The 93573-nt window shown below is 32.5% G+C and carries 96 protein-coding genes, 2 tRNA genes, 1 pseudogene and 1 riboswitch; of the genes and pseudogenes, 84 read left to right on the top strand and 15 right to left on the bottom strand.

Annotation, left to right across the window (positions count from 1 at the left end):
- Positions 1-283: 283 nt before the first annotated feature.
- From rocF to glmM, 4 genes are all read left to right on the top strand, one after another.
- A complete protein-coding gene (gene rocF, locus HMPREF2586_RS00765; protein ID WP_070039777.1) occupies positions 284-1189 on the top strand; it encodes an arginase in 906 nt (301 codons plus the stop codon).
- A 140-nt stretch (positions 1190-1329) separates the two neighbouring features.
- The gene (cdaA, locus tag HMPREF2586_RS00760) at positions 1330-2136 is read left to right on the top strand and encodes a diadenylate cyclase CdaA (protein WP_019467737.1); all 807 of its coding nucleotides are present in this window, start codon (positions 1330-1332) and stop codon (positions 2134-2136) included.
- 1 nt (position 2137) lies between these two features.
- A complete protein-coding gene (locus HMPREF2586_RS00755; RefSeq protein WP_046207708.1) occupies positions 2138-3070 on the top strand; it encodes a CdaR family protein in 933 nt (310 codons plus the stop codon).
- 24 nt (positions 3071-3094) lie between these two features.
- A complete protein-coding gene (glmM, locus tag HMPREF2586_RS00750) occupies positions 3095-4450 on the top strand; it encodes a phosphoglucosamine mutase (protein WP_070657414.1) in 1356 nt (451 codons plus the stop codon).
- Positions 4451-4760: 310 nt separating this feature from the next.
- Here the strand turns inward: glmM and HMPREF2586_RS00745 are convergent, their stop codons facing one another.
- From HMPREF2586_RS00745 to HMPREF2586_RS00730, 4 genes and pseudogenes are all read right to left on the bottom strand, one after another.
- Positions 4761-5864 carry a mannitol-1-phosphate 5-dehydrogenase gene (locus tag HMPREF2586_RS00745; RefSeq protein ID WP_070657412.1) on the bottom strand — a complete coding sequence of 368 codons (1104 nt, stop codon included), beginning with the start codon at positions 5862-5864 and terminating at the stop codon, positions 4761-4763.
- Complete coding sequence (locus tag HMPREF2586_RS00740; RefSeq protein ID WP_046207711.1) at positions 5864-6298, bottom strand: PTS mannitol transporter subunit IIA; 435 nt, start codon at positions 6296-6298, stop codon at positions 5864-5866. Before HMPREF2586_RS00740 ends, HMPREF2586_RS00745 begins: the two co-directional genes overlap by 1 nt.
- Before the next feature lie 5 nt (positions 6299-6303).
- Positions 6304-8334, bottom strand: a pseudogene (locus tag HMPREF2586_RS00735) (transcription antiterminator).
- 38 nt (positions 8335-8372) lie between these two features.
- Positions 8373-9908 (bottom strand): PTS mannitol transporter subunit IIBC, encoded by a 1536-nt coding sequence (locus tag HMPREF2586_RS00730; protein WP_046207713.1) that lies wholly within the window; start codon positions 9906-9908, stop codon positions 8373-8375.
- Positions 9909-10548: 640 nt separating this feature from the next.
- On the opposite strand from HMPREF2586_RS00730, the gene glmS reads away from it, so the two are divergent.
- From glmS to HMPREF2586_RS00710, 4 genes are all read left to right on the top strand, one after another.
- Entirely contained in the window at positions 10549-12354 is a 1806-nt protein-coding gene (glmS, locus tag HMPREF2586_RS00725) for a glutamine--fructose-6-phosphate transaminase (isomerizing) (RefSeq protein ID WP_046207715.1), read from the top strand.
- Between the two features lie 149 nt (positions 12355-12503).
- Entirely contained in the window at positions 12504-12863 is a 360-nt protein-coding gene (locus tag HMPREF2586_RS00720) for a DUF2200 domain-containing protein (protein WP_070657408.1), read from the top strand.
- 27 nt (positions 12864-12890) lie between these two features.
- Positions 12891-13691: an ABC transporter ATP-binding protein gene (locus HMPREF2586_RS00715; RefSeq protein ID WP_046207717.1), complete on the top strand. Its 801-nt coding sequence runs from the start codon at positions 12891-12893 to the stop codon at positions 13689-13691.
- Positions 13692-13742: 51 nt separating this feature from the next.
- A complete protein-coding gene (locus HMPREF2586_RS00710; protein ID WP_046207718.1) occupies positions 13743-14594 on the top strand; it encodes an HAD family hydrolase in 852 nt (283 codons plus the stop codon).
- Between the two features lie 269 nt (positions 14595-14863).
- Here the strand turns inward: HMPREF2586_RS00710 and HMPREF2586_RS00705 are convergent, their stop codons facing one another.
- Positions 14864-15952 carry a hypothetical protein gene (locus tag HMPREF2586_RS00705; RefSeq protein ID WP_046207719.1) on the bottom strand — a complete coding sequence of 363 codons (1089 nt, stop codon included), beginning with the start codon at positions 15950-15952 and terminating at the stop codon, positions 14864-14866.
- A 131-nt stretch (positions 15953-16083) separates the two neighbouring features.
- On the opposite strand from HMPREF2586_RS00705, the gene HMPREF2586_RS00700 reads away from it, so the two are divergent.
- Positions 16084-16815, top strand: a complete 732-nt coding sequence (locus tag HMPREF2586_RS00700; RefSeq protein WP_064209826.1) for a metallophosphoesterase family protein — start codon at positions 16084-16086, stop codon at positions 16813-16815.
- Between the two features lie 118 nt (positions 16816-16933).
- Here HMPREF2586_RS00700 and czrB read toward each other — a convergent pair whose 3' ends face one another.
- Both czrB and HMPREF2586_RS00690 read right to left on the bottom strand, forming a co-directional pair.
- Entirely contained in the window at positions 16934-17887 is a 954-nt protein-coding gene (gene czrB / locus HMPREF2586_RS00695; protein WP_070657406.1) for a CDF family zinc efflux transporter CzrB, read from the bottom strand.
- A 26-nt stretch (positions 17888-17913) separates the two neighbouring features.
- Positions 17914-18213 carry an ArsR/SmtB family transcription factor gene (locus HMPREF2586_RS00690; RefSeq protein WP_080937829.1) on the bottom strand — a complete coding sequence of 100 codons (300 nt, stop codon included), beginning with the start codon at positions 18211-18213 and terminating at the stop codon, positions 17914-17916.
- A gap of 147 nt (positions 18214-18360) precedes the next feature.
- Here HMPREF2586_RS00690 and HMPREF2586_RS00685 point away from each other — a divergent pair, with 147 nt between their 5' ends.
- The 9 genes from HMPREF2586_RS00685 to HMPREF2586_RS00645 all read left to right on the top strand — a co-directional run bounded on the left by HMPREF2586_RS00685 (position 18361) and on the right by HMPREF2586_RS00645 (position 26453).
- Complete coding sequence (locus tag HMPREF2586_RS00685; RefSeq protein WP_064209828.1) at positions 18361-19020, top strand: SDR family oxidoreductase; 660 nt, start codon at positions 18361-18363, stop codon at positions 19018-19020.
- Positions 19021-19151: 131 nt separating this feature from the next.
- Entirely contained in the window at positions 19152-19850 is a 699-nt protein-coding gene (locus tag HMPREF2586_RS00680; RefSeq protein WP_046207724.1) for a FadR/GntR family transcriptional regulator, read from the top strand.
- 556 nt (positions 19851-20406) lie between these two features.
- Entirely contained in the window at positions 20407-21345 is a 939-nt protein-coding gene (locus HMPREF2586_RS00675; protein WP_046207725.1) for a type I phosphomannose isomerase catalytic subunit, read from the top strand.
- A 24-nt stretch (positions 21346-21369) separates the two neighbouring features.
- Complete coding sequence (locus tag HMPREF2586_RS00670; RefSeq protein WP_046207726.1) at positions 21370-21600, top strand: hypothetical protein; 231 nt, start codon at positions 21370-21372, stop codon at positions 21598-21600.
- 209 nt (positions 21601-21809) lie between these two features.
- Positions 21810-22790 (top strand): YeiH family protein, encoded by a 981-nt coding sequence (locus HMPREF2586_RS00665; protein ID WP_070657404.1) that lies wholly within the window; start codon positions 21810-21812, stop codon positions 22788-22790.
- A 72-nt stretch (positions 22791-22862) separates the two neighbouring features.
- Positions 22863-24230, top strand: coding sequence for an EVE domain-containing protein (locus HMPREF2586_RS00660; RefSeq protein ID WP_046207728.1), 1368 nt, complete (start codon positions 22863-22865; stop codon positions 24228-24230).
- A 323-nt stretch (positions 24231-24553) separates the two neighbouring features.
- Positions 24554-24937 carry a thiol-disulfide oxidoreductase DCC family protein gene (locus HMPREF2586_RS00655; protein WP_070657401.1) on the top strand — a complete coding sequence of 128 codons (384 nt, stop codon included), beginning with the start codon at positions 24554-24556 and terminating at the stop codon, positions 24935-24937.
- Positions 24938-24960: 23 nt separating this feature from the next.
- Entirely contained in the window at positions 24961-25824 is an 864-nt protein-coding gene (gene rbsK, locus HMPREF2586_RS00650) for a ribokinase (protein WP_046207730.1), read from the top strand.
- Between the two features lie 179 nt (positions 25825-26003).
- A complete protein-coding gene (locus HMPREF2586_RS00645; protein WP_046207731.1) occupies positions 26004-26453 on the top strand; it encodes a Dps family protein in 450 nt (149 codons plus the stop codon).
- A 135-nt stretch (positions 26454-26588) separates the two neighbouring features.
- On the opposite strand, the gene deoD is transcribed toward HMPREF2586_RS00645, so the two are convergent.
- Positions 26589-27299, bottom strand: coding sequence for a purine-nucleoside phosphorylase (deoD, locus tag HMPREF2586_RS00640; protein WP_046207732.1), 711 nt, complete (start codon positions 27297-27299; stop codon positions 26589-26591).
- A 179-nt stretch (positions 27300-27478) separates the two neighbouring features.
- Here deoD and deoC point away from each other — a divergent pair, with 179 nt between their 5' ends.
- The 4 genes from deoC (at position 27479) to HMPREF2586_RS00620 (ending at position 31059) form a co-directional block, all read left to right on the top strand.
- A complete protein-coding gene (deoC, locus tag HMPREF2586_RS00635; RefSeq protein WP_046207733.1) occupies positions 27479-28141 on the top strand; it encodes a deoxyribose-phosphate aldolase in 663 nt (220 codons plus the stop codon).
- Positions 28142-28208: 67 nt separating this feature from the next.
- The gene (locus tag HMPREF2586_RS00630) at positions 28209-29510 is read left to right on the top strand and encodes a pyrimidine-nucleoside phosphorylase (protein WP_070657399.1); all 1302 of its coding nucleotides are present in this window, start codon (positions 28209-28211) and stop codon (positions 29508-29510) included.
- A gap of 11 nt (positions 29511-29521) precedes the next feature.
- The gene (gene deoB / locus HMPREF2586_RS00625) at positions 29522-30709 is read left to right on the top strand and encodes a phosphopentomutase (protein ID WP_070657397.1); all 1188 of its coding nucleotides are present in this window, start codon (positions 29522-29524) and stop codon (positions 30707-30709) included.
- The gene (locus HMPREF2586_RS00620; RefSeq protein ID WP_070657395.1) at positions 30706-31059 is read left to right on the top strand and encodes a DoxX family protein; all 354 of its coding nucleotides are present in this window, start codon (positions 30706-30708) and stop codon (positions 31057-31059) included. The genes deoB and HMPREF2586_RS00620 overlap by 4 nt, the downstream gene beginning before the upstream one ends.
- 792 nt (positions 31060-31851) lie before the next feature.
- Here HMPREF2586_RS00620 and HMPREF2586_RS00615 read toward each other — a convergent pair.
- Complete coding sequence (locus HMPREF2586_RS00615) at positions 31852-32322, bottom strand: S-ribosylhomocysteine lyase (protein ID WP_046207737.1); 471 nt, start codon at positions 32320-32322, stop codon at positions 31852-31854.
- Between the two features lie 252 nt (positions 32323-32574).
- On the opposite strand from HMPREF2586_RS00615, the gene HMPREF2586_RS00610 reads away from it, so the two are divergent.
- The 3 genes from HMPREF2586_RS00610 (at position 32575) to HMPREF2586_RS00600 (ending at position 35779) form a co-directional block, all read left to right on the top strand.
- A complete protein-coding gene (locus HMPREF2586_RS00610; RefSeq protein WP_070657393.1) occupies positions 32575-33759 on the top strand; it encodes a M20 family metallopeptidase in 1185 nt (394 codons plus the stop codon).
- Positions 33756-34949: an L-aspartate--L-methionine ligase LdmS gene (locus HMPREF2586_RS00605; RefSeq protein ID WP_046207739.1), complete on the top strand. Its 1194-nt coding sequence runs from the start codon at positions 33756-33758 to the stop codon at positions 34947-34949. Before HMPREF2586_RS00610 ends, HMPREF2586_RS00605 begins: the two co-directional genes overlap by 4 nt.
- 164 nt (positions 34950-35113) lie before the next feature.
- Positions 35114-35779 (top strand): DUF2750 domain-containing protein, encoded by a 666-nt coding sequence (locus HMPREF2586_RS00600; protein ID WP_070039528.1) that lies wholly within the window; start codon positions 35114-35116, stop codon positions 35777-35779.
- Between the two features lie 141 nt (positions 35780-35920).
- Here HMPREF2586_RS00600 and coaW read toward each other — a convergent pair whose 3' ends face one another.
- Entirely contained in the window at positions 35921-36721 is an 801-nt protein-coding gene (gene coaW, locus HMPREF2586_RS00595; RefSeq protein WP_070657391.1) for a type II pantothenate kinase, read from the bottom strand.
- 91 nt (positions 36722-36812) lie between these two features.
- Between coaW and HMPREF2586_RS00590 the strand changes: the two genes are divergently transcribed.
- The 4 genes from HMPREF2586_RS00590 to HMPREF2586_RS00575 all read left to right on the top strand — a co-directional run bounded on the left by HMPREF2586_RS00590 (position 36813) and on the right by HMPREF2586_RS00575 (position 40719).
- Positions 36813-37178 carry a VOC family protein gene (locus HMPREF2586_RS00590; protein WP_070657389.1) on the top strand — a complete coding sequence of 122 codons (366 nt, stop codon included), beginning with the start codon at positions 36813-36815 and terminating at the stop codon, positions 37176-37178.
- An 86-nt stretch (positions 37179-37264) separates the two neighbouring features.
- Entirely contained in the window at positions 37265-38125 is an 861-nt protein-coding gene (locus tag HMPREF2586_RS00585; RefSeq protein ID WP_046207743.1) for a GNAT family N-acetyltransferase, read from the top strand.
- A gap of 115 nt (positions 38126-38240) precedes the next feature.
- Positions 38241-38783, top strand: a complete 543-nt coding sequence (gene rpoE / locus HMPREF2586_RS00580) for a DNA-directed RNA polymerase subunit delta (RefSeq protein ID WP_019468279.1) — start codon at positions 38241-38243, stop codon at positions 38781-38783.
- 325 nt (positions 38784-39108) lie between these two features.
- Complete coding sequence (locus HMPREF2586_RS00575) at positions 39109-40719, top strand: CTP synthase (RefSeq protein ID WP_046207744.1); 1611 nt, start codon at positions 39109-39111, stop codon at positions 40717-40719.
- A gap of 104 nt (positions 40720-40823) precedes the next feature.
- Here HMPREF2586_RS00575 and HMPREF2586_RS00570 read toward each other — a convergent pair whose 3' ends face one another.
- Complete coding sequence (locus tag HMPREF2586_RS00570) at positions 40824-41345, bottom strand: DUF2529 family protein (RefSeq protein WP_046207745.1); 522 nt, start codon at positions 41343-41345, stop codon at positions 40824-40826.
- Positions 41346-41565: 220 nt separating this feature from the next.
- Between HMPREF2586_RS00570 and fdaB the strand changes: the two genes are divergently transcribed.
- The 27 genes from fdaB to fabZ all read left to right on the top strand — a co-directional run bounded on the left by fdaB (position 41566) and on the right by fabZ (position 66069).
- Positions 41566-42426: a class IIb fructose-bisphosphate aldolase FdaB gene (fdaB, locus tag HMPREF2586_RS00565; RefSeq protein ID WP_046207746.1), complete on the top strand. Its 861-nt coding sequence runs from the start codon at positions 41566-41568 to the stop codon at positions 42424-42426.
- A gap of 361 nt (positions 42427-42787) precedes the next feature.
- Entirely contained in the window at positions 42788-44047 is a 1260-nt protein-coding gene (locus HMPREF2586_RS00560; protein WP_070039523.1) for a UDP-N-acetylglucosamine 1-carboxyvinyltransferase, read from the top strand.
- A gap of 87 nt (positions 44048-44134) precedes the next feature.
- Positions 44135-44458: a winged helix-turn-helix transcriptional regulator gene (locus HMPREF2586_RS00555; RefSeq protein ID WP_046207748.1), complete on the top strand. Its 324-nt coding sequence runs from the start codon at positions 44135-44137 to the stop codon at positions 44456-44458.
- 434 nt (positions 44459-44892) lie between these two features.
- Positions 44893-46323: an aldehyde dehydrogenase family protein gene (locus tag HMPREF2586_RS00550; protein ID WP_046207749.1), complete on the top strand. Its 1431-nt coding sequence runs from the start codon at positions 44893-44895 to the stop codon at positions 46321-46323.
- A 560-nt stretch (positions 46324-46883) separates the two neighbouring features.
- Positions 46884-48200, top strand: a complete 1317-nt coding sequence (rho, locus tag HMPREF2586_RS00545; RefSeq protein WP_046207750.1) for a transcription termination factor Rho — start codon at positions 46884-46886, stop codon at positions 48198-48200.
- A 133-nt stretch (positions 48201-48333) separates the two neighbouring features.
- Positions 48334-48591 carry a type B 50S ribosomal protein L31 gene (locus HMPREF2586_RS00540; protein WP_019468287.1) on the top strand — a complete coding sequence of 86 codons (258 nt, stop codon included), beginning with the start codon at positions 48334-48336 and terminating at the stop codon, positions 48589-48591.
- Between the two features lie 202 nt (positions 48592-48793).
- Positions 48794-49393: a thymidine kinase gene (locus HMPREF2586_RS00535; protein WP_046207751.1), complete on the top strand. Its 600-nt coding sequence runs from the start codon at positions 48794-48796 to the stop codon at positions 49391-49393.
- Positions 49393-50469 carry a peptide chain release factor 1 gene (prfA, locus tag HMPREF2586_RS00530; RefSeq protein WP_046207752.1) on the top strand — a complete coding sequence of 359 codons (1077 nt, stop codon included), beginning with the start codon at positions 49393-49395 and terminating at the stop codon, positions 50467-50469. The genes HMPREF2586_RS00535 and prfA overlap by 1 nt, the downstream gene beginning before the upstream one ends.
- A complete protein-coding gene (prmC, locus tag HMPREF2586_RS00525; protein WP_070812585.1) occupies positions 50456-51292 on the top strand; it encodes a peptide chain release factor N(5)-glutamine methyltransferase in 837 nt (278 codons plus the stop codon). Before prfA ends, prmC begins: the two co-directional genes overlap by 14 nt.
- Before the next feature lie 95 nt (positions 51293-51387).
- On the top strand, positions 51388-52431 hold the full coding sequence (locus HMPREF2586_RS00520; protein WP_070657385.1) for an L-threonylcarbamoyladenylate synthase: 1044 nt from the start codon (positions 51388-51390) through the stop codon (positions 52429-52431).
- Positions 52428-52850, top strand: a complete 423-nt coding sequence (locus tag HMPREF2586_RS00515) for a low molecular weight protein arginine phosphatase (protein WP_046207755.1) — start codon at positions 52428-52430, stop codon at positions 52848-52850. The genes HMPREF2586_RS00520 and HMPREF2586_RS00515 overlap by 4 nt, the downstream gene beginning before the upstream one ends.
- Before the next feature lie 144 nt (positions 52851-52994).
- Positions 52995-53519, top strand: coding sequence for a TIGR01440 family protein (locus tag HMPREF2586_RS00510; RefSeq protein WP_046207756.1), 525 nt, complete (start codon positions 52995-52997; stop codon positions 53517-53519).
- Positions 53520-53540: 21 nt separating this feature from the next.
- Entirely contained in the window at positions 53541-54779 is a 1239-nt protein-coding gene (gene glyA / locus HMPREF2586_RS00505; protein ID WP_046207757.1) for a serine hydroxymethyltransferase, read from the top strand.
- A 16-nt stretch (positions 54780-54795) separates the two neighbouring features.
- The gene (gene upp / locus HMPREF2586_RS00500) at positions 54796-55425 is read left to right on the top strand and encodes a uracil phosphoribosyltransferase (protein WP_019468295.1); all 630 of its coding nucleotides are present in this window, start codon (positions 54796-54798) and stop codon (positions 55423-55425) included.
- Positions 55426-55447: 22 nt separating this feature from the next.
- Positions 55448-56578 carry a non-hydrolyzing UDP-N-acetylglucosamine 2-epimerase gene (wecB, locus tag HMPREF2586_RS00495; protein WP_046207758.1) on the top strand — a complete coding sequence of 377 codons (1131 nt, stop codon included), beginning with the start codon at positions 55448-55450 and terminating at the stop codon, positions 56576-56578.
- Between the two features lie 155 nt (positions 56579-56733).
- Entirely contained in the window at positions 56734-57084 is a 351-nt protein-coding gene (locus tag HMPREF2586_RS00490; RefSeq protein ID WP_046207759.1) for an ATP synthase subunit I, read from the top strand.
- A 27-nt stretch (positions 57085-57111) separates the two neighbouring features.
- Positions 57112-57834 carry a F0F1 ATP synthase subunit A gene (atpB, locus tag HMPREF2586_RS00485; RefSeq protein WP_019468297.1) on the top strand — a complete coding sequence of 241 codons (723 nt, stop codon included), beginning with the start codon at positions 57112-57114 and terminating at the stop codon, positions 57832-57834.
- Positions 57835-57872: 38 nt separating this feature from the next.
- Positions 57873-58079 (top strand): F0F1 ATP synthase subunit C, encoded by a 207-nt coding sequence (atpE, locus tag HMPREF2586_RS00480; RefSeq protein WP_002482721.1) that lies wholly within the window; start codon positions 57873-57875, stop codon positions 58077-58079.
- Between the two features lie 97 nt (positions 58080-58176).
- A complete protein-coding gene (locus HMPREF2586_RS00475) occupies positions 58177-58704 on the top strand; it encodes a F0F1 ATP synthase subunit B (RefSeq protein WP_026034759.1) in 528 nt (175 codons plus the stop codon).
- Entirely contained in the window at positions 58704-59243 is a 540-nt protein-coding gene (locus HMPREF2586_RS00470) for a F0F1 ATP synthase subunit delta (RefSeq protein WP_070657383.1), read from the top strand. The genes HMPREF2586_RS00475 and HMPREF2586_RS00470 overlap by 1 nt, the downstream gene beginning before the upstream one ends.
- A 20-nt stretch (positions 59244-59263) precedes the next feature.
- The gene (gene atpA, locus HMPREF2586_RS00465; protein WP_046207761.1) at positions 59264-60778 is read left to right on the top strand and encodes a F0F1 ATP synthase subunit alpha; all 1515 of its coding nucleotides are present in this window, start codon (positions 59264-59266) and stop codon (positions 60776-60778) included.
- Positions 60779-60808: 30 nt separating this feature from the next.
- The gene (atpG, locus tag HMPREF2586_RS00460; protein WP_070812584.1) at positions 60809-61675 is read left to right on the top strand and encodes an ATP synthase F1 subunit gamma; all 867 of its coding nucleotides are present in this window, start codon (positions 60809-60811) and stop codon (positions 61673-61675) included.
- 21 nt (positions 61676-61696) lie between these two features.
- Positions 61697-63109: a F0F1 ATP synthase subunit beta gene (atpD, locus tag HMPREF2586_RS00455; protein ID WP_019468302.1), complete on the top strand. Its 1413-nt coding sequence runs from the start codon at positions 61697-61699 to the stop codon at positions 63107-63109.
- 18 nt (positions 63110-63127) lie between these two features.
- Positions 63128-63532, top strand: a complete 405-nt coding sequence (locus tag HMPREF2586_RS00450) for a F0F1 ATP synthase subunit epsilon (RefSeq protein ID WP_019468303.1) — start codon at positions 63128-63130, stop codon at positions 63530-63532.
- 435 nt (positions 63533-63967) lie between these two features.
- Positions 63968-64201 carry a DUF1146 family protein gene (locus HMPREF2586_RS00445; RefSeq protein ID WP_046207763.1) on the top strand — a complete coding sequence of 78 codons (234 nt, stop codon included), beginning with the start codon at positions 63968-63970 and terminating at the stop codon, positions 64199-64201.
- A gap of 101 nt (positions 64202-64302) precedes the next feature.
- Positions 64303-65568 (top strand): UDP-N-acetylglucosamine 1-carboxyvinyltransferase, encoded by a 1266-nt coding sequence (murA, locus tag HMPREF2586_RS00440; RefSeq protein ID WP_064209846.1) that lies wholly within the window; start codon positions 64303-64305, stop codon positions 65566-65568.
- Between the two features lie 63 nt (positions 65569-65631).
- Positions 65632-66069: a 3-hydroxyacyl-ACP dehydratase FabZ gene (fabZ, locus tag HMPREF2586_RS00435; RefSeq protein WP_046207765.1), complete on the top strand. Its 438-nt coding sequence runs from the start codon at positions 65632-65634 to the stop codon at positions 66067-66069.
- A gap of 49 nt (positions 66070-66118) precedes the next feature.
- Here fabZ and HMPREF2586_RS00430 read toward each other — a convergent pair whose 3' ends face one another.
- On the bottom strand, positions 66119-66559 hold the full coding sequence (locus tag HMPREF2586_RS00430) for a YwpF-like family protein (protein ID WP_046207766.1): 441 nt from the start codon (positions 66557-66559) through the stop codon (positions 66119-66121).
- Between the two features lie 189 nt (positions 66560-66748).
- Here HMPREF2586_RS00430 and HMPREF2586_RS00425 point away from each other — a divergent pair, with 189 nt between their 5' ends.
- The 7 genes from HMPREF2586_RS00425 (at position 66749) to yidC (ending at position 72672) form a co-directional block, all read left to right on the top strand.
- Positions 66749-67168, top strand: coding sequence for a single-stranded DNA-binding protein (locus tag HMPREF2586_RS00425; RefSeq protein WP_046207767.1), 420 nt, complete (start codon positions 66749-66751; stop codon positions 67166-67168).
- Positions 67169-67616: 448 nt separating this feature from the next.
- Complete coding sequence (locus tag HMPREF2586_RS00420) at positions 67617-68318, top strand: transglycosylase family protein (protein WP_046207768.1); 702 nt, start codon at positions 67617-67619, stop codon at positions 68316-68318.
- Between the two features lie 304 nt (positions 68319-68622).
- Positions 68623-68720: riboswitch (TPP riboswitch) on the top strand.
- A 79-nt stretch (positions 68721-68799) separates the two neighbouring features.
- Entirely contained in the window at positions 68800-69489 is a 690-nt protein-coding gene (tenA, locus tag HMPREF2586_RS00415; RefSeq protein ID WP_070657381.1) for a thiaminase II, read from the top strand.
- Positions 69482-70303 carry a bifunctional hydroxymethylpyrimidine kinase/phosphomethylpyrimidine kinase gene (gene thiD / locus HMPREF2586_RS00410; protein ID WP_070657379.1) on the top strand — a complete coding sequence of 274 codons (822 nt, stop codon included), beginning with the start codon at positions 69482-69484 and terminating at the stop codon, positions 70301-70303. The genes tenA and thiD overlap by 8 nt, the downstream gene beginning before the upstream one ends.
- A complete protein-coding gene (gene thiM / locus HMPREF2586_RS00405; RefSeq protein ID WP_070657416.1) occupies positions 70296-71075 on the top strand; it encodes a hydroxyethylthiazole kinase in 780 nt (259 codons plus the stop codon). The genes thiD and thiM overlap by 8 nt, the downstream gene beginning before the upstream one ends.
- 2 nt (positions 71076-71077) lie before the next feature.
- Entirely contained in the window at positions 71078-71716 is a 639-nt protein-coding gene (thiE, locus tag HMPREF2586_RS00400) for a thiamine phosphate synthase (RefSeq protein ID WP_070657377.1), read from the top strand.
- Positions 71717-71802: 86 nt separating this feature from the next.
- On the top strand, positions 71803-72672 hold the full coding sequence (yidC, locus tag HMPREF2586_RS00395) for a membrane protein insertase YidC (protein ID WP_046207772.1): 870 nt from the start codon (positions 71803-71805) through the stop codon (positions 72670-72672).
- A gap of 198 nt (positions 72673-72870) precedes the next feature.
- Here yidC and HMPREF2586_RS00390 read toward each other — a convergent pair whose 3' ends face one another.
- Positions 72871-73515, bottom strand: coding sequence for an HD domain-containing protein (locus HMPREF2586_RS00390; RefSeq protein ID WP_070657375.1), 645 nt, complete (start codon positions 73513-73515; stop codon positions 72871-72873).
- Between the two features lie 277 nt (positions 73516-73792).
- Positions 73793-75277: a cardiolipin synthase gene (cls, locus tag HMPREF2586_RS00385; RefSeq protein WP_070657373.1), complete on the bottom strand. Its 1485-nt coding sequence runs from the start codon at positions 75275-75277 to the stop codon at positions 73793-73795.
- A 140-nt stretch (positions 75278-75417) separates the two neighbouring features.
- On the opposite strand from cls, the gene csoR reads away from it, so the two are divergent.
- From csoR to HMPREF2586_RS12660, 3 genes are all read left to right on the top strand, one after another.
- Entirely contained in the window at positions 75418-75711 is a 294-nt protein-coding gene (gene csoR / locus HMPREF2586_RS00380) for a copper-sensing transcriptional repressor CsoR (protein ID WP_046207775.1), read from the top strand.
- Between the two features lie 14 nt (positions 75712-75725).
- Positions 75726-75932: a putative copper chaperone CsoZ gene (locus tag HMPREF2586_RS00375; RefSeq protein WP_046207776.1), complete on the top strand. Its 207-nt coding sequence runs from the start codon at positions 75726-75728 to the stop codon at positions 75930-75932.
- A 257-nt stretch (positions 75933-76189) separates the two neighbouring features.
- A complete protein-coding gene (locus HMPREF2586_RS12660; RefSeq protein WP_099091318.1) occupies positions 76190-76330 on the top strand; it encodes an Lmo0850 family protein in 141 nt (46 codons plus the stop codon).
- A 266-nt stretch (positions 76331-76596) separates the two neighbouring features.
- Here the strand turns inward: HMPREF2586_RS12660 and HMPREF2586_RS00370 are convergent, their stop codons facing one another.
- Entirely contained in the window at positions 76597-77784 is a 1188-nt protein-coding gene (locus HMPREF2586_RS00370) for an FtsW/RodA/SpoVE family cell cycle protein (RefSeq protein ID WP_070657370.1), read from the bottom strand.
- Between the two features lie 259 nt (positions 77785-78043).
- On the opposite strand from HMPREF2586_RS00370, the gene HMPREF2586_RS00365 reads away from it, so the two are divergent.
- The 18 genes from HMPREF2586_RS00365 (at position 78044) to HMPREF2586_RS00280 (ending at position 93571) form a co-directional block, all read left to right on the top strand.
- Entirely contained in the window at positions 78044-79114 is a 1071-nt protein-coding gene (locus tag HMPREF2586_RS00365) for a D-alanine--D-alanine ligase (protein WP_046207778.1), read from the top strand.
- A 12-nt stretch (positions 79115-79126) separates the two neighbouring features.
- Entirely contained in the window at positions 79127-80482 is a 1356-nt protein-coding gene (gene murF / locus HMPREF2586_RS00360) for a UDP-N-acetylmuramoyl-tripeptide--D-alanyl-D-alanine ligase (RefSeq protein WP_070657368.1), read from the top strand.
- A gap of 389 nt (positions 80483-80871) precedes the next feature.
- Entirely contained in the window at positions 80872-82386 is a 1515-nt protein-coding gene (locus HMPREF2586_RS00355; protein ID WP_046207780.1) for a degradosome RNA helicase CshA, read from the top strand.
- Positions 82387-82607: 221 nt separating this feature from the next.
- Entirely contained in the window at positions 82608-83087 is a 480-nt protein-coding gene (locus tag HMPREF2586_RS00350; RefSeq protein WP_070039503.1) for a PH domain-containing protein, read from the top strand.
- The gene (locus HMPREF2586_RS00345) at positions 83080-84585 is read left to right on the top strand and encodes a PH domain-containing protein (RefSeq protein WP_070657366.1); all 1506 of its coding nucleotides are present in this window, start codon (positions 83080-83082) and stop codon (positions 84583-84585) included. Before HMPREF2586_RS00350 ends, HMPREF2586_RS00345 begins: the two co-directional genes overlap by 8 nt.
- On the top strand, positions 84578-85069 hold the full coding sequence (locus HMPREF2586_RS00340) for a PH domain-containing protein (RefSeq protein WP_064209855.1): 492 nt from the start codon (positions 84578-84580) through the stop codon (positions 85067-85069). Before HMPREF2586_RS00345 ends, HMPREF2586_RS00340 begins: the two co-directional genes overlap by 8 nt.
- A gap of 34 nt (positions 85070-85103) precedes the next feature.
- A complete protein-coding gene (acpS, locus tag HMPREF2586_RS00335) occupies positions 85104-85454 on the top strand; it encodes a holo-ACP synthase (protein ID WP_046207784.1) in 351 nt (116 codons plus the stop codon).
- Between the two features lie 106 nt (positions 85455-85560).
- Positions 85561-86709: an alanine racemase gene (alr, locus tag HMPREF2586_RS00330; protein ID WP_070812583.1), complete on the top strand. Its 1149-nt coding sequence runs from the start codon at positions 85561-85563 to the stop codon at positions 86707-86709.
- 87 nt (positions 86710-86796) lie between these two features.
- Entirely contained in the window at positions 86797-86967 is a 171-nt protein-coding gene (gene mazE, locus HMPREF2586_RS00325; protein WP_046207786.1) for a type II toxin-antitoxin system antitoxin MazE, read from the top strand.
- Positions 86964-87326 carry a type II toxin-antitoxin system PemK/MazF family toxin gene (locus HMPREF2586_RS00320; RefSeq protein WP_019468010.1) on the top strand — a complete coding sequence of 121 codons (363 nt, stop codon included), beginning with the start codon at positions 86964-86966 and terminating at the stop codon, positions 87324-87326. Before mazE ends, HMPREF2586_RS00320 begins: the two co-directional genes overlap by 4 nt.
- A 342-nt stretch (positions 87327-87668) precedes the next feature.
- Positions 87669-88670, top strand: a complete 1002-nt coding sequence (locus HMPREF2586_RS00315) for a SpoIIE family protein phosphatase (protein ID WP_046207787.1) — start codon at positions 87669-87671, stop codon at positions 88668-88670.
- Positions 88671-88738: 68 nt separating this feature from the next.
- Positions 88739-89065 (top strand): anti-sigma factor antagonist, encoded by a 327-nt coding sequence (locus HMPREF2586_RS00310; RefSeq protein WP_046207788.1) that lies wholly within the window; start codon positions 88739-88741, stop codon positions 89063-89065.
- A gap of 1 nt (position 89066) precedes the next feature.
- Positions 89067-89549 carry an anti-sigma B factor RsbW gene (rsbW, locus tag HMPREF2586_RS00305; RefSeq protein WP_064209857.1) on the top strand — a complete coding sequence of 161 codons (483 nt, stop codon included), beginning with the start codon at positions 89067-89069 and terminating at the stop codon, positions 89547-89549.
- On the top strand, positions 89524-90294 hold the full coding sequence (gene sigB, locus HMPREF2586_RS00300) for an RNA polymerase sigma factor SigB (protein ID WP_046207790.1): 771 nt from the start codon (positions 89524-89526) through the stop codon (positions 90292-90294). Before rsbW ends, sigB begins: the two co-directional genes overlap by 26 nt.
- Positions 90295-90437: 143 nt before the next feature.
- Positions 90438-92588, top strand: a complete 2151-nt coding sequence (locus tag HMPREF2586_RS00295) for a Tex family protein (protein ID WP_064209858.1) — start codon at positions 90438-90440, stop codon at positions 92586-92588.
- On the top strand, positions 92581-93033 hold the full coding sequence (locus HMPREF2586_RS00290) for a SprT family protein (protein WP_064209859.1): 453 nt from the start codon (positions 92581-92583) through the stop codon (positions 93031-93033). Before HMPREF2586_RS00295 ends, HMPREF2586_RS00290 begins: the two co-directional genes overlap by 8 nt.
- A gap of 346 nt (positions 93034-93379) precedes the next feature.
- Positions 93380-93462 (top strand) — tRNA-Leu (locus HMPREF2586_RS00285).
- Positions 93463-93497: 35 nt separating this feature from the next.
- Positions 93498-93571 (top strand) — tRNA-Gly (locus HMPREF2586_RS00280).
- Positions 93572-93573 lie beyond the last annotated feature (2 nt).

Below are 93573 nucleotides of genomic sequence, written 5' to 3'. Positions count from 1 at the left end.
AGAGGGTCAGAGGTTCGAATCCTCTATGGCTCACTTTTAAGCATTCCTTCGGGAATGCTTTTTTTGTTTTTAATAGAAGTTTTTTGATATTTATTATATACATTTTTTTGTTTAAAATAATGAAATTATGTTGCTATACCTAGTTATTTTGAATTAAAAATCGTTATTTTGTTTCTTTATGTAATTTGCTTAAATTTACATAATTGGGGGCTTTTGTATTAGCTTGAAAGTCATATCACTTTAGATTATCCTAGTATCAAACGAAAACAAAGGGGTTTTTTAAATGGATAAATTAGTAGAGATTATTGGCGCACCTTCGACTTATGGCCAAAAAAAATTGGGGGTAGATTTTGGACCGGACGCAATCCGTTATGCAGGTATTGTAGAACGAATACAAAATATTGGAATTAATGTTAAAGATTCAGGTAATATTAGTGTTCCTGCAATACATTTAGAGAAGTTCAACTCAGCTCAAAAAGGATTACGCAATTTAGATGAAATAGTTGAAGTATCTAACCAACTTAGTGAAACAGTATCACAAAGTGTTGATAATGGTAATTTTCCACTTATATTAGGTGGTGACCATTCCATAGCAATAGGCTCAATTTCTGGTATTAGTAAACACTATGAAAATTTAGGAGTGATTTGGTATGATGCACATGGTGATTTAAATGTACCTGAAGAATCACCTTCAGGTAATATACATGGGATGCCACTGCGAGTGTTGGCAGGCGAAGGGGACTCACGTTTAGTGAATATCTCTAATTATGCGCCAAAAGTTAGATCAGAGAACATTGTACTGATAGGTATGAGAGATTTAGATAAGGGAGAACGTCAATATATTAAAGAAAATAATATAAAAACATATACAATGGCCGATATTGATAAACTTGGGATTAAGCACGTGATGGAGGCAACTTTAGATTACTTGAAATCTAAAACAGATGGCATTCATTTGTCATTAGATGTAGATGCCCTAGATCCAGCTGAAACACCAGGAACTGGTACAAGAGTACTAGGAGGCTTAACATATAGAGAAAGTCATTTTGCGCTTGAATTATTACATAATTCAAATTTAATCACTTCCATGGATTTAGTTGAAGTAAATCCATTGATAGATATGAATAATCACACGGCAGAACAGGCAGTTTCATTAGTAGGTAGTTTCTTTGGTGAAACATTATTATAAAACAATAAAAGGAATAATATGGGGGGTAATTCCATATTATTCCTTTTAATTTTATGATAAAAAATTAATACTTAATATGACAGTTAATGTTATGATTGGTATAATATATAACATGGGAACAGATAACCGGAGGAGATGTTATGGATTTATCCAACTTTTTTGATGATTGGAGTACAGTCAAAATAATTGCTAGTGTACTCGATTTGCTCATTGTATGGTATGTACTTTATCTTCTCATTACAGTATTTAAAGGTACAAAAGCGATTCAATTGCTGAAAGGTATTGTAGTAATTGTGATCGGCCAACAAGTGAGTAAAATGTTAAACTTAACAGCGACATCTCGTTTGTTTGATTTAGTAATACAATGGGGTGTTTTAGCTTTAATCGTTATATTTCAGCCGGAAATTAGACGTGCTTTAGAACAACTGGGTAGAGGAAGTCTATTTAAACGCTATTCTACAAGTTTGAATAGTGATGAAGACAAGCTTATTTCATCTGTTTCTAAGGCTGTTCAGTATATGGCTAAACGCCGGATTGGCGCATTAATCGTATTTGAAAAAGAAACAGGATTACAAGATTATATTGAAACAGGTATAGCAATGAATTCCGAAATTTCTCAAGAATTACTGACTAATGTGTTTATACCAAATACACCTTTACATGATGGTGCTATGATCATTCAAGCGAACAAAATTGCAAGTGCTGCCAGTTATTTGCCACTGTCAGACAGTGCTAAAATAGCTAAAAGTCTGGGAACAAGACATAGGGCAGCTGTGGGCATTTCAGAAGTTTCAGATGCATTTACAGTAGTAGTATCTGAAGAAACAGGATCTATTTCAGTCACGTTTGATGGTAAATTAAGAAAAGATATATCTAATGAAGCATTTGAAGAATTATTGGCTGAACATTGGTTTGGCACACACTTTCAAGAGAAAGGTGTGAATTAATATGTTAGAAAGTAAATGGGGATTAAGATTAATCGCATTAGTTTTAGCATTAGTATTCTTCTTATCTGTCAATAACATGTTTGGTAATATCTTTAATGCTGACCAACTGGGACAAAAATCTACTGAAACACTTCAGGATGTACCAGTACAAGTTAATTATGATAGTAAATCGTTATATGCTAGCGATGTACCGAATAAAGTGGATATTGAAATATCTGGTCCACAATCTCAAGTGTTGAAAGCTGAAAACGGCGAAAATATTAAAGCTGTACTTGATTTGAGTGGTGAGAAGGCTGGAAAACATACCACACAATTCAAGGTCAATGGTTTAAATAAAGACGTTGATTATACAGTTAAGCCAAAAGAAACAACAGTTAATCTTGAAGAAAAAGTTACTAAGAAACTTAAAGTAGAACCTGATGTGAGTGATAATGACTTAGATGCCAATTATAAAGTGAGTGACCAAAGCGTATCGCCTGAAACAGTTAAAGTTACTGGTGGTAGCAAGCAAATTGATAAAATTGCATACTTAAAAGCTACGTTTAAAGATAAAGATAAAATTAGTAAAGATACTACGGATATTGCACGTATCACTGCTTTTGATAGAAAACTCAATAAAATCAAAGTATTAATACAACCAAATGAAGTTAATTTGAGCGTCAAATTGGAAGATTATAGCAAGAAAGTAAAAGTGAAAACTAAAGCAATAGGCGCCTTACCTAAAGGTAAAGAGATAGATGATATAAAATTAGATAAAGAAGAAGTAGAAATTTTCGGTAATAGAAACGACATTCAAGATATTGACGAAATTACTGCAGAAATCGATTTAGATGGAGTTACAGAATCAACTGAAAAAAATGTAGAATTTAAATTACCAGATGACGTTTCAAAAATTGAACCAAATGAAACAACAGCAAAAATTAATATTAAATAGATTTTTATAAAGGAGATATAAATCATGGCAAAATATTTTGGTACAGACGGCGTAAGGGGCGTTGCAAACAAAGAATTAACGCCAGAACTTGCGTTTAAATTAGGGCGTTTTGGAGGTTACGTGTTAGCCCATAATGAAGGTGAAAAGCACCCTAAAGTACTAGTAGGTAGAGATACTCGTGTTTCTGGTGAAATGCTTGAATCTGCGTTGATTGCTGGATTGATTTCAATCGGTGCAGAAGTCATGCGTTTAGGCGTTATATCAACACCTGGCGTAGCATATTTAACTAAAGAGATGGAAGCTGAATTAGGTGTTATGATTTCTGCTTCTCATAATCCTGTCCCAGATAACGGTATTAAATTTTTCGGTTCAGATGGTTTCAAACTATCTGATGATCAAGAAAGAGAAATTGAGCAATTATTAGACCAAGAAAATCCAGAATTACCACGTCCTGTCGGTGAAGACATTGTGCATTATTCTGATTATTTTGAAGGTGCGCAGAAGTATTTAAGTTATTTAAAATCAACGATTGATGTTAACTTAGATGGTATGAAAATCGCCTTAGATGGTGCCCATGGTTCTACTTCATCTCTAGCACCGTTTTTATTTGGAGATTTAGAGGCTGATACAGTTACGGTTGGTTGTAATCCTAATGGTTATAATATTAATGATCATGTAGGATCAACACATCCAGAAACATTGTCTGAAAAAGTTGTTGAGGCTGAATGTGACTTTGGATTAGCGTTTGATGGTGATGGCGATAGAATAATCGCTATTGATGAAAATGGAGATATCGTTGACGGAGATCAAATTATGTTCATCATTGGTCAAGCAATGAGCAAGAACCAAGAATTAAATAATAATATGATCGTCTCAACCGTCATGAGTAATTTAGGATTCTACAAAGCTTTAGAAGATGAAGGTATTCAATCTAATAAAACAAAAGTAGGAGATCGTTACGTAGTTGAAGAAATGCGTAGAGGTAATTATAATTTAGGTGGAGAACAATCTGGCCATATCGTGTTAATGGATTATAACACTACAGGTGATGGTTTATTAACAGGCGTGCAGTTAGCAAGCATTATTAAAATGACTGGTAAAAGCTTGAGTCAACTTGCAAAACAAATGAAAAAATATCCTCAATCTTTAGTTAATGTGCGTGTGACTGATAAATATCGCGTAGAAGAAAATGTAGATGTTCAGGAAGTTATGACTAGAGTAGAGGTTGAAATGAACGGAGAAGGGCGTATTTTAGTTAGACCATCAGGCACGGAACCATTAGTAAGAGTTATGGTTGAAGCAGCAACTGATGAAGCAGCACAACATTATGCCCAAACAATTGCAGATGTAGTTAAAGAGAAAATGGGGTTAAATGAATAAGTTCTATGACTTATTTGAAACTGTTAATACAGATACTAATGATAGTGTTAGTACATGTATTGACAGTTTTTTTATTAGCTATAAACCAAACGAAGTGTGTAATTCATAATATTATATTTTAAATTCATTTTGTGAAATAAGTTAGGTAGATATCTAGTAGAATCAGAAGCATAAGAAAAGTACAGAATTGAGCTATAAAGTCACTTATTTCTTGCAAATACAACTAATGTTATAAAAATTAACTAAAAAGACTAATCCATATAAATGAGGATTAGTCTATAATTTTGGATATTTAATAATACATTATCTTTTATAAAACGTTGTATTCTTTGTTAATTTCAGAAGCCAAGTGATCATCAATTTTAGCATAATCTTTTAAGAAGGCTTCAACACCATAAGTTTTAATATAATTATTTTTTTCAACTGTTTCTTGATCATTCGTATCATCGTATTTTAATAGTAATGCAGCTGCTTTAATTAAGGCATGATGTTTTAGATTATTTTGATAGAGATAATTTAATGGTTTAATTATTCTATCTTGAGGTCCAATTTTACGGATTGTGCCTCGACCAACACGAGTTACTTCATCTGAAAGATGAGGGTTTTTAAAGCGCTCAATAATTTTATCAACGTATTGTACTTGTTCTGATGTTGAAAAATCAAATTGGTTCGTAATGTATTGACTGGTTTCTTTTAAAACTTCTTCCAGGTCATGTTTGATTATTTTATCATTCATTGCATCTAAAATCGTAGGTTGATTATTATATCTACCAGCGTAGGCTAAGAATGCATGACCAGTGTTTACCGTCAATAATTTTCGTTCAATATAAGGCGTTAAATTAGACACGTATTTGATATGATCTAATTCTGGACCATACCATGCATCTTTTTCTACAACCCATTCATAGAAAGGTTCCACGATGACATCTAAAATATTCTCATTGGACTGCAGAGGAACAATTCGATCAACTGCAGAATTGACAAAATGAATATGGTCATCTAATGGACCAGTGATATCTAAGATTGCCTCTTTCAATGTGTTCGTAGCCATAATGGCATTTTCACATGCTACAATATTTACCGGTGTTTCTTTTTCTTTTAAATAAGGCGCAAACGTTTTAGCTATAATTGGTAAAATATTTACACCGACTGCAGTAGTAATTAAATCAGCTTCTAATACAGCTTGTTTTAATTTAGCAGAAGGTTGTCCTGAATTGATTGCGTCAACATTGTGCACACGAGTTGTTGTTTGCGCATCGTCAGCTAGTATCACATCATATTCATGTTTTGAATCTAAAGCATCAATAATTTCAGCATTGACATCTGCAAATGTAACTTTAATATCATTATCAGCTAAAATATAACCAATAAAACCACGACCAATGTTACCCGCACCAAAATGTAATGCTTTCATTATGCGTCAGCCTCCTCAAATACTTGTTTAATTTCTTCAGCTGATGAAGCATTGATAATGCGTTCAACATTTTCTTCTTCACTAAATGTGATAGCAATTTTTGATAGTAAATCTAAATGCTCACCATCTTTACCTGCGATACCTACAACCACTTTAACTTCTTCTCCATCCCAATCAACACCATCAGGAATTTGAATTAAAGTTAACCCTGATTTTAATACACTAGTTTTCGCTTCATCAGTACCGTGGGGAATGGCCAATCCATTACCCATAAATGTTGTTACAACTTGCTCACGATCTTTCATAGCTTGAATGTAGTCTTCTGTAACTGCACCACTGGATACAAGTGCTTGTCCTGCTTTTTCAATTGCTTCGTTTTGATCTTTCACTGTTTGATTAATAAAAATATTGTCATTGCTAAATAATTCGCTCATATTATTCACTCCATGTTTAATTGATTTTGTAATGCTTTCAGATAACTTTGTTTTAGTAAATCTGATAATTGTTCTGGTTGTTGCATAAATTGATCGATATTATCGAGATGCTCACCAATTTTTCCAGATAATTCACTAATAAGTTGTGCCATGATATCATCCGGAGGTATGAACATATTTAATAAATATGTTACAGAAACTTTGTCATTTTGATTACTTTTAAGCAAAAGTGGTTTTTCTAATATAGTGACTAGGATAAATGGTTTTTTAATTAAATCACTTTTTAAGTGTGGCATAGCAATAGGATAAGGATCTAAAACAAAGCCTTGTTCATCCATGCGTTGCTTAATAAGTTCAGCGAATGACTGTTTATCTTCAATAATTTGATGTTTAAATAATTGTCTTGTTAATTACATAATCCAATCTTGAATATGTGTATAATCAATATATATCGAATCAATGACTTCAAGTCCTTTACGGATATAATCTAATTGATATTCAGGATTTGAAAAGGTTATATCAGCATCATCAAATATTTGCGTTTGTGGCTTGTCTTGTTGCATGTTTAGAAAAGCAGCTACGTGATTAATGTCTGCATCTGGTAACAATGGATTAACAGTGAGATATGGTAAGCTGATATCTAGATTAACTGTTGAAATAATAGCATCATATTGTTGAATATCAATGGAATTAAGATCACCCACAGAGGCTTGCGTTGTTTGTTGAATTTCACTAAATGTTTGTTGTAATCGTGTAGCAAGTAGACGGCTTGTACCAATCCCACTACTGCAAACGACGAGCACCTTATAAAAAGATGTGGCTTGTTTTTGAATTGCACCACCGAAATGTAATACGATAAATGCAATTTCACTTTCTGGAAATTGAAAATTTGGCCATGTTTTTATTAAACCTTGATGTACACTTTCAAATAATCTTGGATATTTATGCTTAATCATTTCAGTTAAAGGATTATGCGTTTCAATATTAGCATTTAATCGATTGATTGCAGGTATTATATGCAATTTTAACCCTTCGCTTAATGTTCGCCAATCTTTAAATGTTTGTTGAGAAATCTCTGATACCATTTGAATAAGATTTTTGATGCGTTGATCATCTTTATTATTTTTAAACACTTCAGTAGTTTCTTTGCGTTTGGCCCCGCGTAAATGAATCGTGATAAAGGTTATTTCGGCTTGGTTGAACTGAACGCCGTAGATGTGCTCTAAATGTAATGCTAAAGCTGAGGCGACTTGATGTTCAAAGGTATCTTTGACATGATTATAAATATCATCATTTAAAACTACATATTCATCTTTAAGCATTCGATCAATGCTGAGCACAATGTGTACTGTTAAAGTTAAATAGCTTGATTCTGTCAGTGAATAAGGTAGTTGTCCTAAATGATCCATAAGAATTCTCTCAACTTGGAAGATTTTATCTAAATCTACCATTGGTAGCTGAGTTTGATTAATGGATTGATACACAAAGTGGTTTTCTATTACAGAATAAACACTCGTACTGTTTAAATTATTAACCATCAATTGACTTAATAACTCTCTTTTTTTTGATTCAGCACCATAAAGGTGAATACCTTCACCACGCTTTTTTTGAAGCGTTAATTGATATTGTACGAGTTCACCATCTAACTCATCTAGTAATTTAGCTAGGGTTTGCGTAGAAACACCAATTTCGTGTGCTAAACTGTATTGCTTGATTGGATCTTTAGCTTGAATAAGTGCATATAATATAATTACTTTTTGTTCTTCTTGAGACAAATCAATCGTAACTTGTTGAAGTAATTCATTTTTTAATGAATGTATCGCTGATGGACTACCAGATAACTGTAAACCTTTTTTCGTAACGCGTTCCAATTCAATATTAAAACTTTCTAAAAATGGCTCAATAGACTTTAATTCTCTATGAATAGTACGAGAGGATACAGCTAAATGTTGAGCAATGTCATAAATAGTGACATATTGACCGTGATACTTAATTAACATTTCGATAATTTCCTTTTCACGTGTACTCAAAAACATAGCCATACCCTCCAATTTATTTCTCTTTTAGTGAGTGATTAGTTTTCTTCTTTTTTAAGGTTTTCTAATAATTCATCATATCTAGGAGAATTTAAGAAATTCTCTACTGAAATATGAATTGCATTTGGAACTTGTTTGATTGCTCTATCTGTTAATTTTTTCTGAGTAATGACAAGTTGAGCGTCACTTGGCAATTGATTAATCGCTGTATTCGTTACTTCAACGTCTTGAATGCTAGCTTTTTTGAATTTGTTACGTAACATACTTGCGCCCATAGCACTTGATCCCATACCTGCGTCACAAGCGAAGATAACATGATTTACTTTACTGTAGTCATGTGCATCTACATTCTCTGTATCATAGTTATCTAGTAAATCATCCTCTGATTGACTATCACTATTTTTGTCAGCTGTATCTTTTGTAGTTGTTGAAGTGTTATCATCACTATTCCCTGTTAACTTAGAAGATACACTCGATTTTTTACCTTTTGATGCTTCCATTTTCTCTGTCGCTGCTTCTAAATCTTCTTCTGTTTCTTTTGTGAATTTTAAAATAATTGATGAAACAATAAATGAAACGATTGCTGCTAATAACACACCTGTAATCATGTGTAAGAATTCGCCTTTAGGGGCATTTAACATATATACGATAAATGAACCAGGTGAAGCTGGACTCTTGAACCCAAAGTCTAATAATGAATAAGTAGCAACACCAGTCATACCACCTAATATTACTGCGATGAACAATAAAGGTCTCATTAACACATAAGGGAAGTAAATTTCATGAATACCACCTAAGAAGTGGATAATCCCAGCCCCATATGAAGTAGCTTTAGCTGTCCCTTTACCAAAGATCATATAAGCAACTAAAACACCTAAACCTGGACCAGGGTTTGATTCGATTGTGTATAAAATAGATTGGCCTGCAGATGCAGCTTGATCTGCACCCAATGGTGTAAATACACCATGATTTATAGCGTTATTTAAAAATACGATCTTAGCAGGTTCAACAATAATACTTACCAATGGAAGTAAATGCGCATGTACCAATGCTTCAACAGCAACTGATAAAATATGCATGATAAATTCCATGATTGGTGCTAATATTTTAAAACCTATGATAGTCATAATAAAACCTAAAATACCAGCTGAGAAGTTATTGAATAACATTTCAAAACCTTGTGGTGTTCTTGGTTGAATGAATTCATCAGTTTTCTTCATTAACCAACCAACAAGTGGTCCCATAATCATTGCACCTAGTAACATAGGTGTTTCTGGTAATGCTACAATAACACCCATTGTTGCTACAGCTGCAATAATTCCGCCACGCATCTCGTGTATTAGGCGACCACCACTATAAGCAATTAATAATGGTATTAAATAAGTAATCATTGGTCCAGCTAATTCACCTAAATCTTTATTTGGCCACCAACCGCCATCTATAAATATTGCTGCTATAAAACCCCAAGCAATAAAAGCACCAATATTAGGCATAATCATACTACTTAAAAATGAACCAAAGGCTTGAACTTTACGACCAATTCCTTTATTTTCTTGAGCATCTGTTTGTGACATAATTTGCACCTCTTTTTCTCTGTATTTAAGTATCATTGTAGGTCTGTTTACATAAATAAACAACAAATAGTAATCTCAAATTTGTCACATATTTTTTGACAAGTTTATGACTATTAATATATGGAAGGTTTTGAATTTTTAATAATAAAAACATTTTGCAATTATTTTAAGGATGAAGTTAATAAAAATTTGCATTTGGTCACAAATACATTGTACAATTAGTGGTATTGAAGGAAAGGAGGAAAGTTTGTCTTAAATATATCAATAAAAGCGCCTGTGCAAGTGAAGCGGTTAAATATTTAACATTTAAGATTTATAGCAGAAATCTTAATAGATATGAAATCGAAGCTTGTAGACGAGGAGGATAGTTATCGAACCATCGGCGGATGCTATCCCGGATGTGGCTCATTCGTAAACTTATTAAGGAAAACATTAGGGTGACCTAGTGCACAAAGTTAATAAGATAGCCAAATTAAATAAAAATTAAAAGTAAAGGTGAATGGGATTTCTGTGCCTATTTTTAAAATTTCTTACAAAAACGAATGTTAAGAAATTTATTTGAATTGGTCTTATATATTGAACAGGTTCCTATACGCCGAACGTTCAATACCCTTCACCATTAAATTGGAGGAGTATTTATATGTGTGGAATAGTTGGATATATCGGGCATGATAATGCCAAAGAATTGTTACTAAAAGGATTAGAAAAATTAGAATATAGAGGATATGACTCTGCTGGTGTTGCTGTTGTTAACGATGATGGCACAAATGTATTTAAATCAAAAGGACGTATTGCAGAGTTAAGAAAAGTTGCAGATAGTAAAGACGTTGATGGCAATGTAGGTATTGGTCACACACGTTGGGCAACACATGGTGTGCCAAATTATGAAAATTCACACCCACATCAATCTGCAACTAAACGTTTCACTTTAGTGCATAATGGTGTAATTGAAAACTATGAAGAGTTAAAAAATGAATATTTATCAGATGTAAAATTTCTATCTGAAACTGATACAGAAGTTATTGTTCAATTAGTTGAATACTTCTCAAATACTGGACTTTCTACAGAAGCAGCGTTTACGAAAGTTGTATCGTTATTAGAAGGTTCTTACGCATTAGGATTAATTGATAGTCATGACCGTGACACTATGTATGTTGCAAAAAATAAATCGCCGTTATTAATTGGTGTAGGCGATGATTTTAATGTTATTGCTTCAGATGCACTTGCAATGTTACAAGTAACAAACCAATACAAAGAAATTCATGATCATGAAATTGTTATTGTTAAACGTGATGATGTAGTTATTAAAGACCAAGAAGGTACGGTACAAGACAGAGAAGCTTATACTGCACAAATTGATGCTGCTGATGCAGAAAAAGGTGTTTATGATCATTACATGTTGAAAGAAATCCATGAACAACCTGCAGTAATGCGTCGTATTATCCAGGAATATCAAGATGCTGAAGGTAATTTGAAAATGGATGCGGATATTATAAAAGATGTAGCAGATGCAGACAGAATTTACATCATCGCAGCAGGTACAAGTTATCATGCAGGATTAGTTGGTAAAGAATACTTAGAAAAATGGGCAGGCGTGCCTACAGAAGTACATGTTGCTTCAGAATTTGTATATAATATGCCATTACTTTCTGAAAAACCATTATTTATTTACATTTCACAATCAGGTGAAACAGCGGATAGTCGTGCTGTATTAGTAGAAACTAAGAAACTAGGGCACAAATCATTAACAATTACAAACGTTCCTGGTTCAACATTATCTCGTGAAGCAGATCATACTTTATTATTACATGCCGGTCCTGAAATAGCCGTTGCATCTACAAAAGCCTACACTGCACAAATTGCAGTACTTTCAATTTTGTCACAAATTGTAGCGAAAGAACACGGTAAAGAAGCCGACGTTGAGTTATTACGAGAACTCGCGAAAGTGACTACTGCTATTGAAACAATTGTGGATGATGCAGATGTAATGAAACAAATTGCTACAGATTTCTTAGAAACAACTAGAAATGCATTCTTTATTGGTCGTACAATCGACTATAATGTTAGTTTAGAAGGCGCATTGAAGCTTAAAGAAATTTCTTATATTCAAGCAGAAGGTTTTGCAGGTGGTGAACTTAAACACGGTACGATTGCTCTTATTGAAGAGGGTACTCCAGTGATTGCTTTAGCTACACAAGAAAATGTAAACCTTTCTATTCGCGGCAATGTGAAAGAAGTTGCTGCACGTGGCGCAAACCCTTGTATAATTTCTATGGATGGATTAAATAAAGAGGGCGACACATACGTTATTCCTCATGTCCATGAGTTGTTAACACCATTAGTTGCTGTTGTGGCAATGCAGTTAATTTCATATTATGCTGCACTGCACAGAGATTTAGATGTGGATAAACCACGTAACTTAGCTAAGTCTGTAACAGTTGAATAAATTTATAAATAAGTTTGAGCTGGGACATTAAATTGTCTCAGCTTTTATTTTTAACTTATTGAAAGTGAAATGTTTTCAAAAGTTTAGAAAATTTAATATGCTAAGAAGAACGATTACATATAGAAATTAAAGAAAGGTAGTGTAAAATAATGACAAAACCTAAAATTTATACTATGGCTTTTGGAAATGTTTATCCTCATTTAGTGAAAAAGGCCGAAAAAAAAGGTAGAACGAAAAATGAAGTGGACACGATCATTAAGTGGATGACCGACTATAGTCAATCTCAGTTGGATGAAATGGTAGAAGATGGTACTGATTATGAAACATTTATTCAACAAGCACCACAATTAAATCCACATAGAACTAAAGTGACAGGTGTTATTTGTGGGATTCGTGTTGAAAATATGGAAGAATCAGTAATGAAAGAGATTAGGTATTTAGACAAGATGGTTGATGAATTAGCTAAAGGTAAGACATTGGAAAATATATTTAGACAGAATCAAAAATAAATGGCAATTTAACAAAGGGGGATATATATGCTAATTGATTTGAACAATATAGCAAGAAGAAAAGATGGAAAAGAAATTGTTCAAGGTGTGAGTTGGCAGATTAAAGAGGGAGAAAAATGGATGTTATATGGTTTGAATGGGGCAGGTAAGACGACACTATTGAATATTTTAAATGCCTATGAGCCAAATACGTCAGGTGAAATGACTTTATTTGGTATGAAGCCTGGAAACAAAGGATATTCTGCTGAAAATGTACGCCAGCAAATTGGATTTGTATCTAGTAGTTTAATGGATCGTTTTCAAGATGGTGAAATTGTTTTAGATGTAGTAATGAGTGGGATATTTAAGTCAATCGGTGTGTTTCAGGATGTACAACAACAACACATAGATTTGGCAAAACAATATTTAAAGCAAATGGGAATGACTCAATTTGAAAATCAATATTATGGTTATCTTTCTACTGGAGAGCGTCAAAAAGTGTTGATAGCAAGAGCTTTGATGGGGAGCCCTAAACTTTTAATTTTGGATGAACCAGCTTCAGGACTAGATTTTATTGCAAGAGAAGATTTATTAAGTGCACTGACACAATTGTATAAGCAAAATCCTCAATTAGCAGTAATTTATGTCACGCATTTTGTAGAAGAAATCACCCAGGACATTGATTATGGTTTTTTATTGAAAAATGGACAATCTTTCAAACAAGGTCAATTATCCGAAATTCTAAATAATACAACATTAAGTCACTTCTTTAAGCGGAATGTCAGCATAACATATAACCATGGGCGCTATACATTGTTTTTAGAAGATGAAGACATTGCAGAAACATAGACAAAGTGCCATAATTTAAGACGATAACATATGATGGAGGATTTATATTAAATGGAAAATGTTAAAGCAATATTTTTGGATATGGATGGTACAATTTTACATAAAAACAATCGTGTAGATAACGAAACAACAGAAATAATACAGACTTTAAGAAATCATGGTTATAAAGTGTTTTTAGCTACTGGAAGAGCACATGATGAGATTCATTACCTTGTACCTAAAGACTTTAAAGTGGATGGTATTATTAGTTCTAATGGTACGAACGGTGTCGTTCACAATGAAACTATTTTTAAACATAGTTTAACATTTGATACGGTAAATGAAATTGTGAAAAGAGCAAAAGCACAAGCAATTTATTATGAAGTGTTTCCTTTCGACGGCAATCGTATCATTCTTAATGAAGATCAAACGTGGGCAGAAGCTATGTTTAAACAATCAACACCACCTGAAAACGTAGGCTATAGTGAGTGGACATCCCGTAGAGAATCTATTGTTGAAAAAGTAAGTTGGGAACCAATTATCCCTGACACATCATTTTCAAAAATTTATTTATTCTCACCAGATTATGATAAGATTACTCAATTTCGAAATCAGTTAATCGATGACCAAACAGCACTTCAAATCAGTGTATCAAATTCATCGCGCTTTAACGCGGAAACAATGGCTTTTGGTATTGACAAAGGCACTGGAATTAAAGAAATGATAGACTACTTTGGCATTAAACAAGAAGAAACATTAGTCATTGGTGATAGTGATAACGACAGAGCGATGTTTGCGTTTGGTAATTATACTGTAGCGATGAAGAACGCTCGGCCAGAAATTCAAGCTTTAGCTGATGATGTCACTTCATTCACAAATGAAGAAAACGGTGCGGCATTATACTTGAAAAAACATTTATTATAAAATATACGTATAGATAAATTGATTAAAAAAGACACTTTTCTCGTTTAATAATGATTATTAAATGAGATAAAGTGTCTTTTTTTGATATGGATAATTGACTGTTCACATGCTTTAGCATAAGAATCAATTGAGAGTGTGCAAGTATAATATAAACAGTTAAGTAGTATCGTAAAAAAAGACAAGTATAAATTCAAAAGGACTAATCCTTTTGAACGTGGATTAGTCCTTTTTGAAGGTAGAACGATGGTCCTAACTGTTTCCTATTGATATTATTTTTCTTTGTTATCAATTTGATCTTTGATATCTGAAGCCTTTTCTTCAGCATTATCTTTAAACTGATCAGAAGTTTGATTAACTTTATCCGTAGCTTTCTCAGTTGTATGATTAACACTATTGCTTACTTTAGATGTTTGATTAGATTGTGTAGAAGCTTTTGATTTTTTAACTTCTGATTTATCTATTTTCTCGCCATTTTTATTGTAGTATTGAATAATTGCTAATAAGTTTGTGTAATAAACGATTAATCTAATTATAATAACGATTACTGACACAATATAGATAATAGTCGTTGCTAATGTTTGTGAAATACTACCAGTACTAATAGAAACTAATTGACTTACTGGGTTTGCTAAGATGATAACAAGTAAATTTAGCAATAATATACCTATATAGAATTTAAACCAAGTTTTATTGCCGTTTTTAATAGCTTTAAAGCCACGTTTCACAGATGACCAAGCGCCTCTACTAGGTTCTTTAACAAAAGCTAATGTATAATTGATGATTAGGATTGTAAAGAACCAATAAACAAATGACAATATAAATACTTGTAAAGTAGCGGCAATGATTTGGAATGTTAATGACCATCCAAGTGCATGATCAGAACTGCTTAACGGTCCTTGTAATGCAGTGAATAATTGTACAATGCCTAATTGTAATAGCTTACTTATTAGAATATTAAGTAATAATATAATAATAATACTTAATAAAGTAATTAAAGATAATTTTAACGATTTAGCATATTTACCTTTTTTAAATATTGAAAATAAATCTTTGAATTTAACCTTGTCTTTATTAATTGCATTGTCTATAGTGTATATAGTTCCAGCAATAAGTTGATAGCCTACAAATATGAAAACCACTAATGGAATTAATATTGCTAGTATTAATGTAATTAAGGCACTACCAATAGGTTGTTGCATTGCCATTGACATTAAAAACTTATATATTGCTGGTTGAACTGGTATAAAAGTTAGAACAGTCAAAGCAAATAATATGATAAAACTTACAATTGTGAATAGTAAAATTTTAGCATTTTGCGGTTTAGCATTTTGTAATGCTAGTTTATGAAATTTAAACAAATTTTAAGCACTCCTTTTTAGTGATAAGCATATGCTATCAAAAAATTAGAGATTTTAAAATTAATAGGTAACAAAATGACTATAAAATGTTAAAATGACCAAATGAGAAAATGTTGAAAGGAGATATCATCATGAAATTTGCAATTCTTACTGATGTACATGGCAATTTTGATGCGTTGGATACAGTATTGGATGATATTGATAGAAGAAAAGATATAAATAAAATATATAACCTAGGCGATAATATTGGTGTAGGCCATGAAACAAATAAAGTACTTGACGAAATATTTGAAAGAGATGATATGGAAATTATTGCAGGTAATCATGATGAAGCGGTGATGTCAATTGTTAACGATACGCCTTATCCTGAAGACTTAAAAGATAAATTTTATGAACACCACCAATGGATTGAAAGTCACTTAGACGAAGATTATTATGATAAATTAAATGCGTTACCTCGTGTTATTGAAAAAACTATAAATCATAAAAAAATCATGTTCATTCATTATGAAATCCCAAATGATAAATTGAACACGCCAATTGATGGGCAGCCGTTTAGTCCCATTGTGGAACCTACAGAAGAAAATATTAAATCACTATTCGAGGATAAAGAAGCAGATTTAATTGTTTTTGGTCATAATCATACGGTTCATTTGTTTGATGATAAATCTAAAGTTTATTTTAATCCTGGATCTGTTGGATTGAATAATGGCGCATATGCTGTATATGGTATTGTTACTATCGATGAAAATGAATTTTCATTTGAAAGGGTTAAAGTTCCTTATGATAATGAAGAATTTATAAGAGGTTTTAAAGAAAAACAAGTGCCAGCTAAAGAGCTGATATTTGATAAATTTTTATAGGCATAAAATGTTTTGGATTTGTTATATATTTTAAAAGAAATTTAAATAATAAAAGTGACTAGATTGATATTGCTTATTTTAAGCTTTAAAATCTAGTCACTTTTTATTTTTATTCATGTTATTTTTCTGTATAAATTGCTGAACATAAAGTATTGTTGTCATGATTATGATATTCTGTTTCAAACTGTATTGTCATATGTTGAATGTTTAAATGTGTTAGACGATGTTCGAGTAAGTTTAAAAGTTGTTCACCTTCTTCAATTGTCATGTCATTTGGTACAACTGCATGACAACTTAAAGCATTTATTTCGTTAGAAATAGTCCAAATATGACAATCATGTACATTTATTATTTGCGCTTCACTTGTAATAGCACTTATGATTTCACTCATATTGACATCGCTTGGCGTACCTTCCATCAATATATTGATGGATGATTTCGTTATCCCCCAACTACTTTTAATAATAAGTAGAGAAACGATAATACTCGCAATAGGATCTGCAAATGTCCAATTAAATGCCCAAATAAGAATAGCTGCTGTAATGGCTCCGACTGAACCTAATAAGTCACCAATAACATGGAGAAATGCACCACGCATGTTTATATTATGATCTGTATCTCCACCTTTAAACATAAAGGAAGCAACAACGATATTAACGATGAGTCCAATTACACTGATAATAAACATTTCTGTAGATTTTACAGCTACTGGATTAAAGAAACGGTCGATTGCTTCTATGATTATAAAAATACCGATAACAAATAGCGTTACGCCATTAAATAATGCAGCTAATATTTCGAAGCGTTTGTATCCAAAAGTCTTAGATTTAGTAGCGTGTTTTTCAGAATAAATAAAAGCTAATAAAGCCACACCTAATGAAATTGAATCACTGAACATATGTAAACCATCAGATAATAGTGCTAAACTATGTGCTAAAAAACCTCCGATGATTTCAATAATCATAAATATACCAATAATTAAAAAGCTAATGAGCAAGATTTTTTTATTATTGGTATGTACATGTCCATGTGTATGATTATGTGTGTGATTGTGTTCGTGTTGTTGAGTCATATAGGTCCACACCTTTCATTATAGTTTTATAGTTTGTGATTTGCGTGATGTATTGCTTGTTTTAGTAAATCAGTTACATGTGTATCGTCAATTGAATATATCATTGACTGGCCTTCTCGGGTAGATTTGACTAGGTGGGCTTGTTTGAGTATACGTAACTGATGTGACACATTAGATTGGCCCATATTTAAAGTGTGCGCAATATGTCCTACACTGCTAGAACTTTGAGATAATAAGTGCATGATGCGTATGCGATTTGTTTCGCTTAATGCTTTGAAAATATCGGTTACATGATTTAATGTTTCAGTGTTTATTGATGCATCCACAAAATTCACCTCTATATATGAATATATTAGTATATATTCATATATTAATGCTTTCGTACTAATATGTCAACAAAAAGTGCATAATTGTTTTAAATTCTTATAAAAGTGGTAGACTTTTAGTATTAACTTAATTAAGGAGGTACCAATATGAGTATTTTAGTTATTGGCGCTAATGGTGGCGTTGGTCAACATTTAGTAGAACAATTGAAAGAAAAAGATATAGACTTTACCGCTGGAGTTAGAAAAGAATCCCAAGTTGAACAGTTAAAAGAAAAAAATATCAAAGCAACATTAATTGATGTAGAAACAGACGATATTCAAGCTTTAACTGAAAAATTCAAAGGTTTTGATCGTGTAGTATTTTCTGTTGGTTCAGGTGGTAGTACAGGCGCTGATAAAACAATTATTGTAGACTTAGATGGTGCTATTAAAGCTATTAAAGCAAGTGAGGCAAATCATGTTAAGCAATTTGTTATGGTGTCAACATATGATTCTAGAAGAGAGGCATTTGATGCTAGTGGAGACTTGAAGCCTTATACAATTGCTAAACATTATGCTGATGAATATTTAAAACAAGCATCAGTATCATATACGATTGTACATCCTGGTGTTTTATTAAATGATGATGGCACAAACAAGATTGAAGTAGGAGCCTTTTTTGAAGGTAGAGGCTCAATTCCAAGAGAAGATGTCGCTTCAGTTATCAATGAAGTTGTAACAACTGATGATTATTTAAATACTGAATTCCAAATTATTAGTGGAGATGTGGAGATACCACAAGCTTTAGATAATTTTAAAAATAAATAATTAATAGTTACAAAGATGGGCCAATTTACAACTTATAGTAATTTGGTCCATTTTTAACTGAAATATCTATTATTTTAATAAATTTTATGAAGAAAATTTGATACAATAATAGATATCGTTTGGAGGTAACTATGAAGATTTCAAACACTAAAATTTATGAACAAGTCGCAGATACTTTATTGGAAAGCATCAAATCTGGAAATTATCAAGTCGGAGATAAAATACCATCGATACAAAAGCTCAGTAAAGAATTTGGTGTGAGTGTGGCTTCGGTAAGAGAAGCTTTGAATGCATTAAGAACGATAGGCGTATTAGAAATAAAACAAGGATATGGGACATTTGTAAAACAAATTGAACCAACTTTTTTTGAATTAGGGGATAAATTTAATTCAGTAGTTCAGATAAAAGAATTGTTAGAGTTAAGAGAAATTGTTGAAAGCGCCACCGTTAAAATGGCTGCTTGTCATCGTACAGAAGCAAACTTAATTGATTTGAAAAATGCTTTGAATCGAATGGGGGAAGCGATAACAGATGGCACGTCAGGAGAAAGAGCTGATTTAGAATTCCATTTATTAATTGCTAAAGCTGGCAATAATTCTTTATTAGTTGAATTACTAAATAATATATCTGAACTCATGCAAGATTCTATGAAAGAAACAAGAAAGATATTTATTTATAGTAAACAAAAAACAATGAATAAATTGCTAGAGGAGCATGTAGTCATTTATAATGCGATTGCTAACAAAGATGATGTAGAAGCAGTTAAAGCAATGGAGTCACATTTATTAGAAGTCAAAGAAACAATATTAGCCAACTTCAAAGAAAAATAGATTTGAGAAAGCATCATGGCGATAATCTTCAAATTTATTTTAATGCTTTCCAAATTCATAAAGTCTAAGGCGAGTATAATTAAATTTCAATGAATAAAAAGCCCAAACTATAGCAGTTTGGGCTTTTATTGCAAATTTTAAATTTTGAACAGTAATCATCTGATCAAAATCATCATAATTCATTACCTTATATGTAAAAGAATCTGAGTCTTTTAAAGACTCTAGTATCATTATAATGTGAAAAATATTGACAAGGCAAGTCTTTATTTAAAAAATTTATGACAATTGAATAATTTTATTGTCAAATTCAACTGAATGTAATTGAATCACATTAATTTAACTATACGTCTATGAAACGTATTGATATAATAATTATTGATTTAAATATGAGTAAACGTTGAAGTGACAGTTTATAATGCGTTAAGATATGTGATACAATTTCAATAGTTCTGTCAAATTAATTTTAAAATGTAATATTAATAGTATAAATTTATATTTTTCTAAATTGGAAATATCAGATTAAACAATATATTAACTAAGTTTGGAGGTGTGGTGAATGCCATTATTTTTAAAACCAGTATTACATGAGAAAATTTGGGGTGGCACAAAGTTGAAATCACTCGGTTATGATTTGCCGGCTGAAAATATTGGAGAAGCATGGGGGATTTCAGCACACCCAAATGGAAAATGTGAAGTGTTGAATGGGCCATACAAGGGGCAGACACTAGATATGGTATGGGAAAATCATCGAGAATTGTTTGGTGATTTCCCGAGCCAAGAGTTTCCATTAATGACAAAAATTGTAGATGCAAAAGAAGCATTATCAATCCATGTGCATCCTGATGACGCATACGCTTATGAAAATGAGAATGGACAATATGGTAAGTCAGAATGTTGGTATATCATAGATGCAGAAGAAGACGCAGAAATCATTTATGGTGTGAATGCAGATTCGAAAGATATTGCAGTGAATCAAATCAATGAAACTGACTATGCAAATTTATTTAATAAAGTTAAGGTTAAGCCGGGTGAATTTTATTTCATACCAGCAGGAACGGTTCATTCTATAGGTGCTGGTGTACTTGTCTATGAAACAATGCAATCTTCTGATGTCACTTATCGCGTATACGATTTTGGTCGAGAGGAAAAAGCACATCATAGCAGAGGATTGGATCAAGCAAAAGCAAAGGATGTCATCGAAGTTACTCAAGAAAATATTAATATAGCTACGGATACTGAAATTATTGAAAATCACAAACGAATTCAACTAGTTTCAAATGACTTTTTTACAATGGTTAAGTGGGAAATATCTGGCACATTAAATTATATGAAACCGAGAGAATTTGTTTTAGTTTCTGTATTAAAAGGCAATGGACAAGTCATAGTTGATGGAGACATTTATGATGTAACACAAGGTCAAAATTTCATACTAACTTCAGACGATTTAGATACAATTTTTGAAGGGAATTATGAATTAATTATAAGTTATTTATAGAGAATAAAAACGGAGTGTTTTAAAATGTATAAGTATTTATATGTATCGTTAATTTGCGGCTTATTAGCTGGCGCAGGGATATTTTTAAAAATACCTATTTTCCCTTCATTTTTCTTACCCGTAATCATTGGTGCAATTGGTATAATTGCTACATTAATTACGATACCTAACAAAGAAATAAGTGGATTATTAAAACTTGGCGGTGTACTCATTAATTTAATGCCAATTATGGGTGCATTGACGATGGTTCAATAATCAATAAATTTAGTGTCTTTACTTTTGAAGTTAAAGATACTTTTTTTATAAGTAATAATCATTAGTTTTATTAATTAAATCAAATTCAGTTTGGACGAAATGGATATTAATAATTAAAATGAATCAGTTTTATAATTAAAAGATTATAAAATTTTCTTTAGCGATAAAATATTTATGGTAAAATAGAATTTAAATTGGAGGTGGGCTAAATGTCGAAATCTCGAGGCTTATTGATGACATTTATTATTGCGCTTATTGCAACCATTATGGGAAGCAAATTTCCAGTAATAGGAAGTGCAATCTTTGCCATTGTTATAGGTATTCTTTTAAATAACTTTATTGAAATTCCCAAAAAATATCGTGCCGGTATCCAATTTAGTAGTAAAAAAGTATTGCATTATAGTATTATTGTTCTCGGTTTTACGTTGAGCTTTCAATCTATAGGTTCAATTGGTTGGAAATCTCTGCCAATTATAATTATAACTTTATTAGCTGCATTTATAATCGTGTTTATTTTGATGAAAATATTTAAAATAAATGAAAATCTTAGCATCCTGATTGGGGTTGGGACATCTATCTGTGGTGGGTCTGCGATTGCTGCCACAAGCCCAGTTATCAAGGCTAAAGAAAACGAAGTAGCATTTGCTATTTCAACTATATTTTTATTCAACTTAATAGCTGTTTTTATATTCCCACCACTCGGTCATTTAATGAACATGGGTCAAACGGCTTTTGGATATTTTGGGGGTACGGCAATAAATGATACATCTAGTGTTATTGCTGCGACTTCTAATTACGGAAATAAAGCATTAGAAACTGGCGCAATTGTAAAATTAACACGGACGTTAATGATTATTCCAGTAGTATTATTTTTTACATATAGAACGATTCGTAAAGAAAAATCTAAACAAACAGGCACGTCGATCAAACAAATCTTTCCATGGTTTATAGTTTGGTTTATTATAGCCTCATTAATTAGTACAATTTTTAATTTTTCACCAACTGTTATTCATATATTTCAACAAATATCACTATTCTTAATAACGATGGCAATGGCAGGTATAGGATTAAATGTAGATTTCAGACAATTTAAACAAGCTGGTTCAAAGCCGATTTTATTAGGGCTAGTGACTTGGATAGTAGTAATAATAACAAGTTTGATATCAATGAAATTGATTAATTTATTGTAATCGTTGTTTGCGGATTAATTTTTAAATATAATGAGAAGATAGAATTTTTTATATGAGATAAGGAGTATCTAAATGGCAGAGGAAACAAATTATTTTTGGTTAAATTGCGGATATAATCGCTGGAATCATAACGAACCATTAGTGGGTCAAACAACATTATTTGAATCAGGTGCTCAATTTAATCCGTCACAAGGTTTCCGATCTTTTAAACAAGCTAAAGTAGGAGATAAAGTTGTATTTTATCAAGTACAGATGGATACTGGTTTACTAGGATTTGGTGAAATTACTAGCGTTCAAACAGGCGCACAGAATAAAATTCGTGTTCATTTTCAGTTGTTAGAACAATTGAAACCATTAACTGCTGATTACTTAAAAAGAAGTGAACAATTAGAATTTCGTATTACTAATATGAAAGAAACACTATTTAATCAAATTACAAAAGACGAATTTGACTTAATCGTGAGTTTGGGTAAAGGAGAAACGAAAATACCTAGATATTTCTTTATATCAGAGGAGCAAGAATTCGAACCCAATTCTTATAATACGTTGTTTACACACACATATAATGGTATTAAACGAAATGGATACCATTTTTATAGACAACTTGAAATTGGAGACCAACTCGTTTTTTATAATAAACATAGAGAACAATCAGTGATTGGTGTTGGTGAAGTAAGTCAACATTTACATGAAAAATCTCCAATCCCTGGTCGTACAAATAGTACAGCGATAGAGGTTTATTTTGAAAAAGAAATCGAGCCCGTAACATTAAGTACATTAAATAAACACCCAAAATTAAAAAACTTATATTATTTACAAGAAAATGCAAAACAAGCGATTGCGAGTATGTCACGTACACAATTTGATGCAATACTTGAAATGAGTGAAAACGATGGAATGAAATCTCAGTTTGAAGCAGTTAAAAGTCAAGATGTTATTGATAAAGCAGATGAGGATGTAAAACCATTTATTCTGTTAGTAGTTGATAAAGGCGAAGGTCTAAAAGCTGCAGAAAACTTGCTACAAAAGACAAATGCTAATCCAGTAATTACGGCAGGGCATCCAGATTTTACAGAGGATATGTTATATGGTAAATATTTACCAAATGAGGCGGGTGCTTTGTATTATAGAGAGGGTTTCATTACTAATCTTATGCCAAGAAATGATAAAAGTTATCTGGTTATTGATAATTTTAATCGTATAGATCCAGACATTTTTCAAACTTATATTAATGTTTTAGAAGGCTATGAAATGACATTACCAAGATATAATAGAGATGGAAGTATGGTTAAATGGTCCAGAAAAAAAGATTCATTTTATCATTTTAATCCCAATTGGCATATCGTTGGCATTACGTATGATAGCATAAATGATATAAAACAAAAATATACTGAACAGTTTTTAAAATATGCAAGAATTGTTAAGGTAAATCAAGATTAAAATCACAGTTTAAAAATAGTGAATAAGCGTCTGGGACATCATTGGTTCGTCCTGGGCGTTTTTATATTATCTGTAGAAGACTAAAGCTCAATTCAGGTAAAGTTTAATACTTTTTCTATTCTAGTCATCATTACTGTGGTGAGGTGACGAAATATTTTAAATAAAATGAGATTTCTGCCCAATTTTGTATGTGAAATAAATACTTAAGGAGACCTAATAATATATTTCATATAATGATTTATTTTTATCATTTTAGGATATAATAGAACTGTGAATAAATAATTTATATTTTATGGTTACAAATCATAAAAGGAGATGAAGGCATGCCAATAATTTATTACGATGGTAACTGCGTATACTGTTACAATTACGCAATTTGGCTTATTCAAAATGGGTTGTCTAGACGTTACCAATTTGCAAAACTTCAAGGTTCTACAGCTCAAAATATGTTTGAAAATTATCCAGAAACAAAACAACACGATAGTGTTATTTTGCAAGAAGGAGCCCAATTTAAGTATAAATCAGATGCAATAGCATCTTTGATTTCATCTTTAACAAATTATAAATGGATTGGCTTATTATTATATATAACCCCTAAATGGTTAAGAGATTTTGGTTATCAACTTTTTGCAGATAATAGAAACAGAATGTGGAAAACACATTGGCACAAACCTAATGATTATGAGCAATCATTTTTTATTGACTGAATGCATAGATGGAGGAAAAGAATATGGGAAACATAGTTGTGATTGGTAGCGCATCAATCGATTTAGTGGTAAAAACAGATATTTTACCTAATGTAGGTGAAACAGTAATGGGGGAATCATTTTTCACAAATCCTGGAGGTAAAGGTGCTAACCAAGCTGTTGCGGCTGCACACTTAAGCGACCATGTTTATATGATCGGGGCTGTAGGCGATGATGATAATGGACAGCAAATACTTTCAAATCTTAAAAAAAACAATGTAAATACAAAGTATATGGATATTATTGAAAATGAAGCGTCAGGAACTGCACATATAACGTTGTTTGAAGATGATAATCGAATTGTTGTAGTGCCGGCAGCAAATAATTATGTAACGCCAGATAAAGTAATTCCAAAACTAGAATTTTTTGCTGCTGGCGATATTATTGTAATGCAACATGAAATACCTGAAGAGACTATTAAAAAAGTAGTGGAATATGCACAAAAACATGAAATGAGGGTAATGTTAAATCCTGCACCATTTCGACCATTAGATAAAGAAATAATTGAGAAAGTTAATTGGTTGACGCCAAATGAATCAGAAAGTGAACTATTATTTGAAAATGAAGTTGATAAAGCTCTTATGATGTATCCTGAAAAATTAATCGTAACTAAAGGGGCTGCGGGTGCATTGTTTTACAGTGATTCTCAACAACTTGTTAAGGGATATAAAAAAGAAGTAGTTGATACTACAGGGGCTGGAGATACGTTTAATGGTGCGCTAGCAGTTGCTCTAATTGAAAATAAGTCATTAGAGGAAGCAGTTAATTTTGCCAATTTAGCTGCTAGTTTTTCAGTTACAGGATTAGGTGCTCAAGGTGCAATGCCATACAGAAAAGAACTAGATTAAATGACTTAATTCAGGGTATAATATAAGTGAGTGATTAAGCTGCATTCTAAATTATAATAATTATAATTTAATACTGATAAACACTTTACAGATTGTAATTATTATAATATAATAATTATTATAATCGGAAATTGATTGTCGCTTAGTTACGACAAAAATTTAAAGGAGAGATTTTTGATATGTCAAAAAATAATGAAGAAGTTGTAAAAGTATTAAACCAACAAGTAGCAAACTGGACAGTTGCATTCACCAAATTACACAATTTTCATTGGTATGTAAAAGGACCAAATTTCTTCTCACTACACACAAAATTTGAAGAATTATATGATGAAGCAAGTCAATATATAGATGATTTAGCAGAGCGTATTTTAGCAGTAGACGGTAATCCAGTAGGTACATTAAAAGAAAGTTTAGAGTTATCAATTATAGATGAAGCAGGTAAAGGTTATACAGCAGAACAAATGGTTGAAGCATTATCAACAGATTTTGAAAATATTTCAAAACAATTAGAAGAAGCAATTGAAGTTGCTTCTAATGCCGAAGATGATGTAACTGAAGATATGTTTATCGGTATGCAAACCAATATTGATAAACATAATTGGATGTTAAAATCTTATTTAGGAAAATAATAGTTTATAGATAGACAAACAGTATTTATATTTAAAACAGTAAAAGACAGGAATCAAATTTTTCATTTGATTCCTGTCTTTTTTGTAATAGAGATAGAAATAAGAACTTACTTCATGTATGAACGCTATAAAATTTTATTCAGCAATTTCTAATGCAATTTCCATCATTTGAGTAAATGAGTTTTGACGTTCTTCTGCAGTAGTTGCTTCATCACGTAGAATATGGTCACTTACAGTGAAGACGCCTAAAGCCTTTTTATTAGCAAAAGTTGCATTTAAGTATAATGCAGCAGATTCCATTTCAATGCCTAAGATGCCCATACGTTGCCATTTTTCGTTAAATGTTGGATCGGCATTATAAAATGTGTCTGAAGAAAGAATATTACCAACATGCGTAGTAGCACCAATTTCATCCGCTTTTTGTTTTGCTTTTAACATTAAGTCAAAATCAGCTAAAGGCGCATAGTGACCTGGAATATTATATTGCTCTACATAACTCGAATTCGTAGAAGCACCTTGAGCAATAATGATGTCATATAGGTTAACGTTTTCCTGTAAAGCGCCACATGATCCAATTCGAATAATTGTGTCGACATTGAAAAAATTATATAGTTCGTATGAATAAATACCAATACTTGGAATACCCATTCCAGAACCCATAACAGAAACTTCTTTTCCTTTATAAGTGCCTGTATAACCAAACATGTTTCTAACTTCATTAAATTGTTTTACATCTTCTAAATAGTTATCAGCGATATATTTAGCTCTCAAGGGATCCCCAGGCATTAAAACAGTTTTAGCAATTTTAACTCCGTTAGGTTGAATATGTGGTGTAGATTTTGTCATAGACTTCTTCTCCTTTAAATTCTTTTATCAAAATAAAGATAACATTTGTTTATTATTTTTGCGAATTTTTGTAATATAGAGGTAAAGCACTTGTTGTGATGTTATTAATTTTTTAGAAAAGTAATGACTTTCAAGAATTAGAATAATTTCATACAGTTAATATATTAGGAGGAATTAGAATGAATTATGCAAAATATATAGATCACACTTTACTAAAACCGGAGTCTACTAGAGCACAAGTAGATAAAATTCTTGATGAGGCAACAGAATACCATTTTAAGTCAGTGTGTATTAACCCTACACATGTTAAATACGCAGCTGATAAATTACAAGATACTGACGTATTAGTATGTACAGTTATTGGTTTTCCATTAGGTGCTACAAATACTGAAGTGAAAGTGTTTGAAGTAGAAGATGCTATTAAAAATGGCGCATCAGAAGTAGATATGGTTATCAATATTGGTGCCTTAAAAGACGGACGTTATGATGAAGTCCAAAAAGATATTGAAGGCGTAGTAGCAGCAGCTAATGGTAAAACGGTAAAAGTAATTATTGAAACTTGCCTTTTAACTGATGATGAAAAAGTAAAAGCTTGCGAACTCAGTAAAGCAGCAGGTGCTGACTTTGTGAAAACATCAACTGGATTTGCTGGTGGTGGTGCCACACCTGAGGATGTTAAATTAATGAAAGATACAGTCGGAGATGCATTAGAAGTTAAAGCTTCAGGTGGTGTCAGAAACTTAGAAGATTTCAATAAAATGCTAGAAGCTGGTGCTACTCGAATTGGCGCTAGTGCAGGTGTACAGATCATCCAAGGATTAGAAAGTAATTCAGATTATTAATCACTATCTTTAAGTTTAAAATGAGACATATAAAGACATAAATGTCTAACAGGGGAGGCCAACTCAAATGAGAATGGTAGATATTATTGAAAAGAAACGTGATGGTCAAGCTTTAACAAATGAAGAAATAGAATTCTTTATTAATGCTTATACCAGTGGTGAAATACCAGATTATCAAGCTTCGAGTTTAGCGATGGCAATTTTTTTCCAGGATATGAATGATCAAGAAAGAGCAGCACTTACAATGGCAATGGTTAATTCTGGTGACGTGATTGATTTATCAGCGATTAATGGGTTAAAAGTTGATAAACATTCTACAGGTGGTGTTGGAGATACAACTACACTAGTATTAGCTCCATTAGTAGCTTCTGTTGGTGTTCCTGTGGCTAAGATGAGTGGTAGAGGATTAGGTCATACTGGCGGCACAATTGATAAATTAGAATCAGTTGAAGGGTTTCACGTTGAAATTAGTGAAGATAAATTTGTTGAACTTGTAAATGAAGCAAAAGTAGCTGTAATAGGACAAACTGGGAATTTAACACCGGCAGACAAAAAACTTTATGGCTTACGTGATGTGACTGGAACAGTTAATTCAATACCACTGATTGCATCTTCTATTATGAGTAAAAAAATTGCCGCTGGCGCTGATGCTATTGTATTGGATGTCAAAACAGGCAATGGTGCCTTTATGAAAACAATCGAAGATGCTGAAGCACTTGCACATGCGATGGTTAGTATTGGTAATAATGTTGGCCGAAACACGATGGCGATTATTTCAGACATGAGTCAACCATTAGGTAATGCAATAGGTAATGCCTTAGAAGTTAAAGAGGCGATTGAAACACTGAAAGGTCAAGGTCCAAAAGATTTAACTGAGTTAGTTATGACTTTAGGTTCGCAAATGGTAGTGGTTGGCGGCAAAGCTAAAGATTTAGAGGAAGCCCAAGCATTATTAGAAAAAGCAATTGAAGATGGTTCAGCATTGGAAAGTTTCCGTACATTTTTAGAAAATCAAGACGGTGATGGATCAGTAGTTGATGATGTTAGTAAACTACCACAAGCGCGTTTTCAAATTGATTTACTTTCGCAAAAATCTGGTACAGTAACCGAAATTATTGCCAATGAAATCGGTGTTGCATCTATGATGTTAGGGGCAGGTAGACAAACTAAAGAAGATGATATTGATTTAAGTGTTGGCATTGTCCTTCACAAAAAAGTAGGAGATTCAGTTGATGAAGGCGAAGCTTTATTAACGATTCATAGTAACCGTGAGCAAATTAATGATGTTAAGGAAAAATTAAATCAAAGCATTACGATAAGTTCGCACGGCGAAGTTCCTACGTTGATTCATAAAATAATTACTGAATAGGAGATGGAATGATGACTATACCATTTAAAAGGGTACATTTAATTGTCATGGATTCAGTGGGTATAGGCGAAGGGCCTGATGCAAAAGCATTTAATGATGAAGGCAGTCACACTTTGAAGCATACGCTTGAAGGTTTTGATAAATCATTACCTAATTTACAAAGGTTAGGTCTAGGTAATATCGCTGCATTACCTAATGTCGAAAAAGTGTCTAAACCAGAAGCGTTTTATACTAAGATGAGTGAAGCTTCTGTAGGTAAGGATACGATGACGGGCCATTGGGAAATTATGGGCTTAAATATTATGCAACCTTTTAAAGTTTATCCTGATGGATTTCCACAAGAATTAATCAGTGAAATTGAAACGATGACAGGTCGAAAAGTAGTTGCAAACAGACCAGCTTCTGGTACACAAATTATTGATGAGTGGGGAGAGCATCAGATGAAAACTGGAGACCTGATTGTCTATACATCAGCAGATCCAGTACTTCAAATTGCGGCACATGAAGATATTATTCCACTCGAAGAATTGTATGATATTTGTGAAAAAGTAAGAGAACTAACTAAAGATCCAAAATATTTAATTGGTCGAATCATTGCACGACCATATGTAGGTGAACCAGGTGCTTTTACAAGAACTTCTAATCGACATGATTATGCGTTAAAACCATTTGGACGAACAGTGATGAATGAGTTGAAAGAGAATCAATTTGATGTGATTGCATTAGGAAAAATCAATGACATTTATGATGGTGAAGGTGTTACTGAAGCAATTCGAACAAAAAGCAATATGGATGGCATGGATAAGCTCATAGAAACTGTACAACGTGAATTTAAGGGGTTAAGTTTCTTGAATTTAGTGGATTTTGACGCTCTGTATGGACATCGACGTGATAAAAATGGATATGCTGAGGCATTGAAAGATTTTGATGAGCGTTTACCAGAACTTATCAAACATCTTAAAGATGACGACTTAGTAATCATTACTGCAGACCACGGCAATGATCCTACGGCACCGGGGACAGATCATACAAGAGAATACATCCCAGTCCTAATGTTTAGTCCTAAAATAAAAGATTACCATGAACTATCTACGGACGATACGTTTAGCTCTATAGGTGCTACAATTGCGGATAATTTTGACGTTACATTACCAGAATTTGGTCGAAGCTATTTAAAAGAAATGGGTGTCGATAAATGAAGCGGTTATTAAGCTTGATTTTAGGCTTTGGCTTCATGATTATTGGTGTCTTACATTTTAAACATGAGTCACGTTTTAGAAAAATTGTACCTGAATATTTACCACTTAGAAAATCTGCGGTTATTATTTCGGGTGTAGTCGAAATAATTTTTGGCTTGCTTTTAATAGTTAATAGACCTGGCCAATGTCTCAAGAAAATGATTAATATGTTTTTATTAGCAGTATTGCCTGCAAATATTTATATGGCAAGAAAAAAATTGCCACTAGGCGATAAACAACTACCGAATAGTTTGTTATACAGTCGAATCCCACTTCAATTTGTCTTAATAAAAATCGTGAACAAACTATAAAGTGAACAATCAATAGTTGCGTGACTGGATATACATTATAAAGCGCCATGGTTAGAATGCTCTGATTATAGACTAAACGCCAATTTCTATTAAATTAATATAGAAATTGGCGTTTTCTATGTTTTATATATCATAGTTATGGTGTAAACTGGAAAAACAAAACTTAAACGATAACATCATTTCTTTTAAAAATAGAGTTTTATAGCTGAGTCGAAACATGCGGACAGCCAAGGTAACCTTATAATTTGAGCGGTTGCATGTTCAAACTTTACAAAAATATATTTCTGATAAACATAAACGTTTAAAAATGGAAAAAATATAAAAAATACCATTTTTCAATTTTGTTTTAATTATCATTAGCGCATTGAGTTACTACTTTTTTACATTAAATGCCATTAATACAAAGAAATAAAGATTCCAATATGGACTTGTTTTTAAAGTATTTTAATTTGAAATTACATATAAATACGGTGTATTTTGACGAGACGCTTAAGGGAACGGAACAATCTGAAGACGACAGGCTGAAGTCGTCCTATTAAGCAAGCGAGCCAACAATAATACGCCGCAGTATTGAATAATAAAAAAGCACGCAGATGTATTAATTAAATCATCTGTGTGCTTTTTTTCTAGGTTTTATGTCTCAGATTCTTGTGTATTTTGACATTAGATGATAACGATTCAAATCAAGCAATCTTATTAAATAAATTAGAATATTGTCAGTGCTTATTCAAAAATAGTTACTTATATTTTGAATTTGATTTTTGTATCTTATTTTACAACGGTAATAAGATATTATTTGCCTTCGCCATAAATATCATGCCATTGATTCTTTTTATCTAAAAATGCTTGTGCAATTTCTTTGGCACCTTCTAATGAATGGCTAGCAGCCCAACCACATTGTACTTCATTACATGCTGGAACTTCTGTAGCAGATAATACATCTTGAAGTGTTTGTTCAATTATACTTAACACATCGTCATAATCACTATGATTGATAAAAGATACGTAAAAACCAGTTTGACAACCCATTGGACTTATATCAACAACTTTATCTGAATGATTTCTAATATTTTCAGCCATTAAATGTTCAAGTGAGTGCAAACCAGGCATTTCCATATGTTCTTTGTTTGGTTGTTTAAAACGAATGTCATATTTATGGATAACATCTCCATTAGCACCTTCCATTTTACCTGCAAGTCGAACAAATGGTGCTACTACTTTGGTATGATCTAAATTAAAACTTTCAACGTTCATTTTTGGCATGTGATGTCCTCCTAAAATAATAATTATCATAATTGTAACAAGACGTAACGCTATTTACAATTTCTATAAATTTAAAAAAACACAACTAAATATCATTTTTTAAAATTTCAGAAAAATAATGACAGAATTAATCAAAACGGATAGAATAAGTAATAATAAAAATGTATTTTGCACATTTAGTATTAAACATGCTTTATTTATAAGTTTTATAATACGTGTGAAATGTTGTAGTACAAGGGAGTTGTATTGAAAATGACACATGAACAAATCATATTAGATTATATAGAAAATGAAAAATTAACATACATAGAATTGAGTCACCTTATTCATCAAAGACCTGAATTAGGTAATGAAGAAATATTTGCTTCAAGAACGTTAATTGAAGATTTAGAGAAGCATGGGTTTGATGTTGAAACAAATATTGCAGGTTATGCTACAGGCTTTATTGCGCGTTATGATTCAGACATCGATGGACCAACTATTGGTTTTTTAGCAGAATATGATGCTTTACCAGGCTTAGGACATGCTTGTGGACACAATATTATAGGTACGGCAAGTACATTTGCTGGTATAGCTTTGAAGCAAGTGATTGAACAAACAGGTGGAAAAGTAGTAATACTTGGTTGTCCAGCCGAAGAGGGTGGTGTCAATGGTAGCGCAAAAGCTGCTTACGTTAAAGAAGGTATTGTAGATGAAATGGATGTTGCTTTAATGGTACATCCCGGAAATGAAACTTACAAAACAATTAACACATTAGCGGTAGATGTTTTAGACATTAAATTTTATGGTAAAAGTACACATGCGTCTGAGAATGCTGAAGAAGCAAGAAATGCTTTAGATGCAATGATTACATATTTTAATGGCGTGGCTCAGCTAAGACAGCATATCAAAAAAAGTCAAAAAGTTCATGGTGTTATATTAGATGGTGGAAAAGCTGCTAATATTATCCCAGACTACACACATGCGCGCTTTTATACACGTGCAACATCTCGTAAAGAATTGGATATTTTAACTGATAGAGTAGGGCAAATTGCAAAAGGAGCCGCGATTCAAACGGGATGTGACTATGAATTTGGTCCCATACAAAATGGTGTTAATGAATTTATTAAAACACCCAAATTAGATGATTTATTTGCAAAATATGCTACGAAAATGGGAGAGGCAGTGATAGATGATGATTTTGGTTTTGGCTCGACAGATACGGGTAATGTAAGTCACGTTGTACCAACGATTCATCCTCATATTAAAATAGGTTCTAGAAATTTAGTGGGACATACACATCGTTTTCGAGAGGCGGCAGGAAGTGCCCATGGAGATCAAGCTTTAATAAGAGGTGCTAAAATCCTTGCATTAATGGGATTAGAATTAATAGAAAATCAAGCAGAACTTAATGAAATAGTTGAACAGCACCAATATATAAAGGGGAACAAAAAATGAAAAAACTAAGTACTCAACACCCTAAATTAACACTTAGTGATTTATACAATGATGATGTCGTATATACTTCTAGACCATCTTATATTTCCAATCCATGGTTAGAACCAGAGGAACATCAATCTAATTTTTTGACTGGTAGGGAATTGATTATAGCTGATCAAATGCCTGTTATTGTGCATCAAGCAAGTGTCACAAAGAAATTGGAAATGTTATTGGAATTGATTGGCAAACCAATGCCTACCAATATCTATACTTTTTATGATCAAACTTCGTACGAAAAAACAATAAAAAAACTTGCCAAACAAGACAATAAACGCATTTATTTTCAATATATTCATAGTGAATCTATTTTAGAAAAAGAATATTACGCAATGGATAAAGATATTTTTGTTGCATTAAATAATAAAGCACGCATTCCAGAATGGACGAATCAAAAATATTTACCTGCACGTGAAGTGGTAAAAGTAGAAGCGTTTGAAGATGCGATTACAAACTGGACGTTTCCTTTTGTCTTGAAGCCTGGTGATGACTTACCAACTGCAGGCGGTTATGGCGTGATGATATGTTATGACGATGAGGACTTGATTAAAGCAAAATCACGTATTGAACAAGCAAAAGATGAGACTGACACAATTATTATCGAACAAAAAATTCAGGAAATAGCTAATTATTGCGTGCAATTTGCATGTGAAAAAGAAGGGGATATTCACTATATAGGTACATCAGAGCAAATTACAGACAAATATGGACATTATAGTGGTAATCAAAATGTACATGATGTGCCTGAATCAGTCATTCAAGCAGGCAAAGAAATCATGGAAATAGGTGTGTCGAAAGGTTATTTTGGCATTGCGGGTTTTGATTTACTTATAGATGAGCACGGTGATATATTTGCGATTGATTTAAATTTTAGACAAAATGGCTCAACAAGCATGCTTTTATTAGATCCATTAATTCAGTCTGGATATCAAAAGTTTTATAGTTATATTGCACCTCATGATAATGAACATTTCTTTCAAACAATTATAAAATATGTTCGTAAGGGTTGCTTGTTTCCGCTATCATATTATGATGGTGATTGGTATAATAATGAAAACGTTCCTTCAAGATTTGCATGTATTTGGCATGGACAGTCTCAAGAACAAGTGGATAAACTAGAACAACAATTTTTAAAAGAATTAAAAATATAATCAGTAATATAGGAAAAATTCAGTTAATAGGATTTGTTAACTTAGTTTATTGTTTAGATATATTAAAATTTTAATATTTATTGTATGACGTTAATTGACTATAGTATTATACTCATTTATATTTTAAATATAGTTAAATATTTTAATGAATTGAAGGTGTGATTATGTCTTATAAAGCAAGTTCATTTTTTCAAGATATTCTGGTAAATGAATATTTTTATATAGCAACAAAGTCAAAACAACTAATTAGACATGAAATTTTAGGGAAAGATGTCATTTGTGTTTGGACTCAAAAAGAAACAGCTGAAACATTCTTAAATAAACATGACACCGATTATGATAAGATTAAAAAAATTGATATTGATCGTTTCGTAACATATGAAATGGATGATGTGTTTGCAGAAGGTGAAGAAGTGTTGATGAATGCTTCATCTCAAACAGATGGTGATTTAGTAAATATTATTGATTTTACAAATGAATTGATGTCAGATTTAGATGAAATTCGTCTCAAAGAATTTGTTATTGATGTAGCAGAAGAAGATGCTGTATTTGGTTTAACTAATAAAGATGCCAAACAATTCATTATGATTAGTGATGATGAGCATCAAAAACCACATATTATGCCGGTGTGGAGTATTAGAAATAGGGCAGAAAAAGTAAGAAATGAAGATTTTGAAGAATGCGATATTATTGAAATAGAAGGTGAAGTCTTCGCAGAATGGTTAGATACTTTAAGAGATGATGACAAAGCAGTAGCGATTGATTTGAAATCAGGCGTTGTAGGTACCGTAGTCTCAGCTCAGAAAGTATTAGATCAATTACCGTTTTAATATCATTGAATACAAGCACTGTTGGAAGTAATTATTCCGTTTGAATGAATAGTGATATTCAAACGGAATAATTACGTTCATTTTTTACCGTGACATAAGTAAAGAAAAAACAATTCTTTACATTTATGTCATGGTATTTTTTTAACTTAAATGAATTGCGCCTAGTGCACCGGAAAAGGCACCGTGTTCAATATAAAATGGTTTAAAACCACGTAATACCGTATAATCTTTTACAACTTCTTTAAGTAAATGATTATTGTGGAACGAAGAACCGATATAAGCTACGTTTTCTGTACCATATTCTCTCGCTACTGTAATAGACATCGTAGTAATGACTTCTCCCACGACACCAATCAATGAAGCTAATTTGTCAGAATCTGAAAAATCCTTGTCTAAATTATGTAACACATGACCGAAATTAGCAGCAGTTAAATCTCCTGAAATAGGAGGTTCACTATCTTTATAGATATGTTTTACTTTTAAATCAATAAATTCGCGATCTCCTTTTTGGGCAGTATCTGTCAATTGTTTGTAATCTTTTAATCCAGTTAATAAATAACCCAAACCTTGTATCATACCACCGCCTGTACCGACACCACCAACACGTTGTTGTTCTTTGCCATTTGAATAATGCAATGATGTTCCAGTACCAACATTAGTAAAAATATAATTTTCTAAATGATGACCTTGTTCTTCTAACAAGAGTTCTAAGCCTTTTGCAGCAGCATCAAACTCTACAAAAATACGAGATTCACAATTTAAACTATTTTGAATTGTCCCAGCTTGCCCCCCTGTTAAACTAATACTTTCACAAGATTGTTGTTCCAACCATTCAATGACGTCATTTATTTCAGTAGTTAATTTTGTAGTATATTGTCGTTTACCATTATCATCTTGAACAATTTTTATAAGTGTTCCGCCGGCATCAATGCCTATTTTCATCTGTGTACCTCCTAAAAAATTTACATTATAACTTATATTATAATAAAATGAGGGAAAATCAAATATAGAAAATTAGAAAGGAATGGTTTTAATGAAATTAAGCCCTTTTATTAAAGTAGATGATGTAGAACAAGCATTAACATTTTATAAAAATGCGTTTGGTGGTAGCGAAAAAATATTAAACGAAACAAACGGTAAAACTTTACACGCGGAGCTCCATATTAATGAAACAGTTGTATTACATATTTCCAGCACATATGGACGGGAATGGAGCAATGACAACACAAATATAATTTTAACTTTCGACGATTTGAAAACTCAAAAACAAGTATATGATAAATTAAGCGAAGCGGGAGACGCACATATGCCTCTGTCTAAAACATTTTTTAATGCGATGCATGGACAAGTGAAAGACCAATTTGAAGTCAACTGGCTCATGAATTGTTTCTTAGACTAATAAGACAAAATGTTCAACTTTCGATTATACTAGTGTAAAAGTGGTATTAATAACTAATAAAAGTTAAACACAATAGGGGATATAATATGTTTATTAAAGAAACGTTTGAAAATATTACAATACAAGTTTTTGAAGAAAAATATAAATCAGCTGTTTGTCATTTTAAATTAAGTGAGCGCCAACAGATATATTCTTCATTGCCAAAAGATGTGCTTAGTGATGCGTTGAAGGATAACGACCGAGTAGCTAATATTGCTTTGAATGATGAAGGAGAAGTAGTAGGTTTTTTTGTCTTACATCAATATTATCAACATGAAGGCTACGATACACCTAAACAAGTTATATATGTTCGTTCTTTATCTGTAAACGAAGATTTTCAAGGGTTTGGGTATGGTACAAAAATGATGATGTATTTGCCACAATATGTTCAAAAGCTATTTCCAAATTTTAATCATTTATACTTAGTTGTAGATGCGGAAAATAAAGGTGCATGGAATGTATATGAACGTGCAGGTTTTATGCATGCTGCCACAAAAGAAGAAGGCCCGATTGGCAAAGAACGTCTATATTATTTAGATTTAGATTCTAAACATGTATCTTCTTTAAAGCTAACAGCAAATGGAGATACATCACCTTATGATGTGCATATTATTGATATGATGAAAGACGATAATAAGGTAGGTTTTATAGCAATTGAGCAACATGAACAGCGTATGAATATTAATTCAATTGAAGTTGATAAAGCAGAGAGACATAACGGTATAGCGGAAAGTGCATTGAGACAATTACCTACATATATTCGAAAACATTTTGAAGGTATAAAGCTAATAACGATTACACTTTATGGGGAAAATAATGAATTAAAACCACTATGTATAAACAGTAATTTTGTTGAAATTGAAAAGGCAGAAGATTTTTCTGTTTTTGAAAAATATATTAATTATTAATAGTGTTTGCGAAATCAGGGATTGTCATTTATAATTTACTTTTGTTATTATTACTTAAGATGAATAGTACTGATTTGGATAAATGCATAAATGCCTCTGAAAGGAAGAATAAATAATGAGAATTCAAGATTACACTAAAGAAATGGTTGACGAGAAATCATTTATTGATATGGCCTACACATTATTACTTGAAAAAGGCGATACAATGAACTTATATGATATTATTGACGAATTTAAAGCTTTAGGTCATTACGAAGACCACGAAATTGAAAATAGAATTGTTCAATTCTATACAGACTTAAACACAGATGGTCGTTTCCTAAATGTTGGAGAAAACATATGGGGCTTACGTGATTGGTATTCAGTTGCCGATATTGAAGAAAAAATAGCACCAACTATCCAAAAATTCGACATTTTAGACGATGACGATGAAGAAGATAAAACATTAAAATTACTTGGTGAAGATGAGGCAGACGACGATGATGACATCCCAGCAGTCACTGATGACCAAGAGACAATCGAAGAACCTGATGAAGAAGAAGTTGACGAAGAGATTCCTGAAAATGAAATCGTTATTGATGAAGACGATGACGAAGATGAAGATTTAGAAGAAGACGAAGATGAATATGATGAAGAGGAAGAAGACGAAGAAAATTAATCAATAATCTATCAATATTCATTTGACTTTTTCTGCGAAAATGATAAAATTTTATTCGGGCTCCTTTAATTAGGACGACGTGTATAAATGTTATACGCTCCCCCTTGCAAATGCTGTGAGAGGGAGCGATTTTTTTATTTAAATGACTATACAAATTTTATAAAATTTTAATTTATGACGTTATTTTTAGTGAATATAATGACATTTAAAAATTATAACGCTTAGACGTTTACATAAATTATAACTATTTCAATGATTAATGAAACATGCCATAAATTTTTGTTGGTATTGTGGGAATGACTGTTTTAATAATAGGAGGCAGAAAATGACAAAATTTATTTTTGTAACTGGTGGGGTTGTATCTTCACTAGGTAAAGGTATCACAGCAGCATCTTTAGGACGTTTATTAAAAGATAGAGGATTAAAAGTTACAATACAAAAATTTGATCCCTATTTAAATGTTGACCCAGGTACAATGAGTCCATACCAACACGGTGAAGTATTTGTTACTGATGATGGTGCGGAAACAGATTTAGACTTAGGACATTATGAAAGATTTATTGACATTAATTTAAATAAGTATTCAAATGTTACTGCTGGTAAAGTTTATTCACATGTTTTGAAAAAAGAACGCCGTGGGGATTATCTTGGTGGTACAGTTCAAGTAATTCCTCATATTACAAATGAAATTAAAGAGCGTTTACTTTTAGCAGGAGAAAGTACGAATGCTGATGTAGTTATTACTGAAATTGGCGGTACTACTGGAGATATTGAATCATTACCATTTATAGAAGCGATTAGACAAATTCGTAGTGACTTGGGTCGTGAAAATGTCATGTACGTACATTGTACACTTTTACCATTTATAAAAGCTGCCGGTGAAATGAAAACCAAGCCCACACAACATAGTGTTAAAGAACTTCGTGGGTTGGGTATTCAACCAGACTTAATCGTAGTACGTACAGAATATGAATTAACACAAGATTTAAAAGATAAAATTGCTTTATTCTGTGATATTAACAAAGAAAGTGTCATTGAATGTCGCGATGCAGATTCACTTTATGAAATTCCATTACAATTAAGTAAGCAGGACATGGATGATATTGTAATTCAACGCTTAGAACTTAACGCTAAGTATGAAACTCAGTTAGACGAATGGCAGTATTTACTAGATACAGTAAACAGTTTAGATGGCAAAATAACTATCGGCTTAGTTGGTAAATATGTAAGTCTTCAAGATGCTTATTTATCAGTAGTTGAATCGTTAAAACATGCAGGTTATCCATTTAAAAAGGATATTGAAGTTAAGTGGATAGATTCTAGTGAGGTAACTGATGAAAATGTACATGATATACTGAATGATGTTGATGGCATTTTAGTTCCTGGTGGATTTGGATTCAGAGCAAGTGAAGGAAAAATATCCGCTATCAAATACGCGAGAGAGAATAATGTACCATACTTCGGTATCTGCTTAGGAATGCAACTTGCTACAGTAGAGTTTGCAAGAAATGTACTTGGCTTAGAAAATGCACATTCTGCAGAATTAGATCCCTCAACGCCACATCCGATCATTGACCTATTGCCCGAACAGAAAGACATTGAAGATTTAGGTGGTACGTTAAGATTAGGGCTATACCCATGTCATATTAAAGAAGGAACTTTAGCGCATAAAATCTATGACGCAGTAGATATAGAAGAAAGACATCGTCATCGTTATGAGTTCAATAATGAATATAGAGATCAACTAGAAGAAAAAGGTATGATTTTCTCTGGAACTAGTCCAGACGGTAGATTGATTGAAATGGTAGAAATTCCTGAAAATGATTTCTTCGTTGCATGTCAATTTCATCCAGAATTCTTATCTAGACCTAATCGACCACAACCTATATTCAAAGCATTTGTAGAAGCATCATTGAATCATCAACAAACAAAGTAAATATTGATTAAAAAGGCTGAAACGATGACATTCGTTTCAGCCTTTTTAAAGTTAGTTTGTTTATTAAATTAGATGAGATATGAAGAATAATAGTGATTTAGATGTTAAAGATTTAAATCTCTAACCATTTCAACCATTTGTGTATATATATCATAATAAATGTAGTTGAATGCAATTGGATGTGGTATAACAATTTTATCGTAATCTTCGGTATACACAATAGGTCTTGGTGTACTTAGATTAACAAAATGAAATAAATGATCTGGAAAATTTCCTGTTTTTGGTTTATTACAAATTAAGACAAAGTCTACATCATTTGCAATTAATGACTTAACATCATTTTCAACATTCTCAGTATAGTAAGGGGAAAAAAGAAACACTCTATCTGTTGTGTCAATATCTTCGAATGTATTAAGTGAGGATAATGCAACACTAGATTCTAACTTTTCATTACTATTTAAAATGTAATTTTCAAAAAAATTCAAGTCCCCATAACCTTTAACAAACACATTACCTTCTCCACCTATTGCTTGAATTAAGCATTGAGCTGCCATTTGAATATCTAAATCTTGTGCTTCAATTCGATTGAAAACACCATTTAATTGTGTGTTTAAAATTTTAGACATATATGTACCTCCGATCTATTCACTCAACTTATTTTAAATAATGATAGAAAATATTGCAATTTTATATAAAAATATGAATGCTAAAGACTGATTTAAATGAAATAAATTAAAAAAATAAATTAAAAACGCTTACAAATGAATAGAAGAATGCAAATTGTTTGGGATTTTGATATAATTAAATTGTAAAAATATGTGCTCAATGCACTAAGGAGGAACTTTCATGCCTTTAGTTTCAATGAAAGAAATGTTAATCGATGCAAAAGAAAATGGTTATGCGGTTGGCCAATACAACTTAAATAACTTAGAATTTACACAAGCGATATTGGAAGCTTCACAAGAAGAAAATGCTCCAGTTATTTTAGGAGTTTCTGAAGGTGCAGCACGTTATATGGGCGGATTCTATACAGTAGTTAAAATGGTAGAAGGATTAATGCACGATAAAGAAATTTCGATTCCAGTTGCAATTCACTTAGACCATGGTTCAAGTTTTGATAAATGTAAAGAAGCTATCGATGCTGGATTTACATCAGTTATGATTGATGCTTCTCATGAGTCATTTGAAGATAACGTAGCAATTACATCAAAAGTAGTTGAATATGCTCACGAACATGGCGTATCGGTAGAAGCTGAATTAGGTACAGTAGGTGGACAAGAAGACGATGTTGTTGCTGAAGGTGTTATTTATGCAGATCCTAAAGAATGTCAAGAGCTTGTTGAAAGAACAGGTATTGATACTTTAGCACCAGCGTTAGGTTCAGTTCACGGACCGTATAAAGGTGAACCAAAATTAGGATTTAAAGAAATGGAAGAAATTGGTGCTTCAACTGGCTTACCATTAGTATTACATGGTGGAACTGGTATCCCAACTAAAGATATTCAAAAAGCGATTCCATTTGGCACTGCAAAAATCAATGTTAATACAGAAAATCAAATTGCTTCTGCAAAAGCAGTACGTGAAGCTTTAGACAATGATAAAGAAATGTATGATCCTCGTAAGTATTTAGGACCAGCACGTGAAGCGATTAAAACAACAGTAGTGGGTAAAATTAAAGAGTTTGGTACATCAAATAGAGCTAAATAATCTGCCTATAATAGAAAGATGCATATTTTAAAGTAATCTTGATGATTCAATCGGTAAGGCTGTGACAATTTTTAATGTCGCAGTCTTATTTTTTTATGTTATAATCTATGAGCGTTAAAATTAAGCAAATTGAAATATCAACATAAATTTTAAACAGAAATAAGATAAATAAGATTTGAACCCTATTAAATCGGGAATAAAAATATCATTATAGTATACATAAAAGTGAAGCAATACATAATTTAAAATTAAAAAAGTTTTGTTTCATTGGTGTGTTTTGCAAACTTCATTTTTTTACTTTATAATGCAAATAATGTAATTAAATTGAAATACTGATTGAAAGGCAAAGGAGATCAAGCGAATGGCTCAAGAAGTAATAAAAATTAGAGGCGGTCAAACACTAAAAGGTGAAGTTAATAATCATGGTGCAAAAAATAGTGCTGTAGCAATCATTCCAGCTACAATTCTAGCGGAAGATAAAGTTACAATAGAAGGGTTACCACAAATCTCAGATGTTGAAACGCTAGTGAGTTTATTAGGTGATTTGAATATTGATGCAAAGCTAGACGGCACGACACTTGAAGTTGATCCAAATGAAATTGAAAATGCTCCATTACCTAATAATAAAGTAGAATCACTACGTGCTTCATATTATATGATGGGGGCAATGTTAGGTAGATTTAAAAAATGTGTAATTGGGTTGCCTGGCGGTTGTCCATTAGGTCCACGACCGATTGATCAACACATCAAGGGTTTTAAAGCATTAGGAGCGCATGTTGATGAATCCAGTGAAACATCTATGAAAATTGAAGCTGATCGTTTAACAGGTGCTAATATATTTTTAGATATCGTTAGTGTAGGTGCAACGATTAATATTATGTTGGCAGCAGTACGAGCTGAAGGACAAACTGTAATTGAAAACGCAGCGAAAGAACCAGAAGTGGTTGATGTAGCTAACTTCTTAACAAGTTTAGGCGCTAATATTAAAGGTGCTGGTACAAGTACAATCAAAATAAAAGGTGTTGAGCATTTACATGGATCACATCATCAAGTGATACCAGATAGAATTGAAGCAGGAACTTATATGTGTATTGCCGCAGCTTGTGGTGAAGATATTGTGATTAATAATATTATCCCTACCCATGTTGAGCCATTAACTGTTAAGTTGAAAGAACTTGGTGTAAACATAAATGTTGGTGATGATAGTGTAACAATTAAGAGAAGTACACCATATTCTAGTGTAGATATTAAAACATTAGTATACCCAGGTTTTGCTACAGATTTACAACAACCTATTACGCCATTATTATTTATGGCTGATGGAGTTTCTTTTGTGACTGAAACAATCTATCCAGCTCGATTCAAGCATGTCGAAGAACTTAAAAATATGGGTGCTAATATTACATCAGATAATGGTACTGCAACAATCAAACCATCTAAATTAACAGGCGCAGAAGTATACGCGAGTGATTTACGTGCAGGTGCTTGTCTAATTGTAGCTGGCTTATTAGCTGAAGGTGTTACTACAATTTATAATGTAAAACATATTTATCGTGGTTATACTAATATTGTTAAAACACTAAAATCACTTGGAGCAGACATTTGGACTGAAAAAATATAAAACATGTGGTATAATAATTATACTGAATGTATAAAGTAAATTATAGTTTATGCAGTGGGGAAATATAATTGATATGAGGTGATGACCATGGAGGTTTGCCCTTATCTAGAAGAGACCTTTAAAATAGTGGGTAGAAGTTGGAACGGTCTTATCATTAATTACTTGTCTAGGTGCACGGAAAAATCTGCTCATTTTTCTGATATGAAACGTGATTTGAAAACAATTACGCCTCGTGCACTTAGCATAAAGCTCACAGACCTTAATGAATGGGGACTTGTAGAGAAAAAAATTATTTCTACTAGTCCTATGAACATTTTATATCAACTTACAGATAAAGGTGATGCCTTAGCATCGGCATTGGTTCCTATGGAAAAATGGGCCCAAGAATATATCGAGTTAGAAAGCGAATGATTTTAACTTTTTAATTTGACATTTTCATGTAATATTTTATTTGAATATGATTGTTATATCTAGTCTGTTTTTAACATACTAAGATTAGCTATAAAGAAATCTTTAATTAAAGATTTCTTTATAGCTTTTTTATTTATTGTCGAATCATCTAACCTTTAGTAGTGTTAAAATAATTTTGTTGATTAAGAGTGGATGTGCCGATTGACATGTCATGGTATGTTTAAATATTCTAAAAAAAGCAAAATTTTAAGGATATAAATGTTATTTCTAATTGATATATAACAAAATAATGCTATTATAACTATGCATAAATTTCAGGCGTAAAACCCTGTAATAACAACGTTTGCAATGATTTGGAATGAGCAGATATGTTTTAAAATTAAAAATCTAGGTTAGAATAAAAGCATGAACACAAATTAAGGAGTGAATAATTGATGAGAAATTTCACTAAACAATATATCGACGGAGAATGGGTAGAAAGTGCAAGTGGAGAAACACTTGATGTAATCAACCCAGCAACTGAAGAAGTGGCAGGCACAATTGCTAAAGGCAATAAAGAGGATGTTAATAAAGCGGTAGAAGCAGCAGATAAAGTATATTTAGAATTTAGACAAAGTTCTGTAGCAGAAAGAAAAGAACTGTTAGATAAAATTGTTCAAGAATATAAAAATAGAAAAGATGATATTGTTGACGCAATAACTGACGAATTAGGAGCTCCTTTAAAAGTATCTGAAAATGTCCATTATCAAATGGGATTAAATCATTTTGAAGCTGCACGAGATGCATTAGATAATTTTGAATTTGAAGAAAGACGTGGCGACGATTTAGTTGTTAAGGAAGCAATTGGTGTTGCTGGATTAATTACACCATGGAATTTCCCAACTAACCAAACTTCATTAAAATTAGCAGCAGCTTTTGCGGCAGGAAGCCCAGTTGTATTAAAACCATCAGAAGAAACACCATTTGCAGCTATCATTTTAGCAGAAATATTTGATAAAGTTGGCGTACCTAAAGGTGTATTTAACTTAGTGAATGGTGATGGCCAAGGCGTTGGAAATCCACTAAGTGAACATCCAAAAGTAAGAATGATGTCCTTTACTGGATCTGGTCCAACTGGCGCAAGCATTATGAAGAAAGCAGCTGAAGATTTCAAAAAAGTATCATTAGAATTAGGAGGTAAATCTCCTTATATTATTTTAGATGATGCTGATATTGATGGTGCTGCAAGTGCAGCAACTGGTAAAGTCGTCAATAATACAGGACAAGTTTGTACTGCAGGGACTAGAACATTGGTACCAGCAAGTATAAAAGAAGAATTCTTAACAGCTGTTAAAGAAAAATTTAGCCAAGTTAAAGTTGGTGATCCTCGTGAAGAAGGTACACAAGTAGGACCAATTATTAGTAAAAAACAATTTGATCAAGTTCAATCATATATTGATAAAGGTGTAGAAGAAGGTGCCGAATTATTATACGGTGGTCCTGGAAAACCTGAAAACTTGGAAAAAGGCTATTTTGCAAGACCAACTATTTTTAATAATGTTGAAAATGATATGACAATTGCACAAGAAGAAATTTTCGGTCCTGTTATGTCTGTGATCACTTACAACGATTTAGACGAAGCAATTGAAATTGCAAATGATACGAAATATGGCTTAGCTGGTTATGTATATGGACAAGACAAAGAAAAACTGCATAAAGTTGCGCGTTCAATTGAGGCTGGAACAGTTGAAATAAATGAAGCTGGACGAAAACCAGACTTACCATTCGGTGGCTATAAACAATCAGGTTTAGGACGCGAATGGGGAGATTATGGCATAGAAGAATTCTTAGAAGTTAAATCTATTGCAGGCTATTTTAACGCGTAATTTAATACAAAATAAAATTATAAGTTGTAATAAAAATATACTGTGACAAATAATCTCAAGCTTAAAAATGACTAATCCGTATGCTTATGGATTAGTCATTTTTTAATCTTCCGATTTTTAACATGCATGCGTGAGGATATAATTTGAGCCTGTAGCCTCTCATAACCACCATTTCTTCGGTGTAAGGACATTATAAAATCGCCAAAAATGAATGTTTAACTTAAATTACTTAACGAAACGACAATCTCCAATTCCTAATATAAGTCTATTACGATATGCAAAGGTCAGTTTTTATATTTCTCAATGACAATTGATGTTAATGATTGAACCAGAGATACCTATGCTTAGCTCTAATTATTTTTAGAAATTTTGAATTATAAATTAAAGCATTACAATTTAACATACTGTTTTATTAACTAATTAGCTTTAAAGCAGTATTAATAAATTTCAAAAATTGAAATACATTTTGTAATTAAATAAAATATTTGCTATAGTTATAAAGGTAAATAGCGTAGCCCTCTATGTTATTTAAAACTTTTTTATGAAATGGGTGCAAGATAATGCCTGATAAAGTACGAACATCACCTCAGTACGAATCGTTCCACGAGTTATATAAAAATTACACTACTAAAGATCTCACTCAAAAAGCAAAATCACTGAAATTAACAAACTATAGTAAATTAAATAAAAAAGAGTTAGTTCTTGCAATTATGGAAGCCCAGATGGAAAAAGATGGCAACTATTATATGGAAGGTATCTTAGATGATATCCAACAAGATGGTTATGGCTTCTTAAGGACTGTCAATTATTCAAAAGGTGAAAAAGATATTTATATCTCTGCTAGCCAAATACGTCGTTTTGAAATTAAAAGAGGCGACAAAGTAACTGGTAAAGTAAGGAAACCAAAGGATAATGAAAAGTATTATGGTTTGCTACAAGTAGATTTTGTTAATGATGAGAATGCAGAAGAAGTTAAGAAAAGACCACATTTCCAAGCATTAACACCATTATATCCAGAAGAGCGCATCAAGCTAGAAACAACAAAAGAAAATTATTCTACACGTATTATGGATTTAATTACGCCAATTGGTTTAGGACAACGTGGTTTGATTGTTGCCCCACCAAAAGCTGGGAAAACGTCATTATTGAAAGAAATTGCAAATGCCATCGCAAGCAATAAACCTGATGCAGAATTATTTGTGCTACTTGTGGGTGAAAGACCAGAAGAAGTAACTGATATTGAGCGTTCTGTAGAATCAGCAGAAGTCGTTCATTCAACATTTGATGAACCACCACAGCACCATGTCAAAGTAGCAGAATTACTATTAGAACGTGCCAAGCGTTTAGTAGAAATAGGTAAAGATGTCATTATTCTTATGGATTCTATTACAAGACTTGCACGTGCATATAACTTGGTTATCCCGCCAAGCGGACGCACGCTTTCAGGTGGTTTAGATCCAGCTTCATTACACAAACCTAAGGCATTCTTTGGTGCTGCGAGAAATATTGAAGCTGGTGGAAGTATGACGATATTAGCTACTGCTTTAGTAGATACAGGATCACGTATGGATGACATGATATATGAAGAATTTAAAGGGACAGGAAACATGGAATTACACCTTGATCGCAAACTGGCTGAACGCCGTGTCTTTCCAGCTATTGATATTGGTCGAAGTTCTACACGTAAAGAAGAATTACTAATACCGCCAAAAGATTTAGAGTCACTTTGGCAACTACGTAACATGTTCACAGATTCACTTGATTTCACAGAAAGATTTGTAAGAAAATTAAAACGTACAAAAACGAATCAAGAATTCTTTGAACAATTGCAACAAGCTGCCAAAGAAAGTACTAAAACTGGTAAGCCAATTATTTAAAGCAGCTTAACATTTAAATATGTGATTTAGGGTTGCGTTTTAGTTTTATAACAATTATAATTATCAAGTATTGGGTAAAAAAACTCACAAACAACTCTGTTCCAGATGGTTCAGGGCAAAGGAGCTGAAAAAAATGAAACAAAATATTCATCCTGAATACCACAAAGTTATCTTTTTAGATACAACTACAGACTTTAAATTCTTAAGTGGTTCAACAAAATCTTCATCAGAAACAATGGAATGGGAAGATGGAAATGAATACCCAGTTATTCGTTTAGATATTTCATCTGATTCACATCCATTTTACACAGGACGTCAAAAATTCGCTGCTGCGGATGGTCGTGTGGAACGTTTCAACAAGAAATTCGGATTCAAATCAAGCAACGAATAATTGTTGTCATAAGGCATTCTCATTTTATGAGAATGCTTTTTTATTTAACATGGACGATGTGAAGGTTTGAACAGAATTGCACAGTTGTTAGAGCACTTTGATTACATATTAAATTACAAATATCTTATGAGAAATTGATATTTTAAGATGGAAAATATGATATAATAAACCGATTATGTTTTGAAAAAGGGTGGAACGCATAATGAATGAAACTTATCATTCCGGGTGGATAGAATGTATAACTGGAAGTATGTTTAGTGGTAAATCTGAAGAATTAATTCGTCGTTTAAGACGTGGACTATATGCTAAACAAAAGGTGGTTGTATTTAAACCGGCAATAGATGATCGCTATCATAAAGATAAGATTGTGTCGCATAACGGCAATGCAATTGAGGCAATTAATATCTCGACAGCAGCTGAGATCTATAAACACGATTTAACAAATTTTGATATTATAGCAATTGATGAAGTTCAATTTTTCGAAAATAATATTGTCCATATTGTTGAAGAATTAGCTGAAAAGGGGCATAGAGTGATTACTGCAGGTTTAGATATGGATTTCAGAGGTGAACCATTTGAACCAATTCCTCATTTATTAGCAGTAAGTGAAGAAGTGACTAAACTACAAGCTGTATGTGCAGTATGTGGCTCGTCATCAAGCCGTACACAACGATTAATTGATGGTAATCCAGCAAAAATAGATGATCCAGTGATTCTCGTTGGCGCTAACGAAAGCTATGAACCTAGATGTAGGGCACATCATATTGTTGCACCAAGTAATCATGAGAAGGAGGAAATGTAGTGTTTGATCAATTAGACATTGTAGAGGAAAGATACGAGCAATTAAATGAAATGTTAAGTGATCCTGAAGTCGTAAATAATCCAGACAATTTACGAAAATATTCAAAAGAACAGGCTGATTTGCAAAAAACAGTAGAAGTATATCGTGAATATAAACAGGTTAAAGAAGATGTAACTGAAATAGATGATATGTTACAGGAAACAAAAGACGATGAAGAAGTCGAAATGCTTAAAGACGAAAAGCAAGAATTGAGTCAAAAAATTCCAGAACTGGAAGAAGAATTAAAATTCTTGTTAATACCAAAAGACCCTAACGATGAAAAAGACGTAATTGTTGAAATTCGTGCAGCAGCTGGTGGGGATGAGGCTGCAATATTTGCTGGTGATTTATTTAGAATGTATTCTAGATATGCAGAAGCACATAGTTATAAAACTGATATCGTAGAAGCTACTGAAAGTGATCATGGTGGTTACAAAGAGATTAGCTTCTCTGTTTCAGGAACAGGCGCTTACAGTAAATTGAAATACGAAAATGGTGCACATCGTGTACAACGTGTACCAGCAACTGAGTCTGGAGGACGTATTCACACATCTACTGCTACTGTTGCCGTATTACCAGAAGTTGAAGATGTTGAGATAGAGATTCGAAATGAAGATATTAAAGTAGACACATATCGTTCTAGTGGTGCAGGTGGACAACACGTAAATACCACTGATTCTGCCGTTCGAATTACACATATACCGACAGGTGTCATTGCTACATCATCTGAGAAATCTCAAATTCAAAACCGTGAAAAAGCAATGAAAGTGTTAAAAGCACGTTTATTTGATATGAAATTACAAGAAGAACAACAAAAGTATGCTGCACAGCGTAAATCAGCTGTCGGTTCAGGTGATCGCTCAGAGAGAATTAGAACATACAATTATCCACAGAGTCGCGTAACGGATCATCGTATTGGATTGACATTGCAGAAATTAGAGCAAGTTATGGAAGGTAAGTTAGATGAGATTATTGATGCACTAACTTTAGCTGAACAAACTGATAAATTGAAAGAACTGAATGATGGTGAATTATAGAGAACGATTAAAAATCGCACAAGACAAATGCGAAATTAAAGGTATTGAAGTAACACGAGCTGAATGGTTAATGCTTGATTTATTTCAATGGCAAAAATTAGATTATTTGCTACACGCAGATGAAGTTATGACGGAAGCACACAACGTGTTGTTTGATAATGCGGAAGCAAGGATGTTACAAGGCGAACCGATTCAATATATTGTAGGAACGCAAACTTTTTATGGTGAAATATTTAAAGTGAATGAGCATTGTTTAATTCCAAGGCCAGAAACCGAGGAAGTATTACTACATTTTTATAATTTGGTAAAATCGGGAGATAAGGTTGTAGATATTGGAACAGGTAGTGGTAACATACCTATTTTACTAAAAAAAATGAATCAAAATTTGGATGTTATAGCTACAGATTTATATGATGAAGCCTTATCTGTGGCAAAAGAAAACGCTGAGTATCATGATGTAGATGTTATATTTTTACAAGGCGATACCTTAAATCCATTAATAGAAAAGCATATTAAAGTGAATGGATTGATTTCAAATCCCCCCTATATCGCTGAGAGCGAAAAAGCTTTAATGGATGATACTGTTTTACAATATGAACCTATGAGTGCTTTGTTTGCTGAAAACAACGGCTTTCAAGTTTATGAAAAGATTTTAGATCAATTACCAGACGTATTATTACCTAATGCAATTGCTGTGTTTGAGATTGGTTATAAACAAGGAGCTATATTAAAAAGCAAAATTGAAAAAAAATATCCTGCTGTAAGTGTCCAAATAATAAAAGATATTAATGATAATGATAGAATGGTTTCTTTTAAATGGTAATTTAAGAAGTTGTGTACCTAACATGATATGTCATGAAGGTGCATAACTTCTTATTTTGTTTTAAAATTGAAATTAAGATGAAAGGGTGAGTATAAATGAAAACAAAAATATGGGATTTAAGAAATCATGTGACAGAAGATGCAAATGTAGATGCTTTTAATGAGATAAAAAATATTTTTGAAGCTGGTGGACTCATCGCTATACCAACTGAAACTGTATATGGTTTAGGTGGTGATGCAAGAAATGAACAAACTATAAAAAATATTTTTGCTGCAAAAGGTAGACCTTCAGATAATCCACTCATCGTGCATATACATAATGTTAAGCAACTAGATGTATTTACGAAGCATATTTCACAAGAAGTTGAAATACTGATGAATCAATTTTGGCCAGGACCAATTTCGTTTATTTTACCATTAAAAAAAGGATATTTATGTGAAAGTGTAAGTGGTGGACTTTCATCCATAGCGGTTAGAATGCCAAGTCATGTGATTGGGAGAAAAATATTAGAGTTTGTAGACATACCGATTGCCGCACCGAGCGCTAATTTAAGTGGTAGACCTTCTCCAACTAAGTTTGAACATGTATATCATGATTTAAACCAAAGCATTGATGGTATTGTTAATGGTGATCAAAGTGAAGAAGGTTTAGAAAGTACCGTGTTAGATTGCACGCAATACCCATTTAAAATTGCTCGTCCAGGATCTATCACCAAGTCGATGATTGAAAATGTTTTGCCAGGTTCTATTTCAGCAAAAGATGATTTAAATCAAGAAAAACCTATAGCCCCCGGAATGAAATATAAACATTATGCGCCAGATACGCCAATAACGATTGTATACGGCGTTCATCAACAACCATCCTCATGTAAAGATTGGAGTGATGTTGCGTTTATATTCCCGAAAGATAAATGTAAATATATTCCAAAAAACGCAACTTTCATTCCACTGTGTGAAAATGAAAGAGATATTAAAGGGGCAAACCATAATTTGTATCAAATATTGCACGATATAGACAAAAATAAAAAGATAAAAGAAGCTTATATATTTGGATTTGAAAATAGTGGCGAAGCAGTTGCTATTATGAATCGAATGCAAAAGGCGGCAAACTTTACCGTCGTTAAAGGAGAAAAATTATGAAAATCGTTTTTGTTTGTACTGGTAATACTTGTAGAAGTCCAATGGCAGAAAGTATTGCAAAAGCTAAAATACCTGACATCGAAGTTGCTTCGCGTGGTTTATTTGCATTAGATGGCGCACCTACCTCAGAACATACGCGCGCTATCTTAAAAGAAAAACAATTGCCAATACCTGACAATGCGCAACAATTCACTGAGATGGACATGCATGCAGATCTTATTTTGACAATGTCAAGGAGTCATAGAGATGCGATTAAACAAACGTATGGCGTAAATACACATATATTTACTTTAAGTGAATATGTATTGCATGGTGATGATGTTTCTGACCCATTTGGAGGAACTAAATCAGATTATATTGAAATTTATAATGAATTAAATTCATTGATTGAAAAATTAAAAAATAAAATATTAGAGTAAATAAATATGTGAAATTAGTATGAGTAAGTCATTAAATACGTTATAATAATTACGTGTAGCAAATGTGCTAGCAATTAAATTTGCCAGATTGGACTTATGTATTTTGGCTTACTTTTTTATCAAAATAAATAAGGGGTGTTTAATATGGAAGATTTAAGAGCATTGTTAGATGAACTAAAGTCTAAATCTTTCTTTAAAAAGGATGAGCTTTGTATTGTAGGTTGTTCTACTTCAGAAGTGATTGGCGAACGCATAGGTAGCGTCGGTTCAATGGAAGTAGCTAAAGATATATTTGAAGCATTAAAAGAGATTGAAACGGAAACAGGCGTTTCTTTTGTATTTCAAGGCTGTGAACATATCAATAGAGCAATTACGATTGAAAAAGCTAACTTCGACCCCGCAACGATGGAAGAAGTAACCGTTGTACCCGATGTCCATGCTGGAGGTAGTTTAGCTACGTATGCATATCAGCATATGGAAGCGCCTATGGTGGTTGAAACTATAACTGTTCCGAAAGGTATAGATATTGGTCAAACATTAATTGGTATGCATATCAAACATGTAGCAATACCCGAACGTACAAGCGTGAAGCAAATTGGCGAAGCAATTGTTACAATCGCTTCTTCAAGACCTAAAAAAATTGGTGGCGAAAGAGCAAAATACAACTAATACAGAAACGAGGGTTTACTAATGTCATTTATTAAAGATCAAGATAAAGAAATTTATGAAGTGATTCAAAACGAGTTCAACCGTCAAAATAACAATATAGAGTTAATTGCGTCAGAAAACTTTGTGTCGGAAGCAGTTATGGAAGCTCAAGGTTCAGTATTAACTAATAAGTATGCTGAAGGTTATCCGAACAGAAGATATTACGGTGGTTGTGAATATGTCGATGTATCTGAAACATTAGCTATTGAGAGAGCAAAGCAATTATTTGGTGCAGAACATGTTAACGTTCAACCACATTCTGGTTCACAAGCAAATATGGCTGTTTATCTCGTGGCATTAGAACACGGAGATACTGTATTAGGTATGAATTTAAGTCATGGTGGGCACTTAACTCATGGTGCGCCAGTAAACTTTAGTGGTCAATTTTATAATTTTGTCGAATATGGTGTCGACAAAGAAAGCGAACAAATAGACTATGACGAAGTATTAAAAGTAGCAAAAGCGCACCAACCTAAGTTAATCGTTGCTGGAGCTTCTGCATACTCAAAAACAATAGACTTCAAACGTTTTAGAGAAATTGCTGATGAAGTAGGCGCTAAATTGATGGTAGATATGGCTCATATCGCTGGATTAGTCGCTGCAGGCTTACACCCAAGTCCAGTAGAATATGCTGATTTTGTAACTACAACAACACATAAAACATTACGTGGCCCTCGTGGTGGAATGATTTTATGTAAAGAAGAATACAAAAAGCAAATTGACAAAACAATCTTCCCAGGCATTCAAGGTGGCCCTTTAGAACATGTTATTGCTGCCAAAGCAGTAGCGTTCGGTGAAGCACTACAAGATGATTTTAAAACATATCAGCAACAAGTTATTAAAAATGCAAAAGTATTAGCTGATACACTAAATAAAGAAGGATTTAGAGTAGTATCTGGCGGTACTGATAATCACCTAGTATGCGTAGATGTAAAAGGATCAGTCAATATTACTGGTAAAGTAGCAGAAGAAGCCCTTGACTCAATAGGTATTACTTGTAATAAAAATACAATACCATTTGATCAAGAAAAACCTTTTGTAACAAGTGGTTTAAGACTTGGTACACCAGCAGCTACTACACGTGGTTTTGATGAAGCGGCATTTGAAGAAGTAGCTAAAATTATAAGCTTAGTGTTAAAAGATCCTGAAAACGAAACAACATTAAAAGAAGGACAAGAAAGAGTTAAAGCATTAACTACGAAACATCCTTTATATAATTAAATTGGAGGAAGTAATTATGGGCAACGTACATGTTTTTGATCACCCACTTATTCAACACAAATTAAGTTACATTAGAGATGTACATACAGGTACAAAAGAATTTAGAGAACTCGTAGATGAAGTAGGCATGTTAATGGCTTACGAAGTGACTAGAAATCTAGAGTTACAAGATGTAGAAATTGAAACGCCTGTTACTAAAATGATAGCTAAGCGTTTAACTGGTAAGAAATTAGCATTTATTCCCATTTTAAGAGCAGGTCTTGGCATGACACAAGGTATCTTAAATCTTGTGCCGGCAGCAAGAATAGGTCATGTTGGCTTATACAGAGATCCTGAAACGCTAGAAGCGGTTGAGTATTTTGTGAAATTACCACAAGATATTGAAGAAAGAGAGATTGTCGTAGTTGATCCAATGCTAGCGACTGGTGCTTCCGCAATTGAAGCGATTAATTCACTTAAAAAACGTGGCGCCAAACATATCAGATTTATGTGTCTAATTGCAGCACCAGAAGGCGTAGAAAAATTACAAGAAGCACATGAAGATGTCGATATCTATATCGCAGCATTAGATGAGAAATTAGATGACCATGCTTATATTACACCTGGATTAGGTGACGCTGGTGACCGTTTATTCGGTACAAAATAGTTTGACCCAGGAGTGGAGTAGTATGAAAAAAGTTATGACTGTATTCGGGACACGGCCTGAAGCTATAAAAATGGCACCACTCGTTTTAGAATTGGAGAAAGACGCTGAATTACAACCAATCGTTGTAGTGACGGCACAACATAGAGAAATGTTAGATTCTGTGTTGAAAAGCTTTGACATCACACCTGATTATGATTTGAACATTATGAAGCAGGGACAATCATTGTCTGATATAACTTCACGCATACTCGTACGATTAGAGGATGTTATAAAAGAAGCGAAACCAGATATGATACTTGTTCATGGTGATACCATGAGTACATTTGCTGGAAGTCTTGCAGCATTATATAATCAAGTCCCAATCGGGCATGTCGAAGCTGGTTTGCGAACTTGGAATAAATATGCTCCATTTCCTGAAGAAATGAATAGACAAATGGTAGGAGTAATGTCCGATTTAAACTTTGCTCCTACCAATAATGCTGCAAATAATTTGATTGCTGAAAACAAACCAGAAGACTCAATTGTCGTAACAGGTAATACTGCTATTGATGCAATGAAAACGACAATTCATAATGGTTATCAATCAGAAATTATAGCCAAGCACAAAGATAAACGAATTATTCTACTCACTGCGCATAGACGAGAAAATATTGGGGAACCAATGGCACATATTTTCAAAGCAGTACGAGATATCGTCGAAGCATACGAGGATGTTGTTGTCGTTTACCCAATACATAAAAACCCTAAAGTAAGAGAAATTGCAGATTATTATTTATCAAATCACACAAGAATTGAGCTTGTAGAACCCTTAGAAGTTGTTGATTTTCATAATTTTGCACATCAGTCTTATTTAATTTTAACTGATTCTGGTGGTGTACAAGAAGAAGCGCCTTCTTTAGGTAAACCAGTACTCGTTTTGAGGGATGTTACAGAAAGACCAGAAGGTGTAGCGGCAGGTACATTAAAAATTGTAGGCACAAATGAAAAGAATATATTCGCAGCAACAAAAGAACTATTAGATAACGAAAATTTGTATGAGATCATGAGTACAGCTCAAAATCCATACGGAGACGGCAATGCATCATATAGAATTTGTCAAAATATTAAATATTTTTTTGGTTTAATTGATAAAAAACCTTCTTCTTTCAAATAATTTTTGTATTTATGTGTCATTTTTGTGACATTCTTGTAAAAAATTGAATTACAATTTGAATAGAATTGACACGTAAAGTACCCTATATTATTATTAAAATTGTATGATTGGAATGGTTTTCATATAAGAAAGATAAGGTGGAGCGAGGCACTGAAATGAAACGTTTCAACATCATTTTTAAACAGTACATGCAATACTATATATATTGTATTATTGTACTTGTAATTGTGTTTATTTTCACATACTCTGCATTTATATTAGGTCTTATAATTGGAATGATCGGATCGCTAATCAATACTTTTACTTTTGAATATTATTTGGCGGAAGCAAAAGAAAAGGATAACATACATATTTCAACGGGCAACATTTGGAGATATTTGGTTGTGATATTAGCTTGTACGACATGGTATTTTTATAAGGACCATATAAACATTTTTGGAGTAGTTGTTGGTTTAATGATTTCTTATGTTTTAATTGTTTTCAAACCATTTTTACACAAGAAATAAATTTTATAATGAAAGAGGTGAGAAAGCATGGATCATAAAGACCCTCTAGTCAGTTGGAATGTGTTCGGTCTAGACATCGTGTTTAATCTATCATCGATTATGATGATGTTGATTACGGCGTTTATTGTTTTTGTAATAGCTATTATTTGTACACGTAACCTCAAGAAACGTCCAACAGGCAAACAAAACTTTATCGAGTGGGTTTTTGATTTCGTAAGAGGGATTATCGAAAGTAACATGGCTTGGTCAAAAGGCGGTCAGTTCCATTTCTTAGCCGTTACATTAATCTTTTTCATATTTGTTAGTAATATGCTCGGTTTACCGTTCCAATTAATTTCGGGACACACCCTGTGGTGGAAATCTCCCACAGCCGATCCAACTGTGACATTAACATTATCAACGCTTATAATATTATTAACACATTATTATGGGGTTAAAATGGTTGGCACTAAAGGGTATTTTCAAAATTATACAAAGCCGATATTCCTATTGCCTATCAATGTGTTTGAAGAGTTCACTTCAACATTGACGCTAGGACTACGACTTTACGGAAATATTTTTGCAGGTGAATTATTACTAGGATTATTAGCAGGTTTAGTATTCGACTTCCCAGCATGGGGTTGGTTAATTGGATTACCTGGCCTAATCGTATGGCAAGGGTTCTCAATTTTTATTGGTACGATTCAGGCATATATATTTGTAATGCTTTCGATGGTATATATGTCACATAAAGTACAAAAGAGTCATTAAATTAAAAAATAAAAAGAACAAATTAGGAGGATTTTTAAATGAATTTAATCGCAGCAGCAATCGCAATCGGCTTATCAGCACTTGGTGCAGGTATTGGTAATGGTCTTATCGTTTCAAGAACAGTAGAAGGTGTCGCTCGTCAACCAGAAGCACGTGGTCAATTAATGGGTATTATGTTTATCGGTATCGGATTAGTTGAGGCGCTACCAATTATAGGTGTAGTTATCGCTTTCATGTCACTATAAGTAAACTAGTCTTTATGGCGAAGTCTTCTAGGCTCTCGCCGTTCGTTTTTATCAAAATACCTTATGATTATACTGGATGAAAGGAGTGTCTATGAAAGTGACTGCTACGACTAATATGTTCGTTCTAGGTGCGGCTAGTGGCGGTGGTGTACAATGGGGAACAATCATTGTTACGATTGCTACATTCGCCATATTACTCTTACTTTTGAAAAAGTTTGCATGGGGCCCACTTAAAGAAGTAATGGACAAACGTGAACGCGATATCAATAAAGATATCGACGATGCTGAACAAGCTAAATTAAATGCTCAAAAATTAGAAGCACAAAACAAACAAACACTAAAAGAAACACAAGAAGAGGTTCATAAGATTTTAGAAGAATCTAAAATACAAGCCCGTAAACAACACGAAGAAATTATTCATGAAGCCAATATTAGAGCTAATGGTATGATTGAAACAGCACAAAATGAAATTAACAGTGAAAAAGAACGCGCACTTGCAGATATTAATAATCAGGTTTCTGAGCTTTCCGTACTCATTGCTTCAAAAGTACTGCAAAAAGAAATTTCAGAAAAAGATCAAAAAGAATTAGTTGAAAAGTACATTAAAGAGGCAGGCGATAAATAATGGTTAATGTAGCAAAAAAATATGCAAAAGCGTTATTTGATACTGCTAAAGAAAAAGCGTTACTTGATCAAATGTATGAAGAGTTTTCAACAATTGACGAAGCAGTGCGACCTGAAGTAGGAAAATTAAAAGAATTAGATACAGACCCACAAAAAGATGTAGCACAACGCCAACGTTTTGTTGCTATTATTTTTGGACACGCACATCAATATTTACAAAATATGTTTATGGTGCTTGCAAGTAATCGTCACCTTACATATACTCATGAAATATTCTTAGCTTTTGAAAATTTATATAATGCGTATCACAATCAAGACTTTGCGATTATTGAATCAGTGTATGAACTATCTGAGGATGAAATAGCAAGTATTGATTCAATTATTAGATCGCGCACAAAACTATCAAAACTAATGATTACAAATGAAATAAATCCAGATCTTATCGGTGGTATCCGAGTTAAAGTTGGTACGAAAGTGATGGATGCAAGTATTAATAATGATCTTGCCAAACTTGAAAAGCAATTTATTAGAGTGAAATAAAAATCGAAGGAGTGACATAGATGGCCATTAAAGCTGAAGAAATCAGTGCATTACTTCGCTCACAAATAGAAAATTATGAGTCAGAAATGGCTGTTACTGATGTAGGTACAGTTCTGCAAATTGGTGATGGTATCGCTTTAATCCACGGATTAAATGACGTTATGGCTGGTGAGCTTATTGAATTTAATAACGGCGTTCTAGGTTTAGCACAAAACTTAGAAGAATCCAATGTCGGTGTAGTAATTTTAGGGCCTTACACGGATATTAAAGAGGGAGACGAAGTAAAACGAACTGGACGTATCATGGAAGTTCCAGTTGGTGAGGAGTTACTTGGTCGTGTCGTTAACCCATTAGGACAAGCAATTGATGGTCAAGGACCAGTCAATACTACAAAAACACGTCCTGTAGAGAAGAAAGCAACTGGTGTAATGGATCGTAAATCTGTAGATGAACCATTACAAACTGGTATAAAAGCAATTGACGCGCTTGTACCAATCGGCCGTGGACAGCGTGAATTAATCATCGGAGACCGTCAAACAGGTAAAACGACGGTTGCCATTGATACGATTTTGAACCAAAGAGATCAAGATACGATCTGTATATACGTTGCTATCGGACAAAAAGATTCAACTGTACGTGCAAATGTTGAAAAATTACGTCAAGAAGGTGCATTAGATTATACAATTATTGTTTCTGCTTCAGCAGCAGATCCAGCGCCTATGCTTTATATCGCGCCATATTCTGGTGTAGCAATGGCTGAAGAATTCATGTTTGCTGGCAAAGATGTTTTAATCGTTTATGATGATTTAACAAAACAAGCAGCAGCTTATCGTGAACTATCATTATTATTACGTAGACCTCCAGGCCGTGAAGCTTATCCTGGTGATGTATTCTACTTACATAGTAGATTATTAGAGAGGGCGGCTAAACTAAATGATGATTTAGGTGGCGGTTCAATCACAGCATTACCTATTATTGAGACACAAGCAGGCGACATTGCCGCTTACGTTCCGACAAACGTAATTTCTATTACTGATGGACAAATATTCTTGCAATCTGACTTGTTCTTCTCTGGTGTAAGACCAGCGATTAATGCAGGTCAATCAGTATCACGTGTCGGTGGTTCTGCGCAAATTAAAGCAATGAAAAAGGTTGCTGGAACTTTACGTCTAGATTTAGCATCATATCGTGAATTAGAATCATTCGCGCAATTTGGATCTGATTTAGATGAATTTACTGCTAAAAAATTAGAACGTGGTAAACGTACAGTTGAAATATTAAAACAAGATAAAAACAAACCACTACCTGTAGAAAATCAAGTTTTAATTATTTATGCTTTAACAAAAGGACATTTGGATGATATCCCTGTAGTTGATATCACACGTTTTGAAGACGAGTTGAATCAATGGGCTAAATCGAATGCATCTGATTTATTAAATGAAATCAAAACGACGGGTGCTTTACCTAATGATGAATCATTTGAATCAGCGATTAATGAATTCAAGAAGAGTTTTAGCAAATCAGAAGAAGCATAATAGTTAATGTAGATAAAAGGTGGTGAGATAATGGCATCTCTTAAAGAAATCGATACACGAATAAAATCAACAAAAAAGATGAAACAGATTACGAAAGCAATGAACATGGTTTCTAGTTCGAAATTGCGTCGTGCTGAAAAAAATACGAATCAGTTCAGACCATATATGGTTAAAATGCAAGATGCAATTACAGCTGTTGCTGGAGCGGACAAAAATTCACATCACCCAATGTTACAACAACGAGAAGTGAAGAAAAGTGGTTATATCGTAATTACTAGTGACCAAGGCCTTGCGGGTGCATACAATGCGAATGTGTTGAAACATCTAATGAAAGATATTGAACGCAAACATAGTAGTAGTGATGAATATTCCATCTTAGTTTTAGGCCAAACAGGTGTTGATTTTCTTAAAAATAAAGGATATGACATTCATGATTCTTTAACAGAAGTTCCTGATCAACCTTCATTTAAAGAAATACAAGCAATTGCTAAAAAAGCAATAGATTTGTATAACGATGAGATTGTGGATGAGGTGAAAATTTATTACAGTCATTTCGTCAGTGTTTTAGAAAATACACTGTCGATGAAAACTGTGCTTCCATTGTCTCCAGAAGATTCAAGCTTAGGACATGGTCAAATGTCTTCATATGAATTTGAACCAGACAAAGAAGCAATTTTAAGTGTCATTTTACCTCAATATGTTGAAAGTTTAATATATGGAACGATTTTAGATGCAAAAGCAAGTGAACATGCAACACGTATGACGGCTATGAAAAATGCATCTGATAATGCGACAGATATCATTGATGATTTATCTATCGAATATAACAGAGCGAGACAAGCAGCAATCACTCAACAAATTACTGAAATTGTTGGTGGCGCAGTTGCACTTGAATAATGATTAAAGGAGGAAAATAGCATGGGATTAGGCCGTGTAACACAAGTTATGGGTCCAGTAATTGATGTTCGCTTTGAGCACAATGAAGTTCCAGAAATTAATAATGCCTTAGTTCTCGATATAGAAAGAGAAGAAGGTACTGTTGAATTAACGTTAGAAGTTGCATTACAACTTGGCGATGACGTAGTACGTACAATCGCAATGGATTCAACTGATGGTGTTAAACGTGGTACAGAAGTAAGAGACAGCGGAAACAGCATTAGCGTTCCAGTTGGTAATGAAACGTTAGGTAGAGTGTTTAATGTATTAGGTGATACGATAGACTTAGATGAAGACATAGATGACTCAGTACGTCGTGATCCAATTCATAGAGAAGCACCTGCATTTGATCAATTATCTACGAAAGTTGAAATATTAGAAACAGGTATCAAAGTTATTGATTTATTAGCACCTTATATTAAAGGTGGTAAAGTTGGATTATTCGGCGGTGCAGGTGTTGGTAAAACTGTATTAATCCAAGAATTGATCAATAATATCGCTCAAGAACACGGTGGTATATCAGTGTTCGCTGGTGTAGGTGAACGTACTCGTGAAGGTAATGACCTATACTTTGAAATGAGTGATAGTGGTGTTATTAAAAAGACAGCGATGGTTTTTGGACAAATGAACGAACCACCTGGTGCTCGTATGCGTGTAGCACTTTCTGGTTTAACTATGGCTGAGTATTTCCGTGATGAACAAGGACAAGATGTTCTACTATTCATCGATAACATCTTTAGATTTACGCAAGCCGGTTCAGAAGTTTCTGCACTATTAGGACGTATGCCTTCAGCCGTTGGTTATCAACCTACATTAGCAACGGAAATGGGACAATTACAAGAACGTATTACTTCTACAACTAAAGGATCTGTAACGTCAATTCAAGCAGTATTCGTGCCAGCCGATGATTATACCGACCCAGCACCAGCTGCAGTATTTGCGCACTTAGATTCAACTACAAACTTAGAGCGTAAATTAACTGAAATGGGTATTTATCCTGCAGTTGACCCATTAGCATCTACTTCTAGAGCCCTTGATCCATCAATTGTTGGTCAAGAACATTATGAAGTAGCACGTGAGGTACAATCTACTTTACAAAAATATAGAGAATTACAAGATATTATTGCTATTTTAGGTATGGATGAACTTTCGGAAGAGGATAAACAAACTGTAGAACGTGCGCGTCGTATTCAGTTCTTCTTATCTCAAAACTTCCACGTAGCTGAACAATTTACTGGGCAAAAAGGATCTTATGTGTCTGTTCAAAAAACAGTAGAAGGCTTCAAAGCAATATTAAATGGTGATTACGATCATATTCCAGAAGATGCATTCCGTCTAGTTGGAAGCATGGATGAAGTAATTGAAAAAGCTAAAGATATGGGTGTTGAAGTTTAAAATTAGGAGGTATGGATAATGAATACATTAAGCCTAAATATTGTCACTCCTAATGGTTCTGTTTACGACCGAGAAGATGTCACTCTGGCAGTTTTACAAACTACTGCTGGAGAAATCGGTGTCATGTATGGACATATTCCAACAGTTGCAGCACTTGAAATTGGCTATGCCAAAATTAATTTTGACGGTGGTTCAGAATATATTGCAGTGAGTGAAGGTTTTGTTGAAGTAAGACAAGATAAATTATCAATCATTGTTCAAACTGCAGAGCCTGCGAATGAAATTGATGTTGCTAGAGCAGAATTAGCTAAGTCAAGAGCAGAATCTCATTTAAACAATGAAGAAGATAGCAGTGACATAAATAGAGCCAAACGCGCATTAGATCGTGCTAATAACCGTCTTCGTGTCGCTCAATTACAATAATGAATAAAAGATATACTATGACGAATATCTAAAAAAGTCGACAAAGTTTTTACTTTGTCGACTTTTTCTTTTCTAATTAAACATGTCAAAATTAAATTTTTAGCGTTAATTTAGCAATGAAACATTAATTCAAAACATGGATTATAGTAACTTTCTTAAATCACAAGTGAATTATAATAATGTACCAAAGATTTAAGAGTGTAGTATGAATAAAAAAAAGTAAAAGTTTTACTTTCACATATACTTTTAATCGTTTAGAAGTAAAGTAAGTAAAAATATTTAATTTTAATAGTTATGCATACATGATATATATAATGGGAAAATAATATTAAATTGACGCTTATTATTTAAAAGTCAGTAATCTAATTATTAAGTATCTTTTGTTTAGTGTTTCGTGTAAAATATATAAATAGTGTTTATCAAGGAGAATGGCTTATGGAATATTTAGGACAATTTTCAATTGTACATCTCATACTACATGTCCTTTGTATTTGTATTGCTTATTGGGCATTGAATGCAGTGAGATTAGAGCAATTTTTTAAAAAAGGTTTTCCAGTACAAGTTCAAATTTGTATGATATTTTTAGCAATATTAATTGGAACTTCGGTCAGTAATTTTATTGTAGATTTATTACAATTTTCTACACAAATAAAATATTTGGTACAATAATTCAAATAATTGTATATTACGTATGATTATCGATATAATTTAATAGTAAGTTTGAATAAAAATTTTAGGCAATATATAAGTAGTTAAGTGGAGGATTTAAGATGGATAAGATAGAAATTAATGGTGGTAAAAAATTAACTGGTGAAGTGAAAGTTTCGGGTGCAAAAAACGCAGTATTACCAGTATTAACAGCATCACTATTAGCATCAAAAGGCGTGAGCAAATTAAAAAATGTACCAGCACTTAGTGATGTAGAAACAATTAATAATGTAATATCTACATTAAATGCTGAGGTCTCTTATAATAAAGAACAAGAAGAAGTTACAGTAGATGCAACAAAACAATTAAATGAAGAAGCACCATATGAATATGTAAGTAAAATGAGAGCAAGTATACTTGTAATGGGACCTTTACTAGCACGATTAGGTCATGCCAAAGTTGCTTTACCGGGTGGTTGTGCAATTGGTTCAAGACCGATAGAACAGCATATTAAAGGTTTTGAAGAACTAGGTGCTGAAATCCATATGGATGGTGGTTTTATATACGCAAACACTACTAACGGATTGAAAGGTACAACGATTCACTTAGATTTTCCAAGCGTAGGTGCGACTCAAAATATTATCATGGCTGCTTCATTAGCTGAAGGTAAAACTGTTTTAGAAAACGTCGCACGTGAACCAGAAATTGTTGATTTAGCAAATTATATTAATGAAATGGGCGGAAATGTGTTAGGTGCTGGTACTGACACCATTACGATTGAAGGTGTTGAAGCCTTGTATGGCGTCGAGCATTCAATTATACCTGATAGAATTGAAGCAGGTACATTATTAATTGCAGGTGCAATTACAAGAGGAAATGTTTTAGTTAACGGTGCAATCAAAGAACATATGACGAGTCTAGTTTATAAATTAGAAGAAATGGGAGTTAATCTAGAATACCTTGATGATGCTATTCGTGTAAGTGCTGAAAACGAATTGAAACCGGTAGATATCAAAACACTTCCACATCCTGGTTTTCCTACAGACATGCAATCACAAATGATGGCGTTATTATTAACTGCAAATGGACATAAAGTAGTAACGGAAACTGTGTTTGAAAATCGATTCATGCATGTCGGTGAATTTAAAAGAATGAATGCTAAAATCACTGTTGAAGGAAGAAGTGCAAAAATTGAAGGTAAAAGTCAACTTCAAGGCGCTCAAGTAAAAGCAACGGATTTACGTGCAGCAGCAGCACTTATTTTAGCGGGACTAGTAGCTGAAGGAACAACATATGTTACTGAACTAAAGCATTTAGACAGAGGGTATGTTGATTTGCATGGTAAATTAAAGGCATTAGGTGCTGACATCAAAAGAATACAAGATTAATGTTATAATATATTATATTAATAAATTGGAAACAGAGAGAAGTAAAGTTGGAGGAAGCAAATTATGGAAACAATTTTTGACTACAACCAAATAAAAGAGATTATTCCACATAGGCAACCATTTTTATTGATTGATCGTGTTGTAGAATACGATGAAGGTCAACGATGTGTAGCAATTAAACAAGTTTCAGGTAATGAACCATTCTTTCAAGGTCATTTTCCAGAATATGCAGTAATGCCTGGCGTATTAATTACTGAAGCTTTAGCACAAACAGGTGCAGTCGCTATGTTAAATAGCGAAGCAAACAAGGGAAAACTTGCACTATTTGCTGGTATCGATAAATGTCGTTTTAAAAAACAAGTAACACCTGGAGATACTTTGCGCTTAGAAGTTGAAATCACGAAGCTCAGAGGCCCTATTGGTAAAGGTAGTGCTAAGGCAACAGTAGATGGACAGTTAGCATGTAGTTGTGAGTTAACATTTGCTTTACAAGACAAATAATAAAAAAATAGTGTTACAGACTGTTTAAAACGGGCTGTAACACTATTTTTTATTTATCTACTTTTTCATCCTTCAGTCTTGGTTTAGATTGCATCATTCTATTAAAGGATTTCTTCAAGTCTTCACCAGATAAACCTTCATCTATTAATTGTTCTAACAAACTTTCAGCATAAACTTGTCTTAATGTGTAAATGTGACATTCACAAACAACAGAAATTGTATTTTCTAATTGAATGATATGTTTAATGGTTGCATCAAATAAAGCTGGATCGTTAGCAGGTCTAGTGATAACGACACGTATGTCTAATAATGTTTCGTTATCCATATATGTTTTCATAGTTTCATAATGATAATCTGAAATGACGATTTCAAGCAACCAGCCAGTGCCACTGTTTTCCTTATTGATGATGACACCATCTTCTAATTCGTACTCAGTTAAGCCACCATTTTCTGATACGATTTGAAATCGAACGGCTTTAAATGTTTTCATCGTCTCACATCCATTTAATTAATTTAAACTCTACATAAAATGTATTTATATTATCATTATAACGTAATTTTCTATGATAAAGGTGAAAAAAGTAGAATTTTGTAGTCATTTACTTTTTGAAATTATAAAAACTGTATTTTGACGGAATCATGTGAATTTTTTATGATTTACTTATAGAGGAGGTGACATATGATTAACAGTATTGTCATTGTAGGGAGACTAACAAAGGACCCTAAAATTTATGAGAAGGAAGGTAATAAACTAGCTACATTTTGCGTAGCCGTCTCAAGAAATTATAAAGATAAAAATCAAAAAGTTATTTGTGATTATTTATTTTGTAAGGCATTCGGAAAAATTGCTAATAATGTCGAAAAATATATCAATCAAGGTTCATTGGTTGGTATAACTGGACAAATGCAATCGAGAAAATTTGAAAAAGAAGGACAGATGCATTTTGTATCAGAAATTTTTATTGAAACTATTAAATTTATGTCCCCACGTTCTAAAAATGAAGATGAAACACTTTTTGATCCACTTCCAATAGATCAAAACCCAGATCTTATAAGTCAATTTGATTTTGAAGAAAACGAAATTTATGAAATTGTATAATATTTCAAGCACTCCCAACTCCCCGTTAATTTAACCCATCAAATCTAATATATTTAATCCTACTATTTAATTATACTTCTATCAGGCTATTCTTATTGTCTATTAAATTAACAATAGACAATAGGAATAGCTAAAATACATACTTTATAGGAAAATGTACTTTTATAAGAAGGTAGAAATTTATCTCGAAATAATACAGAATAATCTGATAAATTACAATTTTATTACACTCACTATATTTGTTAAATAGTCACATAAACTTTCATAGCAGTTTTCAACATAGTTGATGATGCTTATATTCTATTTTATAAATGTAATCACCATGTAAAGAAAAGGTGTACTTTTTTATTTGGCTGTAACCTACTACTGTTTTTAAGATGTTATAGTTGTACTTGCAAATTAATCATAACGAAAAAAATTATTTACCTTATAGGAGGAATTTTTAAAAATGAAAAAAACAGTATTAGCTTCAACATTAGCAGTAGGCTTAGGCGTAACAGGATTTGCAGCAGGAAACTCAGCAGACGCAGCTGAACAAGGTGTTGACAAAGCAGAATTAGCAAACTTAGCACAATCTAATCCAGAACAATTAAATGCATCACCTGTACAAGAGGGTGCATATAACTATAACTTTAATTATAATGGTACAAATTATAATTTTGAATCAGATGGCCAAACATGGTCATGGAGTTTTGGTGGAGGTTCTAGTGAAGATGTATCATCAGAACAAACAACTTCTGTTGAACAACCTCAACAAGCACAAACTGAACAACCAGCACAAGAAGTACAAACTGAGCAACCAGCTCAACAAGCTGCTCCACAAACTGAACAAACACAACAACCACAACAAGAAGCAACTACAAAAGCTTCAACTCAATCATCAAGCTCAAATGAAGCTTCAACTAGCTCATCAGGTGTGAATGCACACTTACAACAAATTGCACAACGTGAATCAGGTGGCGATATTCATGCTACAAACCCATCATCAGGTGCTTCAGGTAAGTTCCAATTCTTACAAAGTACATGGGATTCAGTAGCTCCAGCTGAATATCAAGGTCAACCAGCTGCTAACGCACCAGAAGCAGTTCAAGATGCAGCAGCTCAAAAATTATATGATGAAGTTGGCCCTTCACAATGGGTTACAGCATAATATAACAAAATACAATAAAGTTTATTTTTGGAAAAGCTGAGACAATTTAATTGTCTCAGCTTTTTATTGTTATATTAAGTTAGTGGTAATTATGCATGAACGATAGCCAAAGTCCTGCATATTTTTTCTTATAAATAATGTGCATCTAGAGTATATAAAGCTAATTATAAGTACATTTAACTTAGTTGATAACTGTTGGGAGTACAATCATATTAAAGGTTTTTGTATTACTAGAAGGTTTATATAAACCATTTTATTGCAATAGTTGATGTACTTTGATATGTTTTATATAAATACATAATAAAGAAACTACTAGGGGAGCCTTATGGCTGAGATGAGAAATTCAGACCCTTATAACCTGATTTGGTTAAGACCAACGTAGGAAAGTAGCATACATTAATATTTGGGAAATTGCTCTAATATATATTAATAAACTACATTCCTACGTGGGATGTAGTTTTTTTAATTAGGAGGGCTAAATTTGTTATTTTCACAGGAATTAAAAAAAGCTTCACAACCAATTATTGAGGATATCTATAATGATCCATTTATCCAAGAAATGTTGCATGGTACGATTTCTGAAGAGGCTTTGAAATTTTATTTGAGAGCAGATGCTTCTTATTTAAAAGAATTTGCAAATATATATGCATTGTTAATACCAAAAATGAGTAGATTGGAAGAGGTTCAATTTTTAGTAGAACAAATACAATTTATAGTTGATGGTGAAGTAGAAGCACACGAAATCTTAGCAACATATGTACAACAAAACTATAGTGAAATCGTTCAAGAAAAAGTTTGGCCACCAAGTGGAGATCATTATATCAAACATATGTATTTCAATGCCTATTCAAAAGAAAATGCTGCATATACAATTGCAGCAATGGCACCTTGTCCATATGTGTATCAAGTGATTGCTAAAGAAGCGTTGAAAGACAGTGCATTAAATAAAGACTCAATTTTATCAAAATGGTTTGAATTTTATAGTACGGAAATGGATGAATTGGTAAATATTTTTGATGAATTAATGGACCGATTAACGCAAAATCTTGCAGTTGAAGAAAAAGAAGCAATAAAATCTTGTTTCTTACAAAGTACGATACATGAACGAAATTTCTTTAATATGGCATATATACAAGAAAATTGGTTATACGGAGGTCAAAATAATGAATAAACCTAAGATTGCGTTAACGATTGCTGGAACAGATCCTACCGGTGGTGCAGGTGTCATGGCAGATTTAAAATCATTCCATGCATGTGGTGTATATGGTATGGCTGCAATAACAAGCATTGTGGCTCAAAATACTAAAGGCGTACAACATATTCATAATCTAAATTCACATTGGTTAGAAGAGCAAATGGAAAGTGTATTTTCAGATGAACTACCACATGCTTTGAAAACTGGGATGATTGCATCTAAAGAAATGATGGAGATTATTCAAATGTATTTAAAAAAATACGACAATATTCCATATGTTATCGATCCAGTTATGTTAGCAAAAAGTGGTGATTCTTTGATGGATGATGATGCTAAAGCAAACTTACAAAATATTTTATTGCCTTACGCTACAATAGCGACGCCTAACTTACCAGAAGCTGAAGAAATTACAGGTATTACAATTAATGACCAACAGTCGATTTATCAAGCTGGCAATATATTTATCAATGAAATTGGTAGCAAGGGTGTTGTTATAAAAGGGGGACATTCAAGTGATAAAAATACAGCTATAGATTATTTATTTACACAAGATGATTTGTTTACCTTTGAAGAACCTAGATATGATACAAAACATACACATGGTACAGGATGTACTTTTTCAGCTGTTATTACTGCAGAGTTAGCAAAAGGTAAATCGATGTTCGATGCAGTTCAAAAAGCGAAGAAATTTATTTCACTTAGTATTAAACATACACCAGAAATTGGTTTAGGTAGAGGTCCAGTAAACCATTTTGCATATATGAAGGAAGTTGGTTTAGATGATGAATAATTTAGAAAAATTAAGGGCGGATCAACCGCTTGTCATTTGTTATACAAATGATGTAGTTAAAAATTTTACTGCAAATGGTTTGTTAAGTCTTGGTGCTAGTCCAGCAATGAGTGAGGCGCCTGAAGAAGCACATGATATGCTGACAGCTGCAAACGCTTTGTTAATAAATATTGGTACGTTAACAAAAGAAAGAGAACAAGATATTTTAAAAATCGCTAAAACAGCGAATCATCTTGGCAAACCGATTATATTTGATCCTGTTGCTGTAGGTGCTTCACAATACCGCAAAGATTTTTGCAAAAAGTTTCTCAATGAAATAAAAGTTACTGTTATTAAAGGAAATGCTTCTGAAATTTTAACGTTAATTAATAGCGATACTAAAATGAAGGGAACTGACAGCGATAGTAGTTTAGATTCAGTATCAATTGCAAAAGAAGCACGCAAACACTTTAATACGTCGATTGTCATAACTGGCAAAGAGGATGTTATTGCTCAGAATGAACGCATATTTAAACTATCTAACGGATCTCCATTGTTGGCAAGAATAACTGGTGCTGGTTGCTTATTAGGAGCAATAGTAGCAAGTTTTGTTGACTCAGAAACTCCTTCTATAAATGCGTTAATAGAAGCGGTCTCTCTATATAATATCGCTGCAGAAAAAGCTGAACAAATTTCAGCAGGACCTGGTAGTTTTAAAGTAGAATTGTTAAATGCATTGTATAATATGACCTTTGAAACTGATATACAATATCAAAATAAGCAAGAGGTGTAACTATGTTTAACAAAGCGTATTTAAAGCTATATTTTATTTGTGGTACACAAGATATACCAAAACAAACATCAATCATAGATGTTGTGACTGAAGCTTTAGAATCAGGAATTACAATGTTCCAATTTCGAGAAAAAGGGGACGGTTCATTAACAGGAAATGCCAAAATTGAACTTGCACAAAAATTATTATCTTTATGTAAAAGTTATCATGTTCCTTTTATTGTTAATGATGATGTAGACTTAGCAAAAGCAATAGATGCTGATGGAATACATGTAGGACAAAATGATGCCAATATTGATGCATTTGCCAGTACATTTATTGATAAAATAATAGGTCTTAGTGTAAGTGATTTAGAAGAATATCAAGTTTCGGACTTAACCAATGTTGATTATATCGGTGTTGGACCGATGTATCATACGGGCTCAAAATCAGATGCTAAAGCTCCAGTGGGCCCAGGAATGATTCAAACATTAAGAACTAAAGTTCAAGATTTTCCAATCGTTGCAATTGGAGGTATTAATACAAAAAATGCTCAAATCATTATGAATCATGGTGCAGATGGATTATCAATTATTTCAGCAATCTCGAAAAGTTCAAATATCCAAGAAACTGTACAACAATTTTTACAAACTGTTGAATAATGCGGAAAATTTCTTTTTTTGTTTTCTACTTTCCTTTGAGTATGATAAAATAAATTTTATGTGAATATATCATTAGAGGTGGAAAAATGAAAAAGAAAGCGCTACTACCTTTATTATTAGGTGTAATGGTCCTTTTAGCAGGCTGTGACTACTCTAAACCTGAAAATAGAGATGGATTTTTCTTTAATACGTTTGTAGAACCAATGGACAAGTTAATTCATTGGTTGGGAACAAGTTTCAACAATGATTATGGTTTAGCAATAGTAGTACTTGTATTGGCAATACGTGTTGTATTATTGCCTTTCATGTTATCAAACTATAAAAATAGTCATATGATGCGAGAAAAAATGAAGGTTGCAAAACCGGATATTGATGCAGTTCAAGAAAAAGTTAAGCGTTCTAGAACGCAAGAAGAAAAAATGGCTGCAAACCAAGAAATGATGGAAGTATATAAAAAATACGATATGAATCCAATGAAGAGCATGTTAGGTTGTTTACCAATCTTAATTCAAATGCCAATCATTATGGGCTTATTCTTCGTATTGAAATACCCGTCAAGTGGTGGATTTACGGAACACCCAAATTTCCTTTGGTTTAACTTGTCTCAACCTGATATTTGGATTACTGTTATCGCTGGTATTTTATACTTCTTACAAGCTTTTGTATCAAGTAAGAGTATGCCAAATGAACAACGTCAAATGGGTTATATGATGATGATTATTTCTCCAATTATGATTGTTTGGATTTCTTTAAGTTCTGCGTCAGCATTAGGTCTTTATTGGTCAGTCAGTGCGGCATTCTTGATTGTACAAACTCAAGTTGCCAACATGTATTATTCTAATCTTGCTAAAAAAGAAGTTGCTCCAATGATTGAAGCAATGAAGAATAATAATTCTGAAAAAGCTAGCAAAGGTAAAAACACTCAAGTAGCACCTAAGAAATCTAAAAAGAAATAATGCATTACATCATTAATTTAAATGGTAGACCTGGTACATAATATATAGCAGGTATAAAGTTTAGAAGCACTTGAGATGATTATCTCAAGTGCTTCTATTTTTTATATTTAAAATAAATGTATCTTAGTTTCGAAAGTGACGTAGCTATCCAATATATAAAGATGGTCTACAAAGTCTGGAACAAACATACTTGAATTTTTAAAAATACCATTCTTTGAAAAAAGTATCTACATAATTTTTCATAAATTCATGTCGTTGTTGCGCTAAATTTTTTGCTGTTTGAGTGTGCATGAGTGATTTAAGTTTAAATAATTTTTCATAAAAGTGTTTTATTGCAGAAGGTTTCCAATCAAAATATGATTGATTAGATTTTTTTATATTATTGGATTGTTGGTCAATCCACATAGGTTCACCAAAATGACCTGCAAATTGAAATGTGCGTGCTATACCAATTGCACCAATCGCATCTAAACGATCAGCATCACGAACAATTTGTCCTTCAATCGATAATTTAACATGATTATTTTTACCATTTTTATAACTGATATGTTCAATAATATGTAACACATCTTGTTGTATTACGAGATCAAGTTCCAAACCATTGAGGAATTGTGCTAACTTTACTTTTGCTTCTTTAGTATTTGTAAGTTTGCTATCGATAGTATCGTGTAAAATACTTGCTAATTGTATGGTGAGTAAATGACCTTGTTGTTCATTGTTAGCAATATATTCTGCTAATCTTGTTACGCGTTGTATATGTGCAATATCGTGCCCGGTTGTATCATCTTTATGAAAAAGTTTCATGTAGTTTTGCGCTTTAGTGAGTATATCTTCATTAGTCATATCAAGTTGCCTCCATTTTGACAAAAAACTAAACTAAATTATTAATTGAGATTTAATTGTTATAAAATTATAAATAATACATTGATGTGTTTAAATAGTGGGTGATCAACAATCTTTCTAAGATGAAAGTATTAAGTGTTTTTACTAGAGTGACAAACAACATGTATATACTTTAAGCTTTTACAAGCATAGAAATACACTTTTTAATTCGGTTGTTTATAATTACTAAGATTAAAAATGTCCGAGACATATGATAAGTCTCGGACTGCTAATGATTCTATAAAATCGGAGATAATAATCTTGAAATGCCTTCTTTAAATTTGACCCATAAACTTCTCTGTTCATATAGTGCTTTAGTTAATCTATAAGAGACATTTAAATCTTTTTCAAAAGCCATTCTTAAAGCTTTAGCAATATGTGGGTCATAGATAAATGCATTTATCTCAAAGTTTAATGTGAAGCTGCGGTGATCCATATTTGTTGTTCCAACACTGGAAACTTCATCATCAATGACGAGTGTTTTAGAGTGTAAGAAACCATTATTGTAGTGAAAGATATTCACACCAGCATCTAATAAAGAAGCAACGTTATTGTATGTTGCCCAATAAACAAAAGGATGATCCGGTTTATTAGGTATCATGATATTTACGTTCACGCCACCTAAAGAAGCAATTTTAACAGCATCTAAAAATGCTTGATCGGGAATAAAATAAGGCGATTGTATATAAATGGAATGCTTTGCTGAAGCAATCATTTTTAAATAACCGTATTTTATTTGTTCCCACGTTTCATCAGGACCACTAGAAGCAATTTGCACACCCGTCGTACCACCTGAATCTACGTCTGGAAAATAACGTTCTTCATATCTTAAATTATCACGTGTTGAGTGTGAGTTCCAGTCAAGCATAAAACGAAGTTGTAAAGCGTTAACAGCATCACCAACGATACGGAGATGTGTATCTCTCCAGTACCCAAATTTTTTCTTAAGTCCCAAATATTCATCACCGACATTAAATCCACCTACGTAACCAATATGTCCATCGATAACAACAATTTTTCTATGATTTCGATTATTCATTCTCAAATTGATTAATGGTAATTTAGATGGAAAGAATGCTTCAACGAGTCCACCTTTTTTTCTAAAAGCTTTAAAGTCTTTTATAGATAAACCTCTAGAACCCATATCGTCATAAAGCATTTTTACTTCGACACCTTCGTCAAGCTTATGTTCTAATGCAGTTAATATTCGTTTTCCTAGATAATCATTACGGAAAATATAGTATTGAATATGTATATAATCTTTGGCATTATATATATCTTCAATAAGTGCATCAAACTTTTCTTTTCCGTCTATAAAGATGCTTATATCATTATCAGTAGTTAAGAAAGCCGCATTATTATACAATAACATTTGAACCATATCTTTAAATTTTACGATTTGATGATTGCCTTTAGAAAAATCATCATTTTTCAAGGCTTCTAGTTGTTCATTTACAATCATTTCAATGCCGACTTTATCTTCTTCATCTAAACTAAAGATATGTTCGCGTTGGATTTGGCGACCAAAAAGTAAATACACGATAAAACCTAAAATAGGTATAAGACCCAAAACCAATATCCATGCCCAAACAGAACCAGCAGATCGTCGCTCCATAAAGATAATTGTAAATGCAAAGATTAGGTTTAATATAAATGCGCCAATCAGAATAACATTAATGATGACGTTTGTATGGTTGTAAGTTATAGCAAAAATATCTATCATATTAAACCTCCAAATTGCTATTCAATTAATTTAAAATTGATAAATTCTTCATCATTGTAACATGGTACCACGTTTTTATCACTTGACTAATACCTGATAGGGGTATATTATAAATATATATTAAGAGGGGGCGTTGGATCATGGCAGAAATGCAAAAAGCGCATCATTCTGAACAAATTAAATCAAATTTAAAATCTCGTTTAAATCGCATTGAAGGACAAGTAAGAGCGATCAATCGTATGATTGATGAAGATGTATATTGTGATGATGTGCTTACACAAATTAGAGCGACAAGATCAGCACTTAATAGTGTTGCTACGAAATTATTAGATCACCATATGAAAAGTTGTATTATGGATAAAGTGAACCAAGGTGAGCAACAAGAAGCAATGGATGAGTTGTTGGTAACTTTCCAAAAGTTAATGAAAGATTAGAACAGGTGACGCCAATGGAATCACAAACGATTTATTTACGTAAAATAGATAATAAACAAGATAAGCTTCAAATAGAAAGAACATTATCACAAATCATCGGTGTGAATCATGTTTCAGTTGAAATTGAAAAAGCACAAGTGTTTATAGAATTTGAAACACCAGCAAGTTTAAACAATTTAGAAAAAGACTTATATGATTTAGGATTTGAAATTTTGTATTAAATCGACTTTAGTCATTGAAATGTTATCTTTCTCATATCATGTTATAAAGTACAGGGTGAAACAATCAATAGACTGACTGGTATTGATTTATATTCTGTTTTTGTTTTTATTGCTTATAATAATTATAAGTGAATGTTTTAAAATTACGTAATAAAACAAAAATTATTTTATAAGATAAAGAAAATTTCAATAACATGTAGTAATTCGGAAATAAATAGGGTAAGATATAATAGAAGCTAGAATTTAGGAGTGATGATATGAGTAAAGATAACGAAAAGATTCAAAATGTAGTTAAACTATTATCATCATTAGGGGTAAACATAAAGAAAACTAAATCAAGATTAGAAGTTATGCATACTTTACCAACGACTGTGAAAACCGCTAACGAATTGAAATAGTGCGTTACCCATACAAAGATTAAAAGCATATATGCAAATTTAAGAGGCTGAGACATTAATTGTCTCAGCCTCTTATTGTTAAAGCAGCAGTTAATCTTGACTTGAAGGGATGGTACGGTGAAGCCTTATTAAATAAATTGATTTTCTACTCAATCCATTTTAGTGTGCCGTGTTGAACGATAAATTTATAAAAAATAAAAGCGTTGAAAACTTTTTGATCTAAGAGTTTTCAACGCTTTTTAAATATGTCAACGCAAAACAAATAGCTATTTGTTTTGCGTTGTATATTGTCTAGATTGGTGATAATAAATTGATAATATCACACCAATACCACACATTAAACTCCATAATGAGCTACCACCATAACTAATAAATGGCAATGGTATACCCGTAATTGGTAATAACTGAATGGTCATACCAATATTTTCTAGGATATGGAATAGAATCATTGTAGTAAATCCAATGATGAAAATTTTACTGAACGGTAATTCAATTTTAGTAGCAAGTCTTACTAAGTGAAAAATAAATGCAAGAAAAATCAATAGCAAAATGACTGAACCAATAAAACCAAATTCTTCCCCAATAACTGAGAAAATAAAATCCGTATGGTTTTCCGGAATATAAACTTCACCTTGATTGAACCCTTTACCAAATAGTTGTCCAGAACCAATCGCTTTAAGTGATTCTGTTAAATGAAATCCATCACCACTACTATAAGTATAGGGATCAAGCCACGAATTGATACGACTTAATTGGTAAGGTTGAATGCCGAAACTATTTTCTAAAATAGAAGGTTTATAAATCACTGATAATATCACCGTAGAAGCAATAACGACTGACCCTATTAATATAGGTGCTAGTATCTTCCAAGTGATTCCACTGATTATCATAACACCGACAATAATCGCAAAGATAACTAGTGTTGTACCTAAATCATTTTGCAATAATATAAGTACCATAGGGATAAAAGCTATACCGATAATTTTAAAGAATAATTTAAAGTCAGTTTCTAAAGATTTGTTAAATGTAAATTGGTTATGTTTAGTTACAATTTTGGCCAAAGCTAAAATCATAACTATTTTCATAAATTCGGATGGTTGAACACTAATTGGTCCAAACGTATACCAACTTTTTGCCCCGTTAATAATCGGTGTGATAGGTGTTTCTGGAATAATTAGTAATAACAACAATGAGAAACAAAGTATAATATAAAGTAAATATGTATATTTCATAAGTTTTTTAGGTGAAATTAGCATTATTAGAAATGCGATAATCGCCCCAAAAACATAATATAGTATCTGGCGTATACTAAAGTTAGCGCTATATTGACCTCCGCCCATTGCAGAACTAATAAACGTAATACTTATGATTGCTAGTAATGCGATGAAGCCAATTAAAATCCAGTCTATTTTTCGGATCCAATGATTATTTTTTGATTGACGTGAAGTATTCATTTCTTACTCCTTTGGAAAACTATTATTTCAATTACTTGTAGTATATATAGATTTTACCGAACTTTATACGATTTTGCTAGAAGTAGGGTATGTAAAACTTAAATAATTATTTTAAGTGTCATTGAAGTTTTCACTTTAAATACTTTAAAAACTTCAATATACTTATAAAAAACAATTATTTTACAACTACATAACAAATGCAAAATGCTAATAAATCGTGATATGATGTAGTTTAAGAATTCTATATGGAGGCTAAAATATGGCTAAAGAAAATGTTTGTATCGTATATGGAGGGAAAAGTGCTGAACACGATGTATCAATATTAACAGCACAAAATGTCTTAAATGCGATTGATAAAGAAAAATATCAAGTGGACATTATTTACATAACAAACGATGGAGATTGGAAAAAGAAAGAAAATATCGTAGATCCTATAGATGACATAGATGCGTTACGATTAGCAGATGTTCCTGCCGGAGAAATCTCCAAATTATTAAATGAAGGCAGCCTTGGCACAGCATATAGTGCGGTTTTCCCATTACTACATGGACCGAATGGTGAAGATGGAACAATTCAAGGTTTATTTGAAGTGTTAGATATTCCATACGTTGGTAATGGTGTGCTAGCAGCCTCAAGTTCAATGGATAAGCTTGTGATGAAACAACTCTTTGCGCATAGAGGCTTACCTCAATTACCATATGTAAGTTTCTTAAGAAGCGAATATCAAAAATACGAAAATAATATTTTGAAATTAGTACATGACAAGTTAGAATATCCTGTATTTGTGAAACCTGCAAATTTGGGATCAAGCGTAGGTATTAGTAAGTGTAACGATGAGGAAGAGTTGAAACAAGGTATAGAAGAAGCATTTCAATTTGATCGTAAATTAGTAATTGAGCAAGGCATCAACGCTAGAGAAATTGAAGTGGCTGTCTTAGGTAATGACTACCCAGAAACGACTTGGCCGGGAGAGGTAGTTAAAGATGTGGCATTTTATGATTACAAAGCTAAGTATAAAGATGGAAAAATCAAATTGGATATTCCAGCTGACTTGAATGATGATGTAAAAATGACTTTAAGAAATATGGCTGTAGAAGCATTTAAAGCAACAGATTGTTCAGGATTATTGCGCGCTGATTTCTTTGTAACGGAAGATAATCAAATTTTTATAAACGAGACAAATGCTATGCCTGGTTTCACAGCTTATAGTATGTATCCAAGTTTATGGGAAAACATGGGCGTAAGTTATGCAGAACTCATAAGTAAATTAATTGAATTAGCAAAAGAAAAACATGAAGATAAAAAGAAAAATAAATATAAAATTGATTGAGGCGGTTAAATCATGATTGAAGTAACTTTAGAACAAATTCAAGACTGGATTCCATGCGAGATTGATAATGACTATTTAGATTACACAATTAAAGGTGTTTCTATAGATTCAAGAAAAATCGACGAACAAAATTTGTTTATTCCTTTTAAAGGAGAACATGTCGACGGACATAAATATGTGAATCAAGCGTTGGAAGATGGTGCGGGAGCGGCATTTTGTCAGAAGGACAGTGTTTTAGCCCCTCAAGTTTCTGGCCCTATTATTTGGGTAGATGACACATTGGAAGCATTGCAACAGTTAGCCAAAGCCTATTTGGTATTTGTTAATCCATTTGTGATCGCTGTTACAGGTTCTAATGGTAAAACAACGACTAAAGACATGATAGAAAGTGTATTAAAGCCTCAATTTAAAGTAAAAAAAACACAAGGAAATTATAATAATGAAATCGGTATGCCATTAACCATTTTACAATTGGATCAAGATACTGAAATTTCTATATTAGAAATGGGTATGTCTGGTTTTCATGAAATTGAAGCATTATCACAATTAGCTAACCCAGATATTGCAATTATTACTAATATTGGTGAATCACATATGCAAGATTTAGGATCGCGTGAAGGTATAGCGAAAGCTAAAGCGGAAATTTCATTTGGTCTTAAACCTCAAGGTCTATTTATCTACGATGGAGATGAGCCATTATTAAAGCCTCATGTCGATAAATTAGTAGATATAGATTTAATGAGTATAGGTAAAAAAGAAAATAATGATTTAGTTTGTAAAATTGACAATATAGATGATACTGGTATTATTTTTAATATTAATGAAAATGAGCATTATGAATTACCAATTTTAGGTGAACATAATATGAAAAACGCAACTATAGCTATAGCTGTTGGTAAACGGCTTAATCTGAGTTATGAAACGATACATCAAAATATTCAAGCGGTTCAACTTACAGGTATGAGAATGGAACAACACCATACCGACTCCGATACGCTTGTTATCAATGATGCTTATAATGCTAGTCCAACTAGTATGAAAGCCGCTATTGATACACTCAGCAGTATGGGAGGCCGCAAGATACTTGTGTTAGGTGATGTCTTAGAATTAGGGCCTAATAGTCAAACAATGCATGAAGCGGTTGGTGATTATTTAGTTAATAAACAAATCGATGCGTTATATACTTATGGAACAGAAGCGGGTCATATTCATCGTACAGGCAAAGCGTTTGTAAAATATGCAGAACATTTTACAGATAAAGCTGCACTAATACAGTCATTAAAATCAAATACTGAACCACAAGATAAAATACTAATTAAAGGTTCAAGAGGGATGCAATTAGAAGAAGTTGTAGATGCCTTAATTTAAAATTATTAACACCACATTTCATATCACTTTTATTAGTGGGAAAGTGGTGTTTTATTTTGTTATAAATAAAATAGATATTTCGATAGTTAGTAACTTGAACTAGTTCATTTAAGTTACTATTTTTAAAAATTACTAAAAATTATCAATATAAATAAATCTACAATTTTTTTCGTAAACAAAAATAAATACTGGTAAATATAATTAAACGCTTACAACCTATATATCACAGTATTTTCTCAGTTTACTTTGATTATTAATGAGGTGAATTATGTCATTATAATAAATTTGGTTTATTGCGATTATAGACTTGAGGTGGTACTATAAAGAAGTTGAAGAAACTTAGATGAACATATATGTAGAGAAATACAGATAAATAAAGGAGAATTATATTGCAAAATTTTAAAGAATTAGGGATCTCAGATAAAACGGTAGAAACCCTAGTATCAATGGGGTTCGATGAGGCCACTCCTATACAAAAAGAGAGTATCCCTCTTGCCTTAGAAGGTAAGGATGTTCTTGGTCAAGCGCAAACAGGTACAGGAAAAACAGGCGCTTTTGGTATTCCACTTATTGAAAAAGTGGCAGGACAAGATGGAGTTCAATCATTAATATTAGCACCAACTAGAGAATTGGCGATGCAAGTTGCTGAATCACTTAGAGCATTTGCGACCGGCCAAAATGTACAAATAGTAACTGTATTTGGTGGAATGCCAATAGATCGTCAAATTAAATCACTTAAAAAGGGTCCACAAATTGTTGTAGGTACACCTGGACGTGTTATTGATCATTTAAATCGTCGTACGTTAAAAACAAACACTATTCATACATTAATATTAGATGAAGCAGATGAAATGATGAATATGGGCTTTATTGATGATATGAAATTTATTATGGATAAAATACCAGCAGAACAACGTCAAACAATGTTATTTTCAGCTACAATGCCAAAAGCTATTCAAACATTGGTACAACAATTTATGAAATCACCAGAAATTGTTAAAACTATGAATAATGAAATGTCAGATCCTCAAATAGATGAATATTACACAATTGTAAAAGAATTAGAAAAATTTGATACATTTACAAATTTCTTAGATGTACATCAACCTGAGTTAGCAATTGTTTTTGGTCGTACTAAGCGTCGTGTTGACGAACTAACAAGTGCGTTAATTTCAAAAGGATATAAAGCTGAAGGTTTACATGGCGATATCACACAAGCTAAACGTTTAGAAGTATTGAAGAAATTTAAGAACGACCAATTAGATATCTTAGTTGCTACAGATGTTGCAGCAAGAGGACTCGATATATCAGGTGTAAGCCATGTTTATAACTTTGATATACCTCAAGATACTGAAAGTTATACTCACAGAATTGGCCGTACGGGTCGTGCTGGTAAAAAAGGTGTAGCAATTACTTTTGTTAACCCAATTGAAATGGATTATATCCGTCAAATTGAACAAACGAACAAACGACAAATGACTGCATTGAGACCACCGCATCGTAAAGAAGTGCTTAAAGCACGTGAAGACGACATTAAAGGTAAAGTTCAAAACTGGATGTCAAGAGATAGCGAACCAAGACTGGAACGTATTGCAACAGAATTACTGGAAGAATATAATGATGTAAATTTAGTAGCAGCATTATTGCAAGAGTTAGTTGAATCAAACGATGAAGTTGATGTTCAATTAACATTTGAAAAGCCATTATCTCGAGGCAAAGGTCGCCAAGGTAAAGGTGGACCAAAACGTGGTGGAAACCATAAACGTGGTGGCGGCAAATTCGATAGCAGAAATCGTCGTCCAAATAAAGGCGGCTTCAACAATAAAAAGAAAAATGATAGATCATCAGATAGAAACAACAAAAAATCAATGAAGGGTCGCACATTCGCAGACCATAAAAAATAAAATACTTTATCATATATGAATTTTAGGTTTAGTCACTCCAATTTATTGGAGTGATTTTTTTATATCTAAAATCGATTCAATCACATAAAAGTGATTAGAAAAAGTGGGAAATTAAAGTGATGATAAAAATATTAGAATAATCATTGCCTTCTACGACGATAATGAAGCAAACATGTCCCTATGTTATAATGAATTGAAAAATTTTATGGAGGAGTGTAATTATGACTAACGACCAACAATTTAGGCGCATCCCTAAACAAGCGATGAGATATTATTACATACTAGAAGCTCTTGAATTGATTGTTAGTTTATTATTTATGATTGCATTAGTATTTTTATGGAATCATTATAATTGGTGGCATTTTTTAATTTACATATTTATTGCAATAACGATTTTTGATGTAATATATATGCTGTTGAGACCTTGGTTGAAGTATAAATATACTTTTTACTGCGTCAAAGACCAATATATTGAAATCAAAACAGGAATATTTTTTAAAAAGAATGAAATTGTTAAATATGAGCGAACGCAATTTTTAAAAAGAAAAAGCAATCCATTATTAAAACAATTACATATATCAAGGCTAACTTTGGTGACAGCTGGCCACTCACTTGATTTCCCGTTGATGTTAACAAAGGAAATTGAAGTATTTGAACATAATATTTTAAAATACTTACGAGGAGCTGATTATGATGTATAGTCCTCAAAAATTACATCCAATTTCATACATAACTGGAATAATAGAGGCGATTAAACAAAATATTATTTTGATTTTTATTTTTTTAGTGTTTAATTTACGCAACTTTGATTTTACGGATTATAAATCATATATCTATCCAGGCATTGTTACTATTATCTTTCTGATTTCGTTTATAATACAAATATTAAAGGTTTATAACACTAGATATTGGATTGAAAATGATCATTTTATTTTAGCCACTGGTATTTTTAGTAAAGAAAGGAAAGAGTTAAATATACGCAGAATTCAAACGTTAGATACTTCACAAGGTATTATTAATCAAATTGTGGGTGGGGTAATACTTCAAATTAAAACGCCTAGTGATGGTATAGAGTTAGACACTGTATCCAAAAATCAAAGTGATTTTATACAGCAAACATTAAAAGAAAAACAGCAAAAACTGACTCAAAATAGCGAAATCGTTGACAACAATAATTCTTTCGCAGAGCAGGATGCTGAAAAAGAACAAAAAATGAAATCGCCAGCTATGAATATTTATAAATTAAATTTTAAAGAACTTTTATTTATGGCTTTAACAAGTGGTGTCATTGGTGTAGCTTTTGCAACATTGTCACCAGTCATGTTTGCATTAAGTGATATTTTACCTTGGCATAAAATTACCAATACATTTTCTGAAATTTTTCAGACTGCTTTTATGATTATTTTAATGATTGTTGTCTTGGTCATTGTAGTGAGTTATATTTTTGGCACTATCATAGAAATAGTTAGAAATTTTAATTATACGGTTAAGCAACAAGGTACACAGTTAAATATTCAATATGGTTTGTTTAATGTCAAAAGTATTACTGTACCAACTGACCGTGTGCAAGCGATTGTAGAACGTCAATCATTTATAAGAAAGTTATTTGGCTATACTTCAATTCATTTTGTAATTACGAGTGATATGGATGGTGTTGATAAGGATGATGTTACTCTAGGAGGCAATGTAATGATTTTACCATTTATTAAGAGGCAAAAAGCATTTTATCTGATAAAGCACCTGATACCAGACATGAAATTCACTGAACCAAAACTAGGCATGCCTTGGAGGGGATTTCATAGGTATTTTTGGAGAGAATCACTAGTATTACTTATCGGTGCTACGATTGCTACTTATTACTGGTCTGTTTGGTCATTTGTTATTGCAGGGTGCCTAATATTAATAATGATTCTTCACAGTTTTATCGTTATTAAATCCTCTGGTTTAAACTTAAATCACGATGAATTAGTTGTGCGGAATGTAACTATGTTTGGATTTAAAAACACATATTTTAAACACAACAAATTGTTAGGTATGGAAATGTCAGAAAATCCGTTTCTTATTCGAAGTAACCTAGCAAACTTTAAATTTATCATTGCTAAAGCGGCTGGCAGTGCAGAAATAGGGTTAAAATATAGTGAAGTTAGTCATGTGGAAAAACTAAAATCATGGTATTTGAGAGGTGATTTTGATGAATGAATATAATTATATGGATCCATCAGGCAAAACAGTCATTTGTATTGCTTCAATAATTACTGCAATTTTATTAATTTTGGCTTTATCAATTATTACAGTAATAGATAAGGTATGGTTACATTTAATAAGTTCTAAAGTCATGTTTTGGTTATGGACGATTAATATCATAATTGCATTCATTGTTATCATTATCGGTGGTATGATTAGACCGATTTATAAATATAAAATATTTAGATATAAGTTAGAAAATCAAGAAATCACGGTTAGAAATGGCTTGTGGTTTATTAATGTAGTGAAAATTCCTTTGTTTCGTATTCAAAATGTCGATACCCATGAAGGTATCTTAATGAGAAAATATAATTTGGCGAGTTTAACCTTGTCGACAGCCGGTGGAAATACTGAAATAAAGCTAATTGACAAAAATAAAGCAAATACATTGAAACAAGAAATAAAAAAAGGTAATCATTCTATGCCACAGAATTTATAATAAAAAACTTGTCATAGAAAGGCAGGAGTAGCTAATGATACATGGTATAGGCGTTGATTTAATAGAAATAGCTAGAATAAAAAAACTTTACTATAGACAAGACAAATTGGTAGAACGTGTATTGTCAAAAAATGAGCAACAACACTTTCATCAATTTAAAAGTGAAACGCGTAAAATAGAATTTTTAGCGGGAAGATTTACCTGTAAAGAAGCTTTTAGCAAAGCGCTCGGTACAGGACTTGGAAAAACTATAGCATTAAATGAAATAGATTGTTTTAATGATGAACTTGGAAAACCATGTATACATTATGATGGTTTTACAGTTCATGTAAGTATTTCACACACAGAACATTACGCAATGAGCCAAGTCATTATAGAAAAATAAAAAACGATTTTAATATAAAGTTTTGGCTATCTTTATTTAATTGTTATAAAATTAATTTAATGTATGTCAAAGTGTAACTTTATTTTTGAAATGGAGGTCTCGTTTAATGACTGATAAGTATTATAGATCCACATATTTAAACGTAGATTTAAATGCAATTGTGGCAAATTTTCAATTTTTCCAAAAATTACACCCAAATAAAACGGTGATGCCAATCGTAAAAGCGAATGCTTATGGCCTTGGCAGCGTGAAAATCGCACGTTACCTTATGGATCATGGCGCTGATTTTTTTGGCGTAGCAACTTTGGATGAAGCGATAGAATTAAGAATGCACGGTATAGATGCTAAAATTTTAATATTAGGAGTTATACCTACATATAATATTAATAAAGCCATACAACATCGTGTAGCAATCACTATTCCATCAAAAGCATGGTTAGTTGAAGCGTTAAAAGAAATTCCAGAAGATAACGACAAAGATTTATGGTTACACGTAAAAATAGATACTGGCATGGGAAGATTAGGTATTAAAGATGCAGCGGAATATAAAGAAGTTATTGAGTTAATCCATAATCATGATCATTTAGTATTTGAAGGGGTATTTACGCATTTTGCATGTGCAGATGAACCTGGAGAATCAATGAATCAGCAACAAAGTTTATTTGAATCAATTGTCAATGAAGAAGAAAAGCCACAGTATATACATTCGCAAAATTCTGCAGGCGCATTAATGAAAGATAGCCAATTCTGTAATTCAGTGCGGGTGGGTATATCATTATACGGTTATTATCCTTCAAGTTATGTTAAAGACAGTGTGAAAATACATTTAAAACCAAGTGCGCAATGGATTAGTGAAATTGTACAAACAAAAGTCTTGCAACCAGGCGAATCTGTGAGTTATGGCAGTATTTATACAGCGACAGAACCTACAAAAATAGGTATTATTCCTGTTGGTTATGCAGATGGATTTCCAAGAATGATGACCGGATTTAATGTAAATGTTAACAGCAAACAATGTGAAATTATTGGAAAAGTTTGCATGGATCAAATAATTATAAAAATTCCAGAAGAAATTCAAACTGGTGATAAAGTGATATTGTTGGATCATCATTCAGACAGTGAACAATCTGTGGAAGCGCTGGCATATCAACAACATACTATCAATTATGAAGTTTTATGTCGCTTAAATAGGAGATTGCCACGTATCTATTATGGTACTCAAGACCTAGAAATCCTTAATGAATTACTAAAATAGTATAGTCACTGTATTTAAAATTTGTTATTATATATCTAACAAGAAATCTCAATATATTCTATTTTAGTCACATGGAGGTCTTTATTCATGGCAAGTTTTAATCAAAGCAGAAATCATAGTATTGAACAACTATTAAAAGAAGGCTATTCGCAAATGGCTGACTTGAATCTCTCCCTTGCGGCGGAAGCATTTCCATTTGAATGTGAAGCTTGCGATTGCAATGAAGTCTACATTATATCTAAGAATAACAATGAATGATGAGAAGAGGAGACGTTTATTTAGCTGATTTGTCACCAGTACAGGGTTCTGAACAAGGGGGAATAAGGCCCGTAGTCATTATACAAAATGATACTGGTAACAAGTATAGTCCTACCGTAATTGTAGCTGCAATTACAGGTAGGATTAATAAAGCTAAAATACCTACACATGTAGAAATAGAAAAAAGCAAGTATAAACTTGACAAAGATTCTGTTATATTGTTAGAGCAAATACGGACGTTAGACAAGAACAGATTAAAAGAAAAACTGACATATCTATCTGAAGAAAAAATGCAAGAAGTTAATAATGCTATAGATATTAGCCTAGGTTTACATAATATTAGAAATCATAGAACATAATTTTTAAAAGTGAGCGTAATAAAATAACGAATAACAGACATCAATTCCTTATACATGCAACAAACACTTAATTCCAAGATAATTTGAAATAGAACAGAGAAAATAAAGCGTGTGTTTGTAATCAAATATTTATGAATAGGATGTTTAAGTTGAAAAGCTTTAGGTTATCCTAAAGCTTTTTTCGATATCAACGTAAAGTATGTATTTAAAAACATCTCACTTTGCTAGAAACAAAACTGTATTGCTTGATTAAATATTTAATCCACATACATATAACAGAATATATTCTTGTTAAAACCGATGTATGCGATTTATATTTGCATTTTGAGGAGGAAATACTGAGTGAAAGAGTTCAAAAATCAATATAAAGCGCTAATTGACGAAAGTCTACACACAGTAAATGAGACAGATTTATTAAAAAAGTGTGAAGGCTTCACCGAAGAAGTGAAAAGAAAAGACTTGCTACCAGAAGATATCGTTGAAATTCATAAAAATTATGTTCAAGCATTAGAGTTAAGTAGTGAACAAATTTCTAAAACATTCAACGTACTTAAAGAAGTAGTAAAAGGATTTGGCTATAATTATAGAGATTATCAAGATCTTGTAAATCGATTACAATATCATGATAAAGAAATCGACTTAGCATCCCGTTTACAGCAAACGATGCTTAAGACAGATATTCCTCAATTCGATAGTATTCAAATCGGTGTAATTTCCGTAGCTGCGCAAAAGGTTAGTGGCGATTACTTTAATTTAATAGATCATAAAGACGGTACGATGAGTTTTGCGGTAGCAGATGTTATAGGTAAAGGTATACCTGCTGCCTTAGCTATGAGTATGATCAAATTTGGTATGGATTCATATGGGCATTCCCAATTGCCAAGCGATGGTCTTAAACGATTGAATCGCGTGGTAGAAAAAAATGTGAATCAAAATATGTTCGTAACGATGTTTTATGGACTGTATGAAGAATTAAACCACTTGTTATATTGCAGTTCTGCTGGCCATGAGCCAGGGTATATTTATAGAGCTGAAACCGAAACATTTGAGGAAATTAAAGTGAGAGGTCGCGTTTTAGGTGTTAGCCAACAAACACGATACAATCAACAAGAAATACCCGTTCATTTAGATGACTTAGTTATCATTTTTACAGATGGTGTCACAGAAGTAAGAAATGAAGCTGGTGACTTTTTAGATAAAAGTTATTTACTAGATATGATAAAAAAGTATAAACATATGCATCCACAAGACATTGTTCAACTTTTATATGAAGCAATTTTAAAAATTCAAAATCCAGAAAAAAGAGACGATTTAACAATATTGATAATAAAAAGAGTGAATTAGATAAGATTAATGATTAAAATAAAAGGGTATAACGGTTATTAATGAGACTATGCTTAGGAGTGTAATTTATGAATCTAAATATTGAAACAATATCACATGATACACATTATGAAGTTAAAGTTGGCGGAGAATTAGATGTTTATACTGTTCCAGAACTTGAAGAAGTACTCATGCCGATGAGACAAGAGGGAACGCATGATATATATGTAAATTTAGAAAATGTTAGTTATATGGATTCAACCGGTTTAGGACTATTTGTCGGAACATTAAAGGCTTTAAATCAAAATGATAAAGAATTATATATATTAGGTGCTTCAGATCGAATAAGTCGACTATTTGATATCACAGGTTTAAAAGATTTGATGCATGTTAATGAAGGAACGGAGGTCGAATAACATGCAACTTAAACAAGATTATATAGAAATGCGTTTACCAGCATCAGCAGAGTATGTAAGCTTAATACGTTTGACTCTATCAGGTGTATTTTCACGGGCTGGGGCGTCATATGACGATATAGAAGATGCCAAAATAGCAGTGAGCGAAGCAGTAACAAATGCAGTAAAACACGCATATAAAAACGATGCTACGGATGTAGGAATGATTAACCTTTGTTTTGAAATTTTTGATGATAAAATTAAAATAGTAATTTCCGATCAAGGGGAAAGTTTCGATTATGAAGAAACAAAAGCAAAATTAGGACCATATAAAGACAATGAAAATATAGATTTCCTTAGAGAGGGAGGTCTTGGTTTATTTTTAATTGAATCTTTAATGGATGAAGTTACAGTGGATAAAAACTCTGGTGTAACCATTAGCATGATTAAGTATATAAAAAAAGAGCAGGTGCGAAATAATGGCGAGAGAGTCGAAATCAGTTAATGACGTATCACCTGAACAAATCAACCAGTGGATAATGGAGCATCAAAATAATGAGAATTCAGATGCTCAAGATAAACTTGTTAAACATTATAAAAAGTTGATTGAATCATTGGCATATAAATATTCAAAAGGTCAATCTCATCACGAAGATCTCGTTCAGGTTGGTATGGTTGGTTTAATTGGTGCAATTAACCGATTCGACCTATCTTTTGATAGAAAGTTCGAAGCTTTTTTAGTACCAACTGTAATTGGTGAGATTAAGCGTTATCTACGTGATAAAACGTGGAGTGTGCACGTTCCTAGGCGAATTAAAGAAATTGGACCCCGTATTAAGAAAGTGACTGATGAATTGACAAATGAGTTAGAGCGCTCACCTTCTATTGCTGAAATTGCCGATAGGTTGGAAGTCAATGAAGAAGATGTGCTCGAAGCTATGGAAATGGGTCAAAGTTATAATGCATTAAGTGTAGACCATTCCATTGAAGCGGATAAAGACGGATCGACTGTTACATTATTAGATATTATGGGGCAACAAGATGATAATTATGATTTAACTGAAAAGCGTATGATATTAGAAAAAATACTCCCAATTTTATCTGAACGGGAAAGAGAGATTATACAGTGCACATTTATTGAAGGTTTAAGTCAAAAAGAAACAGGTGAAAGAATAGGTTTAAGTCAAATGCATGTATCCCGGTTACAACGAACAGCAATTAAGAAACTTCAAGAAGCAGCAAACCAATAAAATATATGCTTAAAGCAGAATTCATTTAATGAATTCTGCTTTTTTATACTTCGATTATTTTTAGGAAAAGAATCAAGATAACGTTATATGTTAGAATATATAAGTATTAGTAATAAATTTTTTATTTATGAGTGGAGGATACTATGGATAGTAATTTAATACAATCTATAAAAGAAAAATATAAATTTTCAAGTAAACAAATTAATGCAGTATTAACGTTGCTTGAAGAAAAAAATACAGTACCATTTATTGCACGCTATCGTAAAGAACAGACTGGCGGGTTAGATGAAGTAGAAATAAAACAAATTAATGATGAATATCAATATATGGTTAATCTTCAAAAAAGAAAAGAAGAAGTTATACATAATATAGAAGAACAAGGTTTACTGACTACAGAATTAAAAAATGACATTTTAAAGCAAACAAAGCTACAAAGAGTTGAAGATTTATATAGACCTTATAAACAGAAAAAGAAAACAAGAGCTACGGAAGCGAAAAGAAAAGGTTTAGAACCTTTTGCAAAATGGCTCAAAAATCCTAGTTTAGAAATGACAATAGAAGAAAAAGCAACTCAATTTTTCAATGAAGAAATAGAAAATATAGAACAAGCAATACAAGGTGCGCAAGATATTATTGCAGAAAAAGTTTCAGATGAACCTAAATATAGAACTAAAATACTTAAAGACACTTTTCAGCATGGCAAAATTGTTACACAAAAGAAAAAGAATGCTGAGGATGACCAAGAGATTTTTTCAATGTATTATGATTATTCAGAACCAATTAAAAAAATTGCAAATCATAGAACATTAGCAATCAATCGGGGAGAAAAAGAAAAAATACTATCAGTTAAAATAGATATGGATATTCAAGGCATTGAGAATTTTATTCGTAAGCATGAAATGATTCATCATCATGAAGGTTCAACAATTATTGAAAATGCGATTGCTGATAGTTTGAAAAGACTAATCATGCCTTCGATTGAAAGAGAGATAAGAGGTGACCTAACAGAAAAAGCTGAAAAACATGCTATTGATGTATTCAGCGAAAATTTAAGAAATTTATTATTACAACCACCAATGAAAGGGAAACAAATTCTAGGAGTGGATCCTGCTTTTAGAACAGGTTGTAAATTGGCTGTAATAAATCCTTTTGGCACTTTTATAGCTAAAGGAGTAATATACCCGCATCCACCAGTAAATAAAAAGGAAGACGCGGAGAAAACGTTTGTTCAGTTTGTAAATAACTATGATGTTGATTTAATTGCTATCGGTAATGGTACAGCTAGTAGAGAAACAGAACAATTTGTAGCTTCAATGATTCAAAAACATAAATTAAAAACACAATTTATAATTGTTAACGAGGCTGGAGCTTCTGTTTATTCTGCTTCAGAAATCGCTCGTTCAGAGTTCCCAGATTTTCAAGTAGAAGAACGTAGTGCTGTTTCGATTGGAAGAAGGGTACAAGATCCGTTAAGTGAGCTTGTAAAAATTGACCCAAAATCAATTGGCGTTGGTCAATATCAACATGATGTTAACCAAAAAGCATTGGAGGGCGCGTTAACTTTTGTTGTAGAAACAGCTGTTAACCAAGTAGGTGTTGATGTAAATACAGCTTCACGCTCACTATTGCAATATGTGTCGGGTCTGTCTTCGACTATAGCCCAAAACATAATTTTATACCGTGAAGAAAATGGGCCTATTAAACACAATAAGGATATTGCCAAAGTAAAAAGGTTAGGTGCTAAAACATTTGAACAAAGTATTGGTTTTTTAAGAATTATCAATGGTAGCGAACCTTTAGATAATACATCAATTCATCCAGAAAGTTACCAAGCAACTTATCAATTGTTAAGTGAGATTGGTTTTAGTGCAGATGATTTAGGAAAAGCTGATTTGAAAGCAGCTTTAAATCATGTGGATTTGACTGACATGGCTACAAAGCTAAACATTGGCGAACCCACCCTTGAAGATATTATCAAGTCGTTAATTGCACCAAATAGAGATCCACGTGATGAATTTGAGACACCAATATTAAAATCGGATGTCTTATCGATTGAAGATTTATCGAAAGATATGAAGTTAAGTGGAACTGTAAGAAATGTGGTTGACTTTGGAGCCTTTGTTGATATTGGTGTTAAACAAGATGGCCTTGTACACATTTCAAAATTATCTAAAAAATTTGTTAAAAACCCAATGGATGTTGTCAGTGTTGGAGATATTGTTGATGTTTGGATATTAGATATTGATGACAAGAAAGGGAAAGTATCACTAACTATGATTGATCCTCATGGATAATGAAAAATTACAAAGCATGACAGAGTCTATTTCTATCACAATTTTTAAAAGGCCGTTTAAACATAAAGCTTATTTTAATAAACGACTTAGAACAACTGGGGGGCGTTATATACTGAATACACACAATATAGAAATAAATGCAAAGCAATATGACGCTTTCGGTGAAAAGGCAGTTATTGATATTATTAAACATGAATTATGTCATTACCATCTTCATATACAAGGAAAAGGATATAAACACAAAGATAAAGATTTCAAGTTACTCAGTGCGCAAACAGGTGCCCCGAGATTTTGTTCAGCAGTTGAAAGCTATGAGAATCGAGTTAGGTACATCTATAAATGCTCAAACTGTGGTGTGAAATATGCTAGAATAAGAAAAGTGAATTTAAATAAAATGCTTTGTGGACATTGCAAAGGGAAATTGATAGAACAAAGCCATTTTTAAATAGTGAATTTAAGTAGCAAGAGAGCTGATACTTTTCAGCTCTTTTTTATTTAAGAATCACTTTACACGTTTGATATTAAAAAGACGATATAATTATATGAAATTTGTGCATTTAATTAGATAAAATAAATAAAAATGAATATTTTACTCTAATTCGTTATTTGTATGTGTTGACGATATATAATTTATGTTATATGATATTAAACGTTGCGAAAATAATATGAAATTAAATGAAGGACTTATTAAGTTTGTTAAAGAAATTTTAAAAACTTATTGACAAAACATTTCAAACATATTACAATTGAGTACGTTAACTTGATGAATGGAAAATTTTAGCGTCAACCGAGCGGCCGTGGCGGAATGGCAGACGCGCTAGGTTGAGGGCCTAGTGGGATTTATCCCGTGGAGGTTCAAGTCCTCTCGGCCGCATCAAAATACATTACATATGATTTATATGAAAATATGCGGGTGTAGTTTAATGGCAAAACCTCAGCCTTCCAAGCTGATGTTGTGGGTTCGATTCCCATCACCCGCTCCATT

Origin of the sequence: Staphylococcus sp. HMSC034G07, assembly GCF_001835975.1 — a bacterium.
Lineage (GTDB): Bacteria > Bacillota > Bacilli > Staphylococcales > Staphylococcaceae > Staphylococcus > Staphylococcus ureilyticus.
This window is presented reverse-complemented; position numbering and strand designations above follow the sequence as displayed.

Coding starts and splice junctions, on each gene's coding strand:
- HMPREF2586_RS00310 (WP_046207788.1), top strand. CDS start 88,739: ATGAATCTAAATATTGAAACAATATCACATGATACACATTATGAAGTT.
- murF (WP_070657368.1), top strand. CDS start 79,127: ATGATTGAAGTAACTTTAGAACAAATTCAAGACTGGATTCCATGCGAG.
- HMPREF2586_RS00470 (WP_070657383.1), top strand. CDS start 58,704: ATGGTTAATGTAGCAAAAAAATATGCAAAAGCGTTATTTGATACTGCT.
- yidC (WP_046207772.1), top strand. CDS start 71,803: ATGAAAAAGAAAGCGCTACTACCTTTATTATTAGGTGTAATGGTCCTT.
- HMPREF2586_RS00340 (WP_064209855.1), top strand. CDS start 84,578: ATGAATGAATATAATTATATGGATCCATCAGGCAAAACAGTCATTTGT.
- HMPREF2586_RS00755 (WP_046207708.1), top strand. CDS start 2,138: ATGTTAGAAAGTAAATGGGGATTAAGATTAATCGCATTAGTTTTAGCA.
- HMPREF2586_RS00375 (WP_046207776.1), top strand. CDS start 75,726: ATGGAATCACAAACGATTTATTTACGTAAAATAGATAATAAACAAGAT.
- HMPREF2586_RS00390 (WP_070657375.1), bottom strand. CDS start 73,515: ATGACTAATGAAGATATACTCACTAAAGCGCAAAACTACATGAAACTT.
- glmS (WP_046207715.1), top strand. CDS start 10,549: ATGTGTGGAATAGTTGGATATATCGGGCATGATAATGCCAAAGAATTG.
- fdaB (WP_046207746.1), top strand. CDS start 41,566: ATGCCTTTAGTTTCAATGAAAGAAATGTTAATCGATGCAAAAGAAAAT.
- deoB (WP_070657397.1), top strand. CDS start 29,522: ATGACTATACCATTTAAAAGGGTACATTTAATTGTCATGGATTCAGTG.
- mazE (WP_046207786.1), top strand. CDS start 86,797: ATGGCAAGTTTTAATCAAAGCAGAAATCATAGTATTGAACAACTATTA.
- csoR (WP_046207775.1), top strand. CDS start 75,418: ATGGCAGAAATGCAAAAAGCGCATCATTCTGAACAAATTAAATCAAAT.
- rocF (WP_070039777.1), top strand. CDS start 284: ATGGATAAATTAGTAGAGATTATTGGCGCACCTTCGACTTATGGCCAA.
- HMPREF2586_RS00370 (WP_070657370.1), bottom strand. CDS start 77,784: ATGAATACTTCACGTCAATCAAAAAATAATCATTGGATCCGAAAAATA.
- rpoE (WP_019468279.1), top strand. CDS start 38,241: ATGAGAATTCAAGATTACACTAAAGAAATGGTTGACGAGAAATCATTT.
- deoC (WP_046207733.1), top strand. CDS start 27,479: ATGAATTATGCAAAATATATAGATCACACTTTACTAAAACCGGAGTCT.
- HMPREF2586_RS00320 (WP_019468010.1), top strand. CDS start 86,964: ATGATGAGAAGAGGAGACGTTTATTTAGCTGATTTGTCACCAGTACAG.
- HMPREF2586_RS00585 (WP_046207743.1), top strand. CDS start 37,265: ATGTTTATTAAAGAAACGTTTGAAAATATTACAATACAAGTTTTTGAA.
- wecB (WP_046207758.1), top strand. CDS start 55,448: ATGAAAAAAGTTATGACTGTATTCGGGACACGGCCTGAAGCTATAAAA.
- murA (WP_064209846.1), top strand. CDS start 64,303: ATGGATAAGATAGAAATTAATGGTGGTAAAAAATTAACTGGTGAAGTG.
- HMPREF2586_RS12660 (WP_099091318.1), top strand. CDS start 76,190: ATGAGTAAAGATAACGAAAAGATTCAAAATGTAGTTAAACTATTATCA.
- HMPREF2586_RS00540 (WP_019468287.1), top strand. CDS start 48,334: ATGAAACAAAATATTCATCCTGAATACCACAAAGTTATCTTTTTAGAT.
- HMPREF2586_RS00515 (WP_046207755.1), top strand. CDS start 52,428: ATGAAAATCGTTTTTGTTTGTACTGGTAATACTTGTAGAAGTCCAATG.
- HMPREF2586_RS00570 (WP_046207745.1), bottom strand. CDS start 41,345: ATGTCTAAAATTTTAAACACACAATTAAATGGTGTTTTCAATCGAATT.
- coaW (WP_070657391.1), bottom strand. CDS start 36,721: ATGAAAATAGGCATTGATGCCGGCGGAACACTTATAAAAATTGTTCAA.
- HMPREF2586_RS00425 (WP_046207767.1), top strand. CDS start 66,749: ATGATTAACAGTATTGTCATTGTAGGGAGACTAACAAAGGACCCTAAA.
- HMPREF2586_RS00535 (WP_046207751.1), top strand. CDS start 48,794: ATGAATGAAACTTATCATTCCGGGTGGATAGAATGTATAACTGGAAGT.
- HMPREF2586_RS00745 (WP_070657412.1), bottom strand. CDS start 5,864: ATGAAAGCATTACATTTTGGTGCGGGTAACATTGGTCGTGGTTTTATT.
- HMPREF2586_RS00555 (WP_046207748.1), top strand. CDS start 44,135: ATGGAGGTTTGCCCTTATCTAGAAGAGACCTTTAAAATAGTGGGTAGA.
- HMPREF2586_RS00715 (WP_046207717.1), top strand. CDS start 12,891: ATGCTAATTGATTTGAACAATATAGCAAGAAGAAAAGATGGAAAAGAA.
- atpD (WP_019468302.1), top strand. CDS start 61,697: ATGGGATTAGGCCGTGTAACACAAGTTATGGGTCCAGTAATTGATGTT.
- HMPREF2586_RS00605 (WP_046207739.1), top strand. CDS start 33,756: ATGAAAAAACTAAGTACTCAACACCCTAAATTAACACTTAGTGATTTA.
- HMPREF2586_RS00740 (WP_046207711.1), bottom strand. CDS start 6,298: ATGAGCGAATTATTTAGCAATGACAATATTTTTATTAATCAAACAGTG.
- HMPREF2586_RS00560 (WP_070039523.1), top strand. CDS start 42,788: ATGGCTCAAGAAGTAATAAAAATTAGAGGCGGTCAAACACTAAAAGGT.
- thiM (WP_070657416.1), top strand. CDS start 70,296: ATGAATAATTTAGAAAAATTAAGGGCGGATCAACCGCTTGTCATTTGT.
- rho (WP_046207750.1), top strand. CDS start 46,884: ATGCCTGATAAAGTACGAACATCACCTCAGTACGAATCGTTCCACGAG.
- HMPREF2586_RS00665 (WP_070657404.1), top strand. CDS start 21,810: ATGTCGAAATCTCGAGGCTTATTGATGACATTTATTATTGCGCTTATT.
- cdaA (WP_019467737.1), top strand. CDS start 1,330: ATGGATTTATCCAACTTTTTTGATGATTGGAGTACAGTCAAAATAATT.
- thiD (WP_070657379.1), top strand. CDS start 69,482: ATGAATAAACCTAAGATTGCGTTAACGATTGCTGGAACAGATCCTACC.
- czrB (WP_070657406.1), bottom strand. CDS start 17,887: ATGACTCAACAACACGAACACAATCACACACATAATCATACACATGGA.
- HMPREF2586_RS00490 (WP_046207759.1), top strand. CDS start 56,734: ATGAAACGTTTCAACATCATTTTTAAACAGTACATGCAATACTATATA.
- HMPREF2586_RS00675 (WP_046207725.1), top strand. CDS start 20,407: ATGCCATTATTTTTAAAACCAGTATTACATGAGAAAATTTGGGGTGGC.
- HMPREF2586_RS00710 (WP_046207718.1), top strand. CDS start 13,743: ATGGAAAATGTTAAAGCAATATTTTTGGATATGGATGGTACAATTTTA.
- HMPREF2586_RS00670 (WP_046207726.1), top strand. CDS start 21,370: ATGTATAAGTATTTATATGTATCGTTAATTTGCGGCTTATTAGCTGGC.
- HMPREF2586_RS00660 (WP_046207728.1), top strand. CDS start 22,863: ATGGCAGAGGAAACAAATTATTTTTGGTTAAATTGCGGATATAATCGC.
- HMPREF2586_RS00450 (WP_019468303.1), top strand. CDS start 63,128: ATGAATACATTAAGCCTAAATATTGTCACTCCTAATGGTTCTGTTTAC.
- HMPREF2586_RS00645 (WP_046207731.1), top strand. CDS start 26,004: ATGTCAAAAAATAATGAAGAAGTTGTAAAAGTATTAAACCAACAAGTA.
- HMPREF2586_RS00620 (WP_070657395.1), top strand. CDS start 30,706: ATGAAGCGGTTATTAAGCTTGATTTTAGGCTTTGGCTTCATGATTATT.
- prmC (WP_070812585.1), top strand. CDS start 50,456: ATGGTGAATTATAGAGAACGATTAAAAATCGCACAAGACAAATGCGAA.
- fabZ (WP_046207765.1), top strand. CDS start 65,632: ATGGAAACAATTTTTGACTACAACCAAATAAAAGAGATTATTCCACAT.
- HMPREF2586_RS00720 (WP_070657408.1), top strand. CDS start 12,504: ATGACAAAACCTAAAATTTATACTATGGCTTTTGGAAATGTTTATCCT.
- HMPREF2586_RS00290 (WP_064209859.1), top strand. CDS start 92,581: ATGGATAATGAAAAATTACAAAGCATGACAGAGTCTATTTCTATCACA.
- HMPREF2586_RS00575 (WP_046207744.1), top strand. CDS start 39,109: ATGACAAAATTTATTTTTGTAACTGGTGGGGTTGTATCTTCACTAGGT.
- HMPREF2586_RS00365 (WP_046207778.1), top strand. CDS start 78,044: ATGGCTAAAGAAAATGTTTGTATCGTATATGGAGGGAAAAGTGCTGAA.
- HMPREF2586_RS00680 (WP_046207724.1), top strand. CDS start 19,152: ATGAAGATTTCAAACACTAAAATTTATGAACAAGTCGCAGATACTTTA.
- HMPREF2586_RS00345 (WP_070657366.1), top strand. CDS start 83,080: ATGTATAGTCCTCAAAAATTACATCCAATTTCATACATAACTGGAATA.
- atpA (WP_046207761.1), top strand. CDS start 59,264: ATGGCCATTAAAGCTGAAGAAATCAGTGCATTACTTCGCTCACAAATA.
- HMPREF2586_RS00590 (WP_070657389.1), top strand. CDS start 36,813: ATGAAATTAAGCCCTTTTATTAAAGTAGATGATGTAGAACAAGCATTA.
- HMPREF2586_RS00510 (WP_046207756.1), top strand. CDS start 52,995: ATGGAAGATTTAAGAGCATTGTTAGATGAACTAAAGTCTAAATCTTTC.
- HMPREF2586_RS00700 (WP_064209826.1), top strand. CDS start 16,084: ATGAAATTTGCAATTCTTACTGATGTACATGGCAATTTTGATGCGTTG.
- atpB (WP_019468297.1), top strand. CDS start 57,112: ATGGATCATAAAGACCCTCTAGTCAGTTGGAATGTGTTCGGTCTAGAC.
- thiE (WP_070657377.1), top strand. CDS start 71,078: ATGTTTAACAAAGCGTATTTAAAGCTATATTTTATTTGTGGTACACAA.
- HMPREF2586_RS00550 (WP_046207749.1), top strand. CDS start 44,893: ATGAGAAATTTCACTAAACAATATATCGACGGAGAATGGGTAGAAAGT.
- sigB (WP_046207790.1), top strand. CDS start 89,524: ATGGCGAGAGAGTCGAAATCAGTTAATGACGTATCACCTGAACAAATC.
- glmM (WP_070657414.1), top strand. CDS start 3,095: ATGGCAAAATATTTTGGTACAGACGGCGTAAGGGGCGTTGCAAACAAA.
- cls (WP_070657373.1), bottom strand. CDS start 75,277: ATGATAGATATTTTTGCTATAACTTACAACCATACAAACGTCATCATT.
- HMPREF2586_RS00520 (WP_070657385.1), top strand. CDS start 51,388: ATGAAAACAAAAATATGGGATTTAAGAAATCATGTGACAGAAGATGCA.
- rsbW (WP_064209857.1), top strand. CDS start 89,067: ATGCAACTTAAACAAGATTATATAGAAATGCGTTTACCAGCATCAGCA.
- HMPREF2586_RS00600 (WP_070039528.1), top strand. CDS start 35,114: ATGTCTTATAAAGCAAGTTCATTTTTTCAAGATATTCTGGTAAATGAA.
- acpS (WP_046207784.1), top strand. CDS start 85,104: ATGATACATGGTATAGGCGTTGATTTAATAGAAATAGCTAGAATAAAA.
- HMPREF2586_RS00295 (WP_064209858.1), top strand. CDS start 90,438: ATGGATAGTAATTTAATACAATCTATAAAAGAAAAATATAAATTTTCA.
- atpE (WP_002482721.1), top strand. CDS start 57,873: ATGAATTTAATCGCAGCAGCAATCGCAATCGGCTTATCAGCACTTGGT.
- HMPREF2586_RS00615 (WP_046207737.1), bottom strand. CDS start 32,322: ATGCCAAAAATGAACGTTGAAAGTTTTAATTTAGATCATACCAAAGTA.
- HMPREF2586_RS00350 (WP_070039503.1), top strand. CDS start 82,608: ATGACTAACGACCAACAATTTAGGCGCATCCCTAAACAAGCGATGAGA.
- HMPREF2586_RS00430 (WP_046207766.1), bottom strand. CDS start 66,559: ATGAAAACATTTAAAGCCGTTCGATTTCAAATCGTATCAGAAAATGGT.
- HMPREF2586_RS00730 (WP_046207713.1), bottom strand. CDS start 9,908: ATGTCACAAACAGATGCTCAAGAAAATAAAGGAATTGGTCGTAAAGTT.
- HMPREF2586_RS00420 (WP_046207768.1), top strand. CDS start 67,617: ATGAAAAAAACAGTATTAGCTTCAACATTAGCAGTAGGCTTAGGCGTA.
- HMPREF2586_RS00655 (WP_070657401.1), top strand. CDS start 24,554: ATGCCAATAATTTATTACGATGGTAACTGCGTATACTGTTACAATTAC.
- glyA (WP_046207757.1), top strand. CDS start 53,541: ATGTCATTTATTAAAGATCAAGATAAAGAAATTTATGAAGTGATTCAA.
- HMPREF2586_RS00610 (WP_070657393.1), top strand. CDS start 32,575: ATGACACATGAACAAATCATATTAGATTATATAGAAAATGAAAAATTA.
- alr (WP_070812583.1), top strand. CDS start 85,561: ATGACTGATAAGTATTATAGATCCACATATTTAAACGTAGATTTAAAT.
- HMPREF2586_RS00630 (WP_070657399.1), top strand. CDS start 28,209: ATGAGAATGGTAGATATTATTGAAAAGAAACGTGATGGTCAAGCTTTA.
- deoD (WP_046207732.1), bottom strand. CDS start 27,299: ATGACAAAATCTACACCACATATTCAACCTAACGGAGTTAAAATTGCT.
- HMPREF2586_RS00445 (WP_046207763.1), top strand. CDS start 63,968: ATGGAATATTTAGGACAATTTTCAATTGTACATCTCATACTACATGTC.
- rbsK (WP_046207730.1), top strand. CDS start 24,961: ATGGGAAACATAGTTGTGATTGGTAGCGCATCAATCGATTTAGTGGTA.
- upp (WP_019468295.1), top strand. CDS start 54,796: ATGGGCAACGTACATGTTTTTGATCACCCACTTATTCAACACAAATTA.
- atpG (WP_070812584.1), top strand. CDS start 60,809: ATGGCATCTCTTAAAGAAATCGATACACGAATAAAATCAACAAAAAAG.
- HMPREF2586_RS00685 (WP_064209828.1), top strand. CDS start 18,361: ATGAGTATTTTAGTTATTGGCGCTAATGGTGGCGTTGGTCAACATTTA.